Annotated in this window: 88 protein-coding genes, 2 tRNA genes and 2 riboswitches (2 of these 92 running past the window's edge); of the genes, 58 read left to right on the top strand and 32 right to left on the bottom strand. The window is 67.9% G+C overall.

Annotation, left to right across the window (positions count from 1 at the left end; genetic code table 11):
- Positions 1-1,640, bottom strand: partial view of a translational GTPase TypA gene (typA, locus tag ACR4XJ_RS05350; RefSeq protein WP_434754232.1) — the 5' portion only. Its footprint begins 199 nt before the window's first position; only the first 1,640 of its 1,839 coding nucleotides appear in the window; the start codon lies at positions 1,638-1,640; its stop codon lies off the left edge, out of view.
- A 262-nt stretch (positions 1,641-1,902) separates the two neighbouring features.
- Positions 1,903-2,757, bottom strand: a complete 855-nt coding sequence (locus tag ACR4XJ_RS05345) for a purine-nucleoside phosphorylase (protein WP_434754231.1) — start codon at positions 2,755-2,757, stop codon at positions 1,903-1,905.
- A 139-nt stretch (positions 2,758-2,896) separates the two neighbouring features.
- On the opposite strand from ACR4XJ_RS05345, the gene ACR4XJ_RS05340 reads away from it, so the two are divergent.
- From ACR4XJ_RS05340 to glpK, 12 genes are all read left to right on the top strand, one after another.
- A complete protein-coding gene (locus ACR4XJ_RS05340) occupies positions 2,897-3,652 on the top strand; it encodes a motility protein A (protein WP_434754230.1) in 756 nt (251 codons plus the stop codon).
- On the top strand, positions 3,642-4,376 hold the full coding sequence (locus tag ACR4XJ_RS05335) for an OmpA/MotB family protein (RefSeq protein WP_434754229.1): 735 nt from the start codon (positions 3,642-3,644) through the stop codon (positions 4,374-4,376). Before ACR4XJ_RS05340 ends, ACR4XJ_RS05335 begins: the two co-directional genes overlap by 11 nt.
- Before the next feature lie 54 nt (positions 4,377-4,430).
- Complete coding sequence (locus ACR4XJ_RS05330; RefSeq protein WP_434754228.1) at positions 4,431-4,937, top strand: PilZ domain-containing protein; 507 nt, start codon at positions 4,431-4,433, stop codon at positions 4,935-4,937.
- A 108-nt stretch (positions 4,938-5,045) separates the two neighbouring features.
- Complete coding sequence (locus tag ACR4XJ_RS05325) at positions 5,046-6,464, top strand: biotin carboxylase N-terminal domain-containing protein (protein ID WP_434754227.1); 1,419 nt, start codon at positions 5,046-5,048, stop codon at positions 6,462-6,464.
- 194 nt (positions 6,465-6,658) lie between these two features.
- Complete coding sequence (locus ACR4XJ_RS05320; RefSeq protein ID WP_434754226.1) at positions 6,659-8,923, top strand: acetyl-CoA carboxylase carboxyl transferase subunit alpha/beta; 2,265 nt, start codon at positions 6,659-6,661, stop codon at positions 8,921-8,923.
- Positions 8,924-8,953: 30 nt separating this feature from the next.
- Positions 8,954-9,604, top strand: a complete 651-nt coding sequence (locus ACR4XJ_RS05315) for a biotin attachment protein (RefSeq protein WP_434754225.1) — start codon at positions 8,954-8,956, stop codon at positions 9,602-9,604.
- A 3-nt stretch (positions 9,605-9,607) separates the two neighbouring features.
- The gene (locus tag ACR4XJ_RS05310) at positions 9,608-9,982 is read left to right on the top strand and encodes a hypothetical protein (protein ID WP_434754224.1); all 375 of its coding nucleotides are present in this window, start codon (positions 9,608-9,610) and stop codon (positions 9,980-9,982) included.
- A 306-nt stretch (positions 9,983-10,288) separates the two neighbouring features.
- Positions 10,289-10,831 carry a single-stranded DNA-binding protein gene (locus ACR4XJ_RS05305; protein ID WP_434754223.1) on the top strand — a complete coding sequence of 181 codons (543 nt, stop codon included), beginning with the start codon at positions 10,289-10,291 and terminating at the stop codon, positions 10,829-10,831.
- 350 nt (positions 10,832-11,181) lie between these two features.
- Positions 11,182-12,144, top strand: coding sequence for a sugar-binding transcriptional regulator (locus ACR4XJ_RS05300; RefSeq protein ID WP_333507143.1), 963 nt, complete (start codon positions 11,182-11,184; stop codon positions 12,142-12,144).
- Entirely contained in the window at positions 12,141-13,769 is a 1,629-nt protein-coding gene (locus tag ACR4XJ_RS05295; RefSeq protein WP_434754222.1) for an FAD-dependent oxidoreductase, read from the top strand. Before ACR4XJ_RS05300 ends, ACR4XJ_RS05295 begins: the two co-directional genes overlap by 4 nt.
- 379 nt (positions 13,770-14,148) lie before the next feature.
- On the top strand, positions 14,149-14,907 hold the full coding sequence (locus tag ACR4XJ_RS05290) for an MIP/aquaporin family protein (protein WP_333507141.1): 759 nt from the start codon (positions 14,149-14,151) through the stop codon (positions 14,905-14,907).
- A gap of 83 nt (positions 14,908-14,990) precedes the next feature.
- Positions 14,991-16,484 (top strand): glycerol kinase GlpK, encoded by a 1,494-nt coding sequence (gene glpK, locus ACR4XJ_RS05285; RefSeq protein ID WP_434754221.1) that lies wholly within the window; start codon positions 14,991-14,993, stop codon positions 16,482-16,484.
- Positions 16,485-16,807: 323 nt separating this feature from the next.
- Here glpK and ACR4XJ_RS05280 read toward each other — a convergent pair whose 3' ends face one another.
- The gene (locus ACR4XJ_RS05280) at positions 16,808-17,602 is read right to left on the bottom strand and encodes an AraC family transcriptional regulator (protein WP_434754220.1); all 795 of its coding nucleotides are present in this window, start codon (positions 17,600-17,602) and stop codon (positions 16,808-16,810) included.
- Positions 17,603-17,784: 182 nt separating this feature from the next.
- Here ACR4XJ_RS05280 and ACR4XJ_RS05275 point away from each other — a divergent pair, with 182 nt between their 5' ends.
- From ACR4XJ_RS05275 to thiE, 11 genes are all read left to right on the top strand, one after another.
- Positions 17,785-18,882, top strand: coding sequence for a bile acid:sodium symporter family protein (locus ACR4XJ_RS05275; RefSeq protein ID WP_434754219.1), 1,098 nt, complete (start codon positions 17,785-17,787; stop codon positions 18,880-18,882).
- A gap of 634 nt (positions 18,883-19,516) precedes the next feature.
- Complete coding sequence (locus ACR4XJ_RS05270; RefSeq protein ID WP_434754218.1) at positions 19,517-20,536, top strand: AraC family ligand binding domain-containing protein; 1,020 nt, start codon at positions 19,517-19,519, stop codon at positions 20,534-20,536.
- On the top strand, positions 20,427-21,491 hold the full coding sequence (locus ACR4XJ_RS05265; protein ID WP_434754217.1) for a DMT family transporter: 1,065 nt from the start codon (positions 20,427-20,429) through the stop codon (positions 21,489-21,491). The genes ACR4XJ_RS05270 and ACR4XJ_RS05265 overlap by 110 nt, the downstream gene beginning before the upstream one ends.
- 304 nt (positions 21,492-21,795) lie before the next feature.
- The gene (locus ACR4XJ_RS05260) at positions 21,796-22,212 is read left to right on the top strand and encodes a universal stress protein (protein ID WP_333507135.1); all 417 of its coding nucleotides are present in this window, start codon (positions 21,796-21,798) and stop codon (positions 22,210-22,212) included.
- Positions 22,213-22,574: 362 nt separating this feature from the next.
- On the top strand, positions 22,575-24,305 hold the full coding sequence (locus tag ACR4XJ_RS05255) for an ABC transporter permease (protein WP_434754216.1): 1,731 nt from the start codon (positions 22,575-22,577) through the stop codon (positions 24,303-24,305).
- Positions 24,306-24,308: 3 nt separating this feature from the next.
- Positions 24,309-25,613 (top strand): ABC transporter ATP-binding protein, encoded by a 1,305-nt coding sequence (locus ACR4XJ_RS05250; protein WP_434754215.1) that lies wholly within the window; start codon positions 24,309-24,311, stop codon positions 25,611-25,613.
- Positions 25,614-25,666: 53 nt separating this feature from the next.
- Positions 25,667-25,770, top strand: a riboswitch (TPP riboswitch).
- A 96-nt stretch (positions 25,771-25,866) separates the two neighbouring features.
- A riboswitch (TPP riboswitch) is annotated at positions 25,867-25,972 on the top strand.
- A gap of 73 nt (positions 25,973-26,045) precedes the next feature.
- Positions 26,046-26,246, top strand: a complete 201-nt coding sequence (gene thiS / locus ACR4XJ_RS05245; protein WP_333507134.1) for a sulfur carrier protein ThiS — start codon at positions 26,046-26,048, stop codon at positions 26,244-26,246.
- Positions 26,246-27,037 (top strand): thiazole synthase, encoded by a 792-nt coding sequence (locus ACR4XJ_RS05240; protein WP_434754214.1) that lies wholly within the window; start codon positions 26,246-26,248, stop codon positions 27,035-27,037. The genes thiS and ACR4XJ_RS05240 overlap by 1 nt, the downstream gene beginning before the upstream one ends.
- An 86-nt stretch (positions 27,038-27,123) precedes the next feature.
- Complete coding sequence (gene thiH, locus ACR4XJ_RS05235; RefSeq protein WP_434754213.1) at positions 27,124-28,383, top strand: 2-iminoacetate synthase ThiH; 1,260 nt, start codon at positions 27,124-27,126, stop codon at positions 28,381-28,383.
- Positions 28,380-29,003: a sulfur carrier protein ThiS adenylyltransferase ThiF gene (gene thiF / locus ACR4XJ_RS05230; protein WP_434754212.1), complete on the top strand. Its 624-nt coding sequence runs from the start codon at positions 28,380-28,382 to the stop codon at positions 29,001-29,003. The genes thiH and thiF overlap by 4 nt, the downstream gene beginning before the upstream one ends.
- 243 nt (positions 29,004-29,246) lie before the next feature.
- A complete protein-coding gene (gene thiE, locus ACR4XJ_RS05225; RefSeq protein ID WP_434754211.1) occupies positions 29,247-29,900 on the top strand; it encodes a thiamine phosphate synthase in 654 nt (217 codons plus the stop codon).
- Between the two features lie 149 nt (positions 29,901-30,049).
- Here the strand turns inward: thiE and ACR4XJ_RS05220 are convergent, their stop codons facing one another.
- The 3 genes from ACR4XJ_RS05220 to ACR4XJ_RS05210 all read right to left on the bottom strand — a co-directional run bounded on the left by ACR4XJ_RS05220 (position 30,050) and on the right by ACR4XJ_RS05210 (position 32,497).
- Positions 30,050-31,024 (bottom strand): calcium-binding protein, encoded by a 975-nt coding sequence (locus ACR4XJ_RS05220; protein WP_434754210.1) that lies wholly within the window; start codon positions 31,022-31,024, stop codon positions 30,050-30,052.
- Positions 31,025-31,225: 201 nt separating this feature from the next.
- Positions 31,226-32,083, bottom strand: a complete 858-nt coding sequence (locus ACR4XJ_RS05215) for a calcium-binding protein (protein WP_434754209.1) — start codon at positions 32,081-32,083, stop codon at positions 31,226-31,228.
- Positions 32,084-32,215: 132 nt separating this feature from the next.
- Positions 32,216-32,497, bottom strand: coding sequence for a helix-turn-helix domain-containing protein (locus tag ACR4XJ_RS05210; protein ID WP_434754208.1), 282 nt, complete (start codon positions 32,495-32,497; stop codon positions 32,216-32,218).
- A gap of 497 nt (positions 32,498-32,994) precedes the next feature.
- Here ACR4XJ_RS05210 and ACR4XJ_RS05205 point away from each other — a divergent pair, with 497 nt between their 5' ends.
- Positions 32,995-34,743 carry a HAMP domain-containing methyl-accepting chemotaxis protein gene (locus ACR4XJ_RS05205; RefSeq protein WP_434754207.1) on the top strand — a complete coding sequence of 583 codons (1,749 nt, stop codon included), beginning with the start codon at positions 32,995-32,997 and terminating at the stop codon, positions 34,741-34,743.
- A gap of 7 nt (positions 34,744-34,750) precedes the next feature.
- Entirely contained in the window at positions 34,751-35,278 is a 528-nt protein-coding gene (locus ACR4XJ_RS05200) for a chemotaxis protein CheW (protein ID WP_434754206.1), read from the top strand.
- A gap of 393 nt (positions 35,279-35,671) precedes the next feature.
- Here the strand turns inward: ACR4XJ_RS05200 and ACR4XJ_RS05195 are convergent, their stop codons facing one another.
- A complete protein-coding gene (locus ACR4XJ_RS05195; RefSeq protein WP_434754205.1) occupies positions 35,672-38,881 on the bottom strand; it encodes an SNF2-related protein in 3,210 nt (1,069 codons plus the stop codon).
- A 278-nt stretch (positions 38,882-39,159) separates the two neighbouring features.
- Here ACR4XJ_RS05195 and ACR4XJ_RS05190 point away from each other — a divergent pair, with 278 nt between their 5' ends.
- Together ACR4XJ_RS05190 and ACR4XJ_RS05185 are read left to right on the top strand one after the other, a co-directional pair.
- Positions 39,160-40,908, top strand: a complete 1,749-nt coding sequence (locus ACR4XJ_RS05190) for a peptide-binding protein (protein ID WP_434754204.1) — start codon at positions 39,160-39,162, stop codon at positions 40,906-40,908.
- A gap of 153 nt (positions 40,909-41,061) precedes the next feature.
- On the top strand, positions 41,062-43,230 hold the full coding sequence (locus tag ACR4XJ_RS05185; protein ID WP_434754203.1) for a RelA/SpoT family protein: 2,169 nt from the start codon (positions 41,062-41,064) through the stop codon (positions 43,228-43,230).
- A 391-nt stretch (positions 43,231-43,621) separates the two neighbouring features.
- Here ACR4XJ_RS05185 and ACR4XJ_RS05180 read toward each other — a convergent pair whose 3' ends face one another.
- From ACR4XJ_RS05180 to ACR4XJ_RS05140, 9 genes are all read right to left on the bottom strand, one after another.
- Positions 43,622-44,509: a flagellin gene (locus ACR4XJ_RS05180; RefSeq protein ID WP_434754202.1), complete on the bottom strand. Its 888-nt coding sequence runs from the start codon at positions 44,507-44,509 to the stop codon at positions 43,622-43,624.
- A 400-nt stretch (positions 44,510-44,909) separates the two neighbouring features.
- Positions 44,910-45,404 (bottom strand): hypothetical protein, encoded by a 495-nt coding sequence (locus ACR4XJ_RS05175; protein ID WP_434754201.1) that lies wholly within the window; start codon positions 45,402-45,404, stop codon positions 44,910-44,912.
- A 39-nt stretch (positions 45,405-45,443) separates the two neighbouring features.
- Complete coding sequence (locus ACR4XJ_RS05170) at positions 45,444-45,656, bottom strand: hypothetical protein (protein WP_434754200.1); 213 nt, start codon at positions 45,654-45,656, stop codon at positions 45,444-45,446.
- A 156-nt stretch (positions 45,657-45,812) separates the two neighbouring features.
- Entirely contained in the window at positions 45,813-47,111 is a 1,299-nt protein-coding gene (locus ACR4XJ_RS05165; RefSeq protein WP_434754199.1) for a PQQ-dependent sugar dehydrogenase, read from the bottom strand.
- 162 nt (positions 47,112-47,273) lie between these two features.
- Entirely contained in the window at positions 47,274-47,816 is a 543-nt protein-coding gene (locus ACR4XJ_RS05160) for an N-acetyltransferase (RefSeq protein ID WP_434754198.1), read from the bottom strand.
- A gap of 444 nt (positions 47,817-48,260) precedes the next feature.
- The gene (locus ACR4XJ_RS05155; protein ID WP_434754197.1) at positions 48,261-48,878 is read right to left on the bottom strand and encodes a C40 family peptidase; all 618 of its coding nucleotides are present in this window, start codon (positions 48,876-48,878) and stop codon (positions 48,261-48,263) included.
- 442 nt (positions 48,879-49,320) lie between these two features.
- On the bottom strand, positions 49,321-49,626 hold the full coding sequence (locus ACR4XJ_RS05150) for a HigA family addiction module antitoxin (protein WP_434754196.1): 306 nt from the start codon (positions 49,624-49,626) through the stop codon (positions 49,321-49,323).
- A gap of 10 nt (positions 49,627-49,636) precedes the next feature.
- The gene (locus ACR4XJ_RS05145; RefSeq protein WP_434754195.1) at positions 49,637-49,915 is read right to left on the bottom strand and encodes a type II toxin-antitoxin system RelE/ParE family toxin; all 279 of its coding nucleotides are present in this window, start codon (positions 49,913-49,915) and stop codon (positions 49,637-49,639) included.
- Positions 49,916-50,043: 128 nt separating this feature from the next.
- A tRNA-Pro gene (locus tag ACR4XJ_RS05140) sits at positions 50,044-50,121 on the bottom strand.
- Positions 50,122-50,414: 293 nt separating this feature from the next.
- Between ACR4XJ_RS05140 and ACR4XJ_RS05135 the strand changes: the two genes are divergently transcribed.
- The 7 genes from ACR4XJ_RS05135 to ACR4XJ_RS05105 all read left to right on the top strand — a co-directional run bounded on the left by ACR4XJ_RS05135 (position 50,415) and on the right by ACR4XJ_RS05105 (position 59,666).
- Positions 50,415-51,530, top strand: a complete 1,116-nt coding sequence (locus ACR4XJ_RS05135; protein WP_434754194.1) for a protein-glutamate methylesterase/protein-glutamine glutaminase — start codon at positions 50,415-50,417, stop codon at positions 51,528-51,530.
- Positions 51,531-51,642: 112 nt separating this feature from the next.
- Positions 51,643-53,568: a HEAT repeat domain-containing protein gene (locus ACR4XJ_RS05130; protein WP_434754193.1), complete on the top strand. Its 1,926-nt coding sequence runs from the start codon at positions 51,643-51,645 to the stop codon at positions 53,566-53,568.
- Complete coding sequence (locus ACR4XJ_RS05125) at positions 53,568-54,446, top strand: CheR family methyltransferase (RefSeq protein WP_434754192.1); 879 nt, start codon at positions 53,568-53,570, stop codon at positions 54,444-54,446. The genes ACR4XJ_RS05130 and ACR4XJ_RS05125 overlap by 1 nt, the downstream gene beginning before the upstream one ends.
- Before the next feature lie 108 nt (positions 54,447-54,554).
- Positions 54,555-55,328: a ParA family protein gene (locus ACR4XJ_RS05120; RefSeq protein ID WP_434754191.1), complete on the top strand. Its 774-nt coding sequence runs from the start codon at positions 54,555-54,557 to the stop codon at positions 55,326-55,328.
- Complete coding sequence (locus tag ACR4XJ_RS05115; protein WP_434754190.1) at positions 55,325-56,056, top strand: chemotaxis protein CheW; 732 nt, start codon at positions 55,325-55,327, stop codon at positions 56,054-56,056. The genes ACR4XJ_RS05120 and ACR4XJ_RS05115 overlap by 4 nt, the downstream gene beginning before the upstream one ends.
- A gap of 10 nt (positions 56,057-56,066) precedes the next feature.
- Positions 56,067-56,435, top strand: coding sequence for a response regulator (locus ACR4XJ_RS05110; protein ID WP_012611924.1), 369 nt, complete (start codon positions 56,067-56,069; stop codon positions 56,433-56,435).
- A 159-nt stretch (positions 56,436-56,594) separates the two neighbouring features.
- Complete coding sequence (locus ACR4XJ_RS05105; protein ID WP_434754189.1) at positions 56,595-59,666, top strand: Hpt domain-containing protein; 3,072 nt, start codon at positions 56,595-56,597, stop codon at positions 59,664-59,666.
- A gap of 354 nt (positions 59,667-60,020) precedes the next feature.
- On the opposite strand, the gene ACR4XJ_RS05100 is transcribed toward ACR4XJ_RS05105, so the two are convergent.
- Positions 60,021-60,977 carry a hypothetical protein gene (locus tag ACR4XJ_RS05100; RefSeq protein ID WP_434754188.1) on the bottom strand — a complete coding sequence of 319 codons (957 nt, stop codon included), beginning with the start codon at positions 60,975-60,977 and terminating at the stop codon, positions 60,021-60,023.
- Positions 60,978-61,256: 279 nt separating this feature from the next.
- Here ACR4XJ_RS05100 and ybgF point away from each other — a divergent pair, with 279 nt between their 5' ends.
- The 6 genes from ybgF to ACR4XJ_RS05070 all read left to right on the top strand — a co-directional run bounded on the left by ybgF (position 61,257) and on the right by ACR4XJ_RS05070 (position 67,224).
- Positions 61,257-62,099, top strand: coding sequence for a tol-pal system protein YbgF (ybgF, locus tag ACR4XJ_RS05095; protein ID WP_434754187.1), 843 nt, complete (start codon positions 61,257-61,259; stop codon positions 62,097-62,099).
- Between the two features lie 19 nt (positions 62,100-62,118).
- The gene (gene dprA / locus ACR4XJ_RS05090) at positions 62,119-63,498 is read left to right on the top strand and encodes a DNA-processing protein DprA (protein WP_434754186.1); all 1,380 of its coding nucleotides are present in this window, start codon (positions 62,119-62,121) and stop codon (positions 63,496-63,498) included.
- A gap of 56 nt (positions 63,499-63,554) precedes the next feature.
- Positions 63,555-64,058 (top strand): hypothetical protein, encoded by a 504-nt coding sequence (locus ACR4XJ_RS05085; RefSeq protein WP_434754185.1) that lies wholly within the window; start codon positions 63,555-63,557, stop codon positions 64,056-64,058.
- On the top strand, positions 64,055-64,894 hold the full coding sequence (locus ACR4XJ_RS05080) for an HDOD domain-containing protein (protein WP_434754184.1): 840 nt from the start codon (positions 64,055-64,057) through the stop codon (positions 64,892-64,894). Before ACR4XJ_RS05085 ends, ACR4XJ_RS05080 begins: the two co-directional genes overlap by 4 nt.
- Positions 64,895-65,012: 118 nt before the next feature.
- Positions 65,013-66,071: a diguanylate cyclase gene (locus tag ACR4XJ_RS05075; protein ID WP_434754183.1), complete on the top strand. Its 1,059-nt coding sequence runs from the start codon at positions 65,013-65,015 to the stop codon at positions 66,069-66,071.
- A complete protein-coding gene (locus ACR4XJ_RS05070; protein ID WP_434754182.1) occupies positions 66,046-67,224 on the top strand; it encodes a tyrosine recombinase XerC in 1,179 nt (392 codons plus the stop codon). The genes ACR4XJ_RS05075 and ACR4XJ_RS05070 overlap by 26 nt, the downstream gene beginning before the upstream one ends.
- 326 nt (positions 67,225-67,550) lie before the next feature.
- On the opposite strand, the gene ACR4XJ_RS05065 is transcribed toward ACR4XJ_RS05070, so the two are convergent.
- From ACR4XJ_RS05065 to ACR4XJ_RS05040, 6 genes are all read right to left on the bottom strand, one after another.
- Positions 67,551-68,672: an NAD(P)H-dependent flavin oxidoreductase gene (locus ACR4XJ_RS05065; protein ID WP_434754181.1), complete on the bottom strand. Its 1,122-nt coding sequence runs from the start codon at positions 68,670-68,672 to the stop codon at positions 67,551-67,553.
- Between the two features lie 338 nt (positions 68,673-69,010).
- Positions 69,011-72,262, bottom strand: a complete 3,252-nt coding sequence (locus ACR4XJ_RS05060; protein WP_434754180.1) for a PD-(D/E)XK nuclease family protein — start codon at positions 72,260-72,262, stop codon at positions 69,011-69,013.
- Positions 72,259-75,654 carry a UvrD-helicase domain-containing protein gene (locus ACR4XJ_RS05055; protein ID WP_434754179.1) on the bottom strand — a complete coding sequence of 1,132 codons (3,396 nt, stop codon included), beginning with the start codon at positions 75,652-75,654 and terminating at the stop codon, positions 72,259-72,261. The genes ACR4XJ_RS05060 and ACR4XJ_RS05055 overlap by 4 nt, the downstream gene beginning before the upstream one ends.
- A gap of 183 nt (positions 75,655-75,837) precedes the next feature.
- Positions 75,838-77,184 carry an ATP-dependent 6-phosphofructokinase gene (locus ACR4XJ_RS05050; protein WP_434754178.1) on the bottom strand — a complete coding sequence of 449 codons (1,347 nt, stop codon included), beginning with the start codon at positions 77,182-77,184 and terminating at the stop codon, positions 75,838-75,840.
- A gap of 368 nt (positions 77,185-77,552) precedes the next feature.
- The gene (locus ACR4XJ_RS05045; RefSeq protein ID WP_434754177.1) at positions 77,553-78,548 is read right to left on the bottom strand and encodes a glycosyltransferase family 2 protein; all 996 of its coding nucleotides are present in this window, start codon (positions 78,546-78,548) and stop codon (positions 77,553-77,555) included.
- A gap of 151 nt (positions 78,549-78,699) precedes the next feature.
- Positions 78,700-79,257 carry an HDIG domain-containing metalloprotein gene (locus ACR4XJ_RS05040; protein ID WP_434754176.1) on the bottom strand — a complete coding sequence of 186 codons (558 nt, stop codon included), beginning with the start codon at positions 79,255-79,257 and terminating at the stop codon, positions 78,700-78,702.
- 299 nt (positions 79,258-79,556) lie between these two features.
- Between ACR4XJ_RS05040 and ricT the strand changes: the two genes are divergently transcribed.
- Both ricT and metG read left to right on the top strand, forming a co-directional pair.
- The gene (gene ricT, locus ACR4XJ_RS05035) at positions 79,557-81,137 is read left to right on the top strand and encodes a regulatory iron-sulfur-containing complex subunit RicT (protein ID WP_434754175.1); all 1,581 of its coding nucleotides are present in this window, start codon (positions 79,557-79,559) and stop codon (positions 81,135-81,137) included.
- Between the two features lie 135 nt (positions 81,138-81,272).
- Positions 81,273-83,258, top strand: a complete 1,986-nt coding sequence (gene metG / locus ACR4XJ_RS05030; RefSeq protein ID WP_434754174.1) for a methionine--tRNA ligase — start codon at positions 81,273-81,275, stop codon at positions 83,256-83,258.
- A gap of 110 nt (positions 83,259-83,368) precedes the next feature.
- Here the strand turns inward: metG and ACR4XJ_RS05025 are convergent, their stop codons facing one another.
- The 3 genes from ACR4XJ_RS05025 to ACR4XJ_RS05015 form a co-directional block, all read right to left on the bottom strand.
- A complete protein-coding gene (locus tag ACR4XJ_RS05025; RefSeq protein WP_434754173.1) occupies positions 83,369-84,133 on the bottom strand; it encodes a TVP38/TMEM64 family protein in 765 nt (254 codons plus the stop codon).
- A gap of 151 nt (positions 84,134-84,284) precedes the next feature.
- Entirely contained in the window at positions 84,285-84,602 is a 318-nt protein-coding gene (locus ACR4XJ_RS05020) for a hypothetical protein (protein WP_434754172.1), read from the bottom strand.
- 96 nt (positions 84,603-84,698) lie between these two features.
- Positions 84,699-85,421 carry a glycosyltransferase family 2 protein gene (locus tag ACR4XJ_RS05015; RefSeq protein WP_434754171.1) on the bottom strand — a complete coding sequence of 241 codons (723 nt, stop codon included), beginning with the start codon at positions 85,419-85,421 and terminating at the stop codon, positions 84,699-84,701.
- Positions 85,422-85,532: 111 nt separating this feature from the next.
- Between ACR4XJ_RS05015 and ACR4XJ_RS05010 the strand changes: the two genes are divergently transcribed.
- A tRNA-Met gene (locus tag ACR4XJ_RS05010) sits at positions 85,533-85,609 on the top strand.
- A gap of 76 nt (positions 85,610-85,685) precedes the next feature.
- Here ACR4XJ_RS05010 and ACR4XJ_RS05005 read toward each other — a convergent pair.
- From ACR4XJ_RS05005 to ACR4XJ_RS04980, 6 genes are all read right to left on the bottom strand, one after another.
- Positions 85,686-86,969 (bottom strand): ABC transporter permease, encoded by a 1,284-nt coding sequence (locus ACR4XJ_RS05005; RefSeq protein ID WP_434754170.1) that lies wholly within the window; start codon positions 86,967-86,969, stop codon positions 85,686-85,688.
- Positions 86,966-88,222 (bottom strand): ABC transporter permease, encoded by a 1,257-nt coding sequence (locus tag ACR4XJ_RS05000; protein ID WP_434754169.1) that lies wholly within the window; start codon positions 88,220-88,222, stop codon positions 86,966-86,968. Before ACR4XJ_RS05000 ends, ACR4XJ_RS05005 begins: the two co-directional genes overlap by 4 nt.
- Complete coding sequence (locus tag ACR4XJ_RS04995) at positions 88,219-88,929, bottom strand: ABC transporter ATP-binding protein (protein ID WP_434754318.1); 711 nt, start codon at positions 88,927-88,929, stop codon at positions 88,219-88,221. The genes ACR4XJ_RS05000 and ACR4XJ_RS04995 overlap by 4 nt, the downstream gene beginning before the upstream one ends.
- An 11-nt stretch (positions 88,930-88,940) precedes the next feature.
- On the bottom strand, positions 88,941-89,630 hold the full coding sequence (locus ACR4XJ_RS04990; protein ID WP_434754168.1) for a methyltransferase family protein: 690 nt from the start codon (positions 89,628-89,630) through the stop codon (positions 88,941-88,943).
- 37 nt (positions 89,631-89,667) lie between these two features.
- Positions 89,668-90,774 carry a hypothetical protein gene (locus ACR4XJ_RS04985; RefSeq protein WP_434754167.1) on the bottom strand — a complete coding sequence of 369 codons (1,107 nt, stop codon included), beginning with the start codon at positions 90,772-90,774 and terminating at the stop codon, positions 89,668-89,670.
- 199 nt (positions 90,775-90,973) lie between these two features.
- Positions 90,974-97,321 carry an amino acid adenylation domain-containing protein gene (locus tag ACR4XJ_RS04980; protein ID WP_434754166.1) on the bottom strand — a complete coding sequence of 2,116 codons (6,348 nt, stop codon included), beginning with the start codon at positions 97,319-97,321 and terminating at the stop codon, positions 90,974-90,976.
- A gap of 639 nt (positions 97,322-97,960) precedes the next feature.
- On the opposite strand from ACR4XJ_RS04980, the gene ACR4XJ_RS04975 reads away from it, so the two are divergent.
- From ACR4XJ_RS04975 to ACR4XJ_RS04905, 15 genes are all read left to right on the top strand, one after another.
- Entirely contained in the window at positions 97,961-98,563 is a 603-nt protein-coding gene (locus tag ACR4XJ_RS04975) for a TetR/AcrR family transcriptional regulator (protein WP_434754165.1), read from the top strand.
- 207 nt (positions 98,564-98,770) lie between these two features.
- Positions 98,771-100,963, top strand: a complete 2,193-nt coding sequence (locus ACR4XJ_RS04970; protein ID WP_434754164.1) for a TonB-dependent receptor — start codon at positions 98,771-98,773, stop codon at positions 100,961-100,963.
- A 154-nt stretch (positions 100,964-101,117) separates the two neighbouring features.
- A complete protein-coding gene (locus ACR4XJ_RS04965) occupies positions 101,118-102,890 on the top strand; it encodes an ABC transporter ATP-binding protein (RefSeq protein WP_434754163.1) in 1,773 nt (590 codons plus the stop codon).
- Complete coding sequence (locus tag ACR4XJ_RS04960) at positions 102,884-104,746, top strand: ABC transporter ATP-binding protein (protein WP_434754162.1); 1,863 nt, start codon at positions 102,884-102,886, stop codon at positions 104,744-104,746. Before ACR4XJ_RS04965 ends, ACR4XJ_RS04960 begins: the two co-directional genes overlap by 7 nt.
- Before the next feature lie 63 nt (positions 104,747-104,809).
- The gene (locus tag ACR4XJ_RS04955) at positions 104,810-106,132 is read left to right on the top strand and encodes an efflux RND transporter periplasmic adaptor subunit (protein WP_434754161.1); all 1,323 of its coding nucleotides are present in this window, start codon (positions 104,810-104,812) and stop codon (positions 106,130-106,132) included.
- Between the two features lie 169 nt (positions 106,133-106,301).
- Positions 106,302-107,177, top strand: a complete 876-nt coding sequence (locus ACR4XJ_RS04950) for a helix-turn-helix transcriptional regulator (RefSeq protein WP_434754160.1) — start codon at positions 106,302-106,304, stop codon at positions 107,175-107,177.
- A 256-nt stretch (positions 107,178-107,433) separates the two neighbouring features.
- Complete coding sequence (locus tag ACR4XJ_RS04945) at positions 107,434-108,114, top strand: methyltransferase (protein ID WP_434754159.1); 681 nt, start codon at positions 107,434-107,436, stop codon at positions 108,112-108,114.
- A gap of 29 nt (positions 108,115-108,143) precedes the next feature.
- A complete protein-coding gene (locus tag ACR4XJ_RS04940) occupies positions 108,144-109,307 on the top strand; it encodes a thioesterase II family protein (RefSeq protein WP_434754158.1) in 1,164 nt (387 codons plus the stop codon).
- Positions 109,304-110,470: a hypothetical protein gene (locus tag ACR4XJ_RS04935; protein WP_434754157.1), complete on the top strand. Its 1,167-nt coding sequence runs from the start codon at positions 109,304-109,306 to the stop codon at positions 110,468-110,470. Before ACR4XJ_RS04940 ends, ACR4XJ_RS04935 begins: the two co-directional genes overlap by 4 nt.
- Entirely contained in the window at positions 110,471-111,559 is a 1,089-nt protein-coding gene (locus tag ACR4XJ_RS04930) for a saccharopine dehydrogenase NADP-binding domain-containing protein (protein WP_434754156.1), read from the top strand.
- Positions 111,556-112,512: a class I SAM-dependent methyltransferase gene (locus ACR4XJ_RS04925; RefSeq protein WP_434754155.1), complete on the top strand. Its 957-nt coding sequence runs from the start codon at positions 111,556-111,558 to the stop codon at positions 112,510-112,512. The genes ACR4XJ_RS04930 and ACR4XJ_RS04925 overlap by 4 nt, the downstream gene beginning before the upstream one ends.
- Positions 112,509-113,417: an esterase/lipase family protein gene (locus ACR4XJ_RS04920; RefSeq protein WP_434754154.1), complete on the top strand. Its 909-nt coding sequence runs from the start codon at positions 112,509-112,511 to the stop codon at positions 113,415-113,417. The genes ACR4XJ_RS04925 and ACR4XJ_RS04920 overlap by 4 nt, the downstream gene beginning before the upstream one ends.
- A gap of 83 nt (positions 113,418-113,500) precedes the next feature.
- On the top strand, positions 113,501-114,352 hold the full coding sequence (locus tag ACR4XJ_RS04915; protein ID WP_434754153.1) for a class I SAM-dependent methyltransferase: 852 nt from the start codon (positions 113,501-113,503) through the stop codon (positions 114,350-114,352).
- Positions 114,353-114,468: 116 nt separating this feature from the next.
- Positions 114,469-115,167, top strand: a complete 699-nt coding sequence (locus tag ACR4XJ_RS04910; protein WP_434754152.1) for a MotA/TolQ/ExbB proton channel family protein — start codon at positions 114,469-114,471, stop codon at positions 115,165-115,167.
- Position 115,168: 1 nt separating this feature from the next.
- A protein-coding gene (locus tag ACR4XJ_RS04905; protein ID WP_434754151.1) for an ExbD/TolR family protein crosses the window boundary here: on the top strand, positions 115,169-115,343 show its beginning. The gene runs 242 nt beyond the window's last position; 175 of the gene's 417 nt are visible here — the first part of the coding sequence; its start codon is at positions 115,169-115,171; its stop codon lies beyond the right edge, outside the window.

The raw sequence follows: 115,343 nt of genomic DNA, 5'->3' as shown, positions 1-115,343 counted from the left end.
AGCTTCTTTTCCTTGGTGGGGTTCACGTCGATGTCGTTCTCGCGGTTGTGTTCGCCGCAGATCAGCCCTTCGTACACCGGGTCGCCGGGCACGCAGAACATTTCGCCGCGCGGCTCCAGGTTGAACAGGGCGTAGGCCACGGCGTTGCCCGAACGGTCGGACACCAGCGAGCCGGTGAACCGGGTGGGGAAGTCGCCGCGATACGGCTCGTACCCTTCCAGGTACGAGTTCATGATGCCGGTGCCCTTGGTGTCGGTAAGGAATTCGTCGCGGTAGCCGATGAGCCCACGCGAGGGCACGGAAAACTCCAGCCGCACCCGGCCGGTGCCGTTGTTGGCGCAGTTGGTCATGCGCCCCTTGCGGATGGACAGCTTTTCGGTGACCACGCCCATGAACACCTCGTCGCAGTCCACGTACAGGTGTTCGATGGGTTCCAGGCGTTCGCCGCCCTTTTCGCGCATGATGACTTCCGGCCGGCCCACGCACAGCTCGAAGCCTTCGCGGCGCATGGTCTCGATGAGGATGGCCATCTGGAATTCGCCGCGCCCCTTCACGATGAAGCTGTCGCGCTCCTCGGAATCCTCCACGCGGATGGCCACGTTGGACAGGGCTTCGCGCAGCAGGCGTTCGCGGATCTTGCTGGACTGCACCAGCTTGCCTTCGCGCCCGGCCAGCGGCGAGGTGTTGATGGTGAAGCGCATGGCCACGGTGGGCTCGTCCACGCGGATGCGGGGCAGGGCGCGCGGGGCTTCGCGGGTGCAGATGGTGTCGCCGATCTTCACGTCCTCGATGCCCGCCACCACCACGATGTCGCCGGGTTCGGCCTCTTCGGCGTCGCGCAGTTGCAGCCCTTCGTAGACCTGCAACCGGGTGACGCGCAGGGGGTTTTCCCTGCCGTCCTCGTCGATGCAGACCAGGGTTTCCTTGGCCTTGACCGAGCCGTGGAACACGCGGCCCACGGCCATGCGGCCGAGGTAGTCGGAATAGGCCAGGTCCGCCACCAGCATCTGGAAGGGCTCGGCCGGGTCGTGCAGCGGGCCGGGCATTTCCCGCACGATGGTCTCGAACAGCGGGGTGAGGTCGATGCGTTCGTCCTCCAGGCCGTGCATGGCCACGGCGTCGCGGCCGATGGCGTACAGCACGGGGAATTCCAGCTGTTCCTCGTTGGCGTCGAGGTCGATGAACAGGTCGTAGATCTCGTTCAGCACTTCCTGCGGGCGGGCGTCCTTGCGGTCGATCTTGTTGACCACCACCACAACCTTCAGACCCGCTTCCAGCGTCTTGCGCAGTACGAAGCGGGTCTGGGGCAGGGGGCCTTCCGAGGCGTCCACCAGCAGGATGGCGCCGCTGGCCATGGACAGGGCCCGTTCCACCTCGCCGCCGAAGTCGGCGTGGCCGGGGGTGTCGATGATGTTGATCTTCACGCCCTGCCACGTCACGGCGCAGTTCTTGGCGGCGATGGTGATGCCGCGCTCGCGTTCCAGGTCCATGCGGTCCATGACGCGGTCGTCCACCTGCTGGTCGGCGCGGAACACGCCGCTCTGGCGGAACATGGCGTCCACGAGGGTGGTCTTGCCGTGGTCGACGTGGGCGATGATGGCGACGTTGCGCAACCTGTCGTTGTGCACTGCGGTGCTCAAGGGAAATTCTCCTGGCGGGATGGGCTTCGGCCACGGGCGGGGCAGGGCCTCTGGCCCGGCGCGGCTGGTGGCTTGGATGGGAAGACGCGTTCCCGCATGCGGCGGGGAGGCGGGGCGGGGCGACGGCGCGGTGACCTTGCGGCGGAGCCCGGCGAGGGGCCATGCGATGCCGGTCACGGCGTATCGCGGAGGGCTTCCATACACCTACGCGTGCCGGGTGGCAAGCGTGTGTCGATGGGAAGGTATGATTAAGGAATGCAACCTAATGACTATACCCCCCCTGCACCCTCTCCACCACCGCCGCCACCAGCCGGGTCAGCCTGTCCCCGGCCTCGCCCGCCACGCGGATGACCTCCTCCAGCGGAGCTTCCTTCATGCAGTCGGGCAGGTTCTTGTTGGTCAGGCACGAAATGCCCAGCACCCGCAGCCCCATGTGCCGCGCGGCAATCACCTCCAGCACCGTGGACATGCCCACGGCGTCGGCGCCCAGTTGCCGGTACATGCGGGTTTCCGCCGGGGTTTCCATCTGCGGGCCGGGCACGCCCGCGTACACCCCGCGTTCCAGCCGCACGCCGAGGCGCGCCGCCTCTTCCATGGCGATGCGGCCCAGCGCCGCGTCGTAGGGGGCGCTCATGTCGGGAAAGCGAGGCCCCCAGGCGTCGTGGTTGGGACCGGTCAGGGGGCTGTGGCCGGTGAAGTTGACGTGGTCGGTGATCAGCATCAGGTCGCCCGCGTCCCAGCGCGGGTTCAGCGCGCCCGCCGCGTTGGTTATGACCAGCGTTTCGATGCCCAGCGCCGCCATGACCCGCACGCCCATGCACACGGCTTCGGGCGGGTAGCCCTCGTACAGATGGCAGCGCCCCTGTTGGAGCACCACCTCTACCCCGCCGATGCGCCCGAACAGGAACCGCCCCTGGTGCGAGGCCACCGTGGACTGCGGAAAGCCCGGTATCCGCGCGTAGGGCAGGGCAACGGGCGCGTTCAGGGCGTCGGCCAGGCCGCCAAGGCCGGTGCCGCACACCACGCCCACGCGGGGGCGGGGCGCGTGTCCGGTCTGGCCGGAAATGGCGGAGACGATAACGGATACGGAATTCTGGACATTTTCCGGGTTTTGCATAAAATCACCGACATTATTGATTGTGCGTGAACGGTGGGGGGCCACCAGACCGGTCCATCCGGTCCGCACTGCCTGCGTTCGCGTCCGGGGGGACTTGGCGGCGCAGCACAGCGAACAGGCGGGATGTTAGGCCGAACCTATGGATATAGCAACTTTTTTCGGGGTGCTCACGGGCTTCGGCCTGGTCATCAGCGCCATTCTGATGGGGCCGGAGCCGGGGAAGTTCTTCGACATCCCCAGCGTGATGATCGTGTTCGGGGGCACCGCGGCGTCCATACTGGTCACCTTTCCCCTTGAAGAAGTGATGCAGGCCGTGCGGGGCGGCTTCAAGGCCTTCGGCACCAAGCGGGTACAGGCGCAGGACGTGGTGAACACCATGGTCCGCATCGCCGAGATCAGCCGCCGCGAAGGGCTCATCGCGCTGGAGAACGTGCAGACCGAGAACGCCCTGATCAAGAAGGCCTGCCAGCTCATCGCCGACAACGCCGACCCCGGCCTGATCCGGGGCACCGTGTCCATCGAAATCGCCTCCATGAAGCGGCGGCACAACGTGTCCATCAGCGTGTTCAACCGGCTGGGCGGCTATTCGCCCGCGTACGGCATGATCGGCACGCTCATCGGCTTGGTGCAGATGCTGGCCTCGCTCGACGATCCCTCTTCCATCGGCCCGGCCATGGCCGTGGCCATCATCACCACCTTCTACGGGGCGCTGCTCTCCAACCTGCTGTTCCTGCCCATCGCGGGCAAGCTCAAGGCGCGCAGCATGCAGGAAGAACTGCACCTGCTGATCATCTTCGAGGGGGCCAAGTGCATCCTCGAGAACAACAACCCCAGACTGGTGTACGAGAAGCTTTCCTCGTTCCTGCCCCCCAAGGAGCGCAAGGATGGCAGATGACGACGAACTCGACATGGAAGTGGAAGAGGACGAGCCGCCCATGGAGTGGCTGGCGACCCTTGCCGACATGTCCATGCTGCTGCTGTGTTTCTTCATCCTGCTCTTTGCGCTGTCCACCATCGACAAGGCCAGGGTGACCGAGACCTTCGACGCCGTGCGCACCGTGTTCGGCGGCAAGGACACGGAACTGACCACCTCGGCGGTGCGCAGCGAGGATTCGGGCGCGCTGCTGGAAACCGTGCGGCTGCAACGCCAGATCGTCGAAGCCCAGCGCAACACCTATTCGGAAATGCGCACCTACCTGACCAGGAACGGCATGGAGGGCGTCATCGGCGCGGTGTTCGACGAGGGGGTCATAACCCTGCGCATTCCCGCCGAAGTCATGTTCGCCCCCGGCGAGACGGAGTTGAACCCCCAGGCCGAACGCTACCTGAAACCGCTGGCGGACCTGTTCGTGCGCAAGAAGGAACAGTCCATAAACATCCGGGGGTTTACGGACGACTCGCAACCCAGCCCAACGTCAAGGTTCCGGGATAACTGGGAACTTTCTTCGTTGCGCGCGGTGAGCGTATTACGCTATTTCCTGAAAGCGGGCATCGACTCCAAGCGGTTGACAGCCACCGGGCTTGGTGAGTTAGACCCCCTGTTCCCGAACACCACGGAAGAGAACCGGGCGCGCAACCGGCGCGTGGAATTCATGCTGGAACGCAGGGTGACCAAATGACGCGGGGGACCTGCTCCACGACCCTGTACACAACCGGGGGGGCCGGGGATGGCGATGACACACGACGAATTTGAGGATTTCGATTTCATGCTGCCCTCGGACCACGAGGGCGAACGCCGGGCCTACCGCACGTCGGTGCCCGGCCTTGAAGCCAGCGTGACGGGGAAGGACGGCACGTTCCCCGTGGAAAACGTGAGCGCGGTGGGCATTGCCTTGCATGCCCCCGGCCACGCCTTCTCGGAAGGGGAGAACCTTCGGATCGACCTGCTGATCCTGGGCAGGCCCTACATCACCTCGCTGCCCGCCAGGGTGGCGCGGCTGGGGGGGACTGGCCTTGTGGGCTGCGAATTCGCCTCGCCGGACTTCTGGCAGGAATCGCGCCTGGACAAGCTGATCCTCGAGGTCCAGAAGCGGATGATCGCCCAGCGCAAGGCGGAATCCGAGCAACGTGATGCGCAGGCCGCCGGGCAGCGCCGCGACAGCGGGGCCGCCTCCACCGGCGCGGGCGGTTCCACCGGGTTCACGGTGGACAGCGCCGCCGGGACGGAACTGGACGCCTGACGGCCGTGCGCGGGCATGAGGGTGCCCGTGCAGCGGTGCGCGACGTTCCGGCGTCGCGGTGGCGTCGTGCGGCCCATGAAAATGTAACAACCATATCGAGGGACATTGGTGCAGACGAAAGACCACAAGGTGCTGGTGGCGAACAGAGGGGAAATCGCCATTCGCATCGTTCAGGCCTGCCGCAAGCTGGGCCTGGCTTTCACGTGCGTGTACACGGCGGAGGACGCCGCGTCGGGCCATGTGCGCATCGCCCGCGAACTGGGTGGCGACAAGAGCCTTTGCCGCGTCTCTTCCTATCATGACGCCAACGAACTGATGGCCGTCGCCGACGATGCGGGCGCCACCGCCGTGCATCCGGGCTACGGCTTTTTCGCCGAAGACTACCGCTTCGCCCGCCGCGTCTCCCAGCGCGACAGAAAGCTCATCTTCATCGGCCCCTCGTGGCGGGTGATCCGCGAACTGGGCGACAAGATCAACACCAAGCGCCTTGCGCGCAGCCTGGGCGTGCCCACCGTGCCCGGTTCCGACCGGCCCATCTACGACGAGATGGAAGCGGAAAAGGTAGCCCAGAGCCTGTTCGAGTTCCAGGAACAGCAGGGCATCCGCAAGCCGCTGGTGCTGGTCAAGGCATCGGCGGGCGGCGGCGGCATGGGCATCGAAGAGGTGTACGACATCGACCTCTTCCGCTCGGTGTACCGGCGCATCCGCAACTACGCCCTCCGCCAGTTCAAGGACGAGGGCGTGCTCATCGAGCAGCGCATCCGCGACTTCAACCACCTGGAAGTGCAGGTGGTGTCCGACCGCAGCGGGCGCAACCCCGTGCATTTCGGCACCCGCAACTGCTCCATCCAGTCCACGGGCCTTCAGAAGCGCGTCGAAATCGCCCCCGGTTTCGACCCTTCGTCCATCGAATACGGCTTCGACGCCGCCCAGGTGCTGCGCGACATCACCAACCACTCGCTGGCCATGGCCCGCAAGGTGGGCTACGACAACGTGGGCACCTGGGAATGGATCGTCACCCGCGACGGCCGCCCCTTCCTGATGGAAGTGAACACCCGCATCCAGGTGGAGAACGGCGTGTCGGCCACCATCGCCCGCGTGCGCGGGCAGAAGGGCGTGGACCTCATCGCCGAGCAGATCCGCATCGGCCTTGGCGAACCGCTGGGCTACGGGCAGGAGGACATCACCTTCGAGGGCGTGGGCGTGGAATACCGCCTCATCGCCGAAGACCCGGACAACCGCTTCACCCCGTGGGTGGGCCGCGTGGACGGCTTCGGCTGGCCCGAGCGCCCCTGGCTGGCCATGCACACCCACGTGCCCAGCGACGACCCCTACGACATCCCCACCGAGTTCGACCCCAACCTGGCCCTGGCCATCATCTGGGGCAAGGACCTTGCGGAAGCCAGGGAACGCGGCGTGGAATTCCTCGACACGCTGGTGCTGGAAGGCGCCAACAACGCGGGCGAGCCGTTGCGCTCCAACGTCCGGTTCCTGCGGGACAATACCGGGCGCATCCTCAAGTTCTAGACGCGCCCGGCCGGTTTCCGGCTCCGTCGTCCCGGCCCCCTTGCGGGCGGCGCGACGCGGCCCGGCCCCGGCCTTTGCCGTCCGCCGCGCACACGGGCGGACACGCGGCAGCCTTCGCCCGCCCGGCACCGGCGCGCGAACGCCCTCCGCCAAGCATGCTACCCGAACCCGCCGGAACTGCGGGGAAGCGACATATGGATACCGAAAAGAGAACGCAGCACCTTGCCGAACGTCTGGGATACATCCGCGACGTGTTCGGCGGAAAGCACAACGAGAACATCGCGCTCCTCGAATCCAAGTTGCAGGAATTCAACCTGCGCCTGTCCGAGGGCTCCATCAGCGACGAAAACGCCGCGCTGACCACCCTGGAAGACCTGTTCGACTTCGTGGAGCGCAAGCTGGAAGCCGAACTGACGCCCATGGACAAGGTGCGCATCGTGCGGCACCCGCAGCGCATCTGCCTGCGCGACATCCTGGAAAACGTCTACGACAACTTCACCGAAATCGGCGGCAAGGACGAGCACTCCATCGACCCCTCCATGCTCATCGCCCGCGCCTACATCACCCGGCGCAGCGGCAAGAAGACCATCAACCAGCCGGTGCTGGTCATCGGGCAGGAAAAGGGCCACGGAGAGGAATTCCGCAACGGCGGCTCGGTGAAGCCGTGGGGCAACGCCAAGGCCCTTCAGTACATGAAGGTCGCGGAAACCGAAGGCATCCCCATCCATACCTATGTCTTCACGCCCGGCTCCTACCCCGTGGAGGACTACCCCGGCGCGGCCCAGCAGATCGCCCGCAACCTGTACGAAATGGCGGGCCTGCGCGTGCCGGTCATCGCCGTGTTTTCCGAAGGGGGCTCCGGCGGGGCCGAGGCCATCGGCCTGGCCGACCGGCGGCTGATGCTCTCGCACGGGTACTACTCGGTCATCTCGCCCGAAGGCGGGGCGGCCATCGAGGGCCGCCTGCGCCAAGGGCAGCGCGCCGCGCCCGAACTGATTGAAAAGTGCGCCCAGCAGCTGCGCATCACGGCCGAAGACAACCTGCGCATGGGCTACATCGACCACGTGGTGACGGAACCGCCCCTCGGCGCGCGCCCGTACCACTACGACTTCTTCCGGGGCCTGCGCCAGGAGATCATCCGCGCCACGGACGAGGTGATCCTGGGCGTGAAGGGCTTCGCCCCGTTCCGGGCCATGGTGCTGCGCCGCCGCCGCGGCAAGGCCGAAACCATGGACCTCGACAACATGTACGTGCGCTGGAGCCTGTCCGCGTCCGCCAAGGACCGGCTGGTGGGCCGCCGCCACCGCAAGTTCAACCGCCTGGCCCGCAACGCCGCGCGCGACAGGCGTCCCGTGCTGCGCAAGCTGTCCAACATGGGCTGGGACGCCTGGTGGGACATCTACTCCTACTTCAAGTACGACCTGCTGCGTAAGCACCAGCAGAAGATCGCCTACCTCGTGGAAGAGGTGGAGGCCGAAGCCCAGGTGCTTATGGAGAAGGTGGCCGCCCCGTGGCGCAAGATAACCTGCGCCCTGCCCGGCGGCTCGTGCCAGAGCAGCGAGGAGACCGAGCGCGAACTGACCACCCTGTCCGACTGGGACGAGGAGGGCCAGCGCAACGGCAACTGGAGCTACGTGAGCCCGCGCGCCAAGGAAGACCGCGCCATCACCTGCCCCAACGCCGCCACCCACGGTTGCCTCGACCTGTGGGCTCCCGACCTGTTCGGCGAATTCGCCGGGGTGTGCACCTACTGCGGTCACCACTTTCCCATGGAATACCAGTGGTATCTGCACAACGTGTTCGACGAGGGCTCCATCTTCGAGTTCAACGCCGAGATCGAGGCGGGCAATCCTCTTGGTTTTGAAGGCTTCGACGTCAAGCTGGAGCAGGCCAAGAAACAGACCGGCCTGAAAAGCGGCTGCGTCACCTTCGAGGCGCGCATCGACAACGTGAAGCTGGTGGTGGCCATGCTGGTGGCCCCGTTCCGGGGCGGTTCCGTGGGCGCGGCCGAGGGCGAGAAGTTCGTCCAGGCCGCCGAGCGCGCCAAGAAGAAGCGCTACCCCTTCCTGGCCTACGTGCACGGCACCGCCGGCATCCGCATCCAGGAAGGCACCAACGGCGTCATCCAGATGCCCCGCTGCACCATGGCCGTGCGCCGCTACATCGAGGCCGGGGGCCTGTACCTGGTGCTGTACGACACCAACTCGTACGCCGGGCCGCTGGCCAGCTTCCTCGGCTGCTCGCCCTACCAGTTCTCCATCCGTTCGGCCAACATCGGCTTCGCCGGGCCGGGCGTCATCAAGGAGACCACGGGCGTGGACATCCCGCCGGACTACCACCGGGCCTATCGCGCCCTGTCGCGCGGGCACATCCAGGGGATCTGGGACCGCCGCGACGCGCGCGTCAACCTGAAGCAGGCCCTTCTGACCATGGGCGGCCGCAACCTCTACTACCGGTAGCCCGCGCCACGGCAAGGAACAGGTGAGACAGTGTTCGACATCACGCAATTGCTGGATGAGATAAAGGCGTCTCCCTACGAGGAGATCGTCGTCACCGCGCCGCACACCGGCGTGGTCACGTTCGCCGACGTGCGCGAGGGCGCCCGGGTCATCGGGCCTTCCGGCACGTGGAAGGAAAAGAAGGGCACGCTGCTCGCCACTATCGAGCGCGAGCGCAACCAGAAGCCCATCCACGCCGTGGAAAAGGGCGAAGTCAAGGAAGTGCTGCTCCATCTGGAAGGAACCTTCGTCGAGGCGGGCACCCCCCTGGTGCGGCTGCGCCACTTCCTGTCGCGTGACGAGGTGTTGGCCATCATCCTCAAGAAGGCCCTGCACCTCTTCGTCGCGCCGGAACGCGCCAAGTACTACTTCGCGCCCGACGTGGACAAGAAGGTCAAGGCTTCCGGCCCGCGCTCCGTTTCGCTGCACGAGGGCATGGACCTGTTCATCATGTCGCGCATGAAGCGCGAGGCCGGGCTGGCCTATTCCGGCCCCAGCGGCGTCATCTACGCCGTGTACTTCCAGCACAACGAGAACGTGGATGCGGGCCAACCCCTCATCGGCGTGTGCCCGCCGGACCAGCTGTCCCTCATCGAGGACGTGGTGGCCCGCGTGCAGACCGAGTGGGAAGAACGGGAGTAAGCCATGGGCAAGGTGTTGCAGGTGCGCGTGTGGGCTTCCACCTACCGCGACGAGGACGTGGAAAAGGCCTGGCCGCTGCTTGTGGCCCTTGTCTGGCCCGAACCCTTCGTGCGGCCCGTGGCCGGGGATATTCTGGGACCCGCCGACCGGCGCGGCGTGCTGGAACTGGTGCAGGCCCTTGACGACGGTCTGCGCTTCGCCGGGTGGGACGCCCCCGTGCGCGACGCCCTGGCCGACCGCGTGCCCGCCATCGTGGCCCTGCGCGACAAACTGGACGCCGCCCTCGCCGAATGGGACGCCCGTACCGCCAACCGCATCACCGACGAGCTTGAAGAAGCCCTCGATCAGGCCGAAAAGGTGTTGGTGAAGGCGCAGTAAGAAAAGAGCAAGAGCCTGAAAGGGCAGAAGAGATAACGGGGGGAAGGGGAGGACACTTTGAAAAGTGCCTCCCCTTCCCCCCGACCCCCTTCCCCTCCCACAAACTTTTTCATTGTGGAGTGGGAGCCATGGGCAGAGCGGGGCGGAGAAACGCCGGGCCGGGGCAGGGCATCGCCACGTTTCGCTGTCCGCCCCCGTCGAGCGCCGAGGTTGCGACAAAACGCATCCCACGGTATCACCCCACAGGGGCAGGGCATGCCCTCCCTCCTGCCACAGCCAACGCCAGCCCATCGCAAGGAAACAGATATGCTCAACAAGGTCATGCTCATAGGACGTCTCGGCCGCGACCCCGAACTGCGCTACGCCCAGAACGGCACCCCCATCGCCAACTTGCGCATCGCCACCGACGAATCGTACACCGACCGCGACGGCAACAAGGTCGACCGTGTGGAATGGCACACCGTGGTGGTCTTTCAGCGCGCGGCGGAAAACTGCGCCAACTACCTCGGCAAGGGCAGCCTGGTCTTCGTCGAGGGCAGCCTTCAGACCCGCAAGTGGCAGGACCAGAACGGCCAGGACCGCTATTCCACCGAAATCAAGGCCCAGCGCGTCCAGTTCCTCGACCGGCGCGGCGAGGGCGCGGGCGCTCAGCCCGCCGAAGGCGGCGGCGCTCCCCGCCGGTCCTATCAGCAGCCCGCCGGTCAGGGGGGGCAGGGCGGCGGCCAAGGGGGCCAGGGCGGCCAGCGCCGCAATCAGGCCCCGCAGGGCGACCCCTACGGCGGTGCGGACGAGGACCTCGGCCCGGCCTTCCCCTCCGAAGCCAGCGGTATGGACGACGTGCCGTTCTAGGGACACCGCCCCATTCCAGCTTGTTCGTTCGGGGCCGCCGCAGGGCGGCCCCTTCGCATTCCCAGCCCCGGCGACCCGCGCGGTCGCCGGGGCTTTTTCGGCAGGTGCGGTGCAACCTGCAGATATAGCGGGAGGGATTTTTTGAGGCCAAAAAATACTGTGCGCCATATCAATTTTTGGTTGCCATGACGCCGAAATGTGACATATGTACAGTCTGTGAACAAAAGTGCCGGGCAGACCGCGCGCCATGACGAAAGCCGGTGGTCCACACCGCTTCCGGGCACGGAACAGGGAATGCGCGCATGGTCTGCGGGGCTTGCTTTCGCCGCCGTGCGCGGCAGGAGACGCAGATGATGCACGACCCCATGGAACGCGCGCTGCTCAGCCGCATCGCATGGGCCTATTACGTCGAGGGCATGACCCAGTCCGACGTGGCCGACTGGCTGGGCATCAGCCGGGTGCGCGTCAACAGGCTGCTTCAGGTCTGCCGCGAGGAAGGCTACGTGCAGATCCTGGTCAACGCCGACCGGGCCGTCTGCTACGAGCTTGAGCGCAGCATGGAGGCCGCCTTCGGCCTGCGCCGCGCCGTGGTCATCCCCACGCCGCCCTCGCAGAAATCGCTCAACCGCAACCTGGGCCACGCCGCCGCCCAGTACCTTTCCGGGGTGCTGCGCGACGGCTCGTCGCTGGGCCTCGGCTGGGGCACCACCGTCGCCGCCGCCGCCACCTCGGTGCCGCGCAAGCCCGCCCAGGGGCTGACCGTGGTTTCGCTGTACGGCGGCCTGCCCTACAGCGTGGTGATCAACCCCTACGAGATAGTGGCCACCTTCGCGCGGCGGCTGTCCGCCTCGCAGACCTACTACATCGCCGCGCCCATGTTCGCCCCCAGCCCTGAATCGTGCCGTCTGCTGAAGTCGCAGGAGCTGTTCCGCTCCGTGTACGCGCGGGCGGTGCGGGTGGACGTGGCGCTCATCGGCATAGGCCAGCTTGCCTCCGACGCCACCAACGCGGTGCTCGGCGCCATAACCCAGGACGACGTGCGCTCTTTGCAGCGCACCACGGCCGTCGGCGAGGTGTTCGGCACCTTCGTCGACGCTTCCGGCGTGCCCGTCGAGCACCCCATGAACGCCTGCTTCATGGGGCCCAGCCTCGACGAGGTGCGCTCCATACCGATGACCATCGCCGCCGCGGGCGGCGAGAACAAGACTGCGATCATAAGGGCCGCGCTCACCGGCGGTTTCGTCAACGTGCTGGTCACGGACGAGGGCACCGCGCTGCGCCTGCTCGATCGGGAACATGGAGGAGATGCATGAACAGGTCAGGGTTGCTGGAACGACTGAAGTCCGGCCGCGAATTCGATCTTCTGGTGATCGGCGGCGGGGCTACCGGTTGCGGCGTGGCCGTGGACGCGGCCACGCGCGGGCTGGATGTCGCGCTGGTCGATCGGGCCGATTTCGCGCAGGGCACCAGCAGCCGCAGCACCAAACTGGTGCACGGCGGGGTGCGCTACCTGGAAAAGGCGGTGCTGCAATGCGACCGCGAACAGTTCGGCCTGGTGCGCGAGGGCCTGCGCGAGCGCGGCTTTCTGCTGGCCAACGCCCCCCATCTGGCCCACGCGGTGCGCCTGCTGACGCCCGTGCCCACCTGGAAGGACGCGGGCTACATGTTCGCCGGGCTCACCCTGTACGACCTGCTGGCCGGGCGTCTTGGCCTCGGCCACAGCAGGTTCGTGGGCAAGCGGGCGGCGGAGCGCATGTTCCCCACCCTGCGCATGGGCGACTACAAGGCCGCCGTCACCTACTGGGACGGCCAGTTCAATGACGCGCGCATGGCCGTGGCCCTGGCCCGCACCGCCAACGCCCATGGCGCCACCTGCTGCAACCACGTCGAGGTCGTCCGCCTGGTCAAGGAAGGCGGGCGGCTGCGCGGCGCGGAACTGCGCGACATGCTCACCGGCGAGACGTGGACCCTGCGCGCCAGGGGCATCGTCAATGCCACCGGCCCCATGGCCGATTCCGTGCGCCGCATGGACGATCCCGGCGCGGACGACATTCTCAAGGTCAGTTCGGGCATCCACATCGTGCTCGAGGCGGGCTTCACCCCGCCGGACCTGTCGCTGATGATCCCCAGCACAGAGGACGGCCGCGTGCTGTTCATGATCCCGTGGCAGAACCACGTGGTCTTCGGCACCACCGACGAGCACGCCAACCCCGAACACGACCCGGTGCCCGACGTGGCCGACATCGACTACCTGTTGCGCTACGCCAGCAAGTACCTGTCGCGCCCGGTCACGCGGGGCGACGTGCGCGCGGTGTGGAGCGGGCTGCGGCCGCTGGTGTTCGCGCCCGGCAAGGGCAGCACCCAGGAACTGGCCCGCACCCACGTCATCGAGGTCTCGCCCGCCGGGCTGCTGACCATCGCGGGCGGCAAGTGGACCAGCTACCGCATGATGGCCCAGGACACCGTGGACCGCGCCGACGTGGCCTTCGGCCTGAACCTGACTCGCCCCTGCGTCACCCGCGACCTGAAGGTCATCGGCGCGCGGGGGTTCATTCCCGGCGGCCACGCGGAAATCGCGCGCGAATACGGCGTTGCGCCGGAACTGGCCAAGGCGCTGCACGGCATCTACGGCGACGAGGCCGGGCAGGTGCTGGCCATCGCGCGGGACGAGAACCTGGGTGACCGGGTGCACCCGGACCATCCGCACATCCTGGCCGAAGTGGCCTTTATCGTGCGCAACGAAATGGCCATGCGCCTGGTGGACGTGCTGGTGCGCCGCCTGCCCATGGGCCTGCTGGACGTGGAGCACACGTTGCAGGCCGCGCCGGGCGTGGCCCGGATCATGGCCGCCGAACTCGGCTGGGATGCAGCCCGGACCGAGGCGGAACTGCAACACCTTGACGCGTATCTTGCGGGGTGGCGCGCCCCCAGGGACTAAGGTTTGCCACGCGGGGCAGGGGGGCGCCACACGGCGCGCCCCGCCCCGCGATACGGAAGGCGCGCGGCGCAAGGGCCGCCGCGGGACAGTCACTGTGCCATGCAAGGCAGAATTTCCGGACGGTCGTCCGGAACATGGCACAGGCGGCCCGGCCCGCCGCGCATGCGGGTAACGAACCGTCAACGGATCTCCGGGTTGGTGCAGACCCGGCGGGTCGCAAGGAGGGACGCGACTCCCAGGCCGCCTAATCCGCCCGTCGGCCGGTCTCCGGGACCGGAAGGACGGTGCGGGACGCGCACCCGCAAGGGTGCCGACCTTCGCGCGGAGAACGCAGGGTACTCCGTGCATTCATGAGAGGGTGTACCATCAGGAGGATTCTATGAAGGAACTTTCGCTGGGACGGGAAATGCTGTCCGAATTCATGGGCACCATGGTCCTGATCATCTTCGGCGCCGGCAACGTCGCCATGACCGTGCTTTTCGGCAAGGGCCTGAACATCACCTGGGACAACATCACCTTCGGCTGGGGTCTCGCCGTGTTGTTCGGCATCATGGCCGGTCTGCCCTCGGGCGCGCACATCAACCCCGCCGTCAGCCTGGCGCTGGCGGCCACCGGCCGCTTCCCGTGGAAGAAGGTGCTGCCGTACTCCGTCGCGCAGGTGGCGGGCGGCTTCGCCGGCGCGGCCATCGTCTTCGCCGACTTCCACGCCAAATGGCTGGGCGTCGATCCGCAACTGGCCAGCACCGCAGGCATCTTCTGCACCTTCCCTGCCATCACCACCTCCTACCTGCCGGGCTTCATCGACCAGATCATCGGCACCGCCGTGCTGATGTTCGGCATCCTGGCCATCGGCGACTTTGCGGGCAAGAACAACATCGGCTGGATCGGCGGCATCCTGGTGGCGCTGCTGGTGGTGGCCATCGGCATGAGCCTTGGCGCCATGCACGGGTACGCCATCAACCCCGCGCGCGACTTCGGCCCGCGCTTCTTCGCCCTGCTGGCGGGTTTCACCCAGCCCAACCTGATGGAGCCGGGCATCGTGCTGGTGCCCATCGTCGGTCCGCTCATCGGCGGCCCGGTCGGCGCGTTCCTCTACGACTGGACGACCGGCGCCGTACACAAGGCCCAGGCCGCCTAGCATCGGTGTTCCCGGCGGGCGGCCGGGACGCCAACCCCGTGCCGCCCGTGCCGCAATCCCCCCAACCAAGGGAGTAGCACGACATGACCAAGTACGTTCTCGCACTTGACCAGGGCACCACCAGCTCGCGCGCCATCCTCTTCTCGCGCGAAGGCGACATCATCCAGATTTCCCAGAAGGAATTCACCCAGATCTACCCGCAGCCGGGCTGGGTGGAACACAACGCCAACGAGATCTTCGACACCGAGTCGTGGGTCATGCGCGACTGCCTGAAGCAGGCGGGCATCGACGCCTCGCAGGTGGTCGCCGCGGGCATCACCAACCAGCGCGAAACCACGGTGGTCTGGGACAAGGCCAGCGGCGCGCCGGTGTACAACGCCATCGTGTGGCAGGACCGCCGCACGGCGGGCTTCTGCGACGAACTGAAGGCGCGCGGCCTGGCCGACACCTTCCGCCGGAAGACCGGCCTGGTGCTCGACGCCTACTTCTCCGGCACCAAGGTGCGCTGGATCCTCGAAAACGTGCCCGGAGCCCGCGCCAGGGCCGAAAAGGGCGAACTGCTGTTCGGCACCATCGACACCTGGCTCATCTGGAACCTGACCAAGGGCGAGGTGCACGCCACCGACGAATCCAACGCCAGCCGCACCCTGCTGTTCAACATCAACACCGGCGACTGGGACGACGAACTGCTGGGCATTCTGGGCGTGCCGCGCTCCATGCTGCCCAGGGTGACCCGCTCGTCCGAGGTGGTGGGCGACATCCATCCGGAATTCCTGGGCAAGGCCATTCCCATCGCGGGCAACGCGGGCGACCAGCAGGCCGCCACCTACGGCAACGCCTGCCTCAAGCCCGGCATGGCCAAGAACACCTACGGCACCGGCTGCTTCATGCTCATGAACACCGGCAAGGAAGTGCACGCCAGCAAGAACAACCTGCTGACCACCATGGCCTGGGCCACCCCCTCGGGCCGCTACTTCGCCTTGGAAGGCAGCGTGTTCATCGCGGGCGCGGTGGTGCAGTGGCTGCGCGATGGCCTGGGCATCATCAAGGCCGCGCCCGAAGTGGAACAACTGGCCCTGAGCGTGCCGGACAACGGCGGCGTGTACCTGGTGCCCGCCTTCGCGGGCCTTGGCGCGCCCCATTGGGACCAGTACGCGCGCGGGGCCATGGTGGGCATCACCCGTGGGGCCACCAAGGCCCACATCGCCCGCGCGGCGCTGGAATCCATCGCCCTGCAAACGCTCGACATCATGGATTGCATGCAGAAGGACGCGGGCATCAGGCTGGCGGCCCTGCGCGCCGACGGCGGGGCCACCCGCAACAACCTGCTGATGCAGTTCCAGGCCGACGTGCTGGGCGTGCCCGTGGAACGGCCCAAGGTGACGGAAACCACGGCGCTGGGCGCGGCCTATCTGGCCGGTCTGGCCGTGGGCTTCTGGAAGAGCGAGGAGGAAATCGAGGCCATGTGGCAACTGGACCGCCGCTTCGAGCCCAACATGTCCGCCGAGGCCCGCGAAAAGCTGGTGTACCAGTGGCAGCGCGCCGTGGAGCGGGCCAAGGCCTGGGCGCAGGAGTAGGGACCGTTTCTAAATTGTCTTTTCGCCCGTTGGCTGCGTCAAACTTCGCCTGCCATTTCGGTCAAATACGAGTAGAGTACGCGTTGCGGTCGCCATCCGTAATGCTCGTGAACTCGCATAACGGCTGCCGCACTCCCTCATGGCAGGCTTGTTTTCCTTGCCGACGAACGAAAATCCTGCTTTAGAAACAGCCCCTGAACAGCAAGGCCGCAGACACGGCCAAGGCATGACCGACGCCGGGAAGGGCAACCTTCCCGGCGTGTCGCGTTGCCGGGAGCAGTGGCTGTGTTGGCGGCGGGAGCGGTGGGCGGGAGGCGGACCGGCTACGCCTCTGGCTGGTGGCTGAAGAATTCCCCCGGCGTGCGGCCCATCAATTGGCGGAAGGCGGCGATGAACGCCGAGGTGGAGTCGTAGCCCATCTCCAGCGCCACGGCGGTGACCCCGCGCCCGCGCTCCAGTTCCGGCAGGGCGGCCAGCATGCGCGCCCGCTGCCGCCATTGGCGCAGCGAAAGACCCGTCTCGGCCCGGAACAGCCGGGTCAGGGTGCGGTCGCTCATGCCCGCCCTCGCGGCCAGACGCGGCAGGGAATGGTCCTCGCCGGGGGCGTCCAGCATGGCTTCGCACAGCGCCGCCAGACGCGCGTCGGCGGGCAGCGGCAGGGACAACCCGGCCTCGGGCAGGGCCACCAGTTCGTCCAGCAGCACCCTCACCAGCCGCCCGTGCGCGCCGCGCTCGTCATAGTCCCTGGGCAGCCGGGTGAAGGCCAGCACCAGTTCGCGGGCCAGCGGGGTGACCTCCACCACCCGGCAGCGGGCGGGCGCGGCGCTCCACAACGGGGCCAGCGCGGCGGGGTCGATGTACAGGCTGCGCTGCTCGGCCGGGCCGCTGGTCATCACCTCGTGCGGCAGCCCGGCCGGTATCCAGATGGCCCGCTGCGGCGGGGCCATGTGGCTGCCCTGGCGGGTGCGCACCTCCAGCACGCCGCGCACGGCGTAGGTGAACTGCACCCAGCCGTGGCTGTGCGGATGGGTCCACGACCCGGCGGCCAGCGATTCGGCCCGGGCGAACACCGGGCGGGGCAGGGCGGCGATGTCCGGTATGAGGCGGGGGATGGTCATGCGCAGTCCGTGGGGTGGTCGGGATGCCTTTCCGTGCCGTGGGAAGCGGGAAACAGTGTTTGGCGTATTCCCGACATATCTTGTCTCCGTGTCGATAGCAGGAAGGGGCGCGGGTGGCTAGATGTCTGGTGCGGGCGGCGCTCGGGCCGCCCGGCGAACCCCAGCCCAACGGAGAGACGGCCATGTTCGGGGAATATGTACGACGGATGGCCAGGGACTGGTTCCTGGCCGGGATGCTGGGAGCCGTGGTCCTGGCCACTCTGCTGCCCGACCTGGGGGCCAGCGGCGGCGCGCTGCACGCCGACATGCTGGGCAACGCGGGCATCTTTCTGATCTTTCTGTTCCACGGCGCGGGCATCTCGCCCGAAAGCATGCGCCACGGCATGTCCCGCTGGAAGCTGCACACCATGGTGCAACTGACCACCTTCGTGGTGTTTCCGCTGTTGTGGTTCGGCTTCCGCTTCGCCTTCGACGAACTGGTCCCGGCGGACCTGATGCTGGGCTTCCTGTACCTGTGCGCGCTGCCCTCTACCATATCCTCGTCGGTGGCCATGACCGCCATCGCCCACGGCAACGTGCCGGGGGCCATCTTCAACGCCACCCTGTCCAGCCTGCTGGGCATCTTCCTGACGCCGGTGATCATCGCCCTGGCAGTCGGATCGCAGGGTGGGGCGCTGTCGCTCACCGACGCCATGATCAACATCGCCGGGCTGCTGTTCCTGCCCTTCGTGCTGGGCCAGCTGGCGCGCCCGTGGCTGGGCGGCTTCATCGCCCGCCACAAGAAAAAGGTGAACGCCTTCGACAAGGCCGCCATCCTGATCCTGGTGTACAACTCGTTCTGCGATTCCGTGCGGGGCGGCCTGTGGCGCGACCACGGCATGGACCTGCTGGCCCTGACCATCGGCGGCGCGGCCCTGTTCCTGCTGGTGGTGCTGGCGCTGAACACCGTGGTGGCCCGCGCGTTGGGCTTCGACAAGGCCGACGAGATAGCGGCCGTGTTCTGCGGCTCCAAGAAGACCCTGGCCTCGGGCGTGCCCATGGCCCGGCTGCTGTTCGGCGCGCATCCGGCGCTGGGGGTCATCGTGCTGCCCATCATGTTCTACCACCAGTTGCAGTTGTTCGTGTGCTCCATTCTGGCCGAGCGCTACGCCCGGACCATGCGTGAGCTTGAACGGGACGGACGCGATGCGCTGCCGGGCCATGCGGGCGCGGTTGCCGAACCGGGCGCCCCCGATGCCCCCGGTGCCCCCGGTGCCATGGAAGCCGCCAGCCGTTCGTGAAACATGCCGGGGCCGCAAGGCTCCGGCACGGGGCGGGCTCGGGGCTGTTTCTAAATGGTCCTTTCGCCCGTTGGCTGACCGACCCGAAGGGCGCGAAGCGTGCCCGTTACGCGAGCTTGCGAGTGTTACGGGCATCGAGCGCAACGCGGTCAAACTTCGTCTGCCATGGCTCTGCTGTCCTTATCCGTAAGGTTCGCTTCGCTCACCAACGGCTAAGGCTCGGTCGAATACGGTAAGAGTACGCTCTGCGGTCGCCATCCGTAATGCTCGAAGACTCGCATAACGGCTGCCGCGCTTTGCGGTCCTCATCCGTAAGACTCGCGCTGCGCGCTCGCCTAACGGCTGCCGCACTCCCTCATGGCAGGCTCGTTTTCCTTGCCAACGAACGAAAGTCCTAATTTGGAAACAGCCCCTAGGGGAGAACCGCGCGAATGCACCCCGCGCGGCGCGGCCCGCCCCATCCTCGCCTTCTCCCTCCGCCTCATCCCCTCGCAGCCCCTCCGCGCGCTCGGACGCGGAGGGGCTTGCGTTTCCGGACCGTCTGCCGCACAGCAGGGGCATGCACACCCGCACCGCTGAAAAATCCGCGCCCTCCGCTACGCCCCCTGTCGCGTCCCGTGCTGGAAAGGGCGACGTGGCCCCGAAGGAAGATATAACCTGGACGGCGGCCTCGCGCCTGCCGGGACTGGACCTGCTGCGGGCGCGCTACACGCGGCAGGTGTTCGCCCGGCACTTCCATGAAGGGTATGCGCTGGGCGTCATCGAGGACGGGGCGCTGCGCTTCCGCTACCTGGGGCGCGACCACGTGGCCGCCCCCGGCGCGGTGAACCTGGTGGCCCCCGGCGAGACGCACGACGGCCGCAGTGCGGGTGACGCGGACGACGCGGGCTGGGCCTACCGCATGTTCTACCTCGACCCGGACATCGTGCGCATGGCCGGTGAGGAGGCGGGCCTGCCGCACGGCGCGCTGCCCGACTTTTCCACCGGCGTGCTGGACGACCCGGTGCTGGCGCGGGCCATCGGCGCGCTGCACCGCGACATGGAGCGCGCCGGGCCGTGCATGCCCACCCTGGCGCAGGAGACGCGCCTGTCCGCCGTGCTGGCCCGCTGGATAACCCGCCACGCGGCCCAGCGCACCCCCACCGCCCGGCCGCCGCGCGCCGGAAGGGAGCCGACGGCCGTGCGCCGTGCCCGCGAATATCTGGATGCCCACTGCGCCGACGACGTGCGTCTGGCGGACCTGGGCGACGTGGCCTGCCTGAGCCCGTTCCATCTCGCCCGCGCCTTTGCCGCCGCCGTGGGGCTGCCCCCGCACGCCTATCTGGTGCAGGCGCGGGTGCGCCGGGCGCGCGGCCTGCTGTCCGCCGGGTCCACGCCCGCCGAGGCGGCGGCAGCGGCGGGCTTCGCCGACCAGAGCCACCTTACCCGCGCCTTCCGGGCGCAGATGGGGGTGACCCCGGCCAGATTCCGCAAGATGCTTCAAGACGCGCGCGGCGCATGGGCCGTAGCCTTCGTGGAAAACCGGACTTCCACGGAGGACTCCCATGACCATGACCACGCCCCGGCCCACCCGGATCAGCCGGACCACCCGGCAGACCGGGCAGAATCCGGCGTCCCCCATATCCCCGATATCCCCGGCATCCCCCGCCGCTGAGCCGCCGCACGCGGATGCCGCGCCGTCCCCCATTCCTTCCCCCGTGCCGCCCCATGGTCCCGCATGGCGCGCCTGCCTCGACCTCACCGCCGCCATGGTCATCGTGGGCTCGTCGGTAGCGGCGGCGCGCTTCGTCTCGTTGACGCTGCCGCCGCACCTGGTGCAGGAACTGCGCTTTCTGGTGGCCGCGTGCATCGCCGTGCCGCTGCTGTACCGGCGGGAGGGCGGCCTGCCGCGCCTGCCCGCGCGCGACTGTGCCGTGCTGTTCCTGCAGGCCGCCGCCGGGTCGCTGCTGTTCAATGTGCTGCTGCTGGCCGGGGTGGCCCGGCTGGATGCGGCGGCGGCCGGGGTGGTTACCAGCACCACTCCGGCGGTGATGACCCTGGCCTCGCTGGTGTTGCTGCGCGAGCGCCCCGGCCCGCGCGCCCTGGCGGGCATCGCCTGTTGCGTGGCCGGGGTGCTGGTGCTGCGTCTGGCGCCCGTGCCGGGCGTGGCGGGGGGCGACGCCTCCGGCCCGCTCGCGGCCTCCGGAGTTGACGGCATGGGCCTGTTGCTGGTGCTGGGCGCGGTGTGCTGCGAAACCCTGTTCCTGCTGCTGGGGCGCACCCTGCGCACGCCTGTGTCGCCGCTGGCCGCATCCACGGCCTGCACCCTGTTCGGCGCGGTGCAGTTTCTGCCGCTGGCCCTGCCGGAGGCGCACCGGGTGACGGAACTGGACGTCACCGGCTGGCTGCTGGTGGGCTACTACGGAGCGGTGATCACCGTGGCCGCGTACGTCTTGTGGTTCCGGGGCGTGACCCGTGTGCCCGCGGGCACAGCCGGGGCGTTCACCGCCGTGCTGCCGGTGAGCGCGCTGGGCTTTTCCGCGCTGCTGCTGGGCGAGCCGGTGGGCTGGGCACATCTGGCCGGGGTGGCCTGCGTGCTGTGCGGCATCTGGTACGTGACGCGGCGCTGACGCGTCCGGCGGCGAAGGGGGCCGCCGTGCCGGTGCGCCGATGAAACATGGCGTTTCGCGCGAAAATCCATTGCCGCTGGCAGTGTAACGTCATATAAGGAGAGTGAAGGAGAGTGATCACTTTCCCTATGCGTCCGCGCTTGTTCCCGTTGTCACGATGTCGGCCGGGCTGCCCCATGAGCCAACCCGCCGACGCCCGCTCCGCCTGACGATTCACGGACGCTTCCTCCGCTGCCACGCGTGCCGCCCACCGGGGTGCGGCACGCTTTGCCCGGAACGCCGGAACACCGGAAAGGAGGAGCCCATGAAGATTCTCATCGCCGTCGACAAGTCCGCCTACTCGGAAAAGGCCCTGGCCAAGGCCGTGGACATGGCCAAGAAGGAAGGCGCGGAACTGATCGCCCTTGCCGTGGCCGAACAGCCCGTGGACATGGGCGAGATCGCCGTGTCCGTGAGCCTGTCCGACCACTTCAAGGCCGTGGCCGACGAGGCCCTGGAAAAGGCCGGGGAACTGGCCAAGTCCAAGGGCGTGACACTGAAGCCGGTATTGGAAAGCGGCTCTTCGCCCGCCGACAACATCATCGAACTGGCGAAGAAGGAAGGCGTGGACCTGATCGTCACCGGCAGCCGTGGCCGCACGGGCATCGAGAAGTTCCTGCTGGGCAGCGTGGCCTCCAAGGTCATCTCGCACGCCCCGTGCTCGGTGCTGGTGGTGCGCTGACGCCACCGCCCTCCGCCGGGGCTCCGGCCCGGTTCGCGCCCGGCCCGGTTTGCGTCCGACCCGGTTCGCATCCGGCCTGATCGCGTCCGGGATGGTCCCGGCCAGGCTTCCCCTTGCAGCATGACAGACAAGACCGGGCGCGGTTCTCGCCGCGCCCGGTTTCTCGTCGCCTTGGGGCCTTCCGTCCCGTTTTCCGTCCGTCGCCATCCCGTTTCCGTTCCGTGCCCGTTGCACCGCCGTGGCCTGCATGATGCCGCCGGGCCATGCACGCGCTCCCGCTTGCCAAAACCCTTGCCGAGGCGTACCGGCGCAGTGGGGCCGTGCAACGTGGTCCCGAAACGACCGCAGCGAGGGCAGGGTGCATGGCCCAGCAACGCATTTTCGCATCCGCGACGCAGCAGCAAGAACCCACCCGCTGGCTGGACGTGTTCGGCCTGCTGTTCGTGGCCGGGGTGCTCGGCCTGGGCATCTGGTTCGCCCTGGCGCACCGACAGGCCACATCCGGTCCGGATATCTCGCTGGCCCCGGCCATGCTGCCGCGCTACGCCGCGTATTCGGTGGGCCGCATGTTCCTGGCCTACCTGCTGTCCATGGTCTTTTCGCTGGGCTACGGCACGCTGGCCGCGCGTTCGCGCCGGGCCGGGCCGGTGCTGCTGGCCGTGTTGGACATCCTGCAGAGCGTGCCCATCCTGTCCTTCCTGCCCGTGGTGCTGCTGAGCCTTTCCGCCCTGCTGCCCCAGGCCGTGGCGGTGGAGGCGGCCTCGGTGGTGCTCATCTTCACCAGCCAGGCCTGGAACATCACCTTCGCGTGGTATCAGGCCCAGACCACCCTGCCCGGCGACCTGCGCGAGGCCGTGGCGGGCTACCGCATGGGCGCCTGGCAGCGCTTCCGCACGCTGGACCTGCCCTTCGCCGGGGTGAGCCTGCTATGGAACAGCATCATGAGCTGGGCGGGCGGCTGGTTCTTTCTCATGGCGGCGGAAATGTTCACCGTGGGCAGCCGCGACTTCCGTCTGCCGGGCCTTGGCTCCTACCTTCAGGAAGCTGCGGCGCGAGAGGATACCACCGCTATCCTCATGGGCCTCGGCACCATGATGGTGGTCATCGTCACGCTGGACCAACTGGTGTGGCGGCCGCTGCTGGCCTGGGGCGAGCGGTTCAAGCTGACCATGGTGGCCGAGGAGGGGCAGCCGGAGTCGTGGTTTCTGGACCTGCTGCGTGCGGCGGGGCGCATGGCCCCGGTGCGGACAGTTCTGGACAGGGGGCTGGCCCCGGCCGCCGAAGCCGTGGACGCCTGGCTGATCCGCCGCTTTCCGCCCTCGGGCGAGAGCATGGACGCGGTCCGTAACGAGCCGTGGGCGGGCCGCCTGTTCGCTGCGCTGCTGTTCGGGTGCGTGGCCTTCGGCCTGTGGAAGGGCAGCGGCCTCCTGGTGCAGGTATCCCCGGAAAGCTGGCGCGGCATGGCCATCGGCATCGCGGCCACCTTCCTGCGGGTCATGGCGGCCATGGCCGTGGCCCTGGCCTGGACCCTGCCGGTGGGCGTGCTCATCGGCACCAACGCCCGCCTCGCGAGGGTGCTGCAACCTGTCGTCCAGATCGCCGCGTCCATCCCGGCCACGGCGCTGTTCCCGGTATTCCTGATGGTGCTGGTGGACGTGACCCACGGGCTGAACGCGGCGGCGGTGCTGCTGATGCTGCTGGGCACCCAGTGGTACCTGCTGTTCAACATCATCGCCGGGGCATCGTCCATCCCGCGCGACCTCAAGGACACCGCCGCGCTCATCGGTCTTTCGCGCGCCCAGCGGTGGCGCACCCTGATCCTGCCCGCGTTGTTCCCGTACATCGTCACCGGGGCCATCACGGCCAGCGGCGGGGCGTGGAACGCCAGCATCGTTTCCGAGTACGTGTCCTTTGGAGGCCGTACGCTGAGTGCAACGGGCATCGGGGCCATCATCGCCCGGGCCACGGCCGAGGGCGACTTTCCCCTGTTGTTCGCGGGCACGCTGAGCATGATCGTGACCGTGGTGGGTTTCAACCGGCTGGTGTGGCGGCGCCTGTACCGCCTGGCCGAAGAACGTTTCCGCATGGAGTAGGGCATGCATGCACCTCTCGTCGCCCTGCGCGGCCTTGGCAAGGCGTACGGCAGCGGCGCGCGCCGCTTCACCGCCGTGTCCGGCATCAACCTGGAAATCGCCGAGGGCGAGTTCGTGGCGCTGCTGGGGCCGTCCGGCTGCGGCAAATCCACCCTGCTGCGCATGATCACCGGGCTCATCGCCCCCACCGAGGGCGAAGTGCTGTACCGGGGCGGGCGGCTGGAGGGGGTGAACCCCCACGCCACCATCGTGTTCCAGACCTTCGCCCTGTTCCCGTGGCTGACCGTGCAGGAAAACGTGGAGGTGGTGCTGAAGGCGCGCGGCGTGCCCCCGCGCGTGCGCGCCCGGCGCGCCCTGGACCTGCTGGACCGGGTGGGGCTGGCGGGCTTCGACAACGCCTACCCGCGCGAACTTTCCGGGGGCATGCGCCAGAAGGTGGGCTTTGCCCGCGCCATGGCCGTGGAGCCGGAACTGCTGTGCCTGGACGAGCCGTTCTCGGCCCTGGACGTGCTGTCGGCGGAAACGTTGCGCGGCGAACTGCTGGAGCTGTGGACCAGCGGCAAGATTCCCACCCGGGCCATTTTGATGGTGTCGCACAACATCGACGAGGCGGTGTTCATGGCCGACCGCATCGTGATCATGGACAAGGACCCCGGCCACATCGTGCGCGTCATGCCCGTGGACCTGCCCCATCCGCGCCAGCGCAAGTCGCCGGAGTACCTGGCCTTCGTGGACAGGGTGTACGCGCTGCTGGCGGGCCAGACCCTGACCGAGGACGAGGAACTGGGCACCGCCCCCGGCCAGCCCGGCCACACCCGCCGCCTGCCGGACCTGACCATCAACGAGATCACCGGCCTGGTGGAGCGCATGGCCGACCAGCCCGCCCACGGCGCGGACATCTACCGCCTGACCGAGGAACTGCACGTGTCGTCCGACTACCTGCTGAAGGTCATCGAGGCGGCGGAACTGCTGGGCTTCGTCACCATCCGCACCGGGGACATGGAACTGACCCCCCTGGGTGAAACCTTTGCCGAGGCGTCCATCCTGGCCCGCAAGGAAATCTTCGGCTCGCGCCTGCGCCGCCTGCCGCTGGTGGCGTGGCTGCTGGACCTGTTGCGGGCCAGCGGCAACCGCCAGATCAAGTTCGAGGTGGCGGAGACGGCCCTGTCGCTGGAATTTCCCCGCGTCGAAGCGGCCCGCCAGGTGGAGACCATGATCAACTGGGGCCGCTACGCCGAAATCCTGTCCTACGACGACAACAGCGAGGTCATCCTGCTGGAGCCGGAGGGCGGCGTGCATCTGGAATGAGCCGCGCCCGCATTTATCGCTTTACATCCCCCCGGCCGGGGGGTATTGGTCACGCATTCAGCTAGGGGAGCCCGTAGGGCTGAGAGTGGAGCATGCCTCCAGACCCTCTGAACCTGAAGCAGTTCACACTGCCGTAGGGAAGCTGAGCGTACCGCGCCCGAAATGCCGGAAACGCCCGTCCACCCTGCGACGGGCGTTTTTTTGTTCGCCCGCCGCACGGAAGCAGGAAGGGCCGCACGGCGGGCGCGCCACAACGCGAAGCTGGGGGAGCCCGCACGGGCTGAGAGGGAAGGACGGCCTTCCGACCCCGAGAACCTGATGCAGGTCATCCTGCCGTAGGGAAGCTTCCTCGCCTTCGGGCCATCACAGGGGAGCTTGCCGTTCGCAGGCTCCCTTCGCTTTCTCGAACGTCGCGGCAGCGGAGGTTACGGCATGACGATACGCGTGAACGGACAGCAGATGGAATGCGAACCCGGCACGACGCTGCTCCAGTTGCTGGAGCGGATGGCCCTGCGGCCCGAGGCCGTGGTGGTCGAGCGCAACCGCGCCATCGTGAAGTCCGGGGAGTACGGGGCCACCCGGCTCGATCAGGGAGACGAACTCGAACTACTGCACTTCGTGGGAGGGGGCTAGTGACGCACGACACGCACGACAACGACACGCTGGTGATCGGAGGGACGGAACTGACGAGCCGCCTCTTCATCGGCACCGGCAAGTACGGCACCGACTCCCTCATCCCTGACGTGGCCGGGGCCTCGGGCTCCCAGGTCATCACCGTGGCGCTGCGGCGCGTGGATCTGGCCAACCCCAGGACCAACGTGCTGGCCCACATTCCGCCGCACATGCGGCTGCTGCCGAACACCTCGGGCGCGCGGACGGCCGACGAGGCCGTCCGCATCGCCCGGCTGGCCCGCGCCGCCGGGTGCGGCGACTGGATCAAGATCGAGGTCATTTCCGACAGCCGCTTCCTGCTGCCGGACGGCTACGCCACGGCCCGCGCCACGGAAACGCTGGCGAAGGAAGGCTTCGTGGTGCTGCCGTACATGAACCCCGACCTGTACGTGGCGCGCGACCTGGTCAACGCCGGGGCCGCCGCCGTCATGCCGCTGGGCGCGCCCATCGGCACCAACCGGGGGCTGCGCACGGCCGAGATGATCGGCGTGCTCATCGAGGAAATCGACCTGCCGGTCATCGTGGACGCGGGCATCGGCAAGCCCTCGCAGGCGTGCGAGGCCATGGAGATGGGTGCGGCCGCGTGCCTGGTGAACACGGCCATCGCCACGGCGGGCGACCCCATAGGCATGGCCCGCGCCTTTGGCGAGGCGGTGCGCGCCGGGCGCGCGGCGTATCGTTCCGGTGCGGGGCCGGTGACCACGGGCGGGGCCAGCGCATCGTCGCCGCTGACGGGTTTTCTGGGGGAATAGCCGGAGCGCGCGGCGCATGGGGCGGGCCGTGGCCTGCCGGATGCCCGTCCTCCATCCGTTCGTCGCCCCGGCACAAGGAGCAGGACATGAGCATGTACGACGTGGTCAGTGAATGGACCCCCCGCGTGGCGGACGCCCCCCTGCGCGAGGTCATGGAATCGGCCACCGCCGCCGACGTGGCCCGCGTGCTGCGCAAGGAACGCCTTTCCCCGCACGACCTGCCGGTCCTGCTTTCCCCGGCGGCGGCCACGCAACTGGAAGCCATGGCCCGCCGCGCCCGCGAACTGACGGTGCGCCACTTCGGCCGCACCATCCAGTTGTTCACCCCGCTGTACCTTTCCAACCATTGCACCAACCAGTGCCGTTACTGCGGCTTCAACGCGCGCAACCACATCCCCCGCCAGCGCCTGTCGGACGCGGAGATCGTGGCCGAGGGCCGGGCCATCGCCGCCACGGGCCTGCGTCACCTGCTGCTGCTCACCGGCGACGCGCGCCACGTGTCCGGGCCGGAGTACATCGCCCACGCCGCGCGGCTGCTGGCGCCGTATTTTCCTTCGCTGTCGGTGGAGGTGTATTCCCTCACGGACGACGAGTACGCTCTGCTGGTGGACGCGGGCATCGACGGCATGACCATGTTTCAGGAAACCTACAACAAGGCCCTGTACCCGGAACTGCACCCCGCCGGACCCAAGCGCGACTACCGCTTCCGCCTGGACGCGCCGGAGCGCGCCGCCCTCGCGGGCATGCGCGCCGTGGGCCTGGGCGCGTTGCTGGGGCTGGACGACTGGCGGCGCGACGCCTTTTTCACCGCCCTGCACGGCCACTGGCTGCAACGCCACTACCCCTATGTGGACGTGAGCTTTTCCGTGCCGCGCCTGCGCCCGCATGCCGGGGCCTTCCAGCCTGCGCACGCGGTGTCGGACCGCGATCTGGTGCAGGTCATCCTGGCCTACCGCATCTTCATGCCCAGCGCGGGCATCACCGTGTCCACCCGCGAGCGGGCGGAACTGCGCGACAACCTGATCCCCCTCGGGGTCACCCGCATGTCCGCCGGGGTGAGCACCGCAGTCGGGGGGCACGCGGCGCACAAGGGTGCGGAAGGGCAGGCGGGCCATGCGGCTCCGGGCGACGCCGACGCCGCCACCCCGCAGTTCGAAATCTCCGATCCGCGCAGCGCCGACGCCATGGCAGCCGCCATCGCCGCGCGCGGCTACCAGCCGGTGTACAAGGACTGGGAATCGGTGCTGGACGGAGGGTACGGGTGTGGGATAGCGTGCGCCGCGCGACGCACCCCGCCCGGGGCCGGGGCCTCCGCCGTCGCAATCCCCCTTCAGGAGCTTGCGTGAGCATTCTTTCCGACGGTCTCGCCCGGTATCTCGAACATGACCACCTTGAACGCATGGCCGCAGCCCGCGTGGGCATCGCGGGGGCAGGGGGCCTTGGCTCCAACTGCGCCGCCATGCTGGTGCGCAGCGGTCTGCGCCGTCTCGTGGTGGCCGACCGCGACGTGGTCGAACCCTCCAACCTCAACCGGCAGCAGTACCAGCCGTTCCACCTCGGCAAGTCCAAGGTGGACGCCCTTGCCGAAAGCCTGCGTATCATCGAGCCGCGTCTGGTGGTCACCGCCCGGCGCGTGGAACTGACCTCCGCCAACGTGGCTGGCGTGTTCGCGGGCTGCGATATTCTGGTGGAAGCCCTGGACGACCCCGAGGCCAAGCGCATGTTCGTGGAGGCCGCGCTGGAAATGGGGGCCTTCGTGGTGTCCGCCTCCGGCATGGGCGGCTGGGGCGGCCCGGCCATGCAGATGCGCCGCATAGGCGAGCGCATGGTGCTGGTGGGCGACTTCACCAGCGAGGTGGGGCAGGACCTGCCCCCGCTGGCCCCGCGCGTGACCATGGCGGCGGCCATGCAGGCGGATGCGGTACTGCACCATATACTCGGCCCTTGCCCCGGCTTTATGGCGTAAACGCGGGGATGGCGGGCATATGCTGCGTCAAGCCGGTTTCCCGCGCGGGTCACGTACCGAAGAGTACGCTCCCCTTGCGGAAAACCGGCTTTCCTTGCCTCTGCCCACCCTGCCCGCGTTTACAGGGCGTGCCCACTCCATGAAAACTGCGGCAGGCAGGCGATGATATGCGTTTCATGCATGATGTGCATTGCATGAACATGGCGTGAAAATTCCCGTTCCTCCAACCCCAAGGAGCATCCCATGCCGCGCATCCTTCCCGGCAGCACGCCGGAGGCCGACATCTACTGCCTGACCGACGACGGGCTGTCGCGCGGGCGGTCCGCCGCGGACGTGGTGGACGCCATGCTGCGCGGCGGGGCGCGCATCGTGCAGTACCGCGAGAAGGACAGGCACGCCGGGGACATGTTGCGCGAGTGCATGGAGTTGCGCCGCATGACCCGCGAGGCCGGGGCCTGCTTCATCGTCAACGACCACGTGGACATCGCCGTGCTGTGCGATGCCGACGGCGTGCATGTGGGGCAAGAGGACTTGCCCGTGCAGGCGGTGCGGCAACTGGTGGGTCCGGGGCGCATCATCGGGCTGTCCACCCATTCGCCGGAGCAGGCCCGCGCCGCCGTGGCGAGCGGGGCGGATTACATCGGCGTGGGGCCCATCTTTGCGACAAAGACCAAGAAGGACGTCTGCGCCCCGGTGGGCTTCGAATACCTGGACTGGGTGGTGGCCAACATCGAGTTGCCGTTCGTGGCCATCGGCGGCATCAAACTGCACAACATCGGGCAGGTGGCCGCGCACGGCGCGCGGTGCTGCGCGCTGGTCTCGGAAATCGTGGGCGCGGACGACGTGGCCGCCCGCTTCGCGGAGGCCCGCACGGCGATGCGCGCGGGGTGGGGATAGCCCGGCCCGCACGTTGCGCCACCTATCGCCATTCTCCTCCGTTTTCCCGCCCAGGCACGCAAAAACGCGGCGCTCCCGAAAGGGCAGCGCCGCGTTGTTCATTGCATGCAGCAACGGCGTGACGTCTTCGTCTGCCGGGTGCGTTCCCGTCAGGCGATTTCCTCCAGCAGTCCGGATACGCCCGCCGAGGTCGTGGCGGAATCCGCCGAGGCGAACAGGCTGGCGAAGTCGAAGCCGCCCGCGCTGCCGTAGGCGCTCATGGCCCGCCGCAGTTCGGAGGTGGACGCATCGGACCCGTTCTCGCCGCGCGCCAGGCGCAGGGCTTCGGCGTAGCCGGGAATGACGGCGGCCAGTTCCTCGGTGGAAACCGTGCCGTCCTTGTTGGTGTCCAGTTCGTCGTAGTCCTCTTCCTCGTCGTCTTCGCCGGAAGAACCCGAGGCGCCGCTGGCCGCCGAGCCGGAAACCGCCGCGCTCAGGCTGGAACCGGAGGTGGAGGCCACGCCGTTCTCGATGGCGGTGGACAGTTCGTCACCGGTGATCACGCCGTCGCCGTCCAGGTCGAACTGGTTGAAGGTCTCCTCGTCCAGGCCGGATTCCTTCAGGGTCAGGTCGCCGCTCTGGTCGCCGTCGGCCAGGCCCATGATCATGGCCGTGAGGGACGAATAGGCCTGCGCGGCGGCGTCGGACGCGGCCGAGGCGTCCACGGCGAGGGTGCCGTCGTCGCCGACGGTGGCCACGCCCGACTTCAGGGCGGCCTCCAGTTCGAAGCCGGTCACCGTGCCGTCGCCGTCGGTGTCCAGGGCGTCGAACGATTCCTGCTCCAGCCCCGATTCATCCAGCGAAAGCCCGCCGCTGATGTCCTTGTCCAACTGGCCCAGCAGCGAGGCGGTCTGCGCGAAGGCCGAGCCTTTGCCGCCGCCTTCGTTCAGCATGGCGATGAGTTTGTCGCGGTTGCTGAACAGCCCGCTGGCCTGGGTGGAGCCTTCGCTGCCGTCCGACCCGCCGAACAGGCCGGCGAGGGCGGACGTGGCATTCTGGGTTATCTGCGACGCCTGGTCGCTGCCCCAGGATGCCAGCAGTTCCTGTAACGTGGAACTGCTGGAGCTTATTCCCGATATGCTCATGAGTACCTCCTGACGTACCACATGTGCGCAGCGCCGTGCTCGCCCGCAGCCCGAGGGCAGGAAAAGCGTGCCGCACCATGCGGCACGGCCGCGAAAAAGCAAGAATCGCACCAACGGCAAAGCCTGCCGGGTGGCATGGCGTGGCGGGCCGCAACGAGCCCGCCCGGCAGGCGATCAGTGTGGCGGGGTGCCGGGGCCGCGTCAGGCCGTCGCGCCTGCTGCCCCGGTGGCGGCCTGCGCCGCCTCGGCAGCGGCGGCGTCCGCGAGCACGTCGGCAATGTCGCCCACGGCGCCGGAGGATGCGTCGGTGGTGCTGCCGCCGTCACCAGAGGCGGTGCCACCGGTGGCCGCCACCGCGCCGGATGTGCCGGTGGTGGCGCCCGTGCTGCCGGTGGGCGCGGTTTCGAACAGGGCGGTCATCAGGCCGCCCATGTTGCCCTCGTACCGCTCCACGGCCTCGCGGGCGGCCATGCCGTAGGCCCTGCGGCCGTAGCTGCTGCGCGCCACGGAACTCAGCGCGTGCAGGGCGCCCATGACGTCCAGCATCTGTTGCAGCGAGCCGCCGAACTCGTTGGCGGTGACGCTGCCGTCGCCGTTCGTGTCGATCCGCGCGAAGCGGTTTTGGTCAAGGCCGGATTCCGGCTGCGACAGCCCGCCGCTGTCGTCGGCGTCCAGATGATCCACGATGCGCTGGGCGATGCGCGAGGCCATGGCTCCCACGGTGCCCGCTGTGGTGAGCGTGGCGTCCGTGGCAGGCGCGGACGTTTCGCCCGTGCCGGTTGCATCATCGGCGCCGGAGCGCATCAGGCCGATCAACTCGTCGCGCTTGCTGCGTAGCCCGGCGCGCAACTCGCGTTTGCTGACGTCGCCGTCGCCGTCGCTGTCCAGCGCCGCAAAGGCCGTTTCGGACAGTTGCGCCTCGGAGGCGGAAAGGCTGCCGTTGTCGTCGGCGTCCAGTTCCTCCATCATGGCGCTGGCCAGCCGGGCGGTGGCCCTGCCCCTGCCGTGACACGGGTCCCATCCGTTGCGGAAGGCTCCTCCGCAATGCTCGATGCTCATGTGTACCTCCGTCTGCCCTCCCGGGTCTGCCCGGGCTCGGCCCGGGGCATCAAGCCGCAACACGAACGGCGGCGGAAGGTTTTGCCCGCTTCGCGGGCTGCGGAGGACGAGGCAAGTTCCGTTCCGGGAGCGTTATTTTCCCGGCGGCGGCACATTCCCCGTGGCGGGTATCCGGGCGGAAAACGCCCGGTCTATGAGACTGCCCGGCGGTATTCCCAACGCATCGGCTATGGCAAGGATGTTCAACAGGCACAGGTTGCGCTCGCCGCGCTCCACGCCGCCGATGTAAGTGCGGTGCAACTCCACTCTTTCGGCCAACTGTTCCTGCGACCAGCCGAGTGCCTCACGAAAGTGGCGGATTGCCGCGCCTAGCTCGATAAGGCATTGTTTTTCTTCGGCAGAGTATCCTGACATGGCTTCCTCCAATGGCTGAGGGAATCCATTCAGGTTCTGCGTTGACGACTATAAGTCTACAGACTATAAGTATCACACGCCATCTTCGATCCCTAAGGCCGAGTACGTAATTTTCTATTTCATGGGTAACGGCAAGGTCGCGATTCATGCGGCTTGTCTGCAAGCACACGCTTCGATGACGATGAATCTCGCCTTTGCTGATGGTGTATTGCGATATGCTTTCCCTCGCATGCGCAATATTTGCTACAAAATAGAACACAGGGTGTTGTGATCGATGATTCATATCTTGAAGCGCATTTATGAATATCAATTTCCTTTGTGATCTGCTTTCTGCACGGCAACGGTCTGTTTGTGGTGTGTTTATCGGACAAAGTCTCAATATCTTTATGATTGCTTTGGTTTTGATTTTGAAGGGTAATTTTGTCTTGCTGCGAGTGGTGTCTTGTCAGGTGTCAGGGGCATGAGGCGAGTGGGCAGAGTATGTTCTGGAGTTTTTCATGACGTTAAAGATGAAGTTGATCGTGAGTTTTGCTGTCTTGTTGGTGCTTATTGCAAGTGTCGGCGGATCATCTTCAGTTCAATTGAAGGCTATTCTTGAAAATGTTGTAAAGGTTACTGATAACGTTCTTCCAAGTGTAAAGGCCATAGCTGATGTACGGGGCAACCTGAATGAGCTTCGCAGGCAGCATTTCCAGCATGTCATTGCTTCTGAAGAACAGGAGATGGAATCCATCGAGCAGAACCTGAAGGCCATCAACGGCAGGCGCATGGCCAACAGCACCATTTACGAGAAGCTCATCACCTCGCCGGAGGAGCGCGCGGCGTTTCAGGACTATCGCTCCAATATCGAAGACTACGTGAGCGGCATGCAAAAGGCCCTGGCCCTCTCGCGCGACCACCGCGAGAACGAGGCCATGGAACTGGACAGGAAGGTGCTGCGGCCCAGCTTCGCGGCGGCCATGGATGCCCTGAGCCGTTGCGTGGAACTGAACGACCGCGATTCGGCGGCGGCCGGCAAGGCGGCAAACGACCGCGTCGCGTCGGCCCAGCAGATCAACGTCGCGCTCGTGGCCGGGGCCTTGTTGATCGGCGCCGGGGCCGCCATGTTCCTGATCCGTTCCACCCTCAGCCAGCTTGGGGAAGACCCCGGCTACCTGCGGGGCGTCTCTACCGAAATCGCCGCGGGCAACCTGAACGTGGCCTTCCGGTCCGAGCGCCCGTTGTCCGGGGTGTACCAGGCCATGCAGGCCATGGTGGCCACCCTCAAGGGCAAGATCGCCGAGGCCGACGAAAAGACCGTGCTGGCCGAGGCCAAGGAGCACGAGGCCATGGCCGCCACCGCCGCCGCCGAGGAAGCCCGCAGGCGCGCGGAAAACGCCAGGCGCGAGGGCATGATCCAGGCCGCCCAGAAGCTGGAGGGCGTGGTCGAGGTGGTGTCCTCCGCGTCGGAAGAGCTTTCCGCCCAGATCGAACAGTCCGACCGGGGCGCGGAAGAGCAGTCCAAGCGGGTGGCCGAAACCGCCACCTCCATGGAAGAGATGAACGCCAGCGTGCTGGAGGTTGCCCGCAACGCGGGCACCGCCGCCACCTCGTCCGAGAACGCCCGCAACAAGGCCGAGTCGGGCGCGGACATCGTGAACAACGTGGTGCGCGAAATCTCGCAGGTGCAGCAGCAGTCCATGGACCTGAAGCGCGACATGGAAGACCTGGGCCGCCAGGCCGAGGCCATCGGACAGATCATGAACGTCATTTCCGACATCGCCGACCAGACCAACCTGCTGGCGCTGAACGCCGCCATCGAGGCGGCCCGCGCCGGTGACGCCGGGCGCGGCTTCGCCGTGGTGGCCGACGAGGTGCGCAAGCTGGCGGAAAAGACCATGCAGGCCACCAGCGAGGTGGGCAGCGCCATCCGGGGCATCCAGCAGGGCGCCCAGAAGAACATGGACAACGTGGACCGTTCGGTGCGGGCCATCGAGGAAACCACCCGCCTGGCCCAGGAATCGGGCGCGTCGCTGAAGGAGATCGTGGGGCTGGTGGATTCGGCCACCGACCAGGTGCGCGGCATCGCCACCGCGTCGGAGCAGCAGTCCGCCGCCAGCGAGGAAATCAACCGCGCGGTGGAACAGGTCAGCACCATCTCGGCCGAGACGGCGCAGGCCATGCGCGAGGCGGCCAAGGCGGTGTCGGAACTGTCCAACCAGGCCCAGGTGTTGCGCCGCCTGGTCGAAGAACTGAAACAGGGGTAGGCGCGGCATGGATACCACCCACGAGACCATCGCGTCCGCCGTATCGGGGGCGTCCGGGCAGTTCCGGCCGGGCGGCGGGGACGGCACGCTGCTGCAACTCGTCACCTTCACCCTGGGCGAAGAGGAATTCGGCGTGGACATCCTGCGGGTGCAGGAGATCATCCGCATGATGCCGGTCACCCGCGTGCCCGCCGCGCCCGCGTTCGTCGAAGGCATCATCAACCTGCGCGGCAAGGTCATCCCCGTCATCGACATGCGGGCGCGCTTCGGCCTGCGGGCCGGGGCCGCCGATGAAAGGACCCGCATCATGGTGGTGGAGATGGGCGGCCGCGTGGCCGGGTTCATCGTGGATTCGGTGTCGCAGGTGCTGCGCCTGCCCGCCTCCACGGTGGAAGCGCCCCCCGCCGTCATCGAGGGGGGCGGGTCCGACTTCATCCGTGGCGTGGGCAAGCTGGAAGGGCGGCTGTTGCTGTTGCTGGACCTCGACCTGCTGCTGGGCGAGAGCGAGAAGGCCGTGCTGGACGGCATCCGGTAAACCGCCCGGACAAGATCGTTGGGGCGCAAGGCCGTCCCGACAAGATCGCTCGGGTGCAAGGCCACCCGGCCAACGCATCGAAGACTGCTCCGTGGGCGTGCCGCGCGTGACGGCGCGCAAGCGATCCCCCGCCGCGCCCGGACGCGCGGCAACGCCCGCGCTGCATGGCGGCACGTCGCCACCCCGCCTCCTCCCCGACATGGCGGGTCCCCCCCAAGGGCGACGGGCCGACCGCGAAGGCGCGGGGGCATGCGACATGCCCCCCGCCTTCGCCCCCTTTCCGGGGGAATGAAAAACGGCGCGCTTCCCTTGGGAGGCGCGCCGTTGCTTCGTCGTGCGGATGTTGCGGAACTGTTGCGGAACCGGTGCGGAGGGGGCACGAGCCCCGGTCCCCTACACCTCGAACAGCATTTCCAGGTCTTCGCGGGTCAGCGACTTCCACGCCTCCTGGCCGGGGATGATGGCCTCGGCCACGCCGCGCTTCATGTCCTGCAACTTCAGGATCTTTTCTTCCACCGTGTTTTCGCAGATCAGCTTGTAGCTGAACACCTGCCGGGTCTGGCCGATGCGGTGGGTGCGGTCGGTGGCCTGGCTTTCCACGGCGGGGTTCCACCACGGGTCGTAGTGGATGACGTAGTCGGCCGAGGTCAGGTTCAGGCCCGTGCCGCCCGCCTTCAGCGAAATGAGGAAGATGGGGATCTCGGGCGTGTTGTTGAAGCGGTCCACCTGCTCGAAGCGGTCCTTGCTGGTGCCGTCCAGGTAGCAGAAGGGAATGGCGTTAATCTGCAACCACGAGCGGATGATGTGCAGCATCTGCACGAACTGCGAGAACACCAGCACCTTGTGGCCTTCCTCCACGATGTCGGTGATCATGTCCTTGAAGGCGTCGAACTTGCCGGAGGGCAGGTTGGTGGTCAGCCCCGGCATGTCCAGCTTCAGCAGGCGCGGGTGGCAGCAGATCTGGCGTAGTTTCAGCAGCGCGTCCAGGATGGACATCTGGCTTTTGGCGATGCCCTTCTCGTCCACGTCGGCCATCACCTGCTCCTTCAGCTTGCGGGCAAGGGCGGTGTACAGTTCCGCCTGCTCTTCGGCCAGGGCGCAGTAGTAGGTGTTCTCGATCTTGGGCGGCAGGTCTTTCGCCACCTCGGACTTGGTGCGCCGCAGGATGAACGGGCGCACCCGGGTGCGCAGGTAGTCCAGCGTTTCGCTGTCGCCGTCCTTGATGGGCTTGATGATGCCCCGCTGGAAGGCGTGCTGCGACCCCAGGAACCCCGGCATCAGGAATTCGAACAGCGACCACAGCTCGAACAGGTTGTTCTCGATGGGCGTGCCCGACAGGCACAACCGCATGCGGGCGTTGATGCGCCGCACGGAACGCGCCGTGATGGTGTTGGGGTTCTTGATGTTCTGGGCTTCGTCCAGGATGATCGAGTTGAACTCGTGCTCCTGCAACTCTTCCAGGTCGCGCCGCAACAGGGCGTAGGTGGTGACCACCAGGTCCGATTCGTCGATGCGGCGGAACATGCCTTCGCGCCGGGTGCCGTAGATGATCAGGCGGCGCAGCTCGGGCACGAACTTCTGGGCTTCGCGGTCCCAGTTGGGCAGCACCGAGGTGGGCACCACGATCAGGTTGGGCCCCACGGCCCCGCGTTCCACCATGTGCTGGATGAACGACAGGGTCTGGATGGTCTTGCCGAGGCCCATCTCGTCGGCCAGGATGCCGCCGAAGCCGTATTCGCGCAGAAAATTGAGGTACGACAGGCCCTGCTGCTGGTACCCGCGCAGCGAGGCGGTAAGCCCCTTGGGCGGGTCGATGGGCCTGATCTCGCGGAAGTTGCGGATCTTGTCGCGCAGGCTGTTCCAGAACGGGTCGGTCTGGGCGTCGGGCAGGTCGTCCAGCAGGCTGTCCAGCACCGGGGCCTCGAACTGCTGGAACTGCTTCTGCGGCGGCTTTTCCGGGTCAAGGCCGAGGGCTTGCAGCTTGTGGGCGATGCGCTTCAGCCAGGCCTCGGGCAGGCTGGTGTACGAGCCGTCCTTGAGCTGCACGTAGCGCTTGCCCTGGGCCCACGCCTTCCAGATCTTGTCGATGGGCACCTTCTGGCCGTCGTATTCCACGGTGATGTCCAGCGAGAACCACTTGTCCTCCTCGCTGCTTTCCACCTTGGCCGTGATGATGGGCTGCGACAGGCGCACCTTGTAGCGCGACAGGGCCTTTTCGCCGTACACCCGGTACAGCTCCACCAGCTTGGGGTAGGCGTCGAGCAGGAAGTTGATGGCCTCTTCCGGCTCCAGGAACCACATGCGGTTGCTGCGCGGCTGAAAGCGCATCTCGGCCAGCAGCGCGGTGAGCGACGCTTCCTCTTCCTGATGGCGGCGGATGAGGCAGGTGTGCCCGTCGATGGTGTAGCTGCCGGTCTGGAATTCGGGGTTGGGGCCGGGCAGGTAGAATTCGCCGTGCACCGTCTCGTAGATGTTCTGGATCTCCAGGGTCAGCAGGCTGCCTTCCTCGTCCAGGAACAGCTTGGGGTTGTACGTGGCCGGCTGGAAGATGGGCTCCATGTGCTTCAGGAACTCTTCCTGCCCGTACAGGTCGCTGGTGGGCAACTTGGTCCACACCCGGTCGAGGAATTCGGAGATGTCCTCCTGCGGGATGACCGGGGGCTGGCGGACAAGGTCCTGCACCAGCTGCGAGTTCAGGCTGGTGTGCACGGGGTAGAACCCCTTGTTCCAGCACACCCACAGCGGCATCTGGCCGTGGAAGGTCACCTCGCTGCCGATGATGGAGAACGGCTGCTTGCCCTCGCGGTGCAGCATCACGTCGAACGACAGCCCTTCGTCGGCCAGTTGCGGCTTCAGCTTCAGGCGCATGGAGGTGCGCTCGATGCGGCAGGGCTGGTCGGTGTCGCCCCAGAACAGGTAGTATTCGTTACGGATGGCCCACAGGAACCAGGTCAGCAGTCCGTCCGGCACCTCGATGCGGTGGCCGTAGTAGTCCACGATCTGGCCGATCTGCTGCGCCACCTGCGCCAGTTGGGGCGAAAGCTCGCACCAGTCGGGGTTGCGCAGGATCTGCTCCAGCGTGATTTCATTATGCACCGTGGACAGGCCCGACTTGTTCTGGCGGCCCCGGAACAGTGAAACCAGCAGCCGCCCCGGCTCGGGGTGGAAGCGGAAGATCAGGTAGTGCTGGCCCGCCTCCGGCTCTATGGCGGTGGAGAAGAAGGCGCGGAAATTCTGCCGCCATTCGGTCTTGGGCCGGGCGGGTTCCTCGCCGCCGGAACGCGTTTCCAGCGACGACAGCATCTTGAGGGCGGTGGCCCCCACGTGCCGGCACACGCCGGAGAACGAATCCGGGCAGTTGCAGTGGTAGGCGGTGGTGCCTTCGCCAAGGCTGACGGACAGCCTGGGCGAATATATCTGGAAGTCCTCCCCCTGGATGCTTCCCTCGACCTCCCAATAGCCGTCGGCCTTTTTCAGGCTCAGCTTCTGGACGCCGCCTTCGGCCAGGATGTCCTGCGACCCGTCCAGGATGTATTCCGGGATGGAATCATGGACGAAGTCCTGCAGGAGCGAACGGACGGATTGCTCCTCGTTCAGTTCCATATGCTCGTGTGCTCCTCTGGAGTCGCAACCGGAGGGGAGGCGCGCATGCCGGATGCGGGCGGGGCGCGCTTCGTGTGTGTCCCCCCGTACGAAGCGCAATTGACCATTTTAGTCCAAAATTGCGCCATTATCAATAGCACGGACGTTTGCTCACGGCGCGGGACAATGATATCCAACGCGCTCGGGGAAAATCCGCCGCGCCACGCGCGGGGATGCGCCCATGCCATCGTGAAATCATACCCCATCCACGGGAATAGGCAATAGCCGGAGGCAATCGCATGAACCGCACCGTCACGCCCGCGCCGCGCGCCGCGCGCGCAGGCTCGTTCCTTCTGGCGCTTTTGCTGTGCCTGCTGCTGTCCGCCTGCGGCGATTCCGCCCCCCAGGGTGGCGAAAAGGCCGGTGAAAAGGCCGCCGCCAACGCCACCGCCGCCGGGGGCAACGCGACCTCTGTACAGGGCGCAGGGGGCGCACAGGGCGCGCAGGCGGCGCCCGGCGAGCCGGTCACCGGCGACCGGATCATTCTCGGCACCATCGGCGAACCGTCCAACCTGCTGCCGTTCATCGCCTCCGACGCCTCGTCGCACGAGGTCAGCGACCAGATCTTCGTGGCCGCGCTGCGCTACGACAAGGACCTGAACATCGAGAAGTGGGCCGCCGCCTCGTACGAAGTGCTGGAGAACGGCACCCTGTTGCGCTTCACCCTGCGCGACGACATCCGCTGGGAAGACGGCAAGCCCCTGACCGCCGACGACGTGGAGTTCACCTACAGGCTCATGGTGGACCCCAAGACCCCCACCCCCTATGCCGAGGACTACCTGGCCATACAGGAGTTCCGCAAGACGGGGCCGCTGTCGTTCGAGGTGCGCTACGCAAAACCCTTCGCCCGGTCGCTGATCACCTGGATGCACGGCATCATGCCCAAGCACCTGCTGGAAGGGCAGGACCTGATGAACACGTCCTTCTCGCGCAAGCCCGTGGGCGCGGGGCCGTACCGGCTGAAGGAATGGGAGGCGGGCACCCGCCTGACGCTGGAGGCCAGCCCCGGCTATTTCCTGGGCCGCCCGTACATCGACGAGGTGGTCTACCGGGTCATCCCCGACCTTTCCACCATGTTCCTGGAACTGAAGGCCCAGCGCCTGGACATGATGAACCTGAGCCCGCAGCAGTACCTGCACCAGACCAACGGGGCCGAATGGGACATGGCCTGGCGCAAGTTCCAGTACCTGTCCTTCGGCTACAGCTACCTTGGCTACAACCTGGCGCTGCCGATGTTCAAGGACGTGAAGGTGCGCCAGGCCCTTGCCTGCGCCATCGACCGCAAGGCGCTGGTGGCCGGGGTGCTGCTGGGGCAGGGCATGCCCACCGTGGGCCCGTACAAGCCCGGCACCTGGGTATACAATGACAGGATCGATGATTATCCGTATGATCCTGCCAAGGCCAGGGAACTGCTGGCCCAGGCCGGATGGGCCGACACCAACGGCGACGGCCTCATCGACAGGGACGGCGCGCCGTTCGCGTTCACCATCCTGACCAACCAGGGCAACGACCAGCGCATCAAGGCGGCCACCATCATCCAGAGCCAGCTCAAGGCCGTGGGCATCGACGTGAAGATACGCACGGTGGAATGGGCTGCCTTCATCAAGGAATTCGTGGACAAGGGGCGCTTCGACGCCGTGCTGCTGGGCTGGAACATCCTGCAAGACCCCGACCTGTACGACGTGTGGCACTCGTCCAAGGCGGTGCCCGGTGGGCTCAACTTCGTGGGCTACAAGAACCCGGAGGTGGACGACCTGCTGGAGCGCGCCCGCTCCACCTTCGACCAGCCGGAGCGCAAGAAGCTGTACGACCGCTTCCAGGAAATCCTGCACCGCGACCAGCCGTACTGCTTCCTGTACGTGCCGTATTCGCTGCCCATCGTCAGTGCGCGCTTCCAGGGGCTGGAACCCGCCCCGGCGGGGCTGACCCACAACTTCACCCGCTGGTGGACGCCGAGGGAGCAGCAGCGGTATCGCATGCAACAGTAACAACTGTTTCCGGATTGTCCTTTCGCCCACCCCACAGCACCCGGCCCCGCCGCCGGGTGCGCGCGATTTCGCGGCACTGACCGGCGGGAACACACAGCCAACTCCGGCCACGGCTCCATCCCGCCCTGGCCGACGCAAACAGGCCCGAACCGCATGATCCGCATCCAGGACGTTCTCGACAAGGTGGCGTCGGTCAACAAGGACGCCGACCTTGCCCTCATCCAGAAGGCCTACGTGTACGCCGCCGCGGCGCACGCGGGCCAGACGCGCCTTTCGGGCGAGCCCTACCTGTCGCACCCGCTGGCCGTGGCCTATACCCTGGCCGAGATGCGCTTCGACGAGGCGGCCATCTCCGCCGGGCTGCTGCACGACACGGTGGAAGACACCACCGTGAGCATCGAGGACATCGACACCCTGTTCGGCGAGGAAGTGGCCGACGTGGTGGACGGGGTCACCAAGATCAGCCAGATGACCTTCGAGAGCAAGGAAGAGGCCCAGGCCGAGAACATCCGCAAGATGATCCTGGCCATGGCGCACGACATCCGGGTGCTCATCGTCAAGCTGGCCGACCGCCTGCACAACATGCGCACCCTGGACTTCCAGAAGCCGCACAAGCAGAAGCTGATCGCCCAGGAAACCATGGACATCTACGCCCCGCTGGCCAACCGGCTGGGGCTGCACCGCATCAAGCTGGAACTCGAAGACCTGAGCTTCCGCTACCTGAAGCCCGACGTCTACGCCCAGATCGACGACTGGCTGGAAACCAACCAGGTGGTGGAACGCCACTACATCGAGCGGGTCATCACCCGTATCCGCGAAATACTGGAGAAGAACGAGATCAAGGGCGAGGTGCGCGGGCGCATCAAGCACAAGTACAGCATCTACAAGAAGATGGTGCAGCAGGACCTGACGCTGGACGACATGCACGACATCATCGCCTTCCGGGTGATCGTGGGCGACCTGCGCGACTGCTACGCCGTGCTCGGGCTGATGCACGCCCAGTGGAAGCCGGTGCACGGCCGGTTCAAGGACTACATCTCCATGCCCAAGGCCAACGGGTACCGCAGCCTGCACACCACGGTCATCGGGCCGGAAGGCGAGCGCATGGAGATCCAGATCCGCACCGAGGAAATGCACCGCCTGGCGGAACACGGCGTGGCCTCGCACTGGCTGTACAAGGAAGGCAGCCGGGTGAACCCGCGCGACCTTGAACAGTTCACGTGGCTGCACGAAATCCTCGACCGCCAGAAGATGGAGACCGACTCCAAGGAGTTCATGCAGTCGCTGCGCCTCGACCTGTTCAAGGACGAGGTGTACGTGTTCACCCCGCGCGGCGACGTGAAGGAACTGCCCGAAGGGGCGACCCCTATAGATTTCGCCTACCTGATTCACACCGAGGTGGGCAACCACTGTGCCGGGGCCAAGGTCAACGGCAAGCTGGTGCCCCTCGGCACCGCCCTGAAGAGCGGCGACACCATAGAGGTCATCACTGACAACGGCCGGCGGCCCAGCCGCGACTGGCTGAAGTTCGTCAAGACGGCCAAGGCCCGCAGCCGCATCCAGCACTACATCCGCACCGAGGAGCGCGAACGGTCCATCGCGCTGGGGCGCGAAATGCTGGAAAAGGAAGGGCGGCGCATGGGCATCAACATCGCCAAGGCCCTGCGCGAGGGCGACCTGCTGCCCGTGGTCAAGGAGCTTTCGCTGGGCAGCGTGGAGGACTTGCTGTCCAACGTGGGCTATGCCCGCTACACCCCCAAGAAGGTGCTGCGCCGCCTGCTGCCCAAGGACGAGGAGGCGGCGGCGGAGGAAGCGGCCAAGGCGGCCGAGGCCACGGCGGCCAGCGCTGCCACGCGCGAGGCCAACCGCCGGGCCGACAGCGTGAGCATCAAGGGGGTGGACGACATCCTGGTGCGCTTCGCCCGCTGCTGCAACCCGCTGCCGGGCGACCCCATCATCGGCTTCATCAGCCGGGGGCGCGGGGTGACGGTGCACACCTCGGACTGCGCCAACGTGCAGACCATGGAGCCGGAGCGGCTCATCTCGGTGTTCTGGGACGGGCAGGAAGACAAGCCCTACCCGGCGCGCATCCACTTGGTGTGCCGCAACGAGAAGGGCGTGCTGGCCCAGATTTCCGCGCTGCTGGCCGAAGAGAACGTCAACATCGACTCCGGCACCATGCGTTCCATGGTGGACGGCAAGTCGGAAGTGGACTTCACCGTGGAGGTACGCGACGTGGCGCACCTGTACCGGGCGCTGGACAAGCTGCGCAAGCTGCCCACGGTGGTGGAAGTGCTGCGCTCCACCTCGACTATGGAATAGAGGGGAATAGAGGAGAATAGCGGGAATAGGGGCGGATGCGGAAGTCGGGGAGCCCCGTGTGAACGCCGCCCACATTTTACTCGCCATGCGTGACAAAAGAGGGGCCTCCTTGCGGAGGCCCCTTTTGCTGGCGCTTGTGAGTGGAGAGGCTGGCCGTTTCCTTGGGTTCGTGTGCCCGCGGCCCCGGCGTGGTCTGGAAGTCTTGTCGGGATTGACGGTGTCCTTGTCTTTCCCCTGCATCGGGCGTGCTGCAAACCGTCCTTTTCCCCGCTGGCTGCGTCAGGCTTCACCGTCCATTTAGGTCGAATACGAGAAGAGTATACTCCCTCATGTCCGGTTCGCTTTCCTTGCCAGCGGCTGAAAAATCCTGGTTTGCCGTCCCGCCCTCCTGTTACTGGCCCAGCAGGTTCAACGCGAGACGGGGCAGGGAGTTGGCCTGCGAAAGCATGGCCACCGCCGCCTGCGACAGAATCTGCTGGCGCACAAATTCCGTCATCTCCATCGACACGTCCACGTCCGATATGCGGGACTCGGCTGCCTGAAGGTTTTCGGCCTGGATTTGCAGGTTGCTGATGGTGTTTTCCAGACGGTTCTGGAGTGCGCCGAGGGCGGCGCGGATCTGGTCCTTGGAGATGATGGCGTTGGTCAGACCTTCCAGGGCCGCCTGCGCCGCGGACTGGGTGGAGATGGACTTGCCCTTGCCGTCGGCGGCCTGGGCGCCCACACCAAGGGCGGACGCGGTCGCGTTGCCGATCTTGATGTAGTAGTAGTCTTCCGCGCAGTCGTTGGCGGAGCCGAAGTGCACCTTGAGCTTGCCGGTGGCCTCGATGCCGGAGCCGTCGTGAGCGCCCGAAAGGTGCCCGTTCAGCAGGTGCACGCCGTTGAAGTCGGTGGAGTTGGCGATTCGGGTGATTTCCGAGGCCATGGCCTGGTATTCCGAATCGATGATCAGGCGCTGGTCCGAGGTGTAGGTGCCGGTGGCGGCCTGCTCGGCCAGTTCCTTCATGCGGATCAGCTTTTCGTCGATGACGCCAAGGGCGCCGTCGGCGGTCTGGATCAGCGAGATGGCATCGTTGGCGTTGCGCGCGCCCTGGTTGAGCGACGCGATGTCGGCGCGCATCAGTTCGCGGATGGCGAGACCGGCGGCGTCGTCGGCAGCCGTGCCCACGCGCAGGCCCGAAGAGAGCCGGCGCACCGAGGTGGCGAGCTTGCCGTACGACAGGCTCAGGTTGTTGGTGGCGTTCATCGCCATCAAGTTGTGATTGATTATCAGTGACATGACCATTCCTCCTTGAATGTGTCGTCACGACTTCCGTTGCCAGATCGGGGGACGCGGCCTTGCGCCTGTGGCGCGGAAATCACCTCCGGTTGGCCGTAGATTCTCCCCTCCCCACTCGCCGGTCGTATCGGCACCCATAAAAAAGGCTTTAGGGCTGGACGGGAATCTTTTTCGGTTTTTTCCGAAATGAGTTCTTAATCGTGTGGGATTGATGGAATTATTTTCCGAATGATTTTTCGCGTGGGCGGGCGGCGGGCGGCGGGCGGAATGAAGCGGCGACGCGGGGGGAACGGGCAGGCGGCCGGGCCGGGGGAACCGATCGCCACGCCAAAAGGCCCGCGCGCACGGGGCGGGCGGGCTCTGGTGCTGGCGGGGGAAACGCCGGACGCGGCGCGCGAGGTTATTTCAGGAATTCGGCCAGGGCGCCGTTGCGTTCCTTGAGCAGGCGCAACATCTGCTCCTGCTGGCGCAGGCGGCGCACGGCCCGTAGCGACAGCCACGCCCCCAGCACCAGCAGGACCAGGTTCAGCGCGCCCACCGGCAGCAGGAAGTGCAGCACGTCCTCAGTGTTGTAATAGCGCGAGGTGGCGATGAGGAAGGTGGTCAGCGACATGGGCAGCGCCACGATGGCGATGCCGGTGCGCAACGCGGCCAGCGAGGTGCGCTTTTCCGCCAGGATCAGTTGTGCCTCGTTGATGATGATGGGCGCGGGGGGCGGCGGGCAGGCCGCCTCGCCGTGCTCCGCCGGTTGGGCGGGGGCCACCGCCTGGAAGTCCACGGGCGAAGGCTGGCGGGCCGGAGCGGGCTGGGGGGAGGCAGCGGCAGAAGCGGCCGGGGCGGCGGCTGGTGGGACGGGCGGCGTTGTGCCCCCGGCGGGTTGGGCGGGCTGGGTCATGGCGTGTCCGGTGACGGGTGAAAAGGGAACCTGCGGCGGTCAGGGACGCGACGTCTTGCCCGCGCTCACGTCGTACTGCCCGCGCGAGCGCACGGTGCACCCCGTTTCCAGCACGAGGGCCAGCGCCAGCACGCACGCCAGCACCAGCAGCGCCCAGCGGGCAAGGCCGCGCCGGACGGAGCCGCCACGCGGGGCGCGGGGCGCGGGAGACGGGGAGCCGGATGCGGGCCCGGATGCAGACATGGTCGCCATGGGAAGCCTCTGCCGTTGCGGTGACGTTTTCCGACCTTCGGATAGTAGCGCGCGCGGTAAAAATGGCAACCCCGCGCCACCCGCGTAACCCGCGTCACCGGCACCAGGGGCCTGCGTGCGGCGCCCGGGTTCCGGGCGGCGTCGCGGGCAGGAGCCTCAGCGCCCGGCGTAGCGGACGCGATAAATGGCCCCGGCGTAGTCGTCCGCGATCAGCAGCGAGCCGTCCGGCAGCACCAGCAGGGCGGCGGGCCGTCCCCACGGCGCGCCATCGCGCAGCCAGCCTTCGGCGAACGGTTCATAGGACACCGCCTGGCCTTGGTCCAGCCGCACCAGGGTCACCCGGTAGCCGATGCGCGTGGAGCGGTTCCACGATCCGTGCTCCGCGATGAACACCTGCCCCCGGTATTCGGCCGGAAACTGCCGCCCCGTATAGAACGCCATGCCCAGCGAGGCCACGTGCGGCCCCAGGTTGCGCGCCGGTGGCGTGGCGGCGGCGCAACCGCCGGGCTCGCCGTATTCCGGATCGGGAATGGTGCCGCCGTGGCAGTACGGAAAGCCGAAATCCAGCCCCGGCACGGGGGCGTGGTTCAGTTCGTCCGGGGGCAGGTCGTCGCCCAGCCAGTCGCGGCCGTTGTCGGTGAACCACAGTTCGCGGGTTTCCGGGTGCCAGTCGAACCCCACGGTGTTGCGTACCCCGCGCGCGAACACTTCCTCGCCGCTGCCGTCGGCCCGCATGCGCAGGATGACGCCGTGGCGCGGGCCGGTGCGGCACACGTTGCACGGCGCGCCCACGGGCACGTAGAGCAGGCCGTCCGGCCCGAAGCCCAGCACCTTGGCGCCGTGGTGCGTCTCCGACGGCAGGTCGGCGCGCACGGTGACCGGGGAGGGCGATGGACCGGGCTGCGGAGAGCCGGGACCAGACGGCGCGGACGCCGCGCCTGCATGCGCCCATTCCTCCACGCCGTCGTAGCGCAGCAGGCGCGACACGGCGGAGACGTACAGCGACCCGTCGCGGAAGGCCACCCCGGCGGGCAGGGGCAACCCCTCCGCCAGACGCAGCACGCGCATGGGGCGCAGGGTGTCGTCCAGGGGCAGGGCGTGCACCAGCCCCGCGCGCATGGACCCCACGAACAGGGTGCGCGTGCCCAGGGCCATCTGCCGCGCGTTGGGCACGCGGGCGTACAGTTCCACGGTGAAGCCCGGCGGCAGCCGCAACGCGCCCAGGGGCAGGTCGTCGGGAACGGCCAGGGCGGCCGGGGCCGGAGGCGCCACGGAAAGGGCCACCACGGCGCGCGGGGCGGCGGGAGAGCCCGCCTGCTCCGGACTGGAGATGGAAGCGGCGGCGGGGAGCGGCAACGCCGATGCGGCCAGCCAGAGCAGCACGATCAGCACGATCAGCACGGCCGGGGGATACGGGAATGGACGGACGGCGGATGGGGCGGTCACGGTGCGCATGCGGCCTCCCTGTGGGATGAAGGGTGCGGTGCGTGGACGTGATCGGCGGGGAACCCGGCGGCGGTGCGCCAACGGGGCGCGGCCCGGCGCGGGAGACCGGCGGTTCCGGTCATCCTTGCAGGGCCGCGCGGAAATGGCAAGCGCGGGGCGAAGCGGCGCGCGTCAGCGTTGCAGGGGCAGGGGCCGCCACCAGAAATCGGTGCCCGGCAGGGCGGCGTAGCCGATGCGCTGGTAGAACCTGGTCAGGCTGGCCAGAGAGCGCTTGGGGTCCACGCCGATGCATTGCGGACCGATGAGCGCCAGGTCTTCCGGGCGCAGCCAGTCCAGGCAGAACTGCAAGGGGCAGGGGCGCAGCAGCGAGGCGCCGCAACCGGCGTGCAGCCACGAGCGTTCCAGCAACTGGCGGGCCAGGCCGTAGCCCCGGTAGGCGGGGGCCACCAGCAGCACGTCCACGTACGAGATGGGGGCGTCGTGAGTGACGGCCATGGCGAAGCGCACGGCGTCCACGGCTTCGCGCAGGTCGTCGTGGTTCAGCCCGGCCAGCGCGGCCACGCCTTCCAGGTTGTGGTATTCGAGGACGAAGCCCCGCAGGCGGCCCACCACGCGCCCGTTGTGCAGCGCGTCGATGGTGTAGGGGTGGATTTCCGGATCGGCGACGGGTTCGACGGTAAGGTGGGTTACGCAGCTTGCGTGTGTCGGGTGCATGGGGGGAAGGGTTTCGGTTGCGGGCGGCGGATGCCGCGCGGTTTCGGCGTATCAGAGCACGGCCCGTCCCGCAACGGGGGGGAGGGGGACGGATGCCGGGGGCAGGGGCAAGCGGCTTGCGGGCGTCGCCGGAAAAGGAACGCGCCGGGCAGGCCCGGCGCGCGAATGGTTGCTTGTGGCGGTGGCGTCCCTGGGGGCTGTTTCAAAATTAGGATTTTCGCCCGTTGGCAAGGAAAACGAGCCTGCCATGGGGGAGTGCCTCAGCCGTTAGGCGAGCGCGCAGCGCGAGTCTTACGGATGAGGACCGCAAAGCGCCCCAGCCGTTATGCGAGTCTTCGAGCATTACGGATGGGGACCGCAACGCATACTCTTCTCGTATTCGACCGATATGGCAGGTGAAGTTTGACGATGCCAACGGGCGAAAAGACAATTTAGAGACAGCCCCTAGAACACCCGCTTGGCCCCGGCCCACTGGTTGCACCACGGCTTGGCGTTCAGCTTGGATATCACCACGCCGTCGGACGAACTGCTGTGGATGAACTTGCCGTCCTCCAGGTAGATGCCCACGTGGTGGATGCGGCGCTTCTTGTTGCGCTTGAAGAACACCAGATCGCCGGTCTGCAACTGTTCGCGGCGTATGGTGCGTCCCTCCAGAAACTGCGACTGCGAGGTGCGCGGCAGGTCGATGCCCACGTTCTCGTACACCCAGCCGGTGAAGCCGGAACAATCGAAACCGGTCTCGCCCGAACCGCCCCGGCGGTAGCGGGTGCCCAGCTTGGACATGGCCACGTTGACCAGCTGCATGCGGGCGTCGATGGCGGTCATGTCCTCGTCGACGTCTTCCGCCTTGGGGTGGTGGTCGCCGGTTTCGTCCATGGCGGCCAGGGCTTCGTCCAGTTCGGCGATGTCGCTGAGCACGCCGTCGGCCAGGGTGTCGTCGCCTTCCTCGTCGTCCTCGGCGTATTGGGAACCGGTGTTGTCGAGGCGGGTGGACCCATCCAGGCGCGGGGCAATGTCGCAGGCGGCCCCGGCGTCCTCGTTGGCGGTGGCGGATTCTGCCATGGCGGCGGGCTGGTCCGTGTCATGCGCGGTTTTGGCAACCTGACGGACGCAGGCGGGGCCGGCCAGGGTCATGGCGAGCAGCAGCGGCAGAAGGCGGGCGCAGGCGCGGAATAGCGGCGACGGTCCGTTCTTTGTCGTCATGTGCATGGCGGCGTTCGGTGGTGTTGCGGTGTTGGCGGCTTTGGAGACGAACTGGCCGGGGGCGGATGCATGCCTTTGGTTTCAGGGGCCTGCGGCCGTCCGGCGTGCGGTGGAACCGGATATGGACTGTGGCTGTGGCGGCTGCGGGAAACGGGTGTTTCGCGCCGACGGTTTCCTTGGTGCCAAGAAAACGGCGTTTTGGCAACCCGCTCGTGACGGCGGGCGCAAGCGGGCGGGCGCGTTCCGGAACGATTTCCAGACAGAAAAAGGGCTTGTGGCCGGATGCGTGACGACCGGGGCCTCAGCAGGCCAGGGGCGCACCGGCGGATGGGTGGGGGCGTATGTGCAGCAGGTCGTCGCTTTTGTCATGCTCGATGATGGACAGGTCGTATGCCGACTGGAGATTCATCCAGAACGCGGCGCTGGTGCCGAAGAACCGCGCGAGCCGCGCCGCCGTGTCGGCCGTGACGCCGCGTCGCCGGTGGACGATGTCCGAGATGCGGGTGGCGGGCACGCCCAGGGCCACGGCAAGGGCGTGGGGCGTGATGCCGAGGGGGGACAGGAATTCTTCGCGCAGGATTTCGCCTGGGTGGGTACGGATGCGCATGGCGTCCTCCTTAATGGTAATCGACGATTTCGACTTCGTGGGCGGCTCCGTCCCGCCAGACGAAGCAGATACGCCACTGGTCGTTGATCCGGATGCTGTGCTGCCCTTGCCGGTCGCCCTTGAGCGCTTCAAGGCGGTTGGCGGGGGGAATGCGCAGGTCGTCAAGGCAGGCCGCGGCGTCCAGCATGTCGAGCTTGCGCAGGGCGACGCTGGTGAAGGCGCTGAACCTGCGGGTTGGCGTGCCTTCAAAGATGGCTCGTGTTTCCTTGCACCGGAACGATGCGATCATTGTACGTCCAGCGTTTACCGTTTGGCGTTAAACTAGTCCGCGCGCCCCCGGCTGTCAACCCCGGGCGGTATGCAGGCCCCCCAACGGAAAAAGGGCTTGTGGCGTTCACCACAAGCCCTTGACCGTTCTGGTCGGGATGAGAGGATTCGAACCTCCGGCCTCAGCGTCCCGAACGCTGCGCTCTAGCCAAGCTGAGCCACATCCCGTCGAGGAAGAGGTGTTTAGCGCGGGTGGGTGGGAATGGCAAGCGTTTTTATGGGCGGTTGTCAAAAAGAGTGGGTTCACCTATTGTACATACGGCCAAGTTTACTGGCAGTCCCGCCGTTCAAGGGCACGGAGCGGCGCACTGCGCCGGGCGCATAGCCCGTCTCGGCGATGCCGGACGGCTTGGCCCACGATACGGATACCCATTGCGAATCGTACGCGAGTTCCGGGGCCGGAACATGCCGTTCCGGTACAGGGAGGAACCCGACGCCCGGACGTTCCCGAGGAGACCCGAGTGATCACGGTTGTCGTTGTCGATGATTCCGCCTTCATGCGCAAGGCGCTTTCCAGCATGCTCGAAAAAGACCCCGAAATCAGCGTGGTGGCCGTGGGCCGCGATGGTGAGGAAGGGCTTGAACTGGTGCGCAGGCACAATCCCGATGTAGTGACCCTGGACATCGAGATGCCGCGCATGGACGGGTTGACCGCGCTGCGCCGCATCATGATGGAGATGCCCCGCCCGGTGCTGATGGTCAGTTCGCTGACCACCGAAGGGGCGGAAGCCACCCTCAAGGCCCTGGAACTGGGCGCCGTGGACTTCATCCCCAAGCAGCTGTCCAAGGTTTCGCTGGACATCGTGCGCATAGAGGATGAACTGCGCGAGAAGGTGAAGGAAATTTCGCGCCGCAAGTTCCTGCGCACGCCCCGCTCGTTGCGCGCCCCCCGCCCCCTGGGCGACGGGGGCGCCGCCGTTTCCCCGGGGCCGGGCGGTGGCGCCGTCACGGGGGCGGGCGACGGCGGCTCGCGCCCGGTGCTCACCCCACGCACCGGCCGTCCGGTGCGCGATATCGTGGCCATCGGCGTTTCCACCGGCGGGCCGCCCGCCGTGCAGAAGGTGCTGTCGCAGCTTCCGGCCGACTTTCCGGCCAGCATCCTCATCGCCCAGCACATGCCCGCCGCGTTCACCGGCCCCTTCGCCAAGCGGCTGGACGGCGTGTGCCGCATCGCGGTGAAGGAGGCCGAGAACGGCGAACGCCTGCGCCCCGGCACCGCGTACATCGCGCCCGGCGGCAAGCACCTGCGTGTGGACCAGAAGATCAGCATGGTCGAGGTGGTGGTCACCCCGGAACCGGCGGAGGCGTTGTACAAGCCATCGGCCAACGTGCTCATCGAATCGGTGGCCCAGGCCATGGGCCGCCGCACCCTGGGCGTCATCCTCACCGGCATGGGCAGCGACGGACTGGAAGGCGTGCGCGTGCTGAAGCAGAAGGGCGGCCGCGCGCTGGCCCAGAGCGACGCCACCTGCGTGGTCTACGGCATGCCCAAGGCCATCGTGGACGCCGGGTTGGCGGACGAAATCATAGACATAGACGACATGGCCTCTGCCATAATGACGGGACTGTACAAATAGCCTGCGCCAAATGCCGCGCCAGCGCGGCGCCGCAAGGCGACCGGCGGACGCGGCGCGGCCCGGCGGGATCGGGTCAGGCAATAAGGCCAGCCATTCACGGAAGGACGGGAGTATGTCCGAACAGCAGATCATCGAGCAACTCCAGGGCGACGACGTCGAGGCGATCCGCGAGGCGGCCTATGCCGCCGGGAACCTTCGGCTGGAAAGCGCCGTGCCGCATCTGGTGGCGCAGATCCAGAGCCACAACATAGGGGTGCAGGAAGCGGCCGACCGGGCCCTGCGCAAGGTAGGGGGCGTGACCGCCGTGCGCGGGGTGCTGCCCCTGTTGCGGTCGGACGACGCGCCCATCCGCAACATCGCCATGGACGTGCTGCGCGAGATCGGGGCCGACGACTTCGACTCGCTGAAGCAGCTGCTGCATGACGACGACCCCGACATGCGCATCTTCGCTTCCGACATCCTGGGCACCTCGGAAAGCATCCTCGCGGTGCCCCCGCTGTGCGAGGCCCTTCTGCGCGACCCCGAGGTCAACGTGCGCTACCAGGCCGCCGTCAGCCTTGGCACCCTGGCCTTCCCCGACGCGGCGGAATGCCTGAACAAGGCCATGATGGACGAGGAGTGGGTGCAGTTCTCGGTCATCGAGGCGTTGACCAAGATCCGGGCCGAATCCTCGGTCAACGCGCTGGTCAAGGCGCTGGACGCGGCGTCCGACCTGGTGGCCTCCATGATCGTGGACGCCCTGGGCGAGATGGGCAACATCAAGGCCGTGCCGCTGCTGCTGAAACGCCTGGACAAGTCGCCCGGCCCGCTGCGCAACAAGATCGCCAAGGCCATCGTCAACGTGCTGGGCGGCAAGTCGCTGTCCCTGCTGGGTGAAAAGGACCGGCTGCGCCTGCGCGACTACCTGCTGGCCGCCATGGACGACGAGGACGAGGACGTGCAGAACGCCGCCATGCGCGGCCTTGCCAGCATCGGGGGGGCAGAGGCCACCGAGGCGGTGCTGAAGGTGGCCGTGACGCTGGACCCCGACCGCGACCACGAACGCCTGGTGGCCTGCGTGCACAGCCTGGCCGACATCGGCTTCAACGCTTCGGTGGACCGCCACGTGCGCGGCGACGACGAGCACACCCTGCTCATCCTCGTCGAGGCCATCCGGGGCATGCCCAGCCGCCACGGCATCGACGTGCTGCGCGGGGTGTTCTGGGACAAGCCGCGCGACGCGCAGCGGGCCATGTCCACGGTGCTGGCCGAACGCTGCGACCCCAGCGACCGCGATTTCTTCATCGACGTGCTGGACCGCCACAACGACGCCCACGTGCTGAAGGCCGCCCTGCACTACCTGGGCCGCCGGGCCAAGGCGGTGGAGGCGGGCGAGCGCATGCTGGCCCTGCTGGAACATCCCTACGACGACGTGAAGGAAGCCGCCCTCGACGCGTGCATCGCCCTGAACGACCCCGGCATGAACGCCCGCTTCCGCGAATCGTTCCGCAGCCCGGACCCGCTGCACCGCATGATGGCCGTGTACGCCATGGGGCGCTTCGACGTGGACGCGAACCTGGCCGAACTCACCGAAGCGCTGGAGGACGAGATTCCCGACGTGCGCAAGGTGGCGCTGGAGGCGGTGGCCAACGTCTGCCCCTTCACCAGCGAACGGCTGGAACTGGTGGTGCCCCGCCTGCACGACGAAAACCGCGAGGTGCGCCTGGCGCTCATCGAGCTTCTGGGCAACTGCGGCGAAGGCAACGTCTTCCCCTACCTCATCCAGGCCCTGGACGACCCGGACGACTGGGTGCGGGTGCGGGCCATCGAGGCGCTGGGCTCGCTGAAGGATTCCGACGCGGTGCCGCAACTGGTGGCGCTGACGGAAAACGCCGGGCACCTGGTGCTGCTGAAGGTGGTGGAAGCGCTGGGGGCCATCGGCGGCAACGTCGCGTTCCGGGCGTTGCTGCACCTGATGGAATCGGAGGACCCGGAGGTCCAGCAGGCCGCCGAGACGGCGGCCGCCCGCATCCACGAGGAACAAGGAGTGGATGACTGATGTCCTCGCTGTTCTCCAACTCCATCACGCTGCGCAAGGAACTGAAGATCTCCGACGAGGAGTTCGTGCAGCTGCGCGACTTCATCTACCAGCAATGCGGCATCTACATCGCGGAAAACCGCAAGTACCTGGTGGAAAACCGCCTGTCGAACCGCCTCAAGGAACTGAACCTCAAGAACTTCGGCGAGTACTACTACTTCCTGCGTTACGACGCCAACAAGCGGGTGGAGCTCAACCGGCTGTTCGAGGTGGTGACCACCAACGAAACCAGCTTCTACCGCAACCCACCGCAGTTGCAGGTGTTCCAGGAACACGTGCTGAAGACCGTCCTGAACGAACTGCGCGCCAAGGGACAGAAGCGGCTGCGCATCTGGTCGGCCGGGTGCTCCACCGGGGAAGAGCCGTACACCCTCGCCATCATCCTGCACGAGGTGCTCAAGACCGAGCTTGCGAGCTGGGACATCAAGATCACCGCCAACGACCTGTCCGAGGCGGTGCTGGCCTCGGCCCGGCGCGGCGTCTATTCCGACTACGCCCTGCGCACCACCCCCAAGGAGATCATCGATCGCTACTTCATCAAGGAAGGCACCCAGTTCAAGGTGGATCCCAAGCTGAAGCAGCTGGTGAACTTCGGGCAGATCAACCTCAGCGACCGCATGGGGCTGAAGCGGGTGGAGCGTTCGCACATCGTGTTCTGCCGCAACGTGATCATCTACTTCGACGACGAGATGAAGAAGCAGGTCATCGGCTCGTACTACGACAACTTGCTGCCCGGCGGATACCTGCTCATCGGGCATTCGGAATCGCTGCACAACATCACCCGCGCCTTCAAGCCGGAACACCACACCGGCGCCATCATCTACCGCAAGCTGGAGTGACGGCGGCGGCAAGGGAGACGGCAACGTGACGGAACGGAACCAATCCGTGCCCGGAAAGGTGGGCGCGGCCGGGAAGCGCCCCTCGGGTACGGGCGCACGGGACGGCCGATGGGCGCGCGGGTAGTCGCCATCGCCAACCAGAAGGGGGGCGTGGGCAAGACCACCTCCACCCTGACGCTGGGCGCGGCGCTGGCGCGCCGGGGCAAGCGCGTGCTGATCATGGACCTTGATCCGCACGCCAACGCCTCGGTGCACCTCCGGTTCTACCCGGAGGACCTGGACGTGACCATGTACGACCTGTTCATGGTCGACGAGGCGGCCTGGCCCGGCCTGTGGAAGCGCCTGGTGCGCCGCAACGAAGGGCAGGACTGGGACGTGGCCCCGGCAAGCATCCAGCTTGCCGAACTGGATGTGGACCTGAAGGGCCGCAAGGGCAAGGGAGCGATACTGCAACAGGCCATCGCGCACGTGCGCGACGACTACGACTTCATCATCATCGACTGCCCGCCGCACGTGGGCATCCTGCTGGTGAACGCGCTGGTGGCCTGCGATTTGCTTGTCATTCCCATCCAGACCGATTTTCTGGCGCTGCACGGCCTGAAACTGTTGTTCGACACCATCCGGGTGCTCAACAAGGTGCTGCCGCAGCCCATCAGGTACCGGGCCCTGGCCACCATGTTCGACAAGCGGGCCAGGGCGTGCAACAGGGTGCTCGAACTGCTGGCGCAGAAGATGGGACCGAAGATGTTCAACACGGTGGTCGGCATGGATACCCGCTTTCGCGAGGCCAGCGCGCAGGGCAGGGTGATCTACGATCTCGATCCCGACAGCCGGGGGGCGCGTGCCTACGACGCGCTGGCCGAAGAGATGTTGCAATCATGACCCAGCGTTCACCCGAGGAGTACTTCCGCCAGCACGATTTCGGCTCGGAAGCGGCCACGGGCGGCGGAGGCGAGTTCACCGCCGCCGAACGGGCCTTCATGCAGAAGTATCTTGGCGTCGAGGAAGGCGACATCCTGCGCCGCATCGGCATCGATCCTTCGCGCGCAGGGGCCGCCGGAGCGGCGGCGGACGGAGCAGTGGGCGTTCCCGGTATCGACGACGAGGCGGAAGCGCTGGACGCCCGCCTGCGCCGCGAACCGGTGCTGCAAATGGTGGGGTTTTTCCTGGGGGCCCAGGAATTCGCCGTGCCCACCGAGGCCGTGCAGGAGGTCATCAAGTTTTCCACGCCCACGCGCCTGCCCGCCGCCCCGTCGTTCGTGGCGGGCATCGTCAACCTGCGCGGGCGGGTCACGCCGCTGGTGCGGCTGCGCGAACTGCTGGACGTGCCCCATGGGGATGACGGGGGGTACGGGGGCGGCGAGGGCGCCGGAAGCGCCGGGGGCGAGGACAAATTCATCATCGTCTGCCGCAGGCGCGGCCTGCAAATGGGCATGATGATCGAGCGGGTGCACACCATGTACCGGGTGCCGCAACAGGATATCGACTGGGCCATCGAATCGCACCTCGGCGTCAGCGTGGACTTCGTGTCCGGCCTGCTCAAGGCGGGCGAACGCCTGGTGAGCATCGTTTCGGTGGACAAGATACTCGACTGTGTTCTGAAACGCTGAGGAGGCACGCATGAGCAAGCATATATTGATCGTGGACGACTCCAAGACCGTTCGCAACCTTGTCGCCTTCATCATGAAAAAGGAAGGCTTCAAGGTGACCACGGCGGAGGACGGACTCGACGGTCTGGAGAAATTGTACTCCTCCGAAAAGGTCGATCTGATCATCTCCGACGTGAACATGCCGCGCATGGACGGGTTCACCTTCATCAAGACGGTGCGTGAGCAGGAAGCCTACCGCGACCTGCCCATCGTGGTGCTGTCCACCGAAGGGCAGGAAAAGGACATCCAGATGGGCATGAGCCTTGGCGCCAACCTGTACATGGTCAAGCCCGCCCAGCCGGAAAAGATGGTCAAGAACATAAAGATGCTGCTCGGTTGACCGATACGATGCAGTGTAGTGGTTCCGAACGCGCGGCACGGCGCCGCGCCAAGGCTTTCTGGGGGCCCGGGAATCCCGGTGCGGGCGGCCATGGCGCCGCGCCGAACGGCATCCCGGCTATCGAGCACGGCCACGCCCCGGCCTACCTGAGGTGAGGGTATGAGTCAGGATTTCATGGATCCGGAAATATTCGCCGATTTCATCGTCGAAGCCAAAGAGCACCTCGAGACCATCGAGCCCAACCTGCTCGAACTCGAGAAGGCGCCGGACAATCTCGCGCTGCTGAACGAGATATTCCGCCCCATGCATTCGCTGAAGGGCGCGTCCGGCTTTCTGGGGCTGAACCGGATCAACGGCCTTGCGCACCGCGCCGAAAACATCATGGACGAGTTGCGCAAGGGGGACATGACCGTCACCTCCGAGATCATGGATGTCATCCTCTCGGCCACCGACGCGTTGCGCCAGATGGTGGACAACCTTGATTCAACCGGCGGCGAGGGCGACGTGGAGACCGAATCCATCATCGCCACCATCGACGCCATCATGGCCGGAGACGCCCCGGCGGCGGCTCCGCGACCCGCGCCCGCCGCTCCGCCCCGAGCGCCAGCGCCGGTGGCGGAGCCCGAGCCCGTGGCGGCGGCGCAACCCGCGCCAGCGCCTGCCCCGGCTCCCGCCCCCGAACCCGTGCCCGCCGCGCCGCAGCCCCAGCCGGAACGCATCGCCCCGGCAGAGGGCGGTTCCGCCGAATGGATAGCCACGCTGGAGCCCATGGAGTCCTACGCCCTGACCGCCTTCGGCGAAGGGCACCTCAAGGACTTCATCGACGAGGCCCGCGAGATGGCGGAAAACCTCAGTTCCGGGCTGCTGGAACTGGAGCGCAACCCCACCGGGCAGGGCGAACTGGTCAACGACCTGTTCCGCTTCTTCCACAACCTCAAGGGCAACAGCGGCATCATCGGCTTCGCCGAACTGAACAGCCTGACCCACGAGGCGGAAACCCTGCTCAACAACGTGCGCCGGGGCGAGATGACCGGCTCGCACGAACTGGTGGACCTGCTGCTGCTGGTGGTGGACCTGCTGGAAGCGCTGGTGTCGCGCATCGACCCGGCCACTGGCAACGTCACCCCGTTCGACATTTCGGTCATCCTCGACTGCCTGCGCAAGGCGGTGGCGGGTGGCGAGATCACCCTGCCCGACGGCCTCGGCGGACGCCGGGCCGCTCCGGTGGCCGAGGCGCCTGAGGAGGCGGAAGCCCCCGCATCGGGTGCCGCCACAGCGGACGGCGACGAGGACATGCCGTCGCCCCCCGTGGCCCCCGGCTACGACCCCGACGACGTGGCGCTGTTCATCAACACGGTGCGCCAGCAGATGGACAACGTCGGCGTGGCCCTGAAGACCCTTGCCGCCGACGGCACCCAGCGCGAGTACATCGACGCGCTGTACCGGTGCCTGGTCACCATCCAGAATTCCTCGGGCTACATGGGGCTGGACGAAATCCGCGTCTATGCGGAACGCACCGCCGGTCTGGTGGACCAGGCGCGCTTTTCGGGCATGGATTTCAGCCTGATGGTGGACCTGATGGAGCAGGAAACCTCCATCATCGGCGACATGCTGGAAAAGCAGATCGCCCGCATCAGCACGCCCGCGCCTGCGCAGGCTCCCGAAGCCGCTCCCGCCCCGGCTCCAGTTCAGGAGGCCAAGGCCGCGCCCGCTCCCGCTCCGGCGGCAGCCACACCGGCCGAGGCAACCGGGGGCGATGCCGACGACGAAGAGCCGGAGGACGACGATGCGGCTGTGGTCACCATTTCCTCGGTGACTGGGGTGACTGGGGTGACCGGCTCCCCCGCGTCCGCCGAGGCGGTGAAGTCTGCCGCTCAGGCCCCCGCATCTGCCGTTGCCGCCCCGGCGGCGCCTCCGAAGCCTTCGGCCCCGGCAACGCCGCCCAAGCCCGCCGCTCCGGCTGCTCCGTCGGCCCCTTCGGGAGGTCAGGGTGCCGCAGCCGCCGCGCAGGCCCAGCAGGCCGGCACGGCCAAGGCGTCGTCCACCATCCGCGTGGACCACGAGAAGCTCGACCACCTGATGAACCTCATCGGCGAACTGATCATCAACCGCAACCGCTACACCATGCTGGCCCGCAGGCTGGAGGACGACACCAACGTGGTCATCGCCGAGGTGGCCCAGGACCTGTCCGAAACCACCTACGCCATGGCGCGCATCTCGGACGACCTGCAGGACACCATCATGAAGGTGCGCATGGTGCCGGTGTCGTCGGTGTTCTCGCGCTTCCCGCGCCTGGTGCGCGACCTGTCGCGCAAGAGCGGCAAGGAAGTGGACCTGATCCTGGAAGGCGAGGAGACGGAACTGGACAAGAGCGTGGTGGAGGTCATCGGCGACCCGCTGGTGCACCTCATCCGCAACGCGGTGGACCACGGCGTGGAGTCCGAGGACGAGCGGGTGGCCAAGGGCAAGAAGGCCAAGGGCAAGGTGACCCTGCGCGCCTACCACAAGGGCAACTCCGTCGCCATCGAGATCGAGGACGACGGCAAGGGCATCGACCCGGAAAAGATGCGCGAAGTGGCCGTGCGCAAGGGCATCGTCTCGCCCGACGAAGCCAAGGCCATGGACGACCGCGAGGCCATGGAACTCATCTTCGCCCCCGGCTTCTCCTCGGCAGAGAAGATCACCGACATCTCCGGGCGCGGCGTGGGCATGGACGTGGTGCGCACCAACATCAAGAACCTGAAGGGCAGCGTCAGCATCCATTCCGAGATCGGCAAGGGCACCCGCTTCACCCTGTCCCTGCCGCTGACCCTCGCCATCATCGACGCGCTGATGGTCAACGTGGCGGGCGAGATGTACGCCATCCCGCTGGACGCCGTGTCGGAAACCACCAAGATCGAGGCGCGCCGCCTTACCGACGTCAAGGGCCGCAAGGCCGTGACCCTGCGCGGCGAAGTGCTGGGCATCGCCTCGCTGTCCGAACTGCTGGGCCTGCCCAAGGGCGACAAGCAGGACGTGCTGTCCGTGGTGGTCATCCACGACAACGACCGGCGCCTGGGCCTGGTGGTGGACCGGCTGCTGGAACGGCAGGAAATCGTCATCAAGCCCCTGGGGGCCTACCTCGGCGACCTCAAGGGCATCTCGGGCGCGACCATCATGGGCGACGGCAGTGTCATCCTGATTCTGGACCCGCACGAGGTGTATATGATGGCCACCTCGAAAGCGATTTAAGGCTCCGCCAGCAGTTTCCCCAGAACAGAACGCCCCCGTCCGGCAGCACCGGGCGGGGGCGTTTTTCTTTGGGATCGGGCGGATGGGCCAGGGGCTGTTTCCAAATTAGGGTTTTCGTTCGTTGGCAAGGAAAACGAGCCTGCCATAAGGGAATATACTCTTTGGTATTTGACTGAAATGGCGGGCGAAGTTTGACCGCTCTGCGCTCGATGCCCGTATCGTTGCTGTCCCCATCCGTACGGCTCGTTGACTCGCCTACGGCTGGGGCAAAGCTCGCAAGCTCGCTTAACGGGCACGCTCCGCGCCCTTCGGGTCGGTCTGCCAACGGGCGAAAGGACAATTTAGAAACAGCCCCTACATGGGGGCGTGCAGCCGCACCACATAGGCCAGGGTGCTGGCCTCGCAGCCGCAGGCCACCATCAGCAGCACCAGCGCGCTCACGATGCCCACCTTGTGGCGCAGCGGCGTGGCGGAGCGGATCACCGTGCCCCACAGGCCGCAGGCGGCCAGCGGCAGCACCAGCGTCCCGGCCAGGGGCAGCAGCGGGGGCAGGGCGGTCAGGTCCGGGCTGGTCAGGGTGGCGGCGCGGTACAGCACGTACACGCCCACGGGCAGGGCGCACAGGGTGCCGCCCAAGGCCCAGCGGGCGCACACGCCAAGGGCGTAGTTGTAGTAGTCGCGGCCGAAGTCGTCCTTCGCGCGGCGGGTCAGCAGCCAGGCCAGGCACAGGGCTCCGGCGGCCCCGGCGGCCACGAAGACCGATTGCCCCAGCACCGGCCACAGCAGCGAATCCACCGGCGCGCTGATGAGAGCGCGCATGGTGTCCATGGCGGAGGCGCTGGAGGGCAGGGGATGGCCCGGCAGCAGCAGGGCGCGGGCCAGGGAGAAGCCGCTGGCCGTGGCCTCGATGCCGCCGATGCCTGCGGCAAGACCCACGAAGCGGTGCATGGCCGATCCCTTGATGTGCTTCCAGCCCAGCAGGTACAAGGCGGCGCAGGCGCCGGAGCCCGCCAGCAGCGTGGGCACGGACAGCAGCGGCACGCGGAACGGCCCTTCCATCAGGTCGGGCTGCATCTGCACCATGCGGACCATGACCGCACCGCTCACGGCCACCAGCACGGCGGCGGTCAGGGCGGACAGTAGGGCTCCCTGACGGGCCAGCTTGTCGGGAAACGAGGAGCGCTGGGTCACGGCCAGACGCTGGGCGGACAGGCACAGGAAGGGCAGGCCGGTGACGGCCAGCAGCAGGCAGGCCAGTATGCCGCCCGGCAGCGCCAGCGACCAGACGGCGGCATCGGGGAACAGGATCATTCGCGAAAGCTCCGTTGGGGTGATGCGGCGGCGTGAACGGCCTGCTGCCAGGAGGCCCGCAGGCGTCCGGGGCGTTGCCGCAGCGGCCCTTGTGCCCCAAAACCGCTTGGGGCGCAAGGGCGCGGGCCGTTGTCTCCACCGATGCCCCCGTGTGTGGGCGAAAGCGCGCGGGGGGCCGTCCGGTGCGCGGCGGCATGTGGATTTCCTTGAAAAAATGGCGGCCATCGCCTATGGAGGGTACAGTTCCGTCAACGTACTCGGCCTGTTCGGAGATTCCTCATGCAGCATCGGCGGCTTCGCGCATCGGCGGCATTGCTTGTACCGGCCCTTCTCCTGGCCACGGCCCTTTTTTCCGGTTGCGCCGGGCAGGGCGCGGCACAGGGCAGCACCGAATGGCGGCTGCGCATGCTGGAGGAAAAGTACCTTTCCTACGAAGAAGCCCGAAAGGCCCGCGACAGTTCGGTGGACGAACGGCTGCGCGCCCTGGAGGAAAAGCAGGCCGCGCTGTCCGCCCGCGTGGACGGCGACCGCGAATCCGACGGCCGCAGGCTGGACGCGCTGGAAGGCGCGCTGGCGGGCAAGAAGGACGATACGGCCCAGCCTTCCGTCGCCCCGCCGCCTTCGGTGGACGCCGATGACCTGGGCAAGGGCGGCCGCCGGGTCCAGCCGGAGCCGGTCCGGCCGGAACCCGCCAAGGCCACCCCGGCCGCCAAGGCCGCGCAAAAGCCGGAACCCAGGGCCGCCAGACCCGTTTCGGACAAGGCCGCCTACGAGGCCGCCCTGAACCTGCTGCAACGCGGCAGGGCCGACGAGGCCCGCGTGCGCTTCGACGGGTTCCTGGGCGACTACCCCAACAGCGCCCTGGTGCCCAACGCCCTGTACTGGAAGGGCGAAGCCCTGTACGCCCAGCGCCGCTACGCCGACGCCATCGTGGCCTTCAAGGAGGTCACGGCGCGCTTTCCGAAGCACCACAAGGCTGCGGACTCGTTGCTCAAGACGGCGCTGGCCTACAAGCAGCTCGGCGACGACGAGAACGTGCGCTTTCACCTGAAGGCGCTGCGCGAAGATCATCCCGATTCCCCGGCCGCCAGGCTGGCCCGGCAGCGTTTCCCCAACGGATAGTCTGGTCCGCGCCGCAGCCATGGCCCCACCGCTTCCCGCCACCGCGAGCCCGGACGCCACGGGCTCCGGATCCGCAACGCCCGGCCCCGCCGCGCTGCCCGCCTTTGCCGACCTGGACGCGGCGGGCCGCGCCGAGTTGTGGGCCGCCCTGGCCCTGCGCCACAGCCCCGGCATCGGGCCGCGCACGGTGCGCCGCCTGCTGGCGGGGCTGGGGTCCGCGCTGGCCGCCGTACAGGCCGCCGAGGGCGGCGGGCACGGCTGGGCGCGGGCGGGCGTGCGGTCGCACATGGCCGCTCCGGTGGCGAACGGCGCATGGCGCGAGTCCGCCCGGCAGGAATGGGACGCGGTGCGCGGCTGCCGCTGCGGTATCCTGTTATGGACCGACCCGCGTTACCCCGCCCGGCTGCGCGAGATTTCCGATGCTCCCGCCGTGCTGTACTGCCGGGGCGACGCCTCTCTGCTGGCCAACCACGCCGTGGCGGTGGTGGGTTCGCGCCTGTGCTCGCGGGCCGGGCGCGGCGTGTCCGCCGACATCGCCTACAGCCTGTCCGCGGCGGGCGTCACCGTCGTCTCCGGCCTTGCGCGCGGCATCGACCGCGAGGCCCATGTGGCCGCGCTGCAAGAGGTAGGCTCCACCATCGGCGTGCTGGGCACGGGCATCGACGTGGTCTACCCGCCGGAACACGCGGACGTGTTCGAACGCATGGAATCCACGGGACTGCTGGTGTCGGAATACGCCCCCGGCACGCTGCCCCTGCCCGCGCATTTTCCCGTGCGCAACCGCATCATCAGCGGGCTTTCCGTGGGGGTGCTGGTGGTGGAGGCGGCGGCCCGCAGCGGCAGCCTGATCACCGCGCGCCTGGCCCTGGAGCAGGGGCGCGAGGTGTACACCGTGCCCGGCCCGGCCACGGCCCAGTACACCTGCGGCTGCCGGGGGCTCATCGAGCAGGGGGCGCGGCCCGTGACCACGGCGGAGGACATGCTGGCGGACCTGGCCCCGGTGCTGGGCATGGAACTGGCCGCGCTGGCCGCGCCGTGCCCGCCCCCCGGCCGGAACGGCGATCCTCTGGACGGGATGTTTCCGGCGGACACCCCGGCCCCTCCGGCGCCACCGGCGATCCGGACGGTTCGGACGAACCCGGCGACGCCCCGCAAGGCGGCACGCCCCGTGCGAAATCGTCCGGCGGCGGCCGGGAATGTCTCCGCGCCCGTCCCTGCGTCCGGCGGCAGCCCGGATGAGGCCATCCTGGCCTTGCTGCGCGACCGGCCCGGCGTCCATGTGGACGACATCTGCCGCGCGCTGGGCATGGGCGCGGCGGACGTCAGCGCCCGCCTGGTGTTGCTGGAGGTAGGGGGCGGGGTGCGCCGGTTGCCCGGCATGCGCTACGAGCGTATGTAGGGGAACGCGCCAACACGGACAGCAACGGCGGCGCGCACGCACCGCCGGAGAAGGATATGCAGAAGATACCGCTCGACCTTGCCGCGCCCGGCATGAAACTGGCCAAGCCCGTCACCAAGTCCGACGGGCTGGTGCTGGTGGGCGCAGGCGTTGAACTGACCACCACCATCATCTCGCGCTTTCGCGTCAGCGGGGTGCAGTCCCTCACCGTGCAGGGACGCCCCGTGGACCTCGGCGACGACGGCGGCAACGACCTTGAACGCATCGCCGGGCGGCTGGACCACCTGTTCCGCAAGCACGGGCAGGACCGGTTCATGGTCACCCTGCGCAACATGCTGCGCCGCTTCTTTGCCGAGCGCATCGCCGCCGCCAGGGCAGCGGAGGAGGCCGAGGCCGCCGCCATCGCGGCCGCCGCCGAGGCCGCGCGCGAAGAGGCGGAAGCCCTTGCCGCGCAAAACCGTGTTTCGCTGGTGCCGCTGGTGGATGACGGACCGGAGGACGGGCCAGACCGGCCCGAAATGGCGGGGGGCAACGGCGCGCCACGGGAGAACGGGCGATGAGCGAAGATCTGCGCACCACCTACAAGGGGCGGCTGCTGGCGGTGAAAGACCTGCCCACGCTCCCCACCGCCCTGCAGGAAGTCTCGCGCCTGCTGGAACTGCCCAACACCACCACCGACCAGGTGGCCAAGGTCATCTCCTTCGACCAGGTGCTGGCGGCCAAGGTGCTGAAGATGGTCAACTCGCCCATCTACGGCTTTCCGGGGCGCATCGGCACGGTGAAGCACGCGCTGGTGCTGCTGGGGTTCAACGTCATCCGGGGGCTGATCATCTCCACCTCTGTCTACGACGACATGAACCGCGCCATGCGCGGACTGTGGGACCACAGCGTGGGCTGCTCGCTGGCCTGCGGCGAACTGGCCCGCGCGCTGGGCATGAAGGATCCGGAGGAATACGCCGTGGCCGGGCTGCTGCACGACCTCGGCAAGGTGGTGTCGGCCCTGCAACTGCCCGAGGCCAAGGCCCGGGTGGACGCCGTGGTCAAGGAACAGGACCTTCTGTACATCGACGCGGAAACGCAGGTGCTCGGTTTCGGGCACGACCGCATCAATGCATGGCTGGCCGAGCACTGGAACCTGCCCCCGGCCATCCGCGAGGGCATGGCCTTCCACCACAAGCCCATGGGCGCGCGCATCTACCCGCAGATGGCCTGCGTGGTGCACGTGGGCAACTTCATGGCCCGGCTGTTCGAGTACGGTTCCGGCGGCGACGACAACGTGCCGCCGCTGTCGCCCCACGCGCTGAAGCTGCTGGGTATGAACCAGCGCTCGCTGGAGGCGCTGCTGGACACCCTGTGCGAGAAATTCGCCGACGCCGGGGAACTGGGCTTCGCATGATCCGTGACGCCGCAGCAAGGCCGTTTCTGCCGGGCCTGCCCGTACCGTCCGGCCTGCCTGGGCCGTTCATCCTGCCGCACGCGGTCCGCGTGGCGGGGAGAGCGGCGGGGAGGGCGCGATGAGCACGCGCCCCCTGGGTTTCGGCGAGGCGGCAGCGGCGGGCGTGCCGCGCTGCTGGCTGGTCACGGCCGACGGCTGCCTGGCCGCCACGGTGCGCGCCCTGTGGCCCGCCGACGGCGGATCGCCGGCCATGCCCGGCATCACGCCGCGTCCCATGGACTGGCGGGTGTTCGACAACGGGCGGGCCGTGCTGGAGCAGTTCTTCCTCGACCCGCCGGACCTGCTGCTGGTTTCCGCCGCGCTGCCGGACATGTCGGGCGTGTCGCTGATCCAGTTGGTGAAGGGCGAGAACGTCTACCGCCAGGTGGCCACCCTGCTGGCCCTGAACGTGACGGACGCGCCGGGCGTGGCCGGGGTGGACTGGCAGGGCGTGGAGGCCGACGACTTCATGGTGCTGCCCGCCGTGCCGGACGCCGGGCGCGCGCCCCTGCCGCTCCCGCTGGCCACGGAACTGCGGGCGCGCGTCGAACTGGCCCTGGCCCGCGCGGGCCGCGCCCTGGACGCCAGCCCGCTGACCAAGCTGCCGGGCAACACCTCGATCATCAAGTTCATCCAGGGGCTCATCGACCGGCGCATGGATTTCGCGCTGGCCTACGCCGACCTCGACAACTTCAAGGCGTTCAACGACAAGTACGGTTTCTCGCGCGGCGACGAGGTGCTCATGCTCACCGCGCGGCTGCTGGCCACCACGGTGCGCGAGGTGCGCGGCCAGCCCGCCTTCGTGGGGCACGTGGGCGGCGACGACTACGTGTTCGTGACGCCCGTGGACCAGGCGGAAGACGCCTGCCGCCGAGTGGTGGGGGCCTTCGACGCCATCGTGCCCGGCTTCTACGACGCGGACGACCGCGCGCGCGGGGCCATCGTGGCCCACGACCGGCAGGGGCAGGTGCGCACGTTCCCGCTGATGGCCGTGTCCATCGCCGTGGTCTGCAACCGCCCTGCCGCCGGGTTCGCGTTGGCCCACTACGGCGAGGCGTCGTACCGGGCCAGCCAGGTCAAGAAGCTGGCCAAGGACAGGACGGGCAGTTGCTATGTCTTCGACCGGCGACAGTCGTGAAACAGGCGGGGCCGACGGACCCCGGCACGCGCCCCCCGCCTCCGCCCGCGCCGAGCTGCTGGACATGTTCCTGGCCCACCTGGGTATGGAAAAGGGCTACGCCGACGCCACCGTGGCCGCCTACGGCACGGACATGGACCAGTTCGCGGCGTTCCTGGAAGAGGCCGCAACTCCCCCTGCCGTTTCCGGCCGGCCCGCCTTGCCCGCTCCCGTGCAGCCCTCCCCGTTCCTTTCGCTGGACACCCCGGAACACATCACCAGGCGTCACGTGCAGCGGTTTCTGGCCGAATTGCACCGCCAGCGCATCGCCAAGTCCAGCGTGGCCCGCAAGCTGTCGGCATTGCGGGCGTTCTTCCGGTTTCTGCTGCGGCTGCGCCGGGTCACGGCGGACCCCACGGCGGGCGTGCACAACCCCAAGCAGGAACAGCGCCATCCCCACGCCCTGAACGTGGACCAGACCTTCGCCCTGCTGGACGAGCGGCGGCAGCGCAAGGCCCTTGCCACGGCCCGCGCCGGGCACGCCGCGGATTCCGGCCCCGGCGACGCCGTGCTGCTGGCGCGCGACCTGGCCCTGGCCGAACTGCTGTACGGCTCGGGACTGCGCGTGTCCGAGGCGTTGGGACTGGACGTGCTGGACGCGGACCCCGCATCGGGCGTGGTGCGGGTGATGGGCAAGGGTGGGCGCGAGCGCATGAGTCCGCTCAGCGACACGGCCCGCGACGCGCTGTGGGCCTGGCTGGCCGTGCGCCACGAGGTGGACGGGGACCGGGGCGAACCCGCCCTGTTCCTGGGGGCGCGGGGCGGCCGCCTGAACCGGCGGCAGGCCGCGCGGATCATCGAGGCGCTGTGCCTGCGGGCCGGGCTGCCGCAGGCCATATCCCCGCACGGACTGCGCCACTCCTTCGCCACCCACCTGCTGGAGGCCGGGGCCGACCTGCGCAGCGTGCAGGAACTGCTGGGCCACGCCCGGCTTTCCACCACCCAGCGCTACACCCACCTGACCCTTTCGCGCCTGGTGGACGTGTACGACCGGGCGCACCCCCGCTCGGATATGGCGGAAAAGGCGGCCAGGCCCAAGCCCGCCGCAACGCCGGAAAAACCGTCCCGTGCCGCCAAGCCCCGCAAGGGCGGAAAGGGCACGCCGAAGCGGTAGCGCTTTCCGTTTCTTTTCCCGTTCGCAAAAGAAAACGGGCCGGAACCTCGTGGGGTTCCGGCCCGTTGCATGTCGGTGAGTTGTTGGAAGCCCTTCGATTGAACGAGGGTTTCTTCCTTATATCCCGCGACGGTCTTCCGTCGCGGGGGGCTGTGCGGAGAGGATGCGAGGAATTACGAGTTTTGCCCGCCGGGCAAGGCGGCTTGGCGTTTTTGAGCGGAGCGTACTTTCGTACGTGAGCATCAAAAACGACAAGCCAACGCAGCCCGGCGGCAAAAGACGGGTTCCGTCCGCAGCGTGTCCGCGCCGGAAAGGACGCAACGCCCCTACGCGCGCAACATACCGAAGCGCTTGGCGATAGCCTCCTCGAACTCCTGCTGGAGCGAGGAAATCAGCTCGTGCACCGACTGGATGCGGTCCACCCGGAACACGTTGGCGCCGGAGAAGGCGAAGCCCTTCTCCAGGTTGCCCTTCATGGCGTTGATCAGCGCGGCGGCGATGCAGTAGGGGGTCTTCTCCTGCTCGCAGGTGCTGATGCACTTGAACACGCACTTGAAGGGCTTTCTGGCGCCCTCGCGCATGGCATCGATGAACGAGTTGCCGATGGCGCGTCCGGGCATGCCCACGGGACTCTTGATGATGGTCACGTCCTGTTCGGTGGCGTCCACGTAGGCCTGCTTGAAGCGGTCGTCGGCGTCGCATTCGTGGGTGGCCACGAAGCGGGTGCCCATCTGCACGCCCGCCGCGCCCAGTTCCAGGAACCGGGTGATGTCCTCGCCGGTGTACACGCCGCCGGCGGCGATGACCGGAATGCGGCGGCCCTTTTCGTCCTCGAAGGGCTTCACCGCTTCCACCACCTGCGGAATGACCGCTTCCAGCGAATGGCTGGGGTCGTCGATCTCCTCGGCCTTGAAGCCCAGGTGGCCGCCCGCCTTGGGGCCTTCCACCACGAAGGCGTCGGGCACGTAGTCGAAGCGCGAAATCCACTTCCTGGCGATGACCGAGGCCGCGCGGGCGGACGACACGATGGGCACGAGCTTGGTGCGGAATTCTTCCTTCTTCTGGTCGCAGGCGTCGCGCAGGTGCCTGGGCAGGTCCAGCGGCAGGCCCGCGCCCGAGAAGATGATGTCCGCCCGCTCCTCGATGGAGGTGCGGACCATTTCGCCGAAGGTGGTCAGGGCCACCATGATGTTCACGCCCACGATGCCCTGGGTCAGCTCGCGGGCCTTTTGCAGCTCGCGGCGCAGGGCGCGGACGTTGGCTTCGATGGGGTTCTTGGCAACGTCGGGTTCCTTCATCCCGATCATGGCGGCGGCGATGACGCCGATGCCGCCTTCGTTGGCCACGGCGGACGCCAGGCGCGACAGCGAGATGCCGACGCCCATGCCGCCTTGCACGATGGGTATGCGGGCGACCAGGTCGCCGATGTTCAGGGTCGGAAAAGGCATGATTCAGTCCTCCGGTGCGGTGCGTGCGTGCCGGTGAAGGCACGCGGAATGAACCGGGCCCGCGCGCATGCCTGGCATGGCCGTGGGCGCTCCGGTGTGCCGCCATGCGCGGGCGGCGCGCGGAAGACGCGCAATGCGGCATGATGCCGGAATCGCGCCGTCTCCGGGGCTGCATCGGAATCTTTCGGGCAGCGAACGCTGGGTGGCGTCGTGCGGTACGGTGGCGGCGGTGCGGTTTCTCCCGCGCAGTCCCCACTGCGCGGGCGCATGCGCCGCCGGGCCGTGGCCGGGCGGACGCCGCGCTTGGCGGCACGGAAGGGCCGATGCGGCCCGTTCCCTCAGCCACGCATTTTACACAGTTTCGTGCAAGAGCACCAGTCGCAATGTTTGCCGTCGCGCGGCAGCAGCAACGGCGCTTCGGCCATGTGCCGCAGCAGGAAGGCGAGCAGGGCGGGGATGCGGGCGGTGATGGCCGTATCGCGGGTTTCGTCGTCCATGCCCTCGCCGAACAGGGGCAGTTCCTGCCCGGCGTCGCGCAGGATGACCCAGGCGGCGTCGTGCACGTCGCGCCCGGATTGCTGCCCGTACATGTGCACGTAGGCGGGCAACTGCACGCCGTGCAGGGCGGCGGCCACGTCGGCCAGCAGATCGGGATCGCGGTCGGGGGTCCATATCTCGATGCGTTCCCACAGCGCGTCGTCGGACCACGCGGACGGCCTCCACTCCACCTTGCCGGTCTTGTAGTCCAGGATCACCGCGCCTTCGCCGTCCTCGAACCCGCGCAGGTCCACCCGGTCCACCCGGCCATGCAGGCGGCGCACGCGGCGGCCCGCGCTGCCCGGCACCTCTATGGCGGCTTCCACCGGCTCTTCCAGTTCCAGCACAGTGAAGCGCTCCGGCTGGCGGGACAGGTAGCGGGCAAGGCGTTCCGGCCCGGCCACCTCCAGCATCAGCAGGGCGTCGGGCGGCAGGCGGCCCGACTGGCCGGACAGGTCGGAGGCGGCCAGCCGTTGCAGGAACAGGCGGGCCAGGTGATCGGCGGAAAGCTCGGCGCGGCGCACCTCGCGGCCCTTGTGGGGCAGGTGGAAGTCCAGCAGCACCTTGTGCAGCAGGTCGCCTACGGCCAGCGGGTCGTCGCCTTCGTTGACCTCGTCCGGCGGAGCCAGCCCGGCCAGCCGTTCGTGAAAGAAGCGCACCGGGCAGGTCAGCCAGGCGTCGAGGGTGGAGGGGGACACGGGCGCGTCCAGCAGCCGTCCCAACGCGGCGTCGATGGCCGGGGTGCGTTCGATGGGGCGCGGCGCGGAACGGAAGGGGCGCACCGTGCACGCGGCGGCATGCAGCGGCGGCTGGCCGGGGGAGAGCAGTCCGCCGCGCGCGCGTTCCTCGCGCCACAGCAGTTCTTCCACGAAGCGGCTGCGGATCTTCTTTTCGTCCAGCAGGCCGCTGCGGTCCACGCCGGTCTGGTAGCACAGCACGGCCTCTTCCGCCCCGGCCAGCAGGCGGTGGAAGTTGTGCGCGGCCACCCGTTCGCGGCGTCGGGAATCGGGCAGCCCGGCCATGGCGCGCAGGCTGTCGGGCAGCAGCGGGTCGTGCCCCGGCGCGCCGGGCAGGCGGTCCTCGGTGGCGTCCAGCACGATGACCCGGCGGAAACGCAGCAGGCGCGTTTCCAGCATGCCCAGCACCTGCAACCCGGCCAGGGGCGTGGCCTCGAAGGGCACGCGCTCCTCGCGCAGGGTTTCCCGCAGGATGGTGTGCAATACCTCGCGCGGGAAGGGCGTGTCCGCCAGTTCGCAGTCGCGCAGGGCGGGGATGACCCGCTGCATGAGCCGGAACAGGCATTCCGCGTCGATGGGAAAGCGCTCCCACAGGGTGCCGCCGTGGGCCAGCAGCAGATCGCACAGCGCGCCCACGGCATCGGCCACGCGGGCCGGGGTGTCCGCCGTTTCCCAGCGGGTCAGGCACAGGTCCAGCACGCGGTACAGCAGGGCGGCCGCCGGGCCGTGGGCACCGCCGGGCGCGGCCTGGGCCACCTGGCGGGCCAGCGTGCGCGGGTCTACGAAGCTGGCCCCGCCGCGCACCGCGTTTTCCATGAGGTGGAACAGGTCGCGCAGGGGACGTTCGCCATCCAGTTCCAGCATCTTCAGGTACGGGTGGCGGATGCACTCGATGACCGTGCGCCAGTGGTAGCGCAGGCCGCCCATGCCCTCGTCCGGCTCGTCCTGCTGCCCGTCCTGCTGCCCGGACAGCGAGGTGGCGGGCCGGGCGGTTTCCTGGAGGCGCATCAGGGTTTCCACCAGCCGCACCAGAGTGGAGCGCGCCAGCGGATAGCCCATGGAAATGTTCACGTCCTTGTCCGGCAGATGGTGCAGCACGGGCATGAGCAGGCCGGTGTCCGGCAGCACCACGGCCGTGCCCGCCAGTTCGTCGACTTCCGGCGAGGGTGTGTCGTTGCTTTCGGTACTTCCGATTGCTGGTGTTAGATTCGATTTTTTTAAATTGTCGGATGGGGCGGCAGTGGCGCGGAGCGCATCTTCCATGACCAGCAATTGCGAATGCAGGTCGTAACCTTCATGGAAAGCGATTGATGGAGCGTGCCCGGAAGGCGGGCAGGCCAGCGCGGCCCCGGCCCGCCACGAGGTCAGCCAGCGCACGTGGTCTTCGCAGGTCCAGTGCACCGGGCGCGCGCCCAGTTCCGCCACGGCGGCGTCGGTATGCAGGCACACCGTGGCCCCTTCGTGCCGCCACAGGTGCAGGAACAGCGCTTCTTCCGTGCCGGTGAGGGTGGAGAACCCGGCCACGAACAGCCGCTTGCCCGCCAGCAGCGGGGGCAGGGTGAAGCCGTCGGGGCGTTCGGCGGCGCGGCCGGTTTCACCGGGTCCCGGCAGCAGCCGCACGGAGCGGAAGGCGTCGAAGCCGGGCGTGGTCCAGCCGCGCTGCGTCAACGCTGTCGCGTACGCCTCGTGGATGCGGCCCAGCGCTCCCAGCAGGGCGGCGGCAAAGGGGGCCACCTGCCCTTCCATGTACTGGTAGTCTTCCGGCACGCGGTTCTGGACGAAGAATTCCTCCATCAGCGAGGCAAGGCGCACGCCCCACGGAAAGAACCTGCGCTGGTCCGTGGCGGCGAGGTGTTCGTGCAGTTCGTCGCCGGGGCGGGCCAGACCGCGCACGCAGTCCATGAGCAGGCCCACCCGGTCCAGCAGGGGGACGGGCCGGGCCGGGCGCGCGGCCGGGTCTTCCGCATGGGCGCGCAGCAGGGCGAACATCTGGCGCACCGTGAACACGCGGGGCAGCAGGCAGGGCCGGGCGATGTCCGGGGCGCGGCGGATGCGGTCCACCAGATAGCGGCCGGGCCGCCCGTGCGGAAAGACGAACACGGCGTCGCCGGGGCGGCCGCCGGTGGCCTCGACGAGCGTGGCGGTGAGCCCGGCCAGGAAGTCCGTGTCCCACGGAAAGATCAGGAACGGGCGCGGCCCGGAGATGCCGTGCGGGGCGCGGGACGCGGCGCGCGCGGCAACGCGGCGGGTGGCCCCGCGTCTGGACCGGGCGGCGGACGGCGCGCCGGGCATGAGGATGTCGTCTGGACCGGTCACGGGCGATGTCCTTCAGGTGTCGTCCCGGCGGGTGTCGTTCCGGCGGATGTCGTTCCGGGCAGCGGGGCGGCGGGCAGTTCCACGGGCCGGACCACCCGTCCGTCAAGGTACACCAGCACGCCGCGCACCCCGCCGGGGCCGCGCCCGGCGGCCTCGGCCAGCAGGCCCAGGTAGCGCCGCACCTGGGCCACGTGGTCGTCCGAGGGGCGGCCGGTCTTCCATTCCACCACGGTGCAGGTCTGGCCGTCGTCCACCATGAGGTCGGTGCGGTGGATGCTGCCCTGCGCGTCCATGATGGACTGTTCCGGCACGCCGTGGGTGAACCAGTGCGCGGCCTGGGGCAGCGCCGCCAGCCATGCCAGCATGGCGGTGAGTTCGCGGGCCGTGGCCTCCGGTTCCGGCACCGGCAGGGGGAAGGCGCGCATGCCGTGGGCCACGGCGCGTGCGGCGTCCTGGTCCGGGCTGCCGGTAAGGCGCAGCTGTTCCAGGCAGGCGTGCACCAGCATGCCGCGCCGCCGTTCGGTGAAGGTGAATTCCTCCAGCTGGTTGCGGAATATCTTCAGGCGCGGCAACCACTGCATGGGCCGCCACGGGGCGGTGTCCGGTGACTGGTCTGGCGACTGGTCTGGTGACGGGAGGGGCGACGGGGGCGGGGGGGCGTCCGGAACATCGGGCGGCACGGCCTGCGCTTCCGCTTCACCCTGCGCACCTGTCTCCCGCGCCGGGGGCACCGCGCCGGTCACGTACTCCTGCTCCGTACCGATGCCGCACCCGGTCAGCAGGGCGCGCACCCCGGCCAGCAGCGACGAATTCTTTTCCGCGAACGGGGTGGAGGTGACGTAGGCGTGCAGTTCATCCACCGGGCGCGTCCAGCCCACGTAGAGCAGGTGCAGCTTTTCGGCGGCGGCCGCCGCCTGCGCGCGGTGGTAGCGGTCGCCCATTTCCGGGCACAGCGGGGCCAGCAGCGGCTGGCCGTCCAGTTCCGTCACCACCAGCGGCGGGTCGGTACGGTCGGGCTGGTGGTGGAAGGGTATCACCACCACCGGGAATTCCAGCCCCTTGGATTTGTGCATGGTCATCACCCGCACGGCGTCCATGGCCTCGGGCATGGGCACCTTTTCCTCACCGCCGCTCTCGGTCCAGAACTCCAGGAAGGTGGCCAGAGAGGTGAGCCCGCGCGACTCGGCGTTGTGCACCACCTCCAGAAAGCGGCGCACGTAGCCGATGTCCTCCGGGTGGCGTTGCGCCACGCGGAAGCGTTCGAAGATTTCGCGCACCGTGTCGTAGGGACCCATCAGCCCGGCGCGGGCGTAGAACGGGGCCAGCCACGTTTCCCACGCGGCCGGGAAGGTGGCCCGGAAATCGGCCAGCAGGCCCTTGCCGCCGCGCGGGTCGTCGGCGGCGCGGGCGGAACGGTCGGCCAGCCAGTCGCGCAGCGTGCGGCCGGAAAGGCCGCTGACCCCGCCGAGCAACTCCTCGCCGGTCAGCACTTCCCACAGGGCCAGCGCGTTGGGCGGGTAGTCCAGGAAGGCCAGCAGGGCCACGGTCTGCGTGACCAGCGGATGGTCGGCCAGGCGCAGGCTGTTCTCGGTGACCACCGGCACGCCCCAGTCCATGAGCCACGAGGCCACCAGCGCGGATTCGTCGTTCTTGCGCACCAGCACGGCCACGTCACGCCACGGGCGGCGGGCGGCCAGATCGTCCAGGAACAGCGCGCGCAGTTGCTGGCGCACCTTGTCGCGCAGGTCGGCGTTGTCCTCTCCGGCCACGGGCACCATGCGCACCAGCCCGCCCTGCGCGGACGTCCTGTCCGGAACCCCTTGCGCCGCCCCGGCAAAGGCCCGCGCCACCGACGCGGCGGCCTCGTCCAGCACGTGGCCGGGCGTCTTGTCGCCCAGCATGGCCGACAGCACCCCCCGCGCGCGCAGCGGGTCGTCCAGTTGCGCGAACACCAGGTTGTTGTGCTGTACGATGGCCACGCGGCTGCGCCAGTTGCGGGGCAGTGTGTCGCGCTTGGGAGTCGGGACGATGGCCGTGAGCGCGGGCGATGCCAGGATGTCGTCGAACAGGGCGGAATCGCCGCCGCGCCAGCCGTAGATGGCCTGCTTCACGTCGCCCACCCAGGTCAGCCCGCCCCCGCGCGACAGGCATTCCACGGCCAGCGGTTCGATGGCGGCCCACTGGTCGCGGCTGGTGTCCTGGAATTCGTCGATGAGGATGTGCGCAAGGCGCGTGCCCATGCGGCAGAAGGCTTCCGACACGCCGAACTCGCCGTTCAGGACGTCGCGGGCGTGCAGGGGGATGAGCGGTTGGGGCAGCTTGCCCTCGCGCCGCTGGAAGTCGGGCAGGTGCGCGGCCATGGCCCGGGCCAGACCGGCCAGCGGGGCCACCTGCAAGGCGCGCTGGATGAGCCGCCCGCGCACGGCAAAGTCGTTGCAGGCGTCGCGCCAGGCGTCGAAGGCCGCGCGCGCCTCGTCGCTGGCAATGCCCTTCGATTTCTTGAGCAGGCAGTCGTCCAGCCCGCCCTTTTCCAGGTAGGCGGATTTGGACAGCGGGGAAAAGGCTCCGTTCTCCGCGCACTTGTCCAGAAACTTGTACAGGTTCGCGGCGGCGGAAAGCTGCTCTTCGGCCAGGATGCGCGACAGGGCGGCCGTGGCATCCCGCATGTCCGTGTGGATGGCCACCAGCTTGGCGGCCAGGGCGTCGGTATCCACGTCGGGCAGGCCGCCCCGGTGCGCATCCTCATCGAACGGGCCGGGGGCGGACATGCCGCCTTCCGCCAGGTGCAGTTGCAGCAACTGCGAAAGGCGCATCCGCAGCCCGGTCCCCACGGTGAAGCCCTTGAGATCGGTGTGGAACAGCAGCAGGCGGCAGGCGTCGCGCACGTCGTCCCGCAACTGCGCGTCGCCCCGGCGGGCGCGGTCCAGGATCAGGTCGTACAGCGGTTCGAAATACTCGTCGGGCGAGAAGGACGGCTCGAAGTCGGGCGGCAGGGACAGTTCCAGCGCGGCCAGACGCACCAGCATGGTCAGCAGGCTGTCGATGGTGCGGATGTTCAGCGCACCGTAGCGCCGCAGGATGATATCCACCCAGCGGGCCGCGCGGGCCGGGGGCCACGCCCCGTCGTCGCCTTTTCCGGCTTGGGCAGGATCGGCCAGGGCGTGCTCCTTGAGCAGCCGGATGACCCGCTCCTTCATCTCCGACGCGGCCTTGTTGGTGAAGGTCACGGCCAGGATGTCCGGCCAGCAGTGCCCGCCCTCCACGGCCAGCGCGCAGGCCCGTCCGTCCTCGTCGCGCGCGTCCGCCAGCAGCGCCAGGAAACGCCGGGTCAGGGTGTAGGTCTTCCCCGATCCGGCGGATGCCTTGATCTGCGTCAGCGTTGGCGTGGGCATGGGGTGGATGTGCTTGAAACGAGAGTATCAAAGTTGATTACGTGCACGAAACCGTTTCCGGACGGGGATTTCGTCGTCTGGCAAGGAAGCCCCGTGTTCCGCGAGGGGAGCGTACTCTTCGGTACGTGACCCGAGCGGAACACGGCGGCTGACGCAGCCAGAGGGGGAAAGCCCCTCCGGAAACTAGATCGGGCAGGCGCGGGTACTATCGGGCACCATCCCCGCCAGATCCACCTGCCCGGTGGACTCCAGCACGGCCCGCCAGTAGTCGGACGCCACGTTCAGCTTGCGCCGGGTGCGCGTCACCAGGTCCAGCGGCAGGTGCACGTAGCGGTCCATCAGCTTGGACACCACCATGCCGGTGCGCCCGGCCATGGCGGCGTGCACGGCGTGCTGGCCCAGAAAGCCGCAGTACACCCGGTCGTTGGCGTTGGCGGGCACGGAACGGATGATGTAGCTGGGGTCGATGTACTTCAGGGCGAAGGGCAGCGAATGCTCGTCGCAGTAACGCTTGATTTCCGAGCGCAGCAGGGTGGCGATGTCGCCCAGGATGGGGTTGCCCGAGGCGTCGGTTTCGCCGGTGCCTTCCAGCAGGTGCTGGCCCGCGCCCTCGGCCACCACGATCACCGCGTGGGCGCGCGAGCGCAGCCGCTTTTCCAGCGCGGGCAGCAGGCCCCCTTCGCCGTGCAGGGCAAAGCGCACCTCGGGGATGAGCACGAAGTTCACCTCTTTCAGCGAAAGGGTGGCGTGCGCGGCGATGAAGCCCGACTCGCGGCCCATCAGCTTGACCAAGCCCACGCCGTTCATGGCCCCCAGCGCTTCCACGTGGGCGCACTGGATGGCCTCCGTGGCCTTGTACACGGCGGTCTCGAAGCCGAACGACTGGCTGATGAAGTTGATGTCGTTGTCGATGGTCTTGGGGATGCCGATGACCGAGATGCGCAGGTTGCGCCGCGCGATTTCGGCCACGATGCCCGACGCCGCGCGCATGGTGCCGTCGCCGCCGATCATGAACAGGGCGCTGACGTTCATGCGCTCCAGCGCGTCCACCACCTCTTCGGGCGACTGCGGCCCGCGCGACGAGGCCAGGATGGTGCCGCCGAACTGGTGGATATCCGAGACCTTGTCCGGAGTCAGTTCCATGAACTCGTGGCGGTACTTGGGGATGAACCCTTCGAGCCCGTAGCGGATGCCGATGACGGCGGGCACGTTGTAGGCGTGGTACGCCTCCATGACGATGGCCCGGATCACGTCGTTGATGCCGGGGCACAGGCCGCCGCAGGTGACGATGGCGCACTTGGTCTTGGAGGAGTCGAAATACAGGTGGCTGCGCGGCCCGGCGGGCTCGAACAGCAGGGGCACCGATTCCGCGCCCAGTTCGGCGATGTGTTCGCGGTCGAGGAACAGGGGGATGCCCTGTTCGTCGGCGTAGCTGCCGTAGCAGAGCGGGGTGGGGATCTTGGCCGGTCCCAGGACGGGGATGGTGGTGTCCAGTTGCAGGACGCCGTTGTCGAAATGGGTCGAGGGCATGCGGTCTGTCCTCCTGGGACTGGCGGCTTGGAGTGAGGTGGCGGAACCGGGTGAGCCGGGCGGGCCGGGGGAACCGGACGAGTTGGCCGGAACCGGACGGCTGGCATTTCGTGTGGTTTTCTTCGGAGATACCCGTATACGATAGCACGGCGCGGCCCATAAGGCCAGCCTGCGCGCCCGCGCGTCACGGGACGCGTCATGGGACACGGCGGGGGACACGGCGGGGGGCACGGCGTGAACGCCTCCACTGCCTTCCACGCCGGGAAGATGACGGGCGGACGGCCTGCGCCGCCCGCCCGTTGCCTTCATCCTTACCGGCCAGCCTTTCCGCGCGGGGAAGGGCTGCGTTGGCGCAACTGCCGCCGGAGCTACCAGGGGGTGGTGGGGTACTGCATGCCCAGTTGGGTGTCCAGCATGGCCTGCGAGGTTTCGCGCAGCACGGCCGCGTTGTGGCGGGCGCACTTGTCGCAGCCGATGCCGGGCAGCACGGCCACCGCGTAGCGCACGCAGGTGCCGGCCAGTTCCAGCAGGCTGTTGCCCAGCGAGGTGAGCACGCAGTAGTTCTTCCACACGTACAGCATTTCGTCGCGCACGCGGGCGCGCACCACGCCGTTGCCGTTCAGGTCGAAGTCCTCGACTTCGGGCCGCAGGACGAAGGCGTCCTGCGCGCAGGCGCGGGCCTGCGGCACCACGGCCACGTTCCAGCCGAACATCACGGCGCGGCGGATGCGGCGGCACAGGTCGTGCCCGGTGAACTCGTCGCCATGGAAGCGTTCGTCCAGCGGCCCCAGCTTGCGCAGGGCGGCGGTCTTCACGGCGGCGAAGGCCAGCGAGACGGACTGCACGCGGGTGGGCTGCTGGAAGTGCTTTTCGCCGTAGGCGGGCCAGTTGAACCAGGTGCGCGGCAGGCGGCCGGGCAACCCGCTGAGGCGGGCCAGCTTCACGATCAGGCCGGGCAGGCGGGCCGCGCCGCGCAGCACGGCGTCCTTGGGGCCGGTGACCATGCCGCCCGCCACCATGCAGGCGGGGGTGGTGTCCATGTGTTCCGCCAGGCGGCGGGCCGCGCCGGGGCACAGGGTGGCGGCCGGGTCCACGAAGATGATCACGTCGCCGGTGGCGCGGGCGATGCCCAGGTTGGCGGCGGCGGCGAAGCCTGCGCCCGCCGGGGCTTCCACCAGCACGGCCTCTGGCGCGATGTCGCGCGCGTTGCGCACGGTGGCGTCGGTGGAAGCGCGGTCCACCACGATGATGTCGGCGGATTCGGCAAGGCCCGTCATTTCGGCCGCGGCGGCGCGGACCGAGGCAAGACAGTCGCCGATGTACTTCGCCGCGTTGGCGGCGACGATGACGAACGAGAGCTTCATGCGGGGTTCCTTTGGGGCTGTTGTGCGTTGGGCGCCGGGGGCGGAAGGCCGGGGGCGGAACTGGTCCGGAATGGGGAAGGGCCGGGAGTACGGCCATCCCGGTTGTCCGGTGCGGAGCTACCCGTGCCGGCCCATCCTCACCGGAGCATCCTCACCGGAGCAGGCCCAGTTCGGCGGCGGCCGGCGTCATGGCCTCAATGGCGATGGTCAGGAATTCGCCGAGTTCAAGGCCGATGGCCTCGCACTCGCGGATTCGTTCGCGGCTGACGCTGGCGGCGAACGCCTTGTCCTTCATCTTCTTTTTCAGGCTGGAGGCCTGCATGCCGTCCATGCCGGTGGGGCGCACCAGCGCGGCGGCGCTGACCAGGCCGGTGACGCTTTCGCCACAGCGCAGGGCGCGGTCGAACAGGCTGGCGGGCTCGCGCCCGGTGCATTCGCTGTTGTGGGCCACGATGGCCTGCACGGCCTCTGGCGGCAGCCTGTCGCCGATGAGGTCCACGGCCACCAGGCCATGGTGTTCGGGGGTGTCCTTGGTGAGCGGGTAGTCGATGTCGTGCAGCAGCCCGGCCAGCCCCCACAGTTCGGCGTCCTGCCCCAGGCGCGCGGCCAGGCCGCGCATGACGGCCTCGGTCGCCAGGGCGTGCTGGACGAGGTGGGGTTCCGGGTTGTGCGAACGCAGCAGTTCGATGGCTTCGGCGCGGGGGAGCATGGGGGCCTCCGGAAGACGGTCTTCGTGAAACGGGTCACATGGTCTCCGGACCTTGTACGGTACGAGCACGGGCGTTGCAACCGCCGGACGCGGGGTCCGCTTTGGCCGGGGCGGCGCCGCCGGGCCCGCGCGGGGCGCGGCTTTGTTGACACGTGCCCCATAAAAGCGGAAAAGAGGAGGTTATTTCGCCAAGGAAGGCGGGGATGGCCGTCACGCGGCCATGCGGCGCAATCCGCCCGCATCCCCTTCCGCCGGAATGTTTCCGGATAGGCGTCAACCGGCTGCAACCGGCGAGCACGATGGAACGAATACTCGGCATAAAATTCCGTGAATACGGACAGATATACTACTTTCTCAGTGGCGGGCAGCCCGTTGCCGTGGGCGACAGGGCGATAGTGGAAACGGATCAGGGCCAGGGCATTGGCGAAGTGGTGGCCCTGCGCGACGACCTGCCCGAAGACGCCGGCGAGGCCGAGGGCGACCTGAAGCCCATCCTGCGCGTGGCGGGCGGCGAAGACCTGGAGCAGGCGGCGGAAAACGAGAAGCTGGGCGAAGAGGCCCGCGCCTTCTGCAACGAGTGCATCCGGGGCCGCGACCTGGAGATGAAGCTGGTGGACGTCGAGGTCTTCTTCGACCGCAGCAAGATCATCTTCTACTTCACCGCGCCCACCCGCATCGACTTCCGCGAACTGGTCAAGGACCTGGTCAAGAACTACCGCACCCGTATCGAACTGCGCCAGATCGGCGTGCGTCACGAAACGCAGATGATCGGGGCGGTGGGCAACTGCGGCATGGTCTGCTGCTGCCGCCGTTTTCTGCGCAAGTTCGCCCCGGTCACCATCAAGATGGCCAAGGAACAGAATCTGTTCCTGAATCCGGCCAAGATTTCGGGCATCTGCGGGCGTCTGCTGTGCTGCCTGAGCTACGAGCAGGAAAACTACGAGGAATTCCACCGGCGCTGCCCGCGTCTCGGCAAGAAGTACCTGACCACGCGCGGCGCGGTGAAGGTGCTGCGCGCCAACATGTTCCGGGGCAGCCTGGCCCTGCTGACCGAGACCAACGAAGAAGTCGAGGTCACGCTGGAAGAATGGCAGCAGATGGAGCCGCGCCGTCCCGATCAGGGAGGCGGCGGTCCCGGTGGCGGACGCCCCGAGGGGCATCACGAACGCCGTGGCGATGGGCCGGAAGGCCAGGCCCCGCGTGAAGGCCGTGACGGGCGGGAAGGGCGCGACGGACGCAGGTCCGAACGCGGAGAGCGCTCCGAACGCGGCGATCGGCCCGACCGGCCAGACCGGCGCGAAGGCCGCGCCCCGCACGCCCAGTATGACGGACAGTCCGCCCCGCGCGAGGCGGCACCGGCGGGCAGCATTGCCCAGGCCGAGTTCTCCGTCACATTCGATACGTTCATGACCGGCGACCCCGCGCCACGGGCCGAGGTGGCTGACGCCCCCGAAGCGCTGGCCACGGCACCCGGCGTGTCCGGTACAACCGGAGGCGCAACCGAAGGCGCAGCGGCCGCTCCGGCGGAAGCGGCGCCTCCGGCGGTTCCCGAGCCGGATGGAGAATTGGCTGCCCCGGCGGCAGCGGCGCCCTCCGGTCCCGCTGGCGGCGACGCGGCGCAGGCCCCCGGCGCGGATGCCCCGGCGTCAGGCGCAGTTTCTTCCGGGCCAGCGCCTTCCGGTGCTGCTCCGGCCGTGACGCCCCCCGCCGCGGGCGCACCGGCGGCCATTGCCATGCCGCGCGCGCGCGGGCCGCTGAAGAACACCGATCCGGCCACCCTGCGTTCCAGCCGGGGGCGGCGCAAGCGCAAGCGGCGTCCCTCCCGCCCCCGCGAAGGGGGAAGGGGCGAGGGCGGTTCCGGCGGCCACGGCAGCGAATAGCTGACGGCATCCGCCGGTCCGGCGGCCATACAGGCAACAGTTTCCGCCCCCGGCATGCGCCGGGGGCGGCCATCATATCGGAACGGCGGCGCGGCAGGCCCGCACCGCCCGCATCGCCCGAATCGGGAGACACACGTGGACCGCTTCTACATCACTACACCCATCTACTACGTCAACGCCAAGCCGCACCTCGGCCACGCCTACACCACCATCGTGGCCGATTCGCTGCGCCGCTTCCACCGGCTGCTGGGCAAGGAGACCTACTTTCTTACCGGCACCGACGAGCACGGCGACAAGATCGTGCAGGCGGCCGAAAAGGCCGGGTGTTCGCCGCAGGAATTCGTGGACGGCGTGAGCACGCAGTTCCGCGATTTGTGGCCGCACCTGGGCGTGGAGTACGACCAGTTCATTCGCACCACCGATCCGGTGCACAAGAAGTGCGTGCAGGACGTGCTGCAGAAGGTCTACGACAGCGGCGACATCTACTTCGGGGAGTACGGCGGCCACTACTGTTACGGGTGCGAACGGTTCTACACCGAGAAGGAACTGGAGAACGGCCTGTGTCCCCAGCATCAGGTGAAGCCGGAATACATCAGCGAGAAGAACTACTTCTTCCGCATGTCCAAGTATCAGGACTGGCTGCGCCAGTACATCCTGGACAACCCCGACTTCATCCGGCCGGAACGCTACCGCAGCGAGGTCTTGGGCATTCTGGACAGCGGCGCGCTGGAAGACCTGTGCATCTCGCGTCCCAAGTCCCGCCTGACCTGGGGCATCGAACTGCCGTTCGACACCGGGTACGTGTGCTACGTGTGGTTCGACGCGCTGATCAACTACATTTCCGCGCTGGGCTGGCCTAGCGGCGAGAAATTCAACCGCTTCTGGCCCGGCGTGCAGCATCTGGTGGCCAAGGACATCCTGAAGCCTCACGCGGTGTTCTGGCCCACCATGCTCAAGGCGGCGGGGCTTGAGCCCTACAACAACCTGAACGTGCACGGCTACTGGCTGGTGCGCGACACCAAGATGTCCAAGTCGCTGGGCAACGTGGTGGACCCGCTGTCCATGATCGACAAGTACGGCCTGAGCGCCTTCCGCTACTTCCTGCTGCGCGAGATGCACTTCGGCAGCGACGCCAGCTTTTCCGAGGACGCGCTGGTGGCCCGCCTGAACGCGGACCTTGCCAACGACCTCGGCAACCTGTTCAGCCGCGTGCTGTCCATGACCGCCAAGTACTTCGGCGGCGTGGTGCCCGCGCAGGGCCCGCTGACCGAGGACGACGAGGCCATCCGCTCGCTGGCGGAAGAGGCCCAGCGCAACTACGTGCGGTTGTTCGAGCGGGTGCGTTTCTCCAACGCGCTGGAATCGCTGTGGGAACTGGTGCGCGCCCTGAACCGCTACGTGGACCACGCCGCGCCGTGGGCCCTGTTCAAGCAGGGCGACACCGAACGCCTGGGCACCGTCATGTACGTGATGCTGGAATGCATGCGCAAGGTGGCCGTGCACCTGTGGCCGGTGATGCCCGAGGCGTCCGGCATCTTGCTGGATCAGCTGGGCCAGACGCTGGACCCGGCCTCCGTGCATCTGGCGGAAGAGGCCGACCGCTGGGGCGGGCTGGCCGCCGGTACCACGGTGGCGGCATCGTCCAACCTGTTCCCCCGCGTGGAACTGGAAAAGCCGGAAGCGGCCAGAGGCGAAAAGTCCGGCAAGGCGGAAGGCAAGAAGAAGGACAAGGCGGCCGCCGCCCCCGCGCAGGCCGCCGCGCCTGCTGTCACATCTGCTGCTGGTGACGTGCCCGCCACCATCGAATTCGCCGACTTCCAGAAGCTGGACATCCGCTTCGGTACGGTGCTGGTGGTGGAACGCCACCCCAACGCCGACAAGCTGTACCGGGTGGAGGTGGACCTTGGCGAAGCGGCCCCGCGCCAGATCGTGGCGGGGCTGGCCGAATACTTCGAGCCCGATTTCCTGCTGGGGCGGCAGGTGGCCGTTGTGGCCAACCTTGCCCCGCGCAAGCTGCGCGGCCTGGAATCGCAGGGGATGATCCTTGCGGTGCGCACCGAGGGCGGCATGCAGTTGGTGGCCGCGTCCGGCCCCGTGGCCAACGGGGCCAAGGTGTCGTAACGGGGTTTTCCGGAACCGGGCCGGACTCTGAAACGCAAACCGCCCGCCGATGCATGTCGGCGGGCGGTTTTTCGTTGCGGAAAGCCGGATGGGCGTGTCGGGCTGTCCGGCTATTCGCTCTTGGTGTCGGTGAGCGTGGCGCTGCCGTTGCCTGCGTCGCCAGCCCCGTTGCCGTCGCCGTCCTCCGGCTCTTCCTCCGGGGCTTCCAGGGTGTCGTCCACCCGGTAGCGGCGGTACAGCAGGTAGCCCAGCAGGCTGGAGACCACGAACAGCACCGCGCTGGCGGTGGTGCGCAACTCGGGCGAGACGCGCACGCCGCTGCCCAGCAGGGCGAAGATGAAGGTCTGCGGCACGTATCCGGCGGCCGACCCGGCGAAGAAGGGCAGCGCGGGAATGGCGCTGACCCCGGCCAGCAGGTTGGTCAGCATGTTGTTGCCCACCGGCAGGCAGCGGATGATGAACGACATGGTGAACGGGTCGCGCCCGAGAAAGGCGTTGATCTTCGCCACCCGGCGGCTGAACCGGCGCGCCACGAACGACTGCCCGGCCAGCCGCGCGTAATAGAAGGTGACCACGCAGCCCATGGCCGTGGCCAGCGTGCCCCACACCGTGCCCAGCGCCGCGCCGAAGGCGTAGCCGCCCAGGAAGCCGACCACCTGCCGGGGCATGCCCACGGCGGTGAGCAGGCAGCCCACGCCAAGGTACAGGGCCAGCCCGGAGAAGCCGTGGTCGCGGATGTTGGCGTCCACCCAGGCGGTGTCCAGGGCGTCATGCAGGCCGGAAAGGCGCAGCAGCGCGATGGCGGCCGCAAGGCCGAGGAAGACGAACGCACCCTTGAGCACGCGTTTGAGCAGTCGGGTGGGGCGAGTGGTCATGCGGGGCGATGGCAGGGGCCGGGTGAGGGTGGACGGAAGCGGCCGGTTTTCCATTGCGGCTGCCGGGATTGGGCCAGAGGCCGGCGGGCGGTATGGGCCGCATGTGGGCAGTAGCGGCAACGGGCCATGACGTCAAGGTGCCGGGGCGGCGTCAGCGCTGTCGCGGCCAGAGCAGGGGCAGGGCCAGCACCTGCCCGGACAGCAGCAGCATGTCGCGTTCCAGCAGGGCGAAGAGGGCCACCAGCCCGCCGCCGGTCAGCATGACGATGGGCGGGATGCGTGGGATGCGCGGGCCGGGCGCGGCCGTGTGATGACGGGCGTGTGGCGTTCCGTCACGCGGGGCGGCCCCGGCGGAATCTGGTCCCCGGCCACGGCGCATCGTCCACGCCAGCACGGCGACCTGCGCCAGCAGGCCAGTGAGCAGGATGGCCCAGCGGGCGGGCCAGAGCGTCCATTCAAGGGTGTCCATGCGGTACGGCGTGTCCGTGTGGCGTATCCGGGCGGCGCGACGGCGGTGGCCAGTGGCGGCGAAGAGGGAAGGTCGTCCCGGCCGGATGTCCCGCGCCTAGTTGCGCTCGGCGATGTCGTAGTTGATGTAGCGGCGCTTCATCCACGCCACGGCCAGCAGGTCGAAGGCGGCGGTCTTGGCGCGGCTGAAGGCCCCGTACTTGGAAACGCCGTGCAGGCGCGGGCGGTGGTTCACCTTCAGTTCGGCCACGGTGGCGCCCTGCATTTTCATCAGCGTGGGCAGAAAACGGTGCATGCCGGTGAACATGGGAATGCGCCGGGCCATGGCGGTGCGCAGCACCTTCAGCGAGCAGCCGGTGTCCTTCACCGTTTCGCCGGTCAGGCGGTTGCGGATGGCGTTGGCCCATTTCGAGGCGATGCGCTTGGCGAAGGTGTCCTTGCGCTTGGCGCGCCAGCCGATGACCATGTCGTACCCGCGCTCGTATTCGGCGAGCATGGCGGGGATGTCCGCGGGGTCGTTCTGCAGGTCGGCGTCCATGGTCACGATGACCTCGTACCGCGCGGCCTGGAATCCGGCCGCGAACGCGGCGGACTGCCCGCAGTTCTTGCGGAACGACAGGTAGCGGACCTGGGGATGCCCGGCCGCCAGGCCCTTGATGACCTCAAGGCTGCGGTCCTTGCTGCCGTCGTCCACGAACAGCACTTCCCACTCCTTGCCAAGATTGGCGAGGGAGCGGCGGATTTCCTCGAACAGGGCGGGCAGGTTGTCCTGCTCGTTGTACACGGGCAGCACGACGGAGAGTGAGGTGATGTTCTGCATGGCCCGCACTACATAAGGAATTTGCCCGGCGATGTAAATGTGCGGTTGACAGTCCGGCCGCCCCCGCGTATACACACCTTCTTCGCTGGGGCGGGAAGCCCCACATCGTGTCGCGGGGTGGAGCAGCTCGGTAGCTCGTCGGGCTCATAACCCGAAGGTCGTCGGTTCAAATCCGGCCCCCGCAACCAGAAAGGTCAAGCCGTTATGGAGTCGCTCCGTAACGGCTTTTTCCTTTTCCTGCCCTTTTTCTGCCCTGTTCCTGGCTCAGCCGCGCAGCGTCCGGATGACGTCCACGCGGGCGGCCTGCCATGCCGGGTATGCCCCCGCCATGAGGCCGCACCCGGCGGAGGCCAGCAGCACGCCCACGGCCAGGGGCGGGTCGTAGGCCGCTGGCAGCACGCCCGCCGCATACACCGCCGAGGCGATGCCGAGGGCCACCGCCACCCCCAGCAGCCCCCCGGTACCGGCCATGAGCACGGATTCGAACAGGAACTGTCCGACGATGTTGCGTTTCGTGGCTCCCACGGCCCTGCGCACGCCGATTTCCAGCCTGCGCGCCCGCACGATGATGGTCATGATGGACAGGATGCCCAGCGTGCCGATGGAAAAGGATATCCCGGCTCCTATGGCCCCGAGCACGCGCACCAGCCCCATGGCCTTGGCCTGCATCTCGTTGACCTGTTCGGAAAAGGCGACGCCGAAGTCGTCCGGCTGGCCGGGCGTCAGGTGGTGCCGTGCGCGCAGCAGCGTGCCCACCGCCGCCTGCACGCCGGGCACGGCATCGCGCGAGGCCACGCGCAGCAGGATGCCGGAAATATGTTCCTGCGTGGTCAGGCGTTCCATGAAGGTGGTTACGGGCACGTAGATCTGCTCGTCCACGTTGACGCCCGTGGCGTCCTGCCCCTTCTGGGCCATCACCCCGACGACCAGCAGTTCACGGCTGCCGAAGCGCAGCCGCTGGCCCAACGCCCGCGCCGGTTCGTCGAACAGCCGGGCCGCTATCTCATACCCCGGCACGCAGACCAGGGCCTTGGAGGCCACGTCCCCTTCGCGGAAGAAACTCCCGCACAGCAGTTCCATGTTGCGCATGTCCGGAAACGCGGCCCCGGCGCCCACCACGGGGCACGACGTGTTGCGCCGCCCTTTGGTCACCGGCCTGGTGGACATGGCGTAGGGCACGACCAGTTCCACGCGGGGGACACCCTGTTCGATGGCCCGCGCGTCGTCCAGGGTCAGGGTGGCCGCGTTGCGCCCGCCCGCGCGGTTGTTGTCGCCGCGCGTCATGGTCACCGTGCCCGCCGTGACGTCCGCCACGTTGGCCCCCAACCTGTTGCTTTCATTGGTCACCTTCAGCCCCACGGCCTGCGAGATGTGCAGCACCAGCGTCAGCATGAAGGCTCCCAGGAACACGCCCAAGATGGCGAGCACGGTGCGCAGCCGGTGCGTGGACAGCGCCCGCAACGCGATGCGCAGGTTGCCACGGCGCGAAAGGAACGCCGTGAGGAGGGATATCCGCCTCGCCGCCGGTTTCGTTTGCGGCGTGGTCATGCCCCCTCCTTCAGCGCGGTCACCGGTTCCATGCGCGCGGCGCGCCGGGCGGGTTGCAGGCCGAAAACCAGCGCCACGGCCAGCGCCGCTACGAAGGCGGCCATGAACACGGCGGGTGAGAGGCGCAGCGTCAGCATGTCCAGCCGTTCCAGCATCCGCGCGATGACGAGGCCGAGCCCAAGCCCCGCCATGGCCCCCAGCGTGGTAAGGTACAGGGCTTCGGCCAGGAACTGCGTCAGGATGGCGGCGTCGGTGGCGCCGATGGCCTTCTTCATGCCGATTTCCGTCTGCCGTTCGGCCACGGACAGGTGGAACAGGTTGGCGAGGATGAACCCGCCCACCAGCAGGGCGGCCAGCGCCGTCACGCCCAGGAAGACCCCGAAGCCCCCCTTCAGGAAGCTGACGAAGCGCAGCACCACCAGCGGCGAAACCACCAGGAAGTCGTCGGCCTCGCCCGGCTGCCTGTCGTGCAGCACGCGCAGCAGGGCCTGCACCCGTTTGGCGTTGCCGTCCATCCCCTCGGGCGAGGCGAAGTTGATGCGGATGCCGTTCAGGTAGGTGCGGTCCAGGTTGAACCGGCGCACCATGGTGGTCGCGGGCAGGACGATGCGGTCGTCCTGCTCCACTCCGGCGGCCACGATGTTCCGGGGTTGCAGCACGCCGCGCACCACAAGGGGCACGCGGTCCAGCACCACCACGTCGCCCACCGGGCTGCGCGAACCGAACAGCCCGCGCGCCACCATGCTGCCCAACAGGCAGACCCCCGCGCCGCCCTGCACGTCGGCGGCGGTGAAGTCCTCGCCTTCCGCCAGCGGCCAGTTCCACGTGGCCCGGTAGTTTTCCCCGGTGCCCACCACGCTGGCCACGAGATGGCGTCGGCCCCCGCCGCTGGCGGGCATCTTCTCGCGCAGCAGGAACGGCTGGACGGCGACCGCGCCGGGCAACTCGCTGCCCACGCGGCGCACGTCGTTCCAGGTGAGGGTGCGCGGGCGGTTGCCCATGGGCTGGTACATCAGGTTGCCCCCGGCCACGAAGATGGCCGAAGGGCCGAAGGTGTCGGCGAGTTCCTCGGCCTTCCTGCCCGCGCCCTCCATGGCGGCCACGATGACGGTCAGCGCGGCCACGCCGAAGGCCACGGCCAGCACGATGAACACGCTGCGCGCCCTGAACACCACGATGGTGCGCAGCGCAAGGCGCAGCACGCGCGGCAGCACGGCCAGCACCGGAACGCGGCCCTTGTCCCGCGAATTCATGCCGCGTCCACCATCCTGCCGTCCTGCATGCGGATGCGCCGCCGCGCGGCCGTGGCCACCTTTTCGTCGTGGGTGACGATGACCACCGTGGTTCCCCCGGCGTTGATCCGCGCGAACAGGTCGAGAATGGCCGAGCCCGTGGCGGAGTCGAGCTGACCCGTGGGTTCGTCGGCCAGCATCATGTCCGGCTCGTGCAGCAGAGCGCGGGCAATGGCCACCCGCTGCTGCTGGCCGCCCGAAAGGCGGGCCGGGGTGTGGTGCATGCGGTCGGCAAGGCCCACCTGCTCCATCAGGTGCAGGGCGCGTTCGTGCAGTTGCCTGTGGGGCGTCGCGCTGTACGCCCCCGGCAGCAGGACGTTCTCCAGCGCCGTGGCGTAGGAGAGCAGGTAGAAGTTCTGGAACACGAAGCCGATGCTGCGCCCGCGCAGCCCGCTGCGGGCGTCGTCGTCCAGGGTCTGGGTGTCGCGCCCGCTGAGCAGGTAGGTTCCGGAGGTGGGACGGTCCAGCAGCCCCAGGATGTGCAGCAGGGTGGACTTTCCGGACCCGGAACTGCCCGTCAGCGCCACGAAGTCTCCCCGCCGCACATCGCAGGATATGTCGTGCAGTACTTCCACCATGGCCTCGCCCTGCGGGTAGCTGCGGGTGATGCCGCGCAGGCTGACGACCGGGGCGGTATCGTCCGGGGCGGAGGCTGCCCCGTGGAGCATCGTTCCTTCGCTCACGGACGCCCCCACAGCCCGAGCCCCAGCGCGCAGGCGAACACCGCCAGCCCGGCAAGGGATTTCGGGCAGAAGAAGCCGCTCACCTCGCGGGCATAGGTCCGGTAGGACTCTCCGAAGCGGGGCAGCAGCACTTCCCGTTCCTCCACGAGGGTGGTCGTCCACAGCATGACGACGAACAGCGGCAGCATGGCCAGCGTGTAGACGGCGCCTGAGGCCACGCAAAGCCCGGCCACCAAGTAGAACATGGCCACCACGCCGGGGTGGCGCAGTTCCGCGTAGATGCCGGTGCGCAGCAGCGTGCTCGGCGCGGCGTAGTCCGCAAGGGTCACGGCGAAGTTCTGGCGCATGAAGCGGACCACGTACACGCCCGCGTACAGGGCCAGCGCCAGCCCCAGCAGCGCCGCGACCGGCGCGGCCAGTCCGGCGGACCCGGCAGGCCCCGCGGCGAACATGCCGAATACGGAATCGCCCGCGCCCAGCCGGGGCTGGGGCAGCCAGGGCATCACCACCCAGACGTGCCCGGTGGGAATGCCCAGAAGGTGCAGCGCCGTCAGCATGTTGCGCGGCGGCAGCCCACGGCACCGCAGCGATTCGCGGTACCGGAAATAGGCGCGGTACAGCAGTGCGCCGGGAAAGCCGCTGAGGGCGCAGGCAAGCTGGACCAGGAACCAGGGGTCGCGAAGCATGGGGTCTCCTGTGCGGAACGTCCGGAGCGGACGCGGGTCATGACGCCAGCAGGCGGTACAGTTCGTCGTCTTCTCCCACCCGGTCGCGGAGCATGCGCCGCATTTCGTCCACCATGCCGAGGTCGCGGGCGATTTCCGCCAGTTCCTCGCACCCGGTGTCCGCCTGGTCGTAGAAGGCGCGCACGGTCTCCAGCGCCAGCGTGCCATTGCGCACCTGGTTGCTGAACTCGAAGTCCACGTAACTGTTGGTGTTGCCGCACCGGGCAAGGTACGACCACAGCTTCACCAGACGGCATCCCGAGGCGATGTAGGTCTTGGAAAACCGCTTGATGGGCGTCCAGTCCAACCGCTCGCGCACCACCTGCATCATGGTTTCCGGCAGGTAGGGAAAGTGCTGGTAGGGAAAGACCAGTTGCACCCCCGCAGGGGCCAGCGATTCGGGAAAGAGCCTTTCCGGGCACGGCCCGTGCGCCGCCTGCCAGCCCGCCCTGGCCGTTGCCGTGTCCTCGGCCACCACGGCCATGGTGAATTCCATGAACTCCCGTTGCGCGGGCTCCAGTTCCACGGCCTGCCCCATGAGCAGGATCTGGTCCGGATTGTGCCCGGAGAACACCAGCGGAATGCCCATGGCCCGGGCGAACTCCGTGGCCGTGCGGATGAGGAACCGGCCGCAGAACGTGCAGACCTGCCCGCAGTCCTGCTGGTGGATGCCGGGCTCGCAGAACAGGTAGCGGTAGTAGCGGCGCATCAGCGCGGGGTCCTGCCGGTAGACCACGTAGGGTATTTCCAGCCTGCGGGCGATGGTGGCCGCGTTGTCGAAGGTTTCCGGGTATTCGTAGTTGATGTCGATGATGAACCCCAGCAGGTTCATCCCGTAGACGTCCTTCAGCAGGTGCGCCATGTACGCGCTGTCCTTGCCGCCGCTCAGCATGACCAGCCCTTCATGGGGCAGGCGGGGCAGGCGTCCCCGGACCCCGGCCAGCGTGTCCTCGAAAAGGGTTTTCAGGCGGGGCCAGTCGCGTTGGGGCGGGGGGGCCTGTTTCGCGCAGAACTGGCACAGCCCCTGGGCATCGATGGTGATGCCGTGAAAGGTATCTTCCTGCAGGTTGCATTTCCTGCATGCCGTGGTCGTGTATCTGAACATGCCGTATGGGTTCTCCTGCCGTTGCCGGGTGGATGGTGGGCCATGGCCGGAACGCGCCGCCCGGCGTCCGGACGTGGATGTGCCCGCGCGGCCGCGGCACGGGGATGGGCATCCCGCCACGGCCGCGCGGTTGGATTCCGGCGGCGAGGGCACGTTGCCGCCGGAACCCGGAAGTTCAGGGTGATTCCCCGAGACTGCGTCAGTCGCGGGCCTCGGCCCCGATGGCCAGTCCGTCGATGAACTCGGCCGTCCGGGCGGCCAGTTCCGATGCGTGGGTCTTGATGAGCATGTGCGCCCCGCCCGCGTTGCATTGCAGGCAGGTGACGAAGGCGCGTTCCCATTGCGCCGCCAGGCTCCGGATGGGGGCGTCCTCCTCGTCCTGCCCGGCGACCACCAGCGCGGGCGTGCGCAGTTGCGGCCCGAACGTGAAGTCCAGCATGGCCGAGGTGTCGATCCGCAGCGTCTTCAGGTAGTCGTCCCGCTCGGCGTCGGTCATGTGGGAGAAGTCGTATTTGTAGACCTCGCGCGAGTGGCGCAGGATGTCCTCGTCCGAGCCGGAAAGGATGGCCCGCAGCCCGCCCTGCACCCCCGGCGGGGGGCTGGACACGATGATCACCCCGGCCGGAGGGGTTCCCCGGTCCTCCAGCAGGCGGGCGATTTCGTAGGCCACATGCCCGCCGAACGAGTAGCCGAGCAGGAACAGCGGCGTTTCACGGGCCAGGTCCGACAGCCGGTCGGCATATACCCGGGCGATTTCGGGTATGGAGCCCAGCGGGCTGCCGCTTCTGCCGTGACCGGGCAGGCTGGCCGCCAGCACGCCGTAGTCCCTGGGCAGGTGCGCGGCGAATTCGCGGTACATGGTGGGGTTGCCGCAGGCGTAGGGCAGGCAGAACAGCCGGGCCAGCGGGAATTGCGGCGTGGTCAGTTCCACCATGTCCGCCTCTTCCCCGCCCGGCGAGGCGCGGCGGCGGATGTGCTCCACGATGGAGGCCACGGTCTGGTACTCGAAGGCTTCGCGCAGGCCGAAATCGATGAAGCCTTCCTTCTTCATGCGCATGATCAGGCGCATGGCCTTCAGCGAATCCCCGCCCACGTCCCAGAAGTTGCTGCCGAGGCCGATGCCGCTCACGCCCAGCACTTCCTCCCAGATGCGGGTCACCTGCTGCTCCAGCGGCGTCGTGGGGCGGTCGGAGGCGTCGTCGATGCGGCCCGCCTGGATGGTCACCTCGGGCAGCCCCTTCCTGTCCAGCTTGCCGCTGGGCGTGCAGGGCATTTCGGGCAGGTGCTCGAAATGCACGGGAATCATGTATTCCGGAAGGTTGCGGGCAAGGTGCGCGCGCAGGTCGGCCACGGGCACGGGACCGGTCGAATCGGTCGGGCCGGTGTAGAAGGCCACCAGCACGAGGCTGCCCGAGGTGTCCTTGCGCGGGGCCACCACGGCTTCGGCCACGCCGTCGTGCCCGCGCAGGGCGAACTCTATCTCGCCCGCCTCGATGCGGTAGCCGCGCAGGTTGATCTGGTGGTCGTTGCGGCCAAGGTACTCGATGTTGCCGTCGTTCAGCATGCGCACCACGTCGCCGGTGCGGTAGATGCGTTCGCCGGGCCGGTACGGGTCGGGCACGAAGGCGGCGGCGTCCTTGTCGGGCTTGTCGTGGTAGCCGTTGGTCACGCCCTCGCCGCCGATGCACAGTTCGCCGGGCACACCGAGCATGCAGGCCTTGAGGTCGGCGTTGAGGATGTAGACCCGCGTGTTGAACACAGGCTTGCCGATGGGCACGGTGTTCAGGTCCACGCGCCCTTCGGCGTTGACGGGTATGGGGAACCAGGTGGAGGCCACCGTGGTTTCCGTGGGGCCGTATTCGTTGATGAAGCGGTGGCCGGGGTAGTGGCGCAGCCAGAGGTTGAGGTCCTTGGTGTTGATGACCTCGCCGCCCATCATGATGCGCATGTCGTCGCGCAGGGGAATGGCCTGGTCGCCGAGGTATTCCCGCGCCCCGGCCAGCAGCGAGAAGTGCGAGGGGGTCACGTTCAGGAAGGTGATGTCCCGCTCGCCCAGGAAGTGCAGCAGGCTGTTCACGTCCCTGGTGCGTTCCTCGGACAGGATGTGCAGCGATGCCCCGGCCAGGAAGGGCGTCCAGTTGCTGGTCAGGGTCATGTCGAAGGCGTACGAGGTGAGCAGGGCCAGCCTGTCCTCCGGGGCGATGCCGATTTCCAGGCGCACCCAGTTCAGGAAGTTCACGATGTTGCGGTGGGTGACCATGACCCCCTTGGGGTTGCCCGTGGAGCCGGAGGTGTAGATCATGTAGGCGAGGTCGCGCGGGGTGCACGCGGGCAGGGTGGCGGTGCGCGGGGCATAGGCCGTCTCCGGCAGCACGACCTTGCCGCGCAGGGCGGCGGGCACGTCGGCCTCGGCAGCGCCCTCGTCCAGCAGCACGATGGCGCCCACGCCGCCCAGGTGCGCTTCCAGCCCGGCGAGATGGCGCGACTGGGTCAGCAGCACCCTGGCCCGCGAATCGGCCAGCACGTAGGCCACCCGGTCCGCCGGGTAGTCGATGTCGATGGGCAGGTAGGCCGCGCCAGCCTTCATGACGCCCAGTTGGGCCACGGGCACCTCGATGCTCCGGTGCATGAACAGCGCCACGAAGTCGCCGCTGCCCACGCCCAGCGAGGCCAGCAACCCGGCCACGCGGGCGGCCCGGTCGTCGAATTCCGCATAGGTCAGGCTGGCGTCCTCGAAGGTCAGGGCCAGCGCGTCTGGGGTGCGGGCCACGGTGCCCGCGATCAGCCCGTGCAGGGTGTCGTCGGGGATGGGGGCCTCGGTGCGGTTCACCTCGTCGAGCAGCGCGCGGTATTTCTCGGGGATGACGTTTTCGCCGGTGAAGGGCGCGTCCGCCCGGCCGCTGCGGTGGGCGTCGGCCAGTTGCCGGAGCAGGGTGCGGTACTGGGTGGAGAGTATTTCGACAAAGTCGCGGTCGAACAGGTCGCGCACGTAGTTCCAGTTGAAGTAGTAGGCGTCCTCCTCGTCCTGCCGCGCGCGGTAGTCGTAGATGACGAGGTCGATGAAAGTGCCCGGCGCGCCGGTGCGGAATTCCGGGGTGCTCAGGCGCACGGTCTTCATGCCGCTGACCTCGCCCGAGTACATCCCGATGGAATTGCTGAAGATGATCGAACTCATGGACGTGGCCCGCAGCCCTTCGCGCTCGAATATCCTGCGCGAAAGCTCGATAGACGACACGGGCACCTCCAGCAGCTTGCGCGTGAACGCTTCCGCCTTTCTGGCGATGTCGATGACCGGTTCCTCGAAGTGGGTCTGCAACCGCACGGGAAAGATGTCGATGAAGCTGCCCACGGTCTTGCGGGCCCCGGCGAAGTACTGTTCGCGGTTGAACACCGGCATGTTGATGATCAGGTCGTCCTGGTGGCACCAGATGTTCATCAGCTTGAAGTAGGCGGCCAGCAGCACGGAATTGAGCGAGACCTGGTGCTCGATGGCCACCTGGTTCAGCGCGTTGATGATTTCCGGCTCGATGGTCTGGTACAGGGTGTCGAAGCGTACCGTATCGAGCATGGCGGGGTTGCGCCGCGAGGGCAGCATGGCCTTGGGGGGCAGGTTGCGGAAGATGTCCAGCTGGAATTCCAGCGCGTCGCGGTATTCACGGGTGCGCTGGCGCAGGCGTTCCACCAGCACGTAGTCGCCGAAGGTCATGGGCACCTCGGGCAGTTCCCACGGTTCGCCCAGGCGCATCCTGTCGTAGGTGTTGAAGAGTTCCTCGAAGATCTGCATGTAGCTGTAGCCGTCCACCAGCAGGTGGTCGATGTTCATCATGAACATGTGCCGGTTGCGGCCCAGCCGGGTCACCTCGCAGAAGAACAGGGGCCACGCGCCAAGGTCGAAGCGGTGGTCGTTGTGCTCCAGCCCGCGCTGGGTCACGTAGGCGCGCTGCCGCTCCTCCGTCATGTCCGAGATGTCCACGTAGGCGGTGCGCAGGCGCGGCACCGTGTCCAGCACCTTCATGCGCGGGCGTTCGCGTTCCTCGTCGATGACCGTGCGCAGCACCGGATGCCGGGACACCACGTAGTTGAGGGCGCCGTCGAAGGTGGCGCGGTCGAATTCCCCCGTCATCTCGGCTTGCAGGAAGATGTAGCAGCTGAGCCCGCTGGGCTCGTTGCGCACGAATCCCTTGCGGTGGAAGTACAGGGTTTCCTGAAAGTGCATCAGCGGCAGGAAGCGCTCGCCGTCGCTTCCGGACTCGTCGGCCTGGGGTTCGAAGACGCGCGGCCACAGGTGGTCGGCCATCTGCCGGATGGTGGTGAACTTCAGGAATTCTTCGGAGACGTGCACTTCCTCGAAGCAGTGCTTCACGTCCTCGATGATGCCCAGCATGTCGGAGACGTTGGTTATCCGCGTCAGCAGGCTTTCGGTGGCGCCGACGGTATCCGTCCGCACGCCCAGCCGTCCCGCGACGATTTTTTGCAGGATGGCCTCGATCTCGTTCCGGGGCGGCTCCACGCTGAAGTCGCGGTTGCGGAAGTAGGCGGTCTGGGTGGCCACGGTGGGGAACAGGTAGCAGAAGTTGCTTTCCATCTTGGCCTGGTAGGTGTCCTCCAGGCGCGCCTGGATGCGCATGGCCCGGATGGAGTCGCCCCCCATCTTGAACAGGCTGCGGTGCGGGTCGATCCGGCCGGGTTCCATCCCCAGCACCGCCGACCACGCCTCGCGCACCACGGCGTCGTGGTCCAGGTCCGAGGGGTTGGCGGGCCGGGTCAGTTCGGCCAGGGCCGCGTCGATCCGTGCGGTCCGTTCCGCGTACCCGCCGGAGACGAAGTCGTCGGCGAGCACCCGGCGCATGATCTTGCCGCTGGAGGTTCGCGGAATCTCGCCCTGCGTCACGGACACGAAATGGTCGATGGTGAACCCGGCAAGGTCGCCGATGCGCTCGTTCATGGCCAGCAGGGCGGGGGCCAGGGCGCGCTCGTCGGCCTTTTTGTCGGCGGGCACGAAGAACATGACCACCTTTTCGCGCGCCTGCGCCGGGTCGTACGCGCCGCAGGCCACCACCAGCCGGAAGGCGTCGCCCGCGCCCTCAAGGGCCATCATCTCGATATCCGTCGGGTAGTAGTTCTGCCCGCGCACGATGATGATTTCCTTTTCGCGGCCCACGATGCACAGCTGGCCGGTGGCGCTCATGAACCCCGCGTCGCCGGACGAGAACCAGCCGTTCCGGAAGGCTTCCCGGTTGGCGTCCGGGCCAGCTTTGGGGGCCTCGTGATACCCGGCGATGACGTTTTCGCCCCTGATTTCCACGGTGCCCACCCTGTCGGGGGGCAGTTCGCGCCCTTCGGCGTCCACCACGCGCACCTCGCAGAAGTCCACCGGCGTGCCCACGGAGACGAATTCCGCCGTGGTGTCGGTCTTTTCGCTGGCGTAGCGGACGATGCCCTCGTTCACCAGGCACCGCCGGTCGACAAGGTACGCCTCGACGGGCAGCCCGTTGGGATGGCAGGTGGCGACCAGGGTGGTTTCCGTCAGCCCGTAGCCGGGCATGATGATGTTGCGGGCAAGCCCCATGGGCGCGAGTTGCCGTTCCAGCCTGCGGCAGGCGGCGGCGGAGATCATCTCGGCCCCCACGGTCAGCACGCGCAGGCACGAAAGGTCCACCTCCGGCAGCCGCGCCCCCCGCAGCCCCATGTACGACAGCAGGTGTTCGACGCCGGTGTTGGTGGTGGAGGTGACCGTGGCCCGGTGCTCGTGGATCTTCTGCATCCACAGGAACGGACGCTGGGCGAACTGGAACGGGCTCATCTTCACCTGGTCGATGCCCGCGTACAGGGGCATGAGGTGGCAGCCGAACAGTCCGAAATCGTGGAAGTAGGGCAGCCAGGTGACCATGCGGTCGTCCTCGTCCACGCCTTCCAGATTGCGCAGGGCCACGATGTTGGCCAACAGGTTGCGGTGGGTGAGCCGCGCCCCTTTCGGCGCGCCCATGCTGCCGGAGGAAAATTGCAGGACGGCGATGTCGCCGGGCGCCGGAACGTGAAACTCGGCGTCGGACTGGCCGGTGATGGCCGCCTCGGCCAGCAGGTCTCCGGCCGGGAGCAGGGCCGCGCCGCTTTCCTTCAGGACTTCGGCCAGCATGGCGAACCCGCGCTCGCCTTCGCCGTCCGCGACCACGGGCGCGCCCAGCAGCCGCTGCACGGCGGCGATCTTTGCGGCCTCCATGGAATCGGGCTTGGGGGTGCGCACGTTGGCAAGCGGTACGGGCGTTACCCCGGCGAACAGGCATCCCCAGAACAGCTCCAGGAATTGCCGCGAGGATTCGACGGCGATGATCAGGTGGCTGCGGGGGCGCAGTCCCCTGCGGTACAGGGCCTGCGCGGTGCGCCTGCCCGCAAGCAGCAGGTCGGCGTAGCTCTGGAATTCCTCTTCGCTGCCGGCGGGGTCCACGTGGCGCACGCCGCGCATGGGGAGGCGCGCGGCCGTCCGCTCCAGGACATCGACCAGGGTGCCTGCCAGAAGATCGCTGGAACTGGTATTGAGGCTATACATGGTGTCCTTCCGTGTCGTCGGTTTTGCCTGTTCTGCGCTGGCTTGCCGCAGGGGCGGCACGGGCGTGTCCCCGAGCCGCCAGTGCCGGGAAATCCCTGGCGGTTGGGTTCGTGGGGAACTGTCGGGGTGTTGAGATTCGTTATCAATTGCTGCGGCAAAAAAAGGGCCTGTCGCCACATGTGGGGAATCCTACGTGTGGAAGGGGGCAGCCTCTACCATTTGGGGAATAATTTTTTATATGCGCGGTCTGTTTCGTGATGCGCAACAAGAATTGGGGGATGTCGGGATGTACATAGTTACTCTATCATTTTCATAAAAGATGGACGTATGGGATGGCAGAAGTGCATCAATGGGGAAGCTGTCGGAAGAATTGACAGCAATGCAGTGTCATGCAGTATGGAATATTCGAAATACATACATGATCACCCGGAGATATGCGGCCACAAAGGGTTTTATGGTGGTTTTTGAGATTCCGTTGCCTTTGGCGTCGGAGCGGGGGAATTGCCTTGCACGATGGAGGGGTGGAAATTTTTCCGGTTGACTAAGAACGAACGTTCGTTCTATTTTTTCACCGCTGAATGGGGAACTCCCCCGCAGCATGTCGCAATTGTTTGAAAATAAAGAAAACGGGTGGGCAGAGTGGTACGGACCCCCAAGGTACGCAAGAACGACACGCGGGCAGACGCACGCCGCAGGCAACTGCTGGACGCCGCCGAGGCATGCTTCGCCGATCATGGGTTCCACGCGGCGGGCATGGCGCGGATATCGGACCAGGCCGGCATGAGCATCGGGAATATCTACGGCTACTTCGAGAACAAGGACGCCATCATCTGCGCCATCGTGGACGCCCAGGTTTCCGCCATGCAGGCGGGCCTGGAACGCCTGCTCGAAAGCACCGGCGACATCGCGGAGGCGTTCAAGCAGCAGGCGGCCGTGCAGATACGGAACTGTACCTTGGAGAACAGGTCCGCGCTCATGTTCGACATCATGGCTGAAATGGGCAGGAACCCGGTCATCGCCACGGCCATGCAGGCGCATGACGAGAAGGTGCGGCGGCAGTTGCTGGACATCACGCGGCGGTTCCGCCCCGGCTGGGCACCGGAAAAGGCGGCCGTGCGGGTGGAACTGCTCATGCTGCTGATCGCCGGGGTTCCGGTGCGGCTGACCATGCACCCAAGCCAGGACGGGGAACTTCTGCTGCGGGAAATCCAGCGGCAGATCGACGTCCTTTTCGAGAAATAACAAGCCGGACACCATGTTGCGTAGCGCATCCCGCTGCCGGATGGTGGCGGGGCGGGATATTTTTTTACGTAATTAATGAAAATGATTTTCATTTCCAAAAAAGGCGCGCCGCCGAACGGTGGCGCAAAGGGCTCGCCGGGCGAATGGGCACAGCGCCGGGCGGTTCCACCCGCGGTCCTCTAACCGGAGACGTACGAGGGGTAGGACATGAACGCTGTTGTAAGACGGGGCCTGCTGGCCGGAGGCGTGCTGTGCGCGCTGGTTGCGGGGGGGGCGTCGCTGGCGCCCCCGGCCCTGGCGCAGGACGCGCCAACGGGTAACGCGACCATGCCGCGAACGGAACAGGTGGGAGAAGGGGAGCAGAAGGTCTACGCGCTGCCGGAGGTCATCGTCAGCTCGCAGAAGATCGAGCAACGCCTCAATGAAGTGCCTGTCAGCATCAACCATTACGACGAGATGGAGATCGAGAACAGGCAGATAACGGATACGAAGGACCTGGCCCGCTCGGCGCCGGGCATCTTCGTGCGCGAAACCTCGGGCAATCCGGGCAACACCCAGTTGTATATCCGGGGGCTGGTGTCCGGCGGGGCCGACTTCTTCAACCAGACCGTGGGCGTGTTCAGCGACGGCATGAACATCAACGGCGGGCTGGAGCCACAGTTCTACGATGTGGAAAGCGTGGAAGTGCTGCGCGGCCCGCAGGGTACGCTGTACGGCGGCAACACCCTGAGCGGGGCGATGGTGGCGACCTCCAGGAAGCCGGTGTTCGACTGGGAATCCGGCGCTTCGGCCGCCTACGAATCCTTCAACACCAAGCTGCTCACGGGCATGGTCAACGCGCCGCTGTCCGAAACCATCGCGGTGCGCCTTGCCGGCGCCTATCGCAATAGCGACGGCTACTTCCGCAACGAGGTCAAGGACGACCCCGGCGCCGGTGGCGAGGACTACAACTTTCGCGGGCAGATTCGCGTGAAGCCCAGCGATGCGTGGAACATCAACTTCAACCTGAATGGTTACAACCGCAACTACGATTACAGCATCTACAATACGTTCGACAATTTCGACGACGACCCGTGGAAGACCGATGCCGGCAACCTCGGCTACGTGAAGTCGAACGCCCTGGGTCAGATTCTTACCGTCGAATACGACGGCGGCGACGTGGGGTTCACCTCCATAACCGGCCATCGCCGCTATTCGTCGGACGAAGACAACGACGTGGACTTCACCGAGGCGAACCTGCTTTCCGACAGGTTCCGTCTGGACAACGACCAGTACACGCAGGAACTGCGTCTGCATTCGCAAGACAAGGATGCGCGCCTTCAGTGGGTGGCGGGCGTGTACGGATCGTACGAGGAACAGCGCACGCGCGACGACTACACCCTTCAGGACGACTACGTTGCCGCCATGACGGGCATGCCCGGCCTCGGGGACCTGCGCATGAGCAACGACGTCACCGTGGATGTCTACAATGCGGCCCTGTTCGGCCAGGGCACCTACGGCATCACGGAAAAGCTGTTCCTCACCCTGGGGCTTCGCTACGACCACGTGACCAAGGAACTGGACGCCAAGGGCGCCAACGTGGGCACCATCGCGCCCATGATGGGCCTTGCCGACACCGTGGAGGCCACCGGCGAGGAAAGCTACTCGGCCGTGCTGCCCAAGGCCGCCATCGAATACCGCTTCACCCGCGACCTCAACGTCTACGTATCGGTCGCAGCGGGCTACAAACCGGGCGGATTCCAGACCAACAACGCCGCCGAGGCGGATGAAAGCTACGATTCGGAAAAGTCGTGGAACTATGAAGCCGGTGTGAAGGGCAGCGCATTCGACAACATGATGGATTTCACGGCAGCCGTCTTCTACACGCAAATGGAAGACCAGCAATTGTTCCAGCCGATCAACAGCGGCAGTTCGACAGTTGTCCAGAACGCCGGACAGTCGCACAGCATGGGCGTGGAGCTGGAAGCCCGCGTGCGCCCGGTGCGGGGGCTTGAACTGTTCGGCTCCTACGGCTGGCTTGAGACCGAAATCGAAGACGCGGGTGACAGCACCGTCACCTACGACGGAGCCGAATCCCCCTTCGCCCCCACGTACAAGGCGTCCCTCGGCGGCCAGTACACCTTCGAGAACGGCATGTTCGCCCGTGTCGAGAACGAGTTCATCGGTCCGCACTACCTCGACATTGGCAACAAGGTCCGCCAGGACGCCATCAACCTGCTGGGCTTCCGGGTGGGCTACGAGTTCGACGACTACGGGGTCTACGTCTACGGCCGCAACCTGCTGAACGAGGAATACTACACCATGGTGTTCGACAATTCCGGCATGATGCCGGGCCAGGACCGGGTGGGCACCATGGGCGCGCCCCGCACCTTCGGGGTGATGGCCAAGATGGAGTTCTAGACCACGCCGCGCTCGCGGCCCGTCTGGCAGCAGATGGGCCGCGAGCGCGGCATCCATTTTCCGGAACGGCGGCGCGCAGCCCTGCCCGCCGCTCTCCATACCGCGCAAGCGGGCAAAACAGTCGGCGGTCAGCATGGAAGCTCGGAAAGGATACGTGGCGCAGGTCGGCGAACTCATCAGGGGGCTGGGCTTCAGCCCGGTCAACAAGCGCCGCCTGCAACTGGCCTGCGCGGCGTCGGCCGGCGCGGCGCTGCTCGGGCTCGTGCCCTGCGTGGTCATTGCCGTCCTTGTGGACGGGTACGCGGGGGGAGGCGGAGGCTTCGGCCCACGCGCGCCGCTGGCGGCCGGGGTGGTGGTCGTGGCGGCCTTGCTGCTGCGGCTGGCGTTGCGTACCGCCGCCGGGGGCCTGGCCCACGCGGCGGCCTACGAAACCATGTACGAGATACGCACCGGGCTTGCCGGGCACCTGACCCGGCTGCCGCTGGGGTTCTTTGCCGATGCCGCCACGGGGCGGCTCAAGAAGCTGATGGTCGACGACGTGGAGGAATTCGAGGGCTTCATCGCCCACCACATCGAGGACCTTGCCGCCGCGCTGTGCATGCCGTTCCTCGTGCTGGGCGTGCTGGCCTGGATCGACGTGCGCATGGCGCTGGCGGCGGTGGCGGTCATTCCGCTGGCCATGCTTTCCATGTCGTTCGCCTCGAAGGGCTACATGGAAGAAGCGCAACGGTATCATACGGCCCAGGAAAACCTGAACGGCCGCATCATCGAGTTCGTGCGCAGCATCTACGAAATAAAGGCGTTCGCGAGGTCTGTGGCGGAACTGGACAAGTTCGCGGCGGCCATCGACGAGTACCAGCGGGTGGTGGAGCGCTGGGCCAGGCGCTGGGCGTTGCCCAGGGCGGGTTTTGTCGTGTTCATCGAGAATTCCCTGCTCTTCACCCTGCCCGTGGGGCTGTGGCTGTACCGGCGGGGTTCCGTGGGCGTCGGCGAGCTTGTGCTGTGCCTGCTGCTTTCGATGCAGTTCAGCACGCCCATCTTCAAGGTGTTGCAGCAGAACGACGCGCTGTTGCGGATTTTCGAGGGCTTTCGCCGCATGAAGGAGGTGTGGGACGCCCGGCCCCTGCCGCCGCCCGTATCGCCCGGAGCGCCGAAGGACGCCGGGATCGTGTTCGACAACGTGTCCTTCCGCTACGCGGAGGGCGAGGGCGAGGACGTGCTGCGCGGCGTCAGCTTCACCGCGCCGCAGGGAAAGGTGACGGCCCTCGTGGGGCTGTCCGGCTCCGGCAAGAGCACCATCCTGCGCCTGATTCCCCGCTTCTGGGACGTCACCGGCGGCAGCATCCGCGTGGGCGGCGTGGACGTGCGGGAGATGGACGAGGCCGTGCTGATGCGCATGGTGGCGTTCATGTTCCAGGAAAACGTGCTGTTCAACGAAAGCCTGCTGGAGAACATCCGGCTCGGCAACGCGGGCGCGGACGACGCGGCGGTGCGGGCAGTGGCGGAACAGGCCTGCTGCGCGGAGTTCATCGGCGCCATGCCCGGCGGCTACGGCAGCCCGGCGGGCGAACTGGGCGGCAATCTTTCCGGCGGCGAGCGGCAGCGGGTGGCCCTTGCCCGGACCCTGCTGAAACCCGCCCCCATCCTGCTGCTGGACGAGGCCACCGCCTACGCCGACGCCTTCACCGAGGCGAACATGCAGGCGTCGCTTTCGCGGGTGCTGGAAGGGCGCACCGTGATCATGGTGGCCCACCGGCTGGAGAGCATCGCCGGGGCCGACCGCATCGTGGTGCTGGACAAGGGCACGGTGGTGGACGCGGGCCGCCACGAGGAACTGCTGGAACGCTGCCCGGCCTACATGGCCATGTGGAACCTGGCGCAATGCAACGCGAACTGGAATCCGGTCGGAGAGGTGGCGACATGCTGACGATGATTCTGCGATTGGCTGGCCCGCACCGCAACCGGCTTCTGGCGGGCGTTGCGCTGCGCATGCTCGACGGCGCGCTGGCCCTGCTGCCCGTGCTGGTGCTGTTCCTTGCCCTGCGCGAAATCGTGACGCCGGGAACGCCGGAAGCTGGGGACGGCGGCGCGGGCTGGACGCCCCTGCGGGCCGGGCTGTGCATGGCGGGCATCGTGGCGCTGCGGTTCATCGTGCATGGCGCGTCCGTGCGGGTGGGACACATGGCGGGGTTCCACATCCTGAAGCGGCTGCGCCTGCACTATGCCGAGCATTTGCGGGGCCTTCCGGTCTCGTGGTTTTCGCGGCGCGACCTGGGCGAGGTCAGCGGGGCCCTGTTGCAGGACCTGGGCAACGTGGAGCCCGTGCTGGTGGAAAAGCTGGCGGCCATGGGCAGCGCGGTGACGCAGATCGCTGTGGGGCTGGCCTGCATCGCCGTCGTGGACTGGCGGCTGGCCCTGCTGGTCAGCTGCGGATTCGTTCCGGCGGCGCTGCTCATGTGGTGGGTGAACGGGCGGCTCCGGCGGCGCATGCCCGAGCGCATCCGGGTGCTGGCCGCGCTGACGTCCAGAACCGTGGAGTTCTGCCAGGGCATCGGAGTGGTCAAGGCGTTCGGCATCCAGGGCAAAAGCACCGCCCTCTACGAGCGGGCGGTGGCCGCGCACCGCGACGTGAACCTTGGCCTGCTGCGGTACGTGGGCGCGGCCGCCACCCTGTATTTCACCTGCCTCGAACTGGGGTACGCGGGGCTGATCGGCTTCGGGCTGCCCGTGCCCGGCGATGTGACGGTCGCCGGGGTGGGCGGCGTGGACCCCGCAGCCTTCGCCAGCTTCCTGTTCGCCGCCGTGATGGCCTTCAGGATATACGGCCCGACCCATGACCTCGTGGACCTGAGCGGCTTCATGCACCAGATGCGCACCTCGGGCCGGCGCCTGCTTTCCGTGGAGGCGGACGGGCCGCTGCCCGTTCCCGCGGTATCCGCCGTTCCCGCCGATTCGTCGGTCCGGTTCGAGAACGTGGCCTTCGCCTATGACGGAACACCCGTCCTGCGCGACATCACCTTCCGTATCGCGCCCCGGACCATGACGGCCGTGGTGGGCGGGTCCGGGGCGGGCAAGACCACGCTGGTCAGCCTGCTCTGCCGGTTCTGGGACGTGGACGCCGGGTGCGTGCGCATCGGCGGCGTGGACGTGCGGGATATGCGCGAGGAAGACCTCTGGCGGCACATCACCGTGGTCTTCCAGCGGTTTTCCCTGTTCAACGACACCGTCAGGGCCAACATACGCTTCGCCCGGCCCGACGCCACGGACGACGAGGTCGTGGCGGCGGCGGTGGCGGCGCGCTGCCACGAGTTCATCATGGAACTGCCGGACGGGTACGACACCGTGATCGGCGAGAACGGGGCCAGCCTTTCGGGCGGGCAGCGCCAGCGTCTTTCCATCGCCAGGGCCATGCTCAAGAATGCGCCCATCGTCGTCCTGGACGAGGCCACGGCGTCGGTGGACCTGGACAACGAGCGGCTCATCCAGGAGGCGATCCAGAACATGGTGCAGTCGAAGACGGTGCTGCTCATCGCCCACCGCCTGGCCACCGTGGCGGCGGCGCACCAGATACTGGTGCTGGACGAAGGGCGGATCGTCGACAGCGGCACCCACGCCGGGCTGCTCGCCGGTGGCGGACAGTACGCACGGCTGTGGGACATGCAGTCCACCGTGCGTTCGTGGAATCCGCCGAGCCCGCAGGACCCGCCGAATCCGCAGGACCCGTCGGAGCAGGTCGGCGGCGCACCGCGGCAGGCGTTCGGGGATGTCCCGATGTCGAAATAGTCTGCCGGAACGCTCCGGCGGACCCGCCATATGTGCGGCAGTGGATCAAGGAGTTGTCCGGGCATGAAATGGAATGCGGTTTCCCGTGGAAGAACGTTTGCGCGGCGTATCCTGGCGTTCATCGCCGGGCATCCGAAGTCGTCCGGCCTGCTGGTCGTGGCCGTGGCGCTGCTGGCGGTGGTGGCCGTGGGCGCCAGGCGACCCGGACCCGGCGCGGTGGTGCTGGAAACGGCGCGGGTGGAGCGGGGCGACCTGGAGCGGGAAATACTGGCCACGGGCGTCATCAAGCCGGAGGAGGGGGCGGTGGTGAAGACGGGCACCCGGTTCACGGGGGTCATCTCGCGCCTGTACGTGCGGCTGGGAGACGCCGTGACCAAAGGGCAGCTGATAGCTGAACTGGACGACAGGGAGCAGCGCTTCGAGTGCATGAAACTGACGGCCACCGTGCAGAAGCTGCGGCAGGAACTGGTGCTCTCCCAACGCAATTACCCGCTCCAGATAGCGGAAGCCGGGGAAAGCCTGGCCGTGGCGCAGGCCGACAAGGAATACGCGGACATCACCTTTTCCCGCACCGCGCCGCTGGCGGAAATGGGCGGCGTGGCCGAGTCTGACATGGATTCGGTGCGGCAGCAAAGCAAGGTGGCCGCGCACACGCTGGCGTTGCGCCGCACTTCCAAGGCGCGGCTGGAAACGGAATACACGCTGAAGATCCCGTACCTGAAGGACGCCATCGCAGAGGCCGAGGCCGAGCTTGGGCAGTGCCAGACCCAGCTTTCGTACGCGCGGATCATCAGCCCCATGTCCGGCGTGGTCAGCGCCATCACGGCGCAGGAAGGCGAGACGGTGGTGGCCGGATTGCAGGTGGTCAATCTGATCACGGTGCTGGACCCCAACAGGCTTGAATTGCAGATATTCATAGACGAGAACGACATCGGCGCGGTGCGGCCGGGGGCCATGGTGCGCTTCACGGTGGAGGCCTACCCCGACCGGACGTTCGAGGGCACGGTGGCCCTCATCCACCCCGGCCCGGAATTGCGCGACAACATCGTGTACTACCGCGCGCTGGTCCGCCCGGCGGAAAAGGACGTCCAGCTTCTGCGCCCCGAGATGACGGCGCGGTGCAGGGTGGCCGTGGACCGCAGGGAGCAGGTGCTGCTGGTGCCCAACGCGGCGTTCAAGTGGGTGGGGAACGTGCACGCGGTGTTCGTCCGGAACGGCGCGGACGTCCGGCCCGTGCGCCCGGTCACCGGGCTGGTGGGCACCACGGCGACGGAGGTGGTTTCCGGGCTGGAGGAAGGCGACCTTGTGGTCACCAACCTGCAACTGCCGGCCGAATTGCCCAGGGAGTGGGCCGCCGTGCTGCGGCCCGACGTCACGGGGGGATAACGGGCGGCGTCCGGCTGGCCGGCATGGCCGGCCGCATGCCGCAAAGCGGCCTCGGGACATGTTTCGAGAGCGGCTTCAACGCTGATCAAGGGGATAAGCGATGCCTGCTTTCCAGACGGCAAGTTGGTTTCCCGTGTTGGCCCCCCCTGTATCGCAGGAGCGGGACCTGATGTTTCCCGGCGTCACCCTGCACGTGTACGACAATCCGAACGCGGAAGACTGCTACGGATGCGAGTTCTGCATGGATGTGGCCCCGGTGGAGTTCGTCTATTGCGTTTCGGGCAAGGTCAGGGTCGAGCTGGCGCACGGCAGCGCGGGCGCGATGCCCTTCACGCTGGAGGAAGGGGAAGGCGTGGTGTCCTGCATGCAACGCGTGCGCGGCTATTCGACGGCGGAACCCGGCGTGCCGTTGCAGGCGGTGGCGTTGCGGCTGGGCAAGGGAGAGCTTTCGGACCTGGCGCGCAAGACGCAGTGCCCCTTTCTGACCCGCTGGGAAAGCGCCATCAGAAGAGCCCGAACGGTGTTCTTCGAAAAGATCACCCTGTCGCCGCCGCTGCGCGTCGCGGTGCAGCAGATATACGCAAAGCTGCCTTCCGGCAGCCTGCGCACCATGTTCCTGGAAAGCAAGAAGATGGAACTGCTGTACCTGCACCTGAACTACCTTTCGGCGCGGCAGGGCCCTGTCCGAAGCGTGACCAGAAGCGTGACCAGAAGCGAATACCGCGCGGCCTGCGAGGTGTACCGGAAGATATCGCAGGACTTCGCCTCGTCGTTCCGGCTGGAGGAACTGGCCCGCGAGGCGGGGCTGACCAAGACGCGGCTCAATGCCGTGTTCCGCGTGATGCATGGCGATACCGTATTCGGCATCCTGCGCAGGGAACGCCTGGAATACGCCAGGCGGCTGCTTGAGGAAGGCGAGAAGAACATCACGGAAATCGCCTACGAATGCGGGTTCTCCAGCACCAGCCATCTCACCAAGGTGTTCGCCGATTCCTTCGGCATGCCGCCGAAACGCTACCAGCTGGGCTGCGGCAGATACGGCTAGGCCGGTGCGGCACGCGCGGCGGCCCCGGATGCAAGGAATAGTGCCCCGGATGATAGCGCGCGCCTGCCGTCTGCCGTAGCCTGCGTACCGTGCGGGTTTTCCCCGGAGACCGGGCGTCTGGCCGGGATGTCTGGACATTCAACGATAATGAAGACCAATTTCATGAACGAAACGCCCCCGGTGAAGACTGGCGGTTTCCGAGGCTTGCCGTTGCTCGCCGCGCCATTGCTGCCGGGTGAAGGGCGGGAGGTCATCCATGGATAGCGCATTGGCCGTGCAACTGGCGCTGGCGCTGGCGAGCATGGCGGGGGTTTTGGGGTACCGCGTCTATTTCAGGGCCGAGCGCGCCGCACGCGCCGCCGGGCGCACGTCGCGTCCCATGCCGGTTCCCGTGCGCGCGTTGATGACGGTGTCGGTGGTGGGGGTGTGGTTCGTCATGCCCTTTCTGCCGCAGCCGCTGCTGGGCGCATGGCCGGATGCCGCCCTTTTCGCCGCGCGGGCCCCGGATCTGCTTCCCGCCATGCCGGGGCGCTGGGGCCAGTTGTTGCTGGGTTTGCCGTTCGCCGTGGGCGGCTTCGCCGTCTACGTGGCGCTGATGCGCCGCAACGCCACCGTGACGGCGCGGGACTACAGCCGCCCGGCCAAGCTGCTGATGTCCGGGGCGTACGGGCATGTGCGCCATCCCGTGGTCGTGGCGCGGTTTCTCGGCACCTGCGGGCTGGTTCTGGTCACCGGGGCCGCATACACGGCCCTGCTGCTGCCGCTGCTTGCGGCGCAGCTCTGGCTGACCGCCCGCATCGAGGAGAGGGAAGTGCTCGAACCGTGTTTCGGCAAGCAGTTCGACGTGTACCGGCGAAGCGTGCCCGGTTTCGTTTGTCCGCAGGTGCTGCTGCTGGCCGCCGTGCTGGCCCTGGGCCTCGTCGTGCCCTGGCTGTAGGCGTGAACTGCGCGCGATAAGGAATGGTCATGACCGATACCCATGCAACGCCGCCCCTGCCTGCGTCCGGCCACGCAACGCAAGCCCGCCGGGCAAGCCCGGACGCCGGGGCTTCTCCCCGGCGCGCGGCGGATGTCGAACGGCTGCTGCGGGACATGGCGGCAGACAGCTTCGGCCGCGACCCTCTGGCGGTGGACCCGAAGCGGCCCATCACGGAACAGGCCCCGGACCTTCTCGGGCTCGATGCCTTTTCGAAAAGGGTGCGCGAGGTTTTCGGCGGGAGCCGCGACGTGGAGCAGGCATTGCGCTGCGCGACCCTCGGGCGGATGGCCGAAGTCCTTGCGCCCCCTGTTCAGGGTGTTCCGGTTGTTCCGGACGGCGAGGACCCGGAGGTTCCCGAGAGCCAGGAAGGCCAGGAAGGATGGACGCACCTGCGCCGGGCCGAATCCGCCGCAGCGGGTGCGGTGAACGTGTTGTGCCTGCCGTATGCCGGGGGGCGTCCCGCCATGTTCCGCCGGGTGGCGGAACGGCTTGACGCCTCCTTCCGCGTGGCGTCGGCCCTGTACGGGAAGTCAGGGGCGGACGGGCAGTCGGGCGCGGACGGGCCGTTGCGGGGGATTGGCGACATCGCCGCCGCCCTGCTGGCGGCATTGCCGTCCGGCGGCCCCGCCGTGCTCGTCGGGCATTGCTATGGCGCCTATGTGGCCCATGCGCTGGCGCGGGCCATGGCGCGGCAGGGGCGGCCGCCCCTGTGCATGGTCGTGGCGGGGGCCACGCCGCCCGACGCGCAGGAACTGGTCTACGGCAGCAGCCAGTGGGCGCGCGACCCCGACGGCGAAGCCACGCTGCGCTATCTGGAACGCATCTACGCGCCCCTGCTGTGCGAACTCACCCCGCAGGAGCAGGCCGGATACTGGGTCGAATACCGCCGTTCGGTCAGGCGCATGGAACGGTACGAGTTCGGGCCTGTCCCGCTGGACTGCCCGTGCCTGGTGATAACCGGGGAAAGCGAGGAATACCCGTTCGTCACGGAGTTCGCCGCGTCGTGGAAAGGATGCTTCACGGACTGCCGTTTCACCACCGCGCCCGGCGGGCACATGCTGGTGCAGACGCACCCCGGAGAGTTCGCGGACGTGGTCTCGGAGTTCGTGCTCGGGCACGCCGGGGCCGCAACGGCGGGGAGGCGGGCATGACCCCGCGCATCCTCGTGCTGGGTGGCTGCGGCGGCACGGGCGGGCGCATCGTGGCCGGTCTGCTGCGCCTCATGCCCCGGGCCACGGTGGACGCTGGCGGGCGGCGTCCCCCCCGCCACGGCGGCGCACATGCCCCGGCGGGGGGCGGGCGATGGGTCGCGGCATCCGTTTCCACGACCGCCAGATCGGGCAGATCAGGCGGACCGGGCGAAGCAGGCGCGGACGACGACGGGCTGGTCGCGCTGCTTTCCGCCTACGACCTGGTGGTGCTGGCGCTCGGCCCCTTCGCCACGCTGCGCACGGCCGCGCATGCGGCGTGCATCCGGGCCGGGGTGGACTGCGTGGACATCAACGACGACCCGGCCGTGGCGCGCGAGATCATGGACCTGCACGAAACGGCCGGCGCCGAAGGCGTGCGCGTGCTGACGGGCATGGGGGTCAATCCCGGCCTGAGCACGGCGCTGCTCTACCTGCTGGCCGGGGAGCGCGGCCCCTTCGCCGAGGCGCACGTCCGCCTGTTCGCGGGGGGCAACGAAGGGGCCGGGCGCGCGTCCACGTGGACCATGCTGCACGGGCTTGCCCCACGGGTCTGCGAGTTGCGCGGCGGCTTCGAGGCGTGGGTGCCCGCCGACGATGCCGGTCCCCGGCGGGACGACGTGTTTCCCGGCGTGGGCGTTTCCGTGCCCGCCATCCACTGCTTTTCGGCGGAGGCCGCGCTGCTGGAGCTTTCCGCCGCGCGGGGGCTGCCCCTGCCCGCCGACTCCGTGACCTACCGGATGCATTTCCAGGGCATGCCCCGCCGCATGGCCGGGGTGCTGCGCCGGTTTTCCGCGGCGGACCACCCCAGGGCGGCGGCCGCGCTGACCGGACTGTTCCACGCCATGCACAGCATGGGCAGCGCGGCCGCGCGCAATCTTGCCCGTTCGACCCTGGCCGTGCGCTGCCGTGGCGGGCAGGGGACGTACACGGCCTTCGCCACGGGCGAGACCACCTTCGGACTGACGGCGGCCTACGCGGCGGCCACGGCGTACCGGCACCTGCGCGCCCCGGATGCGCTCCCGCCGGGCGTGCACGCCACCACCCCGGCGCTGCCGTGGCTGCGCGAGGCCCTGGACGACATGGCCGCGTTGCATGTGCGCGCCGCAATCATCGAGGATGCGTGAATGGTCGCCGACAAGGGAAAAATCGCGGTTCTGGGCGGCAGCGGGGACATTGGACGGGTGGTCTGCGCCGAACTGGCCCGGCTGGGGCCCTACGGGCTGGTGGTTGCCGGGCGCAGCCTGGAGCGGGCGGAAGCGCTGGCCGCAACCCTGCCGGGAGAAACGGAAGTGCGCCGGTTCGACGTGGGCACGGAGAGCGGCGACGCCTTCCGCGACTGCGCGCTCATCGTCAACTGCACCGGCCCTTCGTGGCGCACGGGGCCGCTCGCCGCCGCCATGGCGCTGCATGCCGGCGCGCATCTGGTGGACGTGGGCGGGTATTCCCTGCTCATGGGCGAGCTTGCCGGGCGCGGCGGCGAACTGGAGGCGGCGGGACGCAGCTTCGTGCTTTCCGCGGGCTGGATGCCCGGTCTTTCCGAGGTGTTCGTGCGGCATGCCCTGGAGCGCGCGGAGGGCGCGCATGGTCCCGCGGAATCCGTGGTGCTGTATTGCGGCGCGCGGGACACCTGGTCGCTGACATCCGCCGAGGACATGGTCTGGCACGTCTTTTCCGAATTGCGGTTCGGGTGGTTCGAGCGCGGCGTCTGGAGCGGCCGCCCCGTATGGGCGGCCTGCGGCACGGTGACGCTGCCGGTCCTGCCCGACGCGCGCCAGCAGGTGACGTGGATGTACAACGCCCCCTCGCGCCCGCTGGCCGAGGAGCGCCGCGACCTTTCCCTGCGCATCGGCCTGGTGCTGGTGGGGCCGCGCTGCCGGTTCGCCCTGGCGTTCTCCAAATTGTTCCTGTCCCGGCGGCGCAAGACGGCGGCCGCCATGCTGCATGGCGCCATCCGCCGCGACGCGGAACGCCGTGGCCCCATGGGCATCCTGCATGCCGAGGTGCGTTCGCGCTCCGGCCGGACCTTCCGGCTGACCCTGGCGGAAGCCCGCAACCACTGGATAACCGGGCTGTCGGCGGCCCACGCGGCGCACGCCGTCATGCAGGGTCTGGCCCGGCCCGGCGTGCACTATCTTGGAGAGGCCGTGCCCGCGCGGGCGTTCATGGAATCGCTGGCCGCATGCGGCGTGGCGTGCACGGAGGACGCGGCGTGACGGCGGCGTGCGCTCTTTCCCCACGGCAGGCGCTGGCCGCGTTGACCCCTGCGGAACGCACGGCATGGCACGACGCATCCGCCAGGGCGCGGGCCGGATGCTGGCGCGGCGATTTTCGCGACTCTCCGGCCGAATACCTGTTGAAGGCCATGGGCGGGGCGGCGCACCTGCCCGCGTTGCACCCGGCGGTGAACCCGTGCGTGGTGGCGCGGGCGTACATCCTGGACGCAATGCTGCTCGACGCGCTGCGCGGGGAGGAACACGCCGAGGTGTGGAACATCGGGGCCGGGTTCGACGCGCGCTGGCACCGACTTGGGCCGCACCATCCGGGGATGCCCGCCGAGGTGGTCTGGCATGAGGTGGACACGCCACGCGTCCTGGCCCTGAAAGAGGCTTTGCTGCGCGATTCGCCGTTCTCCGGGGCGTATGCGGCCGTCGTGCGCCACGAAGTGCACAGAGAGGAGGACATGGGGGAGGTTGCCCGCGTCATGTGCCAGGGCGCGTCCCCGACGCGGCGCATCGTGGTGATGGAAGGGCTGCTCGACCTGTTGCCCGCGCAGGTCAAGCACGGTCTGCTTGTGGCGCTGCGCCGCGCCATGCCCGGGGGCGTGCTGCTGCTGGACGCCCTGGATGCGGCGGGCGCGGCCTTCGACAACCGACGGCCGGAGAGGTTTACCGGACATCCCGCCCTGCGGGTGCACGGGATTTCCGATGATGCGGGGCTGTTCTTCCTGGATGCGGGCTGGGCCGTCACCCGTTCGCAGGCCATCATGGGGCGGGTGCCCGCCATGGTCTGCGCCCGGTACGGGCTGCCCGCCGTCCTTGGCAGGGTGCCCCTGCCCGCCGCCATGACCGACCACTACCGGTGCTATGCGCTGCGCCCGGCGCGCGACCTGGCTTCGGGCGCGCAGGCGGGGGAACATACGCCGCGCGGGGATGGTTCCGTCCGATGATGGTGCTCGCGGTGTTGTTGCTTCCGGTGTTCCTGGTCTCCTGCGGGACGTACCTGTTGTTCCACTACGAGGCCTGCAATTCCACGCGGCCGGTGCCGCCGCCGCACAGCCTTACCGATCTCGCGCGGGGCGTTGTCATGTCCTTCACCGGCATCCTGCTGGTCGTGGCCACCGCGCCCCTGCATTTCCACCTGCGGCGGTTCGGGCGGCGCGGCGCGCCATCGGGTCTTTCGCTGCTGCCGCCGGTACTCCTCATCCACGGCTCGGACCTGCATGCCGGAGTGTGGGTGGTGTTGCGGCGGCTGCTGGTCCGGGGCGGCTTCACGCGGGTGTATTGCCACGCCTGGCGCCCGTCGGGCCGTCCGCTGGAGGAATACGGGGCGGAAGTGGACGCGGCGCTGCTGGCCGTGGACAGGGTGTTCCCCGGAGAGCGCCCCTTGGTGGTGGGGCACAGCATGGGCGGCCTGATGGCCCGCATCTGGCTGCACGGAAGGCGGCATCCGGAGTCGCGCGTGGCGGGCATGGTGACGCTGGGCAGCCCGCACCGGGGGTCGAAGACCGCCCGGATGTTCGGCAGGCGCAAGGACGGACTGGATGAGAGCATGGCCTACGGCTCGGCCTTCTTCCGCGACATGGAGGCGTCCGAAACCCCGGCGGCCATCCCCTGCGCCGCCCTGTATTCGCGCATGGACAACATCATCCATCCGGAGGATGCGCTGGTGCCGCCCCCATCGGCCGGGTGGAAGGTGCTGGAAACCCCGCCGGTGAGCCACATGTGGCTGGTGCTGCACCCCGGCATCTGCCGGATGGTGCTGCGCGAACTGCATCTGGCGCTGTCGGGCGTGGCTTCGGACAAACCGGCTGGCCCCTGCGGGGAACGTATCGAGGACAGTCCGGCATCATGAGGAAAGGCAGCATGCGGAAGAACGGGATGGAAGCCGGAGCCGGGGATGTGTGGCATTCCGGACCCGGAAGGGACGCAATCCCAATGATGGAGGCGGCCGGGGCGCTTTCCGGCGGAGAGCGCGGGGAAATCAGCCTGAACGGCGTCAGCGAAACGCTGCTCATTCCCGTGTGGGCGCGGGCGGTGGAAAGCCTGCGGGGCGACGGACTCGTCCAGGACCCATACGCGCTGCGGATGCTGCATGCCATCGACTACGATTTCGGCAAGTTCCGGAACAGCTGGATATCGCAAACGGGCGTGGCCGTGCGCACGCGCATCCTGGACCGGGCCGTGGCGCGCTTTCTGGCCCGGCACCCCCAGGGCGTGGTGGCCCTGCTCGGGTGCGGCCTGGATGCCCGGTCGCGGCGCATGGACAACAACGCGGCGCTGTGGATCGAACTGGACCTGCCCGAGGTCATCGCCTGGCGGCGCGGCTTTTTCGACGAGGACGCGCGGCACAGGATGCTGGACATTTCCGTGCTCGACACGGCGTGGTTCGCCGAGGTGCCTCCGGACCGTCCGGTGCTGATCCTGGCCGAGGGCCTGTTCATGTACCTGCCGCCGGAGGAGTTGCGCTGCCTCGTGCGCGACATGGCCGAGGCGTTTCCCGGTGGGGAACTGGTCTTCGAAGCGCTGTCGCGTTCGTATGTGGGGCGCAGCGCGCGGCACGACAGCGTTTCGAAGTGCGATGCCGCGTTCACCTGGGGCATCGACAAGGGCAGCGACATTTGCGCGTGGTCGCCCCGGCTGGAATTCATGGGCGACCTTCACTACTTCGATTGCCCGCGAAACCGGTGGCGCTGGCTGTGGTGGATCAGATGGCTGCCGTACATCCGGCGGATGGTCAAGATAAGTTCCTTCCGTTTCCGCCATGCCGCCACCGGCGGCGCGGCGTGACGCCCGCGCGCCGGGCTGTGCGGCGCACGCGGACAGGAAGAGTGCCAGGAAGAGTGCATGGAACGGGCGTGAAAGGGGGGACATTCCCTGCGCCGACGATCGACAAGGAGACTGCCATGACCGCGCAATTGTGGAACGCCCTGGCCCAGGCAACGCCCGTGGCCAAGGCGGTGTTGGGGATACTGCTGTTCATGTCGCTGGCGAGCTGGGCCTACATGTGCGGCAAGTGGCTTTGCCTGCGGGCGGCGCATGCCCGGAACAAGCAGGGCATAGACCGGTTCGACGCCGCGCCCGATCTCGCGGGGGCGCTGGATTCCCTGCGGGCCGGATCGTGCTCGCCCCTGCAATCGGTGGCGCTGCGCGGCCTGCGCGAGTTCAACCGCATCGCCAGGACGGGCGACGTGGACCGGCTGCTGAACAACAACGTGCGCCGGGCCTTGCGGCAGGGCGTCGCCGAGGAAATGGCCCGGTTGTCCTCCTCGCTGTCGCTGCTCGCCTCGGTGGCCAACACGGCGCCCTTCATCGGCCTGTTCGGCACGGTCTGGGGCATCATGCATTCGTTCCACAACATCGGCACGGAGAAAAGCGCGGCCCTGGCCACCGTGGCCCCCGGCATATCCGAGGCGCTCATCGCCACGGCGGTGGGGCTGTTCGTGGCCATTCCCGCAACGCTTGGCTACAACACGTTTCTTTCGCGGCTCGGCAACATCGAGGCGCAATGCATCAACTTCGCGGGCATGTTCCTGAACCGGGTGGAGCACGAGGCGGAACGCCATCCGCAGGGGTTGGACACGGCCGGAATGGGAGGGCAGTGACATGGGCGCGTCCGTAGGTGGCGGCGGCGGTTTCGTCGCCGAGATCAACGTCACCCCGTTCGTCGACGTCATGCTGGTGCTGCTGATCATCTTCATGGTCACGGCGCCCATGATGACCGAAGGGCTTGAGGTGGACGTGCCGCAGACCAAGATGGTGGACGTGCTGCCCACGGACA

It is taken from the genome of Nitratidesulfovibrio sp. D1 (assembly GCF_051133415.1).
In the GTDB taxonomy this organism is placed as follows: Bacteria; Desulfobacterota; Desulfovibrionia; order Desulfovibrionales; family Desulfovibrionaceae; genus Cupidesulfovibrio.
This window is presented reverse-complemented; position numbering and strand designations above follow the sequence as displayed.

What these genes read in the sequence shown, in the direction of transcription:
- ACR4XJ_RS04950 (WP_434754160.1), top strand. Translation starts at nt 106,302, where the DNA reads ATGTTTCCCGGCGTCACCCTGCACGTGTACGACAATCCGAACGCGGAA.
- ACR4XJ_RS05020 (WP_434754172.1), bottom strand. Translation starts at nt 84,602, where the DNA reads ATGGACACCCTTGAATGGACGCTCTGGCCCGCCCGCTGGGCCATCCTG.
- ACR4XJ_RS05220 (WP_434754210.1), bottom strand. Translation starts at nt 31,024, where the DNA reads ATGAGCATATCGGGAATAAGCTCCAGCAGTTCCACGTTACAGGAACTG.
- ACR4XJ_RS04910 (WP_434754152.1), top strand. Translation starts at nt 114,469, where the DNA reads ATGACCGCGCAATTGTGGAACGCCCTGGCCCAGGCAACGCCCGTGGCC.
- ACR4XJ_RS05125 (WP_434754192.1), top strand. Translation starts at nt 53,568, where the DNA reads ATGTCCTCGCTGTTCTCCAACTCCATCACGCTGCGCAAGGAACTGAAG.
- ACR4XJ_RS05200 (WP_434754206.1), top strand. Translation starts at nt 34,751, where the DNA reads ATGGATACCACCCACGAGACCATCGCGTCCGCCGTATCGGGGGCGTCC.
- ACR4XJ_RS04970 (WP_434754164.1), top strand. Translation starts at nt 98,771, where the DNA reads ATGAACGCTGTTGTAAGACGGGGCCTGCTGGCCGGAGGCGTGCTGTGC.
- ACR4XJ_RS05145 (WP_434754195.1), bottom strand. Translation starts at nt 49,915, where the DNA reads ATGATCGCATCGTTCCGGTGCAAGGAAACACGAGCCATCTTTGAAGGC.
- ACR4XJ_RS05340 (WP_434754230.1), top strand. Translation starts at nt 2,897, where the DNA reads ATGGATATAGCAACTTTTTTCGGGGTGCTCACGGGCTTCGGCCTGGTC.
- ACR4XJ_RS04930 (WP_434754156.1), top strand. Translation starts at nt 110,471, where the DNA reads ATGGTCGCCGACAAGGGAAAAATCGCGGTTCTGGGCGGCAGCGGGGAC.
- ACR4XJ_RS05050 (WP_434754178.1), bottom strand. Translation starts at nt 77,184, where the DNA reads ATGCCCTCGACCCATTTCGACAACGGCGTCCTGCAACTGGACACCACC.
- ACR4XJ_RS05180 (WP_434754202.1), bottom strand. Translation starts at nt 44,509, where the DNA reads ATGTCACTGATAATCAATCACAACTTGATGGCGATGAACGCCACCAAC.
- thiH (WP_434754213.1), top strand. Translation starts at nt 27,124, where the DNA reads ATGAGCATGTACGACGTGGTCAGTGAATGGACCCCCCGCGTGGCGGAC.
- ACR4XJ_RS05345 (WP_434754231.1), bottom strand. Translation starts at nt 2,757, where the DNA reads ATGCAAAACCCGGAAAATGTCCAGAATTCCGTATCCGTTATCGTCTCC.
- ACR4XJ_RS05015 (WP_434754171.1), bottom strand. Translation starts at nt 85,421, where the DNA reads ATGCAGAACATCACCTCACTCTCCGTCGTGCTGCCCGTGTACAACGAG.
- ACR4XJ_RS05155 (WP_434754197.1), bottom strand. Translation starts at nt 48,878, where the DNA reads ATGGCAGAATCCGCCACCGCCAACGAGGACGCCGGGGCCGCCTGCGAC.
- ACR4XJ_RS05185 (WP_434754203.1), top strand. Translation starts at nt 41,062, where the DNA reads ATGATCCGCATCCAGGACGTTCTCGACAAGGTGGCGTCGGTCAACAAG.
- thiE (WP_434754211.1), top strand. Translation starts at nt 29,247, where the DNA reads ATGCCGCGCATCCTTCCCGGCAGCACGCCGGAGGCCGACATCTACTGC.
- ACR4XJ_RS05120 (WP_434754191.1), top strand. Translation starts at nt 54,555, where the DNA reads ATGGGCGCGCGGGTAGTCGCCATCGCCAACCAGAAGGGGGGCGTGGGC.
- ACR4XJ_RS05160 (WP_434754198.1), bottom strand. Translation starts at nt 47,816, where the DNA reads ATGCACCCGACACACGCAAGCTGCGTAACCCACCTTACCGTCGAACCC.
- ACR4XJ_RS04940 (WP_434754158.1), top strand. Translation starts at nt 108,144, where the DNA reads ATGACCGATACCCATGCAACGCCGCCCCTGCCTGCGTCCGGCCACGCA.
- ACR4XJ_RS05190 (WP_434754204.1), top strand. Translation starts at nt 39,160, where the DNA reads ATGAACCGCACCGTCACGCCCGCGCCGCGCGCCGCGCGCGCAGGCTCG.
- ACR4XJ_RS04960 (WP_434754162.1), top strand. Translation starts at nt 102,884, where the DNA reads ATGCTGACGATGATTCTGCGATTGGCTGGCCCGCACCGCAACCGGCTT.
- ACR4XJ_RS05320 (WP_434754226.1), top strand. Translation starts at nt 6,659, where the DNA reads ATGGATACCGAAAAGAGAACGCAGCACCTTGCCGAACGTCTGGGATAC.
- ACR4XJ_RS05290 (WP_333507141.1), top strand. Translation starts at nt 14,149, where the DNA reads ATGAAGGAACTTTCGCTGGGACGGGAAATGCTGTCCGAATTCATGGGC.
- thiS (WP_333507134.1), top strand. Translation starts at nt 26,046, where the DNA reads ATGACGATACGCGTGAACGGACAGCAGATGGAATGCGAACCCGGCACG.
- ACR4XJ_RS05110 (WP_012611924.1), top strand. Translation starts at nt 56,067, where the DNA reads ATGAGCAAGCATATATTGATCGTGGACGACTCCAAGACCGTTCGCAAC.
- ricT (WP_434754175.1), top strand. Translation starts at nt 79,557, where the DNA reads ATGGAACGAATACTCGGCATAAAATTCCGTGAATACGGACAGATATAC.
- ACR4XJ_RS04935 (WP_434754157.1), top strand. Translation starts at nt 109,304, where the DNA reads ATGACCCCGCGCATCCTCGTGCTGGGTGGCTGCGGCGGCACGGGCGGG.
- ACR4XJ_RS05000 (WP_434754169.1), bottom strand. Translation starts at nt 88,222, where the DNA reads ATGAATTCGCGGGACAAGGGCCGCGTTCCGGTGCTGGCCGTGCTGCCG.
- ACR4XJ_RS05130 (WP_434754193.1), top strand. Translation starts at nt 51,643, where the DNA reads ATGTCCGAACAGCAGATCATCGAGCAACTCCAGGGCGACGACGTCGAG.
- ACR4XJ_RS05025 (WP_434754173.1), bottom strand. Translation starts at nt 84,133, where the DNA reads ATGACCACTCGCCCCACCCGACTGCTCAAACGCGTGCTCAAGGGTGCG.
- ACR4XJ_RS04980 (WP_434754166.1), bottom strand. Translation starts at nt 97,321, where the DNA reads ATGTATAGCCTCAATACCAGTTCCAGCGATCTTCTGGCAGGCACCCTG.
- ACR4XJ_RS05100 (WP_434754188.1), bottom strand. Translation starts at nt 60,977, where the DNA reads ATGATCCTGTTCCCCGATGCCGCCGTCTGGTCGCTGGCGCTGCCGGGC.
- ACR4XJ_RS05310 (WP_434754224.1), top strand. Translation starts at nt 9,608, where the DNA reads ATGGGCAAGGTGTTGCAGGTGCGCGTGTGGGCTTCCACCTACCGCGAC.
- glpK (WP_434754221.1), top strand. Translation starts at nt 14,991, where the DNA reads ATGACCAAGTACGTTCTCGCACTTGACCAGGGCACCACCAGCTCGCGC.
- ACR4XJ_RS05210 (WP_434754208.1), bottom strand. Translation starts at nt 32,497, where the DNA reads ATGTCAGGATACTCTGCCGAAGAAAAACAATGCCTTATCGAGCTAGGC.
- ACR4XJ_RS05300 (WP_333507143.1), top strand. Translation starts at nt 11,182, where the DNA reads ATGATGCACGACCCCATGGAACGCGCGCTGCTCAGCCGCATCGCATGG.
- ACR4XJ_RS05265 (WP_434754217.1), top strand. Translation starts at nt 20,427, where the DNA reads ATGACCATGACCACGCCCCGGCCCACCCGGATCAGCCGGACCACCCGG.
- ACR4XJ_RS05275 (WP_434754219.1), top strand. Translation starts at nt 17,785, where the DNA reads ATGTTCGGGGAATATGTACGACGGATGGCCAGGGACTGGTTCCTGGCC.
- ACR4XJ_RS05175 (WP_434754201.1), bottom strand. Translation starts at nt 45,404, where the DNA reads ATGACCCAGCCCGCCCAACCCGCCGGGGGCACAACGCCGCCCGTCCCA.
- ACR4XJ_RS05330 (WP_434754228.1), top strand. Translation starts at nt 4,431, where the DNA reads ATGACACACGACGAATTTGAGGATTTCGATTTCATGCTGCCCTCGGAC.
- ACR4XJ_RS05205 (WP_434754207.1), top strand. Translation starts at nt 32,995, where the DNA reads ATGACGTTAAAGATGAAGTTGATCGTGAGTTTTGCTGTCTTGTTGGTG.
- ACR4XJ_RS05295 (WP_434754222.1), top strand. Translation starts at nt 12,141, where the DNA reads ATGAACAGGTCAGGGTTGCTGGAACGACTGAAGTCCGGCCGCGAATTC.
- ACR4XJ_RS05005 (WP_434754170.1), bottom strand. Translation starts at nt 86,969, where the DNA reads ATGACCACGCCGCAAACGAAACCGGCGGCGAGGCGGATATCCCTCCTC.
- ACR4XJ_RS05070 (WP_434754182.1), top strand. Translation starts at nt 66,046, where the DNA reads ATGTCTTCGACCGGCGACAGTCGTGAAACAGGCGGGGCCGACGGACCC.
- ACR4XJ_RS05255 (WP_434754216.1), top strand. Translation starts at nt 22,575, where the DNA reads ATGGCCCAGCAACGCATTTTCGCATCCGCGACGCAGCAGCAAGAACCC.
- ACR4XJ_RS05170 (WP_434754200.1), bottom strand. Translation starts at nt 45,656, where the DNA reads ATGGCGACCATGTCTGCATCCGGGCCCGCATCCGGCTCCCCGTCTCCC.
- ACR4XJ_RS04995 (WP_434754318.1), bottom strand. Translation starts at nt 88,929, where the DNA reads ATGCTCCACGGGGCAGCCTCCGCCCCGGACGATACCGCCCCGGTCGTC.
- ACR4XJ_RS05335 (WP_434754229.1), top strand. Translation starts at nt 3,642, where the DNA reads ATGGCAGATGACGACGAACTCGACATGGAAGTGGAAGAGGACGAGCCG.
- ACR4XJ_RS05260 (WP_333507135.1), top strand. Translation starts at nt 21,796, where the DNA reads ATGAAGATTCTCATCGCCGTCGACAAGTCCGCCTACTCGGAAAAGGCC.
- ACR4XJ_RS05115 (WP_434754190.1), top strand. Translation starts at nt 55,325, where the DNA reads ATGACCCAGCGTTCACCCGAGGAGTACTTCCGCCAGCACGATTTCGGC.
- ACR4XJ_RS05280 (WP_434754220.1), bottom strand. Translation starts at nt 17,602, where the DNA reads ATGACCATCCCCCGCCTCATACCGGACATCGCCGCCCTGCCCCGCCCG.
- ACR4XJ_RS05065 (WP_434754181.1), bottom strand. Translation starts at nt 68,672, where the DNA reads ATGCCTTTTCCGACCCTGAACATCGGCGACCTGGTCGCCCGCATACCC.
- ACR4XJ_RS05305 (WP_434754223.1), top strand. Translation starts at nt 10,289, where the DNA reads ATGCTCAACAAGGTCATGCTCATAGGACGTCTCGGCCGCGACCCCGAA.
- ACR4XJ_RS04920 (WP_434754154.1), top strand. Translation starts at nt 112,509, where the DNA reads ATGATGGTGCTCGCGGTGTTGTTGCTTCCGGTGTTCCTGGTCTCCTGC.
- ACR4XJ_RS05085 (WP_434754185.1), top strand. Translation starts at nt 63,555, where the DNA reads ATGCAGAAGATACCGCTCGACCTTGCCGCGCCCGGCATGAAACTGGCC.
- ACR4XJ_RS05080 (WP_434754184.1), top strand. Translation starts at nt 64,055, where the DNA reads ATGAGCGAAGATCTGCGCACCACCTACAAGGGGCGGCTGCTGGCGGTG.
- ACR4XJ_RS04990 (WP_434754168.1), bottom strand. Translation starts at nt 89,630, where the DNA reads ATGCTTCGCGACCCCTGGTTCCTGGTCCAGCTTGCCTGCGCCCTCAGC.
- ACR4XJ_RS05250 (WP_434754215.1), top strand. Translation starts at nt 24,309, where the DNA reads ATGCATGCACCTCTCGTCGCCCTGCGCGGCCTTGGCAAGGCGTACGGC.
- ybgF (WP_434754187.1), top strand. Translation starts at nt 61,257, where the DNA reads ATGCAGCATCGGCGGCTTCGCGCATCGGCGGCATTGCTTGTACCGGCC.
- ACR4XJ_RS05215 (WP_434754209.1), bottom strand. Translation starts at nt 32,083, where the DNA reads ATGAGCATCGAGCATTGCGGAGGAGCCTTCCGCAACGGATGGGACCCG.
- ACR4XJ_RS05165 (WP_434754199.1), bottom strand. Translation starts at nt 47,111, where the DNA reads ATGCGCACCGTGACCGCCCCATCCGCCGTCCGTCCATTCCCGTATCCC.
- ACR4XJ_RS05040 (WP_434754176.1), bottom strand. Translation starts at nt 79,257, where the DNA reads ATGCTCCCCCGCGCCGAAGCCATCGAACTGCTGCGTTCGCACAACCCG.
- ACR4XJ_RS05105 (WP_434754189.1), top strand. Translation starts at nt 56,595, where the DNA reads ATGAGTCAGGATTTCATGGATCCGGAAATATTCGCCGATTTCATCGTC.
- ACR4XJ_RS05055 (WP_434754179.1), bottom strand. Translation starts at nt 75,654, where the DNA reads ATGCCCACGCCAACGCTGACGCAGATCAAGGCATCCGCCGGATCGGGG.
- ACR4XJ_RS05195 (WP_434754205.1), bottom strand. Translation starts at nt 38,881, where the DNA reads ATGGAACTGAACGAGGAGCAATCCGTCCGTTCGCTCCTGCAGGACTTC.
- ACR4XJ_RS05045 (WP_434754177.1), bottom strand. Translation starts at nt 78,548, where the DNA reads ATGAAGCTCTCGTTCGTCATCGTCGCCGCCAACGCGGCGAAGTACATC.
- dprA (WP_434754186.1), top strand. Translation starts at nt 62,119, where the DNA reads ATGGCCCCACCGCTTCCCGCCACCGCGAGCCCGGACGCCACGGGCTCC.
- ACR4XJ_RS05075 (WP_434754183.1), top strand. Translation starts at nt 65,013, where the DNA reads ATGAGCACGCGCCCCCTGGGTTTCGGCGAGGCGGCAGCGGCGGGCGTG.
- ACR4XJ_RS04915 (WP_434754153.1), top strand. Translation starts at nt 113,501, where the DNA reads ATGATGGAGGCGGCCGGGGCGCTTTCCGGCGGAGAGCGCGGGGAAATC.
- ACR4XJ_RS04955 (WP_434754161.1), top strand. Translation starts at nt 104,810, where the DNA reads ATGAAATGGAATGCGGTTTCCCGTGGAAGAACGTTTGCGCGGCGTATC.
- ACR4XJ_RS04945 (WP_434754159.1), top strand. Translation starts at nt 107,434, where the DNA reads ATGGATAGCGCATTGGCCGTGCAACTGGCGCTGGCGCTGGCGAGCATG.
- ACR4XJ_RS05150 (WP_434754196.1), bottom strand. Translation starts at nt 49,626, where the DNA reads ATGCGCATCCGTACCCACCCAGGCGAAATCCTGCGCGAAGAATTCCTG.
- ACR4XJ_RS04985 (WP_434754167.1), bottom strand. Translation starts at nt 90,774, where the DNA reads ATGTTCAGATACACGACCACGGCATGCAGGAAATGCAACCTGCAGGAA.